The organism is Nonomuraea sp. NPDC054003, assembly GCF_055585125.1.
In genome coordinates this window covers 583,795-669,848 of the sequence record NZ_JBVJKR010000004.1, presented here as the reverse complement: position 1 = coordinate 669,848, position 86,054 = coordinate 583,795, and the positions used below count along the sequence as shown (strand labels likewise).

At 73.4% G+C, this 86,054-nt stretch carries 84 protein-coding genes and 1 riboswitch (1 of these 85 running past the window's edge); of the genes, 33 read left to right on the top strand and 51 right to left on the bottom strand.

Going from position 1 to position 86,054, the window contains the following annotated elements; genetic code table 11:
* Positions 1–238 precede the first annotated feature (238 nt).
* The gene (locus ACZ6YG_RS13730; protein ID WP_466018158.1) at positions 239–1,288 is read right to left on the bottom strand and encodes an Acg family FMN-binding oxidoreductase; all 1,050 of its coding nucleotides are present in this window, start codon (positions 1,286–1,288) and stop codon (positions 239–241) included.
* 162 nt (positions 1,289–1,450) lie between these two features.
* Here ACZ6YG_RS13730 and ACZ6YG_RS13725 point away from each other — a divergent pair, with 162 nt between their 5' ends.
* Both ACZ6YG_RS13725 and ACZ6YG_RS13720 read left to right on the top strand, forming a co-directional pair.
* Positions 1,451–1,891, top strand: coding sequence for a helix-turn-helix transcriptional regulator (locus ACZ6YG_RS13725; RefSeq protein ID WP_148031781.1), 441 nt, complete (start codon positions 1,451–1,453; stop codon positions 1,889–1,891).
* A 10-nt stretch (positions 1,892–1,901) separates the two neighbouring features.
* Positions 1,902–2,312 carry a VOC family protein gene (locus ACZ6YG_RS13720; RefSeq protein WP_148031782.1) on the top strand — a complete coding sequence of 137 codons (411 nt, stop codon included), beginning with the start codon at positions 1,902–1,904 and terminating at the stop codon, positions 2,310–2,312.
* Between the two features lie 34 nt (positions 2,313–2,346).
* Here the strand turns inward: ACZ6YG_RS13720 and ACZ6YG_RS13715 are convergent, their stop codons facing one another.
* Complete coding sequence (locus tag ACZ6YG_RS13715) at positions 2,347–3,447, bottom strand: bifunctional WXG100 family type VII secretion target/C40 family peptidase (protein ID WP_222708956.1); 1,101 nt, start codon at positions 3,445–3,447, stop codon at positions 2,347–2,349.
* Positions 3,447–3,743: a hypothetical protein gene (locus ACZ6YG_RS13710; protein WP_148031783.1), complete on the bottom strand. Its 297-nt coding sequence runs from the start codon at positions 3,741–3,743 to the stop codon at positions 3,447–3,449. The genes ACZ6YG_RS13715 and ACZ6YG_RS13710 overlap by 1 nt, the downstream gene beginning before the upstream one ends.
* Positions 3,744–3,987: 244 nt before the next feature.
* Here ACZ6YG_RS13710 and ACZ6YG_RS13705 point away from each other — a divergent pair, with 244 nt between their 5' ends.
* Entirely contained in the window at positions 3,988–4,548 is a 561-nt protein-coding gene (locus ACZ6YG_RS13705; RefSeq protein WP_466018157.1) for a TetR/AcrR family transcriptional regulator, read from the top strand.
* A 9-nt stretch (positions 4,549–4,557) separates the two neighbouring features.
* Entirely contained in the window at positions 4,558–5,526 is a 969-nt protein-coding gene (locus ACZ6YG_RS13700; RefSeq protein WP_466018156.1) for a phosphotransferase, read from the top strand.
* Between the two features lie 152 nt (positions 5,527–5,678).
* Here ACZ6YG_RS13700 and ACZ6YG_RS13695 read toward each other — a convergent pair whose 3' ends face one another.
* The 12 genes from ACZ6YG_RS13695 to ACZ6YG_RS13640 all read right to left on the bottom strand — a co-directional run bounded on the left by ACZ6YG_RS13695 (position 5,679) and on the right by ACZ6YG_RS13640 (position 20,547).
* A complete protein-coding gene (locus ACZ6YG_RS13695) occupies positions 5,679–6,986 on the bottom strand; it encodes a TIGR04053 family radical SAM/SPASM domain-containing protein (RefSeq protein WP_466018155.1) in 1,308 nt (435 codons plus the stop codon).
* A gap of 16 nt (positions 6,987–7,002) precedes the next feature.
* Complete coding sequence (locus ACZ6YG_RS13690; RefSeq protein WP_466018154.1) at positions 7,003–7,476, bottom strand: hypothetical protein; 474 nt, start codon at positions 7,474–7,476, stop codon at positions 7,003–7,005.
* 146 nt (positions 7,477–7,622) lie between these two features.
* Complete coding sequence (locus ACZ6YG_RS13685) at positions 7,623–9,080, bottom strand: glycoside hydrolase family 43 protein (RefSeq protein ID WP_466018153.1); 1,458 nt, start codon at positions 9,078–9,080, stop codon at positions 7,623–7,625.
* A 147-nt stretch (positions 9,081–9,227) separates the two neighbouring features.
* A complete protein-coding gene (locus tag ACZ6YG_RS13680) occupies positions 9,228–11,831 on the bottom strand; it encodes a CBM35 domain-containing protein (protein ID WP_466018152.1) in 2,604 nt (867 codons plus the stop codon).
* Positions 11,832–11,862: 31 nt separating this feature from the next.
* Positions 11,863–12,735 (bottom strand): carbohydrate ABC transporter permease, encoded by an 873-nt coding sequence (locus ACZ6YG_RS13675; RefSeq protein ID WP_466018151.1) that lies wholly within the window; start codon positions 12,733–12,735, stop codon positions 11,863–11,865.
* Positions 12,732–13,679, bottom strand: a complete 948-nt coding sequence (locus ACZ6YG_RS13670; protein ID WP_222708958.1) for a carbohydrate ABC transporter permease — start codon at positions 13,677–13,679, stop codon at positions 12,732–12,734. The genes ACZ6YG_RS13675 and ACZ6YG_RS13670 overlap by 4 nt, the downstream gene beginning before the upstream one ends.
* 59 nt (positions 13,680–13,738) lie before the next feature.
* Positions 13,739–15,058: an ABC transporter substrate-binding protein gene (locus ACZ6YG_RS13665; RefSeq protein WP_466018150.1), complete on the bottom strand. Its 1,320-nt coding sequence runs from the start codon at positions 15,056–15,058 to the stop codon at positions 13,739–13,741.
* Positions 15,059–15,117: 59 nt separating this feature from the next.
* On the bottom strand, positions 15,118–17,211 hold the full coding sequence (locus ACZ6YG_RS13660) for an alpha-galactosidase (RefSeq protein WP_466018149.1): 2,094 nt from the start codon (positions 17,209–17,211) through the stop codon (positions 15,118–15,120).
* Between the two features lie 93 nt (positions 17,212–17,304).
* Entirely contained in the window at positions 17,305–18,360 is a 1,056-nt protein-coding gene (locus tag ACZ6YG_RS13655; protein WP_466018148.1) for a LacI family DNA-binding transcriptional regulator, read from the bottom strand.
* A gap of 31 nt (positions 18,361–18,391) precedes the next feature.
* On the bottom strand, positions 18,392–19,183 hold the full coding sequence (locus ACZ6YG_RS13650; protein WP_466018147.1) for a VOC family protein: 792 nt from the start codon (positions 19,181–19,183) through the stop codon (positions 18,392–18,394).
* A gap of 60 nt (positions 19,184–19,243) precedes the next feature.
* On the bottom strand, positions 19,244–19,852 hold the full coding sequence (locus ACZ6YG_RS13645; protein WP_466018146.1) for a TetR/AcrR family transcriptional regulator: 609 nt from the start codon (positions 19,850–19,852) through the stop codon (positions 19,244–19,246).
* A 32-nt stretch (positions 19,853–19,884) separates the two neighbouring features.
* On the bottom strand, positions 19,885–20,547 hold the full coding sequence (locus tag ACZ6YG_RS13640) for a TetR/AcrR family transcriptional regulator (protein ID WP_219545888.1): 663 nt from the start codon (positions 20,545–20,547) through the stop codon (positions 19,885–19,887).
* A gap of 87 nt (positions 20,548–20,634) precedes the next feature.
* Between ACZ6YG_RS13640 and ACZ6YG_RS13635 the strand changes: the two genes are divergently transcribed.
* The gene (locus ACZ6YG_RS13635; RefSeq protein WP_466018145.1) at positions 20,635–21,111 is read left to right on the top strand and encodes a nitroreductase/quinone reductase family protein; all 477 of its coding nucleotides are present in this window, start codon (positions 20,635–20,637) and stop codon (positions 21,109–21,111) included.
* 42 nt (positions 21,112–21,153) lie between these two features.
* Here the strand turns inward: ACZ6YG_RS13635 and ACZ6YG_RS13630 are convergent, their stop codons facing one another.
* From ACZ6YG_RS13630 to ACZ6YG_RS13600, 7 genes are all read right to left on the bottom strand, one after another.
* On the bottom strand, positions 21,154–22,542 hold the full coding sequence (locus ACZ6YG_RS13630) for an MFS transporter (RefSeq protein WP_466018144.1): 1,389 nt from the start codon (positions 22,540–22,542) through the stop codon (positions 21,154–21,156).
* Positions 22,543–22,930: 388 nt separating this feature from the next.
* Positions 22,931–23,197: a hypothetical protein gene (locus tag ACZ6YG_RS13625; protein WP_219545885.1), complete on the bottom strand. Its 267-nt coding sequence runs from the start codon at positions 23,195–23,197 to the stop codon at positions 22,931–22,933.
* 57 nt (positions 23,198–23,254) lie between these two features.
* Positions 23,255–23,419: a hypothetical protein gene (locus ACZ6YG_RS13620; RefSeq protein WP_466018143.1), complete on the bottom strand. Its 165-nt coding sequence runs from the start codon at positions 23,417–23,419 to the stop codon at positions 23,255–23,257.
* Positions 23,420–23,443: 24 nt separating this feature from the next.
* On the bottom strand, positions 23,444–24,466 hold the full coding sequence (locus tag ACZ6YG_RS13615; RefSeq protein ID WP_364236377.1) for a FecCD family ABC transporter permease: 1,023 nt from the start codon (positions 24,464–24,466) through the stop codon (positions 23,444–23,446).
* Positions 24,463–25,449, bottom strand: coding sequence for a FecCD family ABC transporter permease (locus ACZ6YG_RS13610; protein WP_364236380.1), 987 nt, complete (start codon positions 25,447–25,449; stop codon positions 24,463–24,465). Before ACZ6YG_RS13610 ends, ACZ6YG_RS13615 begins: the two co-directional genes overlap by 4 nt.
* Positions 25,439–26,254 carry a siderophore-interacting protein gene (locus ACZ6YG_RS13605; RefSeq protein ID WP_466018142.1) on the bottom strand — a complete coding sequence of 272 codons (816 nt, stop codon included), beginning with the start codon at positions 26,252–26,254 and terminating at the stop codon, positions 25,439–25,441. Before ACZ6YG_RS13605 ends, ACZ6YG_RS13610 begins: the two co-directional genes overlap by 11 nt.
* Positions 26,251–27,249, bottom strand: a complete 999-nt coding sequence (locus ACZ6YG_RS13600; RefSeq protein WP_466018141.1) for an ABC transporter substrate-binding protein — start codon at positions 27,247–27,249, stop codon at positions 26,251–26,253. The genes ACZ6YG_RS13605 and ACZ6YG_RS13600 overlap by 4 nt, the downstream gene beginning before the upstream one ends.
* Before the next feature lie 107 nt (positions 27,250–27,356).
* Between ACZ6YG_RS13600 and ACZ6YG_RS13595 the strand changes: the two genes are divergently transcribed.
* Positions 27,357–28,169: a helix-turn-helix transcriptional regulator gene (locus tag ACZ6YG_RS13595; protein ID WP_364236387.1), complete on the top strand. Its 813-nt coding sequence runs from the start codon at positions 27,357–27,359 to the stop codon at positions 28,167–28,169.
* On the opposite strand, the gene ACZ6YG_RS13590 is transcribed toward ACZ6YG_RS13595, so the two are convergent.
* Together ACZ6YG_RS13590 and ACZ6YG_RS13585 are read right to left on the bottom strand one after the other, a co-directional pair.
* Positions 28,170–28,895: a phytanoyl-CoA dioxygenase family protein gene (locus ACZ6YG_RS13590; RefSeq protein WP_148031799.1), complete on the bottom strand. Its 726-nt coding sequence runs from the start codon at positions 28,893–28,895 to the stop codon at positions 28,170–28,172. It abuts the gene before it with no gap.
* 33 nt (positions 28,896–28,928) lie between these two features.
* Positions 28,929–29,888 carry a helix-turn-helix domain-containing protein gene (locus ACZ6YG_RS13585; protein WP_466018140.1) on the bottom strand — a complete coding sequence of 320 codons (960 nt, stop codon included), beginning with the start codon at positions 29,886–29,888 and terminating at the stop codon, positions 28,929–28,931.
* Positions 29,889–29,960: 72 nt separating this feature from the next.
* Here ACZ6YG_RS13585 and ACZ6YG_RS13580 point away from each other — a divergent pair, with 72 nt between their 5' ends.
* Positions 29,961–30,284 (top strand): cupin domain-containing protein, encoded by a 324-nt coding sequence (locus ACZ6YG_RS13580; RefSeq protein WP_148031801.1) that lies wholly within the window; start codon positions 29,961–29,963, stop codon positions 30,282–30,284.
* Here the strand turns inward: ACZ6YG_RS13580 and ACZ6YG_RS13575 are convergent.
* The 6 genes from ACZ6YG_RS13575 to ACZ6YG_RS13550 form a co-directional block, all read right to left on the bottom strand.
* On the bottom strand, positions 30,271–30,993 hold the full coding sequence (locus ACZ6YG_RS13575) for a universal stress protein (protein ID WP_466018139.1): 723 nt from the start codon (positions 30,991–30,993) through the stop codon (positions 30,271–30,273). The genes ACZ6YG_RS13580 and ACZ6YG_RS13575 overlap by 14 nt on opposite strands.
* A gap of 126 nt (positions 30,994–31,119) precedes the next feature.
* Positions 31,120–31,644 (bottom strand): hypothetical protein, encoded by a 525-nt coding sequence (locus ACZ6YG_RS13570; protein ID WP_364236396.1) that lies wholly within the window; start codon positions 31,642–31,644, stop codon positions 31,120–31,122.
* 199 nt (positions 31,645–31,843) lie between these two features.
* Positions 31,844–32,257, bottom strand: a complete 414-nt coding sequence (locus ACZ6YG_RS13565; protein WP_466018138.1) for an Hsp20/alpha crystallin family protein — start codon at positions 32,255–32,257, stop codon at positions 31,844–31,846.
* A 141-nt stretch (positions 32,258–32,398) separates the two neighbouring features.
* Complete coding sequence (locus ACZ6YG_RS13560) at positions 32,399–33,058, bottom strand: response regulator transcription factor (protein WP_466018137.1); 660 nt, start codon at positions 33,056–33,058, stop codon at positions 32,399–32,401.
* Positions 33,055–34,320 carry a sensor histidine kinase gene (locus ACZ6YG_RS13555; protein ID WP_466018136.1) on the bottom strand — a complete coding sequence of 422 codons (1,266 nt, stop codon included), beginning with the start codon at positions 34,318–34,320 and terminating at the stop codon, positions 33,055–33,057. The genes ACZ6YG_RS13560 and ACZ6YG_RS13555 overlap by 4 nt, the downstream gene beginning before the upstream one ends.
* Before the next feature lie 8 nt (positions 34,321–34,328).
* Positions 34,329–35,297, bottom strand: coding sequence for a hypothetical protein (locus ACZ6YG_RS13550; RefSeq protein WP_466018135.1), 969 nt, complete (start codon positions 35,295–35,297; stop codon positions 34,329–34,331).
* A gap of 209 nt (positions 35,298–35,506) precedes the next feature.
* On the opposite strand from ACZ6YG_RS13550, the gene ACZ6YG_RS13545 reads away from it, so the two are divergent.
* Positions 35,507–38,698, top strand: coding sequence for a BTAD domain-containing putative transcriptional regulator (locus ACZ6YG_RS13545; RefSeq protein WP_466018134.1), 3,192 nt, complete (start codon positions 35,507–35,509; stop codon positions 38,696–38,698).
* A gap of 1 nt (position 38,699) precedes the next feature.
* Here the strand turns inward: ACZ6YG_RS13545 and ACZ6YG_RS13540 are convergent, their stop codons facing one another.
* Positions 38,700–39,266 (bottom strand): dihydrofolate reductase family protein, encoded by a 567-nt coding sequence (locus ACZ6YG_RS13540; RefSeq protein WP_148031807.1) that lies wholly within the window; start codon positions 39,264–39,266, stop codon positions 38,700–38,702.
* Between the two features lie 141 nt (positions 39,267–39,407).
* Between ACZ6YG_RS13540 and ACZ6YG_RS13535 the strand changes: the two genes are divergently transcribed.
* The 3 genes from ACZ6YG_RS13535 (at position 39,408) to ACZ6YG_RS13525 (ending at position 41,967) form a co-directional block, all read left to right on the top strand.
* Positions 39,408–39,641, top strand: a complete 234-nt coding sequence (locus tag ACZ6YG_RS13535) for a hypothetical protein (RefSeq protein ID WP_397196738.1) — start codon at positions 39,408–39,410, stop codon at positions 39,639–39,641.
* Between the two features lie 225 nt (positions 39,642–39,866).
* Entirely contained in the window at positions 39,867–40,910 is a 1,044-nt protein-coding gene (locus tag ACZ6YG_RS13530) for a zinc-dependent alcohol dehydrogenase family protein (RefSeq protein ID WP_148031808.1), read from the top strand.
* A gap of 172 nt (positions 40,911–41,082) precedes the next feature.
* The gene (locus tag ACZ6YG_RS13525; RefSeq protein WP_364236411.1) at positions 41,083–41,967 is read left to right on the top strand and encodes a GerMN domain-containing protein; all 885 of its coding nucleotides are present in this window, start codon (positions 41,083–41,085) and stop codon (positions 41,965–41,967) included.
* Between the two features lie 19 nt (positions 41,968–41,986).
* Here ACZ6YG_RS13525 and ACZ6YG_RS13520 read toward each other — a convergent pair whose 3' ends face one another.
* From ACZ6YG_RS13520 to ACZ6YG_RS13505, 4 genes are all read right to left on the bottom strand, one after another.
* Entirely contained in the window at positions 41,987–43,564 is a 1,578-nt protein-coding gene (locus ACZ6YG_RS13520; RefSeq protein WP_466018133.1) for an ABC transporter permease, read from the bottom strand.
* A complete protein-coding gene (locus ACZ6YG_RS13515; protein ID WP_364236417.1) occupies positions 43,561–44,463 on the bottom strand; it encodes an ABC transporter ATP-binding protein in 903 nt (300 codons plus the stop codon). The genes ACZ6YG_RS13520 and ACZ6YG_RS13515 overlap by 4 nt, the downstream gene beginning before the upstream one ends.
* Entirely contained in the window at positions 44,451–44,690 is a 240-nt protein-coding gene (locus tag ACZ6YG_RS13510; protein WP_271279409.1) for a hypothetical protein, read from the bottom strand. Before ACZ6YG_RS13510 ends, ACZ6YG_RS13515 begins: the two co-directional genes overlap by 13 nt.
* Before the next feature lie 111 nt (positions 44,691–44,801).
* The gene (locus ACZ6YG_RS13505; RefSeq protein ID WP_397196742.1) at positions 44,802–46,292 is read right to left on the bottom strand and encodes an MFS transporter; all 1,491 of its coding nucleotides are present in this window, start codon (positions 46,290–46,292) and stop codon (positions 44,802–44,804) included.
* 59 nt (positions 46,293–46,351) lie between these two features.
* Here ACZ6YG_RS13505 and ACZ6YG_RS13500 point away from each other — a divergent pair, with 59 nt between their 5' ends.
* Together ACZ6YG_RS13500 and ACZ6YG_RS13495 are read left to right on the top strand one after the other, a co-directional pair.
* Entirely contained in the window at positions 46,352–48,496 is a 2,145-nt protein-coding gene (locus ACZ6YG_RS13500) for an AfsR/SARP family transcriptional regulator (RefSeq protein WP_466018132.1), read from the top strand.
* Between the two features lie 164 nt (positions 48,497–48,660).
* Positions 48,661–49,401, top strand: coding sequence for a DUF2249 domain-containing protein (locus ACZ6YG_RS13495; protein WP_466018131.1), 741 nt, complete (start codon positions 48,661–48,663; stop codon positions 49,399–49,401).
* A gap of 51 nt (positions 49,402–49,452) precedes the next feature.
* Here ACZ6YG_RS13495 and ACZ6YG_RS13490 read toward each other — a convergent pair whose 3' ends face one another.
* Both ACZ6YG_RS13490 and ACZ6YG_RS13485 read right to left on the bottom strand, forming a co-directional pair.
* Positions 49,453–49,626 (bottom strand): hypothetical protein, encoded by a 174-nt coding sequence (locus ACZ6YG_RS13490; protein ID WP_466018130.1) that lies wholly within the window; start codon positions 49,624–49,626, stop codon positions 49,453–49,455.
* Positions 49,627–50,207: 581 nt separating this feature from the next.
* Entirely contained in the window at positions 50,208–54,245 is a 4,038-nt protein-coding gene (locus ACZ6YG_RS13485) for a multicopper oxidase domain-containing protein (RefSeq protein ID WP_466018129.1), read from the bottom strand.
* A gap of 234 nt (positions 54,246–54,479) precedes the next feature.
* Between ACZ6YG_RS13485 and ACZ6YG_RS13480 the strand changes: the two genes are divergently transcribed.
* Both ACZ6YG_RS13480 and ACZ6YG_RS13475 read left to right on the top strand, forming a co-directional pair.
* The gene (locus ACZ6YG_RS13480) at positions 54,480–55,274 is read left to right on the top strand and encodes a universal stress protein (protein WP_466018128.1); all 795 of its coding nucleotides are present in this window, start codon (positions 54,480–54,482) and stop codon (positions 55,272–55,274) included.
* Between the two features lie 42 nt (positions 55,275–55,316).
* Positions 55,317–56,057, top strand: a complete 741-nt coding sequence (locus ACZ6YG_RS13475; protein WP_148031817.1) for a hypothetical protein — start codon at positions 55,317–55,319, stop codon at positions 56,055–56,057.
* A gap of 8 nt (positions 56,058–56,065) precedes the next feature.
* Here the strand turns inward: ACZ6YG_RS13475 and ACZ6YG_RS13470 are convergent, their stop codons facing one another.
* On the bottom strand, positions 56,066–56,953 hold the full coding sequence (locus ACZ6YG_RS13470; RefSeq protein ID WP_466018127.1) for a LysR family transcriptional regulator: 888 nt from the start codon (positions 56,951–56,953) through the stop codon (positions 56,066–56,068).
* 72 nt (positions 56,954–57,025) lie between these two features.
* Here ACZ6YG_RS13470 and ACZ6YG_RS13465 point away from each other — a divergent pair, with 72 nt between their 5' ends.
* The 3 genes from ACZ6YG_RS13465 (at position 57,026) to ACZ6YG_RS13455 (ending at position 58,919) form a co-directional block, all read left to right on the top strand.
* Positions 57,026–57,412, top strand: coding sequence for a RidA family protein (locus ACZ6YG_RS13465; protein WP_148031819.1), 387 nt, complete (start codon positions 57,026–57,028; stop codon positions 57,410–57,412).
* Positions 57,413–57,455: 43 nt separating this feature from the next.
* On the top strand, positions 57,456–57,842 hold the full coding sequence (locus ACZ6YG_RS13460) for a VOC family protein (RefSeq protein ID WP_466018126.1): 387 nt from the start codon (positions 57,456–57,458) through the stop codon (positions 57,840–57,842).
* Positions 57,843–57,914: 72 nt separating this feature from the next.
* On the top strand, positions 57,915–58,919 hold the full coding sequence (locus ACZ6YG_RS13455) for a LacI family DNA-binding transcriptional regulator (protein WP_466018125.1): 1,005 nt from the start codon (positions 57,915–57,917) through the stop codon (positions 58,917–58,919).
* A gap of 22 nt (positions 58,920–58,941) precedes the next feature.
* Here ACZ6YG_RS13455 and ACZ6YG_RS13450 read toward each other — a convergent pair whose 3' ends face one another.
* The 3 genes from ACZ6YG_RS13450 to ACZ6YG_RS13440 form a co-directional block, all read right to left on the bottom strand.
* Entirely contained in the window at positions 58,942–59,316 is a 375-nt protein-coding gene (locus tag ACZ6YG_RS13450; RefSeq protein ID WP_271280550.1) for a DoxX family protein, read from the bottom strand.
* Between the two features lie 105 nt (positions 59,317–59,421).
* Positions 59,422–60,315 carry a D-alanyl-D-alanine carboxypeptidase family protein gene (locus tag ACZ6YG_RS13445; RefSeq protein WP_466018124.1) on the bottom strand — a complete coding sequence of 298 codons (894 nt, stop codon included), beginning with the start codon at positions 60,313–60,315 and terminating at the stop codon, positions 59,422–59,424.
* A 12-nt stretch (positions 60,316–60,327) separates the two neighbouring features.
* Positions 60,328–60,461, bottom strand: a riboswitch (cyclic di-AMP (ydaO/yuaA leader).
* 108 nt (positions 60,462–60,569) lie between these two features.
* Entirely contained in the window at positions 60,570–61,010 is a 441-nt protein-coding gene (locus ACZ6YG_RS13440; protein ID WP_364236451.1) for a hypothetical protein, read from the bottom strand.
* Positions 61,011–61,230: 220 nt separating this feature from the next.
* Here ACZ6YG_RS13440 and ACZ6YG_RS13435 point away from each other — a divergent pair, with 220 nt between their 5' ends.
* Positions 61,231–62,682 (top strand): family 43 glycosylhydrolase, encoded by a 1,452-nt coding sequence (locus ACZ6YG_RS13435; RefSeq protein WP_466018123.1) that lies wholly within the window; start codon positions 61,231–61,233, stop codon positions 62,680–62,682.
* A 13-nt stretch (positions 62,683–62,695) separates the two neighbouring features.
* Here the strand turns inward: ACZ6YG_RS13435 and ACZ6YG_RS13430 are convergent, their stop codons facing one another.
* Positions 62,696–63,280: a TetR/AcrR family transcriptional regulator gene (locus ACZ6YG_RS13430; RefSeq protein ID WP_219545857.1), complete on the bottom strand. Its 585-nt coding sequence runs from the start codon at positions 63,278–63,280 to the stop codon at positions 62,696–62,698.
* Between the two features lie 145 nt (positions 63,281–63,425).
* On the opposite strand from ACZ6YG_RS13430, the gene ACZ6YG_RS13425 reads away from it, so the two are divergent.
* The 4 genes from ACZ6YG_RS13425 (at position 63,426) to ACZ6YG_RS13410 (ending at position 66,766) form a co-directional block, all read left to right on the top strand.
* Positions 63,426–64,370: an alpha/beta hydrolase family protein gene (locus ACZ6YG_RS13425; RefSeq protein WP_466018122.1), complete on the top strand. Its 945-nt coding sequence runs from the start codon at positions 63,426–63,428 to the stop codon at positions 64,368–64,370.
* Positions 64,371–64,493: 123 nt separating this feature from the next.
* Positions 64,494–64,988 carry a signal peptidase II gene (locus ACZ6YG_RS13420; protein ID WP_148031827.1) on the top strand — a complete coding sequence of 165 codons (495 nt, stop codon included), beginning with the start codon at positions 64,494–64,496 and terminating at the stop codon, positions 64,986–64,988.
* Positions 64,989–65,063: 75 nt separating this feature from the next.
* Positions 65,064–66,008 (top strand): ATP-binding cassette domain-containing protein, encoded by a 945-nt coding sequence (locus ACZ6YG_RS13415; RefSeq protein ID WP_219545855.1) that lies wholly within the window; start codon positions 65,064–65,066, stop codon positions 66,006–66,008.
* Entirely contained in the window at positions 66,005–66,766 is a 762-nt protein-coding gene (locus tag ACZ6YG_RS13410; protein ID WP_466018121.1) for an ABC transporter permease, read from the top strand. The genes ACZ6YG_RS13415 and ACZ6YG_RS13410 overlap by 4 nt, the downstream gene beginning before the upstream one ends.
* On the opposite strand, the gene ACZ6YG_RS13405 is transcribed toward ACZ6YG_RS13410, so the two are convergent.
* The gene (locus ACZ6YG_RS13405; protein WP_466018120.1) at positions 66,750–69,899 is read right to left on the bottom strand and encodes an AfsR/SARP family transcriptional regulator; all 3,150 of its coding nucleotides are present in this window, start codon (positions 69,897–69,899) and stop codon (positions 66,750–66,752) included. The two genes, ACZ6YG_RS13410 and ACZ6YG_RS13405, sit on opposite strands and share 17 nt — an antisense overlap.
* Positions 69,900–70,060: 161 nt before the next feature.
* Between ACZ6YG_RS13405 and ACZ6YG_RS13400 the strand changes: the two genes are divergently transcribed.
* Positions 70,061–71,257, top strand: coding sequence for a cytochrome P450 (locus tag ACZ6YG_RS13400; protein WP_466018119.1), 1,197 nt, complete (start codon positions 70,061–70,063; stop codon positions 71,255–71,257).
* A 15-nt stretch (positions 71,258–71,272) separates the two neighbouring features.
* Here ACZ6YG_RS13400 and ACZ6YG_RS13395 read toward each other — a convergent pair whose 3' ends face one another.
* From ACZ6YG_RS13395 to ACZ6YG_RS13380, 4 genes are read right to left on the bottom strand one after another with little or no spacing between them, the layout of a single operon-like run.
* Positions 71,273–71,911, bottom strand: coding sequence for a GNAT family N-acetyltransferase (locus tag ACZ6YG_RS13395; RefSeq protein WP_466018118.1), 639 nt, complete (start codon positions 71,909–71,911; stop codon positions 71,273–71,275).
* A 49-nt stretch (positions 71,912–71,960) separates the two neighbouring features.
* On the bottom strand, positions 71,961–72,722 hold the full coding sequence (locus tag ACZ6YG_RS13390; protein ID WP_466018117.1) for an ABC transporter permease: 762 nt from the start codon (positions 72,720–72,722) through the stop codon (positions 71,961–71,963).
* A complete protein-coding gene (locus ACZ6YG_RS13385) occupies positions 72,719–74,245 on the bottom strand; it encodes an ABC transporter permease subunit (protein WP_466018116.1) in 1,527 nt (508 codons plus the stop codon). Before ACZ6YG_RS13385 ends, ACZ6YG_RS13390 begins: the two co-directional genes overlap by 4 nt.
* Positions 74,242–75,165 (bottom strand): ATP-binding cassette domain-containing protein, encoded by a 924-nt coding sequence (locus ACZ6YG_RS13380; RefSeq protein ID WP_466018115.1) that lies wholly within the window; start codon positions 75,163–75,165, stop codon positions 74,242–74,244. Before ACZ6YG_RS13380 ends, ACZ6YG_RS13385 begins: the two co-directional genes overlap by 4 nt.
* 387 nt (positions 75,166–75,552) lie before the next feature.
* On the opposite strand from ACZ6YG_RS13380, the gene ACZ6YG_RS13375 reads away from it, so the two are divergent.
* Both ACZ6YG_RS13375 and ACZ6YG_RS13370 read left to right on the top strand, forming a co-directional pair.
* Complete coding sequence (locus ACZ6YG_RS13375; RefSeq protein ID WP_466018114.1) at positions 75,553–77,061, top strand: sensor histidine kinase; 1,509 nt, start codon at positions 75,553–75,555, stop codon at positions 77,059–77,061.
* 112 nt (positions 77,062–77,173) lie between these two features.
* Positions 77,174–77,812 (top strand): response regulator transcription factor, encoded by a 639-nt coding sequence (locus ACZ6YG_RS13370; RefSeq protein ID WP_364236478.1) that lies wholly within the window; start codon positions 77,174–77,176, stop codon positions 77,810–77,812.
* 7 nt (positions 77,813–77,819) lie between these two features.
* Here the strand turns inward: ACZ6YG_RS13370 and ACZ6YG_RS13365 are convergent, their stop codons facing one another.
* Positions 77,820–78,794 (bottom strand): aldo/keto reductase, encoded by a 975-nt coding sequence (locus ACZ6YG_RS13365; RefSeq protein WP_466018113.1) that lies wholly within the window; start codon positions 78,792–78,794, stop codon positions 77,820–77,822.
* Positions 78,795–78,884: 90 nt separating this feature from the next.
* On the opposite strand from ACZ6YG_RS13365, the gene ACZ6YG_RS13360 reads away from it, so the two are divergent.
* From ACZ6YG_RS13360 to ACZ6YG_RS13350, 3 genes are all read left to right on the top strand, one after another.
* Positions 78,885–79,517 (top strand): TetR/AcrR family transcriptional regulator, encoded by a 633-nt coding sequence (locus ACZ6YG_RS13360; protein WP_148031838.1) that lies wholly within the window; start codon positions 78,885–78,887, stop codon positions 79,515–79,517.
* A gap of 94 nt (positions 79,518–79,611) precedes the next feature.
* Positions 79,612–80,508, top strand: coding sequence for an alpha/beta hydrolase (locus tag ACZ6YG_RS13355; protein ID WP_466018112.1), 897 nt, complete (start codon positions 79,612–79,614; stop codon positions 80,506–80,508).
* A gap of 43 nt (positions 80,509–80,551) precedes the next feature.
* Entirely contained in the window at positions 80,552–81,034 is a 483-nt protein-coding gene (locus ACZ6YG_RS13350) for a GNAT family N-acetyltransferase (protein ID WP_466018111.1), read from the top strand.
* Here ACZ6YG_RS13350 and ACZ6YG_RS13345 read toward each other — a convergent pair.
* The gene (locus ACZ6YG_RS13345; RefSeq protein ID WP_466018110.1) at positions 81,015–82,187 is read right to left on the bottom strand and encodes a hypothetical protein; all 1,173 of its coding nucleotides are present in this window, start codon (positions 82,185–82,187) and stop codon (positions 81,015–81,017) included. The two genes, ACZ6YG_RS13350 and ACZ6YG_RS13345, sit on opposite strands and share 20 nt — an antisense overlap.
* A gap of 50 nt (positions 82,188–82,237) precedes the next feature.
* Between ACZ6YG_RS13345 and ACZ6YG_RS13340 the strand changes: the two genes are divergently transcribed.
* Complete coding sequence (locus tag ACZ6YG_RS13340) at positions 82,238–82,801, top strand: TetR/AcrR family transcriptional regulator (RefSeq protein ID WP_219545841.1); 564 nt, start codon at positions 82,238–82,240, stop codon at positions 82,799–82,801.
* Between the two features lie 28 nt (positions 82,802–82,829).
* A complete protein-coding gene (locus ACZ6YG_RS13335; RefSeq protein ID WP_466018109.1) occupies positions 82,830–83,726 on the top strand; it encodes an SMP-30/gluconolactonase/LRE family protein in 897 nt (298 codons plus the stop codon).
* Between the two features lie 4 nt (positions 83,727–83,730).
* Here ACZ6YG_RS13335 and ACZ6YG_RS13330 read toward each other — a convergent pair whose 3' ends face one another.
* Together ACZ6YG_RS13330 and ACZ6YG_RS13325 are read right to left on the bottom strand one after the other, a co-directional pair.
* Positions 83,731–84,462, bottom strand: coding sequence for a TetR/AcrR family transcriptional regulator (locus tag ACZ6YG_RS13330; protein WP_271280330.1), 732 nt, complete (start codon positions 84,460–84,462; stop codon positions 83,731–83,733).
* Positions 84,463–84,500: 38 nt separating this feature from the next.
* Positions 84,501–85,064, bottom strand: a complete 564-nt coding sequence (locus ACZ6YG_RS13325) for a GPP34 family phosphoprotein (protein ID WP_466018108.1) — start codon at positions 85,062–85,064, stop codon at positions 84,501–84,503.
* 107 nt (positions 85,065–85,171) lie between these two features.
* Here ACZ6YG_RS13325 and ACZ6YG_RS13320 point away from each other — a divergent pair, with 107 nt between their 5' ends.
* The gene (locus tag ACZ6YG_RS13320; protein WP_466018107.1) at positions 85,172–86,008 is read left to right on the top strand and encodes an alpha/beta fold hydrolase; all 837 of its coding nucleotides are present in this window, start codon (positions 85,172–85,174) and stop codon (positions 86,006–86,008) included.
* A protein-coding gene (locus tag ACZ6YG_RS13315; protein WP_466018106.1) for a TetR-like C-terminal domain-containing protein crosses the window boundary here: on the top strand, positions 86,001–86,054 show its start. The gene runs 510 nt beyond the window's last position; only the first 54 of its 564 coding nucleotides appear in the window; it begins with the start codon at positions 86,001–86,003; its stop codon lies beyond the right edge, outside the window. The genes ACZ6YG_RS13320 and ACZ6YG_RS13315 overlap by 8 nt, the downstream gene beginning before the upstream one ends.

The window sequence follows — 86,054 nt, the reverse complement described above, 5'->3', positions numbered from 1 at the left end:
TTCGAGCGGCTCCTGGATACGCGAGAAAGAGACGCGACGGGGACCAGCGGGTACGGCGGAGGCGTTGCGCGAGGCTGCCAACAGATGTCCTTCCGGAGAACACGGATGGAGTCGAGCTGCGCGCACACCGAAAGCCCCGGCGGAAATCCGGGGCGGCGTGGCAGCGCGAGGGAGCATCATAACGCACTCGGGAAACGAATGTCCACGCGTACTAAAAGCGTCAACCTCGGTGCCGCCCTCAGAATGTCACAGCACGAGGCGGCTCGTCAACTCCGGCGATCGCGCTCCGTCCCACCGGCTCGCGCGCGGCCTCCACCGGGTCCAGCACCTCGAACGCCGGGCGGCGCGGCACTCTCGGGACCGGTGGCCCGTACCCGAGCCTGATCAGCATCTGCACGTGGCCCAGCGGCCCGGCGCGGTCGCCGGAGTGCTGGGCGGGCCGCAGGTCGAGCGGCTGGCTGAACAGCGACGCCGCCACGCCGCGCGCGGTCGCGGTGAGCAGCACCCGCTGGAGCGCCTGCCCGGCGCGCAGCCAGTCGAGCGGCCCGTCACCCCTGGTGAACAGCGCCGCGAGCTGCGGATCGGCCTCGAAGGCGGCGCTCGGCGCGCCCTCCGCGTGCCGCCCCTCCCCCAGGCGGAAGTCACGCATGGGCAGCTCGCCGTCGCGCGGGCGGGGGCCGACTGCGTGCCGGGGCACGCCGTCGCGGCGGCCGGGAGCCGTCCAGCGGGCGAGCTCGGCGCGGTAGGACTCCTCGGCGGCGAGCGTGGCCTCGGCCACGCCGATCATGCCGAGCACACGCCGGGCCGTCCGGCCCTTCAGCAGGACCAGCGTGGCGCCCTCCGCGTGCGCGGCGTGGACCAGCTCCACCAGGACCGCGGTGGGCAGCCGGCGGCCGTCGAAGGGGAAGCGGTTGGTGCGCCGGTGCGGAATCATCTCGTACAGCAGGCGCTCGTCCTGGCCGGGCGGCCCCGCGGGGACGGCGCGCACGCGGGCCAGCAGGTCGGGGCGGTGGGCGGGGTCGGGCAGCGTCACGACGTGGGCGTCGTGCCCGGTCATCCGGACCGCCAGCCGGAGGTTGCACAGCGCGGCCCCGCAGCTGACGCCGAGCCCGCGGCCCAGCGGGTCGGTGACCCGGAGCAGCCTGCCGAGGTCGGCGTACAGCTCCATGGTCTCTTCGTCGGCGCAGCGGAAGCGCCATGGCTGGGTGTTGTGCACCGACGGCGCCGCGGCGGCGGCGTTCACCATCCGGCTCACGCCGCCGGGTGTCGCGAACGGGGGCGCGGTCATCGGGACGTCTCCGGTGCGGGGATGACAGGTGACATGGGCCTACGATCCCGCGCCCGGCCGTGGTCTCGTCAGGGACCAAAGGCCCGGGGATCGCCGCCGATGGCCCGTTCGCGGCCTGGCCCCACGGGCTCGCGGGCTACGGGGTCGTTATACGCTGGCGTCATGACCCCGCAGGATCTCGACAACCTCACCCACCTGCGGCGGGCGCGGGATCTGATCGACCGGGAGTACGCGCGTCCGCTCGACGTGCCGACGATGGCCCGTCACGCGCTCATGTCTCCGGCCCACTTCTCCCGGCAGTTCCGGGCCGCCTACGGCGAGACGCCTTACAGCTACCTCATGACCCGCCGCATCGAGCGGGCGATGGCGCTGCTGCGCGCGGGCGCCAGCGTGACCGACGCGTGCATGGCGGTCGGCTGTACCTCGCTCGGCTCGTTCAGCTCGCGGTTCACCGAGCTGCTGGGTGAGACGCCGAGCGCCTACCGCGCCAGGGAGCACCACGCCGTGTCGGCGATGCCGCCGTGCGTGGCGAAGATCCGCACCCGCCCGGCCAGAAACGCTTCGAGCACGATCCGAGAAGCGCGCCGCGAATCCGCCGCCTAGCGTTGCCGGCATGACCATCGCCTTGCAGTACTGCCACATCAGTGTCAACGACGTCGACGAGTCGCTCGCCTTCTACCGCGACGGGCTCGGCCTCGAGGTGCGCAACGACGTCCCGTCCGGCGAGTTCCGCTGGGTCACCCTCGGCAGCCCCGACCAGCCGGGCGTGGAGATCGTGATCTCCACGCCGCACGCCGGCCGGTCCCAGGAGGACGGCGACGCCCTCCAGGAGCTGCTCGTCAAGGGCGCCCTGCCGATGATCATCTTCCGCACCGACGATCTCGACGCGACCTTCGAAAGGGTCCGGGCGACCGGCGCGGAGGTGCTCCAGGAGCCCATCGACCAGCCCTGGGGCCCGCGCGACTGCGCGTTCCGCGACCCCTCGGGCAACATGCTGCGGATCTCGCAGGAGCCGAAGGCCTGACCGCGCCCCCGGAGCGGTGGCCGGCCCGAGAGGGTCAGGTGAAGCGGCGGTAGCTGACGGGCCGCCCGTCGGCGGCGACGCTCGCCACCATGACCTCGGACCCCGGCCGGGGCGCGTGGATCATCTGGCCGTTGCCGATGTAGACGCCCACGTGGCCGGCCGGGTGGCCGAAGAAGACCATGTCGCCGGGTTGCGGGGTGCTGACCGGCTTGCCGCTCGCCTGGTATCCGGCGGCGGTCGTGTCGCCGATCTTCACGCCCGCCTGGTTGAGTGTGTAGTAGACGAGCCCGCTGCAGTCGAAGGCGCTCGGCCCGTTGGCCCCCCACACGTACGGCTTGCCGAGGTGCATGCGGGCGGCCTCGACGATGCGGTCGCCGGTGGCGGTGCCCGGCGCGAACGACAGCGGTTGCGGCGGCGCGCCGGAGCCGCCCGCGTACGACGTGGTCCCGGTGCCCGGACCGGTCGCGGAGTACGGAGTGGTCCCGCCGGGCGGTGTGCCGTCGCCCCCGCTCTGGTACGTCGTCCTCATGAAGTCGTCCGGCAGCGTCGACGGCTCCCACACGACGGTGTGGCCCGGCGCCGGCACGAACGTCTGGTCGCCGGGCGCCTTGATGGCGGCGAAGGTCGACTCGTGGTCGTCCAGGTAGCCCTGGATCTTGGTCATGGCGGTGGTGACGGCGGTGTTGGCCTCCGTCTTGTGCGGCGTGGCCGCGTCGATCGCGTTGCCGACCTCGGTGGCGACGGCGTCGCTGTCGTCGCTGTGCTCGTCGGCGTACTCGACCAGGCGGTTGCAGATCGACGTGATCTCCGACTCGGCCGTCTCCAGCGCCCCGGCCGCCGTGTCGAGAGAGGCGGCGCTGTCCTCCAGCACGTCGTGGAGCGCGGTCCCCGCCTTGTCGTACTTGCCCATGTACCCGTCGAAGGCGTCGGCCGACGCGCCCTCCCAGGCGGTGTCGACGTCGTTGACCGCGGTGGTGACGCGCCCGGTCTGCTCGCTCACCGTGCCCGCGGCGGACCGCCACCTGGTGGCGATGGCGCGGATGTCCTCGGGGTTGCCGCTGACGCTGCGCAGGATGTCGGCGAGCTCCCCGCTGCGCGAGCCGGGCAGTTGCGAGATCTGGGTGGCCAGGTCCATCAGGCCGCCGCGCCGCTGGCGTTGTTGGCGGTGCGGACGTTCTGCTCCACCTTGTCCAGGGCGCGCTCCACGCCTCTGAGCTTCCTGCCGGCGTGGCCGAGCTCGGTGTCGACCGTGTTCTCGACGTCGTCGACGAGGGTCGCCAGGCCGGAGGAGTCGGTCAGCTTGCCGAAGATCGACGAACTCGTGCCCGTGACCGGATAGTCGTCGCCCAGTTCGGAGAGCCGGCTGGCCGCCTTACGCGCGGCCGACGCGCACTCTTCAAGCGCCTGGAAGTGGAGGCCGAGGTCCGCCACCGACTGCTCCCCCCGCACTTTTCACCATGATGTCCTTGCCGCAGACCATATTGCCTCAACATCAACAACAAGCGCATCTGTCCTGGAAGATCCGCACGGCCGGAACCGCTAAGCCGCGGAACCCGCCTCCGCCGTTGACGCTCCAGACCTTCGGCGGCGATGTCGGCGACGCCGCAACGTATCCGTACATCACTGTACGTTTCTGCTTATCGTAGGGTTCCGGGCTCAGGCGGCGCGACGCCGTGTGGAACCGCGGGCGGCTGCTCGCGGCCGCCCGGCGGTCTTCGCGGAGCACGGGCACGAGGTGGCGCTGGCGGAGATCGCGCGGGCGGCCGACGTCAGCCGCACGACCCTCTACCGCACCTTCGGCTCCAGGGAGGAGCTCGCGGCGACGGTCTACGAGGACAACATCGTCCGGATCGAGGAACGCGCCGCGGAGCTGCGGGGCAGCGATTCCGGGGCCTTGGAGCTGTTCGAGTTCGTGCTCGACATGCAGCTCGCCAGTCGCTCGATCGCGCCGATCCTGCCGCGCTCGGCCGGCCGGTTCGACGATCTCGCCGCCCGTACGGCGGACGCCTTCCGGACGCTCGTCGAGGACGCCGCCCGTGCGGGCACGGTCCGCGAGGGCGTCGGCCTCACCGAAGTGCTGCTCGCGATCCGGATGGCCGAGGTCTTCGCCGCCGAGGAGGACGCCGGCGTCCGCGCCCGCCACCACGCCCGCGGCCGGGTGGTGCTGCGCCACGGCCTGTTCCCCGGCGAGGTCGTCGCCCGCCTGCCCGAGCAGCCGGTCGGCCGCCGGGGTTAACCTGGGCCGATGGAAGATCTTCCGGACGGGTTCGGCGAGGCCGACCTGGTGGCGGCGCTGCGGGAGTTCGGCGTGGCGGCCGAACAGGTCGCGTACGCGCCGGTGGGGTTCGGCGACTACCACTGGACGGTGCTCGACACCGGCGGCCGGCGGTGGTTCGCCACGGTGTCGGACCCGGCGCGCAAGGAGCACGGGCTGCCAGGGCTGAGGCGGGCCATGGAGACCGCGGCGGTGCTGCGCGAGCGTGACGGGCTGGAGTTCGTGGTGGCTCCGGTACGGTCCCGCGGCGGCGATCCGGTGATGGCGGCGGGGCCGCGGTACGCGGTGACCGTCTTCCCCTGGGAAGCGGGCATGTCCGGTCATTTCGGGCAGGAGCAGACGCCCGAGGAGCGCGACCGGTTGCTGGCGCTGCTCGCTGACCTGCACGGCCGCGTCCCGCCGGAGACGACGCCCGTCGCCGTCCTGGACGTGCCGGGACGCGACCGGCTGGTGGAGTCGCTGGCGGACCCGGGCGGTGACGGACCGTTCTCGGCGGAGGCGGGCGTGCTGCTCAGGAAGCACGCCGGTGCCGTGCTGGAGCGGCTGGCCGAGTTCGACGAGCTGGCCGGACGGGTGCGCGGGCGCGGGGACGGGCTCGTGGTCACGCACGGTGAGCCGCATCCCGGCAACCTGATCAGGCGCGACGACGGCCGGCTGCTGCTGGTGGACTGGGACACCGTGGGGCTGGCGGTGCCCGAGCGCGACCTGGCCGTGGTCTCTACCGACCCGGCCGCGCTGGACGCCTACGTGCGGGCCACCGGCAGGCAGGTGGACGTGGCGGCGATCGCGCTCTACCGGCTGCGGTGGGCGCTGGCCGACGTGGCGGACTTCGCCGTACTGCTGTGCGGGCCGCACACGCGCACGCCGGACACCGAGACCGCCAGACACGGGCTCGCCTGGACGGTCGAACGCCTCGCCGAGGGACCATGGTCGCCCTGAGCGACCGCGGCCGGGCCACGACGCGTACCAACCAGCTCGGACCGTGCTCGCCCTGAGCCACCACGGCCCGTCCACGACGCGTGTCGCCCGGCTGCGGAGCGCCGGGGACGGGTGGGCGCTCGGCTCTGCCGAGGCCGCCTCCCGTGAGGGCCCTACCTCTCTCGGGCCTCTTCCTGCGGGAGGTAGGACGTGAGCTCCCGCTGGTAGGGGAAGCTGCCCGGCTGGTAGCCGCACCAGGGCTCCTCGGCGAACACGTCGCCCGTGCAGGCGTACGCGCGAGAGCGTGAACCGCCGCAGACGGCCCGGAACTCGCAGGCGCCGCAGCGTCCGGAGAGCCGCCCGGGATCGCGCAGCGCGCGGAACAGCGGAGCGGACCGGTAGATCTCGGTCAGCGGCCGCTCGCGCACGTCGCCGCAGGCCACGGGGAGGAAACCGGACGGGTGCACGCTCCCGGTGTGGGAGACGAACACCAGGCCGCGACCGGCGTTGACGTCGACGGGCGGGCGGCGGACCCGCCGCTCCCTGATCAGCCCGGCGTGCCGGGCGCGCCGCCGCAGATCCCGGTAGAGCGGGCCGAGCCCGAGCTCGGCGGCATGGTCGGCGCCGCGTTCCGCCAGGATGAGCCGTTGTACGGCGACGCGCCGGAAGTGGTGTGCCTCGGTGGTCTTGACCGGGACGACGGTGCCGAGGTCGTGGACGAAGTGCAGCACGTCCTCCGCCTCCTGCGGGCTCAGCGCCGCGAGGGCCCTGCCGCGGCCGGTGGGCACGAGGAAGAAGACGCTCCACAGCATGGCGCCGTGGTCGCGTACCAGCCGGGCGATGTCCGGCAGCTGGGACAGGTTGCGGCGGGTCACCGTGGTGTTGATCTGCACCTTGAGCCCGGCTTGGCGCGCCGCCCGCCAGGCGGCCAGGGTGCGGGAGAACACGCCGTCGTAGCCGCGGAACTCGTCGTGGCGGGCGGCCGTGGCCGCGTCCACGCTGAGCGAGATCGCGGCCGCGCCGGCCTCGTGCAGCCTGCTGAGGTTGGCGGGGGTGAGCGCGGGCGTGGCCGAGGGCGAGACGGAGGGGGCCAGGCCGAGCTCGCGGCCGTACCGTACGAGGTCGAACAGGTCGGGACGTTCGAAGGGGTCGCCTCCGGTGATCACGAACAGCGGCGCGGGACGGCCGAAGGCCGCGACCTGGCGCATCAGCTCCCGCGCCTCGTGCGTGCTCAGCTCGCCAGGATGGCGGTCGGGCCGGGCTTCGGCGCGGCAGTGCAGGCAGGCCAGCGGGCAGGCGCGGGTGGCCTCCCAGATGACGATGAACGGCGCGGCGCCGACATCACGACGCGCACGCCGCAACGGCCGCGCCATCAGGGCGGGGCCTCTGGCCGCGGCCGGGTCCGTGGTCACGACGGGGTCCGTGGTCACGGCGGGCTCTGTGGCCGCGGTGAGGTCGGTGGAGGTGGGGTCGGTGGTCAAGGAGGTTGCTCAGGGTTCAGGGGGCGAGGGCGATGCTCGCGGTGAGCAGGGCGGTGCCGGTGGCGGTCAGCAGCGCGCCCAGGCCGATGACCAGGGTGGTGACCTGCCACGCCTGGTAGGCGTTGAGCAGTGAGGCGCGCAGCATCTGCCCGGTGAAGGCCGTCTGGCGCAGCGCCGCGAGCTCGTCGTCACCGCCGGGCGCGGCCATCAGCTCGGCGCTCACCTGTGCGTAGGTCCGGCCGCCGGTGGCCGCCAGCACGTTGTCGCCGATCACGTCGGCGAACGCGCGGGCCTGGGGGCCGGTGACGACCGCCCGGCCGGCGAGCACGGCGGGCGGTCCCGTGCGGGGGAAGCTGATGCCCTGGCCGCGCAGTTCCCGGCGGATCTCGGCGCGCCCCCTGACCCCCTGGACGGCCATGACGGGTCCCGACAGCACCATCGCCGCGCCCACCGCGCCCAGCAGGGTCACCGCTGCCTGCAGCATGCTCACGTATCGCTCCTGACGTCGTCACGCTGGTGGGTCCGGCGTCGGCCGGACACCGCCCAGGTTTCCGGCGCGGGCCCGTGCACGGCAGGGACGAAAGTCCCGCGGCGGCGTCCGATGGACCATCTTTCCGAACGCCTGCCCGATGGCCGTCAGCCGCCCACGACGCGGAAGGTGGCGTCGCCGCGACCCTGCGCGTCGGTGATCGGGTCGATCCTGAGCAGGTAGTTCGAATGCCGGAGGTACCGGTCGGGATAGTTGTACGACTGGAACGACGTCCACGACGAGGCGGCGAGCCCAGGGACCTGGCGGAAGGTGGCGTCCGCGGCGAAGACGGCGGTGCCGTCGTCGGGCGCCAGCACCAGGTCGTACCCGTAGTGCCGCAGGTAGTAGCCGGGGTAGTTCACCGACGCGAAGGACACGTACCCGGAGCCGTTCGCCAGGCCCGGCACCAGCCGGAACTGCGCGTCCTGGGCCGGGCTGACGTTAGCGTCGAGGCGCACGTCGAAGTCCGCGTGCCGGACGTACCGATCCTGGAAGTTGTACGACTGGATGCGGTTGACCGGCAGGGTCGCGCCCCAGCGGCCGAGCACCCGGCCCTCCTCGGCGGCGGTCAGGCTGAGCACGGAGCCGTGCCGTTTGCGGCCGGCGCCCATGGCGTAGTCGGAGCGCGTGCGGAAGTTCCGCGTGCTGCCCAGGTTGGTCGAGGTGATAGGCATGTAGCCGCGGCCGGTGGCGAACTGGTCCAGCCAGAGCGCCCATTCGTCGCGGTCGTTGAACTTCATCCACATCGGGCCTTCCACGACGTTGCCGCCGCCGGTGCCGTTGGAGATGCCGAGGTGTGACAGGTTCCCGAGGCTGGTCCAGGAGCCGAGGATCGAGTTGGCGGCCTCGATCGAGATGTGCCCGTCGGCCGACGCCCGGTAGTAGCGGTACCCGCCGACGGCGCCGGGCACCTCGACGATCTGCGTGTCGATGATCCCCTGGGCGCCGCCGCGCTCGATGAACGGCTGCGGCGCGGTGAAGCTGCGGAAGTCGCTCGTGCGTACGTACCAGATGCGGTGCTTGGTCACGCCGTCGCGCGGCGAGTTGGTCGCCCAGTAGATGACGTAGTCGCCGGTGGCCGGGTTGTAGATGGCCTCGGGCGCCCAGGCGTTGCCCGCGCCGGGGATGGCGCCGGCGACGTTGATCAGCCGTGGGGCCGACCAGTTCACCAGGTCGGCCGACTCCCACACGACGAGCGAGGTGCTCCCCCGGTTCGCGGCGTCGCTCCAGGACGTGCCGGCGGCGATGCGCAGGTCGGTGGCGACGATCCAGTAGCGGTCACCGGCGGGCGACCTGACCAGGGCGGGGTCGCGGACCCCGCGCGTGCCGACCGTGGAGCGCAGGACGAGCGCGCCGTTGTTCAGGTCGGTCCAGTGCAGCCCGTCGTCGCTGTGGGCGAGGTAGATCTGCTCCCCGTTGGCCGACTCCCCGGTGAAGTGCGCCATCAGATATCCGGTGAAAGGTTCCAGCGCGGCGGCCTCCTTCTGGTCGGCCACGGACAACGACGCGAACAGCAGGCAGGCGGCGGCGAGCACCGCGCCCAACCGGGAAAGGGCTCTCGACATGCGCGTCTCCTTCACCAGACGGGATGTTATCGCTAACATTTCGGAACGGAGCACTCCCCCGGCATTCCGCCAGTGTGATCGTCCGTACCGGGGCGGTCAATACCCGAGACGGCCCGCCGCACCTGGGGTGCGGCGGACCGGCGGCGGTCAGCGTGCCTGGTTGTCCACGTCGAGGACGAGGCGCGCGAGCTCCACCCGATCGACGTTGGGGCCGTACGCGTCCGCGTTGCCCAGGACGATCGCGCCCCGCTCCGTGGTGAGGGTGAGGGGCGTCGCCTGCGGCCAGAAGTTGTCCCAGGCGTAGTTGTGCCGGAACACGCCGCGGACCGTCATGCCGCCGGTCTCGGTGATGTCGAGGAACCGGTTGATGACGTCGGTGTTGTAGGGGTGGCCGGTGTTGGTGTCGGCGTTGGCGTAGTGGACCAGCAGGACGTACGCGCCGGGGCCGAAGCCGGCCGGGCGCTCCAGCGTGAGCGTGTTGCCCGCGCCGTTGCCGAGGTAGCCGACGTACGCGCCCTCGGAGGCGTTCGAGCCGCTCGACGCGGGGACGGTGGTCACGTTCGCCGTGCCCGCGAGCGCGGCCCGCTCGGCCTCGACGCGATGGACGGCGGTGTCGGCCCCCGCGGCCCGGACGGTCGCGACCCCGCGCAGCTCCAGACCCGCCGGGCCGCCCACGTCGACCGTGGAGACCCCGGCCGGCAGGTACACCCGCGCCCGGGAGGCGGCCTCACCGGGGCGCGTCGCCCGCAGGCCGGAGATCTCGCGCCCGTCGAGCCTGACCCGGAGGTCGCCGGCGCCGCGCGCCCGGTAGGAGAGCGTCAGGTCGTAGTAGCCGTCGTGGCCGGCGGCGACGAAGAACCTGGCGCGCGCGTCGCCGCCGAGGGCGACGGCGGGACCCTGGCCCTCGCGGGTGATCCGGGCGCCGCCGGACAGCCGCGCCTCGTCGGCGGGGTACGCCGCCCGCTCTTCCCCGGTGATCTCGGTGAGGTCGAACCTGTCGAGAGTGATGTCGCTGCCGGGCAGTCTGGTCGTGCCGTCGGCGCTGGTGCGCAGGGACAGTTGGTGGGTGCCGGCGGTCAGCTGGATCTCCACGTCGGTGCGGCCCCGGTAGGTCCAGCCGAGGTTCGCGGAGTACTGCACGAGCTGGCGGAAGGCGCCGTCCACGAACAGGGCGTGCCTGCCCGGGGCCTTGTTCGCGCCCTGGTAGACACCGAGCCGGTAGCGGCCGTCGCGGGGGACGGTGACGGGGAACGTCACGGCGGAGCCGGTCTGGTTCATGGCGCCGACGTCCCGCTTGCCGGAGGTCGCGTACTTCTGCGGGTCCGCCGTGGTGTCCTGGTCGAAGGCCCGGGCCGCGGTGAGGGTGGCCGACTCCGCCTCGGCCGACGCCGTCCACGGCGCGTCCGGACTCGGGGCGGCGCCGCTGGAGGGGACGATCGTGACCCGGTAGGCGGCCATGACGTCGCCGCCGGGCAGGTCCACCTGGAGGCTGCCCGACGGCACGGCCGCGCGCCTGGCCGCGATCACGGGCGGCTTGAGAGCGTCGCCCTCGTACCCGGTCCAGGTCGTCCTGGACACGACGACGTCGACCTGGGTGCCGAAGACGTCCCGGCCGAGCCCGGAGACGTCGAGCCGGACCGGCTCGGAGCCGCCGCCGACGAGGATGGTGCCGCGCCGCGCCGAGGCGTCGACGGCGGCCACGGCCTGGACCGTGTCGGCCGCGTTCAGCCGCGGCGGGGTCGCCCTCACCGTCTCCCCGGTCAGGTCCGCGTACCACTTGAGCAGCCACCAGCCGCCGTTGGCCTGCCTGGTGCGGACGGCGTGGTCGTCGAGGTTGCCGGCGTAGGTCCAGTAGGCCATGTCGGCGTCGACCTTGGTGTCCTCGAACAGGGAGATCCACTGGATCATCTGGCCGGGGACGGACATGTCACGCCGGTTGCCGTACTCGTCGATGTTGACGGGCAGCGGGCCGAAGCCGAGCTCGCGTTCCAGCTGCCGGTAGTGCGCGTGGTGGGCGCGGTAGTCGGCGAGCCGGTCGCGCTGCAGTTCGTGCCAGGCCATGATGTCCGGCAGGCAGTTTCCCTCGGGGTCCCCCGCGCAGGTGGCGCCCTTGGCCCAGGTGAGGAAGTCGCGGAGGCGGCCGGGGTTGTAGCCCGCCTCGTTGGGGCCGACGATCCGGGCGGTGGGGTCGATCGACCGGATGCGCTCGAACACGGCCTTCCAGTCGCTGAAGAACTTCTGCTTCAGGGTGTTCCAGTTCTGGTACCAGATCAGGTCGGGCTCGTTGAACGGCACCCAGACGAACTTGTCCTTGTCGCGCGGCCGCTCCCGGACGACCTTGCGGACCATCGCGTCGACCTTGGCGAGGTAGTCGTCGATGCCGCGGTTCTCGTACGGCCACTGGCTGTAGACGTCCTGCATGTAGATGACGACCTCCTCACCGCCGGCGGCGAAGAAGGAGTCGGCCACGACGAGCGCGTCGCCGTTGGGGTGCTGGTCGCCGTCCGGCGCCTTCTGGGCGACGGTGCGCGGCCGGGCGCCCGCGAGCAGCGCATCCCCCGGCACGCCCGGGTCCGCCAGGCCGTAGAGCATGCCGGTCGCCCCGCCGTGGACAGGCCCGGTGCGCTGCGCGAAGTCCACCGTGACCACGTCGGGGGCGGCCGACGCGCCGGCCGGGGCGGCGGTCAGGGCGGCGAGCGTCACGATGGCCGCCGCCGTGCAGGCATGCCGGAGTAACGGATGGAGGTGCATAGCTGTCCTCTCCCGAAGGGGGGTGATGCGCTTACTTGACGGCGCCGCCGGTGATCCCGGAGATGATCCTGCGCTGCGCGACGGCGAAGACGGCCAGCAGCGGGAGGCTCATCAGGATGATGTAGGCGAAGATCAGGTGCCAGTTGTTGAGATACAGGCCGGCGTTGGCGACCTGGAACAGGTTGAGCGGCAGCGTGTCGAGGCGTCCGCCGACGACGAAGAAGGCGTAGAAGACGTCGTTCCACACGTACAGGCAGATGAGGATGGTCGCCGTGGCCAGGACCGGGCGCAGCAGGGGCAGGATGACCGAGACGAACACGCGTACGGGTCCCGCGCCGTCCATCCGGGCCGCCTCCTCCAGCGACAGCGGCACGGTCCTGATGAAGCCGGTCACGAAGAAGATGACGGTCGACAGGTAGATGCCGGCGTAGACGCCGATCATGCCGACGGCGCTGCCGGCCAGGCCGAGCTGGCGCAGCAGGAGCACGATGGTGACGACGGCGGGCGGCAGCACGATGCCGCTGATGGCGAGCGCGTACAGCACCGCGTTGAGCCGGCCGGTGCGGCGGGCCAGGATCCACGACGCCATCGAGCCGAGCGTGAGCACCAGCGCGACGGACGGGACGACGACGAGCAGGCTGCCGAGGAAGGCCGCCGGCACCTCGCCCTGCTGCCAGACCTGGGCGAGGTTCTCCCCCAGCCGCCAGCGCGCGGGCGGGGAGAGGTCCGGCGACAGGGCCTCGCCCTGGGACTTGCCGGCGGTCACGACGATCAGCCACAGCGGCACGCCCATGACGGGCACGACGAGCGCGACGACGGCGATGGGGCGCAGCCGCGCGGCGAGCCCTCGGGAACGGGACGGCGGGACGCGGCGGCGGACGGCGCCGAAGGCCGGAACTGTCACGTGATGTCCTCCCTCTTGCGCAGGACGCGGATGACCGGGAAGGCCAGCAGGGCCACCATCAGGAAGAGCACCAGGCTCATGGCGGTGGCCTGGGCGAACAGGCCCTGGCCGAAGGTGCGGTAGATGAAGATGTTGAGGATCTCGGTGCTGCGCGCGGGCCCGCCGCCGGTGAGCGCCTGGACGATGTCGAAGCCGTTCATGGAGCCGAGCAGCGCGGTGGCGACGTTGAAGGTGACGGCCGGGGCCAGCAGCGGGAAGCGGACCGACCAGAAGGCCTGCCAGGGCGAGGCGCCGTCGATGCGGGCGGCCTCGGTGACGTCCTCCGGGATGGTCTTGAGCCCGGCCAGGTAGATGAGCATCGACAGGCCCATCCACTTCCAGGCGTGGATGGCGGCGGCCAGGACGAGCGTCCAGGTGGTGCTGCCCAGCCAGGCGACGGTCACGGGCTGCCCGGTCACGGCCGAGAGCAGGTCGTTGAGGCTGCCGTCCGGCTTGAGCAGGGCCTGGAAGACGTACCCGACGGCCAGCGCGGACATCAGCACGGGGATGAGGAAGATCAGCCGGGCGGTCCGGTTGAGCCAGGTGTCCTTCTCCAGCAGGACGGCCAGGCCGAAGCCGAACAGGTTCTGGAACAGCGCCACCAGCGCGGCGTAGACCACCGTGACGCGCAGCGAGGCGACCAGGGTGCCGTCCGACAACAGGAAGCCGAAGTTGTCGAAGCCGGCGGGACGGATGTCGCTCTTGAAGCTGGACCAGTCGGTGAAGGCGTAGACGAAGTTGAACAGCGTGGGCAGGAAGAAGAACACGAACAGCAGGGCGAACGCCGGCGCGAGGAACCACATCGGGTGCGTGCGGCCGCGCCCGGCCCCGGCGGGCCCCTGCCGTCTGCCGGGCGCGCCGCGTGCTGCGGGCGGGTGGGTGAGCGTCTCCTGACCGGTCGGCACGAGCGGCTCCTTGGTGAGAGCGGCGGGAGTCCGAGGCCTCCCGCCGGGACGGGCGTGGGTCAGAAGCCGGTGGCCCCGGCCGCCTTGGCGAGCTGGGCGAACTGCTTCTGGGTGGCGGCGGCCACCTCCTCGGGGGTCAGGCTGCCGACGACCATGTCCGCCAGGTTGAGGTACAGGTCGGGGTTGGCCACCGCGAGTGCCTGCATGGAGCCGGCCGACCGGCCGAGCGAGGCGTGCACGTCCAGCAGCGCCTGCGGCACGCCGTCCGGGCTGGGCACGTCCGTACGCAGCGAGACGGTCTTGCGGTCGGCCGCGAACCCGGCGTAGCCGGGACCCATCCAGTACGCGAGCAGCTGCCGGGCGGCGGCCTCGCGCGCGGCGTCACCGGTGCGGAAGGCGACCAGGGCGTTGGACTGGTCGGGGATGAAGGTGCCGACGTTGCCCGACGGCGAGATCGGGAAGAAGCCGATCTTCTCGTCCAGCTCCGCGGTGCCGGCCTTGGCCTGCAGCTGGCCGAAGAACGAGTTCACCTGCATCACCATCGCGGCCTCGCCGGACAGCAGCGCCTCGCCCTGGTCCTCGAACGTCGCCGTCTTGATGTCGCCGTTGAAGAGCCCTTCGTCGATCAGGGCCCGGTACTTCTTGATCGCGTCCAGGATGGTCTTGTCCTCGAAGGTCTCCTTGCCGGTGTTGACCCGGTCCCAGAGGCCGTCCTTGGCCGCGTCGGCGAGCTGGACCTGCACCCACCACTGGGTGGCCCACTTGTCGCCGGCCATCTCGAAGAACGGCGTGACGCCCTTGCCCTTGAGCGTGCGGGCCACCTCGACCATCTCGTCGAAGTTCTTCGGCGTCCCGGTGATGCCGTTGGCGGCGAAGACCTCCTTGTTGTAGTAGACGCCCTCGACGGCGGGGCTGGTGATGAGCGCGGCGTACCGGGTCTCGTCCAGCAGGCCGGTGATGTCGCGCAGCTCGGGCGAGAGCGTGGAGAGCCAGGGGGCGCCGTCGAGCGGCTGGAGGTTGGCGCGGGCGTTGAGCGCGGTGAGCATGGACGCGGTGGGCTGCCAGAAGGCCAGGTCCGGCTTGTCGCCGGTGGCCACCTTGGTCTGCACGCCCTGCTCGTAGGGGTCGGGGATGGTGACGACCTCGACCTTGGCGCCGGTGGCCTGGGTGAAGGCGTCGATGACGGCCTTGGGCGCGGTGTTGCTGTTCTGGGCGGCCCAGATGGTGAGCGTGGTCCCGTCCAGGCGGGCGGCGGGCGAGGGCCAGGCCGCCGGTGAAGCGCCTTCGGCGGGCGCGGCGGGGCCGGCGGCGGGATCGCTGCAGGCCGTGACGGCCAGGACGAGGGCCGCGGCGGTGGCGAGGCGCTGTACGAGCTTCACGGTTTGTCTTCCTTTATCCGCGTTCGGCAACGATAGTGCCGAACGTCTCGTTCGGGGGGTCAGCGGGGACGGAGGTGCAGGATGCGGGCGGAGGGAGCGGCGCCGGCGGTGACGGTCAGCTCGCCGGCGCGCGCGTTCCACGCGTGGGTCCAGCCGTCCGCCGCGGCGGGGTAGGCGATCTCCACGTGCAGAGCTCGCCCGGTCAGGTGAGGCAGCGGGAGCACCGTGGCGCCCGTGGCGCCGGGTCTGCGCCAGACGCCCAGGTGTGTGGCGTCGCCGGCGCGCAGGCCGAGGGCGAGCCAGGGGTCGTCCCAGCCCGGCAGGCCCAGCGGCCAGCACGGCGTGGCGCGCGGCAGGTCGGCCCTGAGGCTCCGGTGGAGCCGGAGGCCCTCCCGGACGAGGGCGAGCTGGCCCGGGGTCATCCGGTGCAGGTTGCCCGACAGGTAGAGGCGGCCCAGGATGCCGGTGCACAGGGTGAAGACGATCTCCTCGTCCGCCATCCAGGGCTGGGGGTAGGCCCAGTTGGCGGCCTGCTCGGGCAGCACCGACAGCGGCGCGGCGACCGCGATCGGCGGGTAGCGCAGGAAGTCCTGCTGGTCACTGGTGGACTGCAGGTTGAGGCGGGCCAGCATCGCGTAGTCCATGCGCATCGCGCCTGAGCCGCAGTTCTCCAGCACGAGGCGCGGATGGCGGTCCAGCACGCTTTCCAGCCAGGCCAGGTGGGCCCGGTTGTGGGCGAGCAGCCCGGCGCCGGCGCTGGTGGCGCCGAGGTCGGTGCCCGCACCCGGGTTGATGTTGTAGTCCAGCTTGAAGTAGCCGACGCCCAGCTCCTCCACCAGCCGGTCCACCACCTGGTCCAGGTGCGCGACGGCGGCCGGGTGGCGCAGGTCCAGGTGGTAGCGGCCGTGCTCGGCGACGCGGGCGCCGCCGCGCTGCAGGAACGCCTCGGCGGGCAGCTTGCCGGCCATCGGGCTGCGCACGCCGATGACCTCCGGCTCCAGCCACAGCCCCGGGGTCATGCCGTGGCCGGTGATGCGGGCCAGCACCTCCTCCAGACCCCGGGGGAACCGCGTCCGGGAGGGCTCCCACTCCCCCACGCTGTCCCACCAGTCGCCCCCGTCGTCGTACCAGCCGGCGTCCACGCAGAACACCTCGGCCCCGGCGGAGGCGGCGGCGTCGACGAGGGGCAGCAGCTTGTCCGTCGTCGGGTCGCCCATCACGGTGTTCATGTAGTCGTTGAACACCACGGGCAGCGCGATCCGGTCGGGATGGGGGCGCACCAGGGCGCGGCGGTGCGCGGTCATGGCCGCCACCGCGCCCTCCACGCCGTCGGCCGAGACGGCGACCGAGACCGGCACGGTGGTGAACGACTCGCCGGGCGCGAGCAGCTCGCTCCACTGGTGGTCGGCGTCGGCCGGCCCGGACAGCGCCACGTACGCGCCGTCCAGCCGGTCGCCGATCTCCCAGCGCCAGGGGCCGTTGTGCTCGATCTGCCACAGCCAGGTCTGTCCGGTGCCCCGGTCGGTCAGCCCGCCCATGGGCACGTGCCGGCCGCTGGACCAGGTGCCGGTGCTGGTCAGCGCGAAGGCGCCCCGGCCGTGCTGGCCGTGCCCCGCCAGGCCGAGATCGGCGATGCGCGCGCCGAGCGGTTCCCTGGTCCACCGGCTCTCCCCCAGCCATTCGCTGCTCGCGTACAGCACGTCGAGGTCGGCCACCGGCCGGCCCAGGAAACCCGCGGCGAAGGACGTGACGGCCAGCAGCAGCACCGGCTCCCGGCCCAGGTTGGTCACCCGTACCGACGCCTGCACGGCCGGCACCCCCTCCCGGGAGCGGAGCGTCACCTCGGCGGCGAGACCGGACGCCTCGTCGCGCATCCGCAGCCGCAGCTCGTGCCGGCCGCCCTCCGCCGACTGCGCCGCGCCCGCGTAGCGCAGCCGGCAGCCCACCGCCGTCTCCGACAGCCGCTGCGAGGCCCTGGCCCGGCCCTCGCCCGGGACCAGCACCTCGACCAGAGGTTGCGACACCCGCGCGGTCAGGGCGGGCGGCCCCGCCGACAGCTCACGCAGCACCACCGGGCGATCCGGATGGATCTCCACCACGGCGGCGAGGCCGGCATGGCCCCAGCGCAGGTGTTCGGCAACGTCGGCAGTCATCAGGACCTCGCTCTTCACTGGATGATGTGACCGGTCACATTGGCGAGTGTGATCGGTCACACGCCGCGAAGGGAAGACCTGTTTACGGGATCGTTACGTGGCGGTCCGGGGACCGGGCGGCGGCGCGGTGGACTCGCGCACCACCAGGCTCGGCGGCACGAGGGCCGGCCGGGGCTGCTCCTGACGGCCCAGCTCCGCGACGGCCGCGCGGAAGCAGGCCCGCCCCAGCCCCGCGAAGTCCATCCGGACCGTGGTCAGCGCGGGGGTCGAGTAGGCGGAGCCGGGGATGTCGTCGAAGCCGACGATGCTCACGTCGCCGGGCACGTCCTTGCCCGCGTCGTACAGCGCCCGGCGCACGCCCTGGGCGATGTCGTCGTTGCCGCACAGGATGGCCGTCACGTCCGGGTCCGCCGCCAGCCGCCGCCCGGCGGCGTAGGCGGAGGCGATGTCCCATCCGCAGCCGAGCACCTCGGGGATGTCGGCCCCGGCCTGACCCAGCGCGTCGCGCCAGCCCGCCAGCCGGCCGCCCGAGCCGCCCTCCGACGGGATGGCGACGTGGTGGACGGTGCGGTGGCCCAGCGCCAGGAGGTGCCGGCTGGCATCGGCCGCGGCGCGGCGCTCGTCCAGCGCGATCGCGACCCGGCCGCGCTCGGGCGCGGCGGGCTCGGCGGCGGCGACGGCGGGGACGTGGTCCGGCAGCGCCTCCAGCACCGCGACGCCGATCGGGTCGAACGCGATCACCACCACGCCGCCCGCGCTGGGGTCGCCGACGTAGTCGGCCGCCTGCTTCACCTCGGCGGGCTCGGCCGACTCCACCACCCTGACGCCCACGGCCATGCCCTCCGCGCGGGCGGCCTCCTCGATGCCCTGCAGCGTGGCGGCGTAGCCGTACAGGACGGTGTTGGACGTCACCACGGTGATGCCGGGGGCGCGGCCCAGGCTGAGCGCGCGGGCGGCCCGGCTGGGCCGGAACCCGAGCTGCTCGATGGCCGTCAGCACGGCGGCGCGGGTCTCGGGCCGCACCCGCGGCGACTCGTTCAGCACCCGGGAGACGGTCTGGTAGGACACTCCGGCGGCGGCGGCGACGTCGCGGATGCTGGGCACGGCGACCTCTCGGGAGCGGGACGCGCGTCGGGGTGTCGGAGTCACGGTCACATCGTAATTCCGGGCCCGATCGCGCTCAGCCGGCCACCCGCTGCGAGGCCAGGTCGGCGACCCTGATGCCGAGCTCCGGCACGATCGGCTCCCGCTCGGCGGCGCGCAGGACGTCGGCGAGCTCCCAGGAGACCGCGCCGTCGCCGCGGAAGGCGAGGGCCCGCAGGCCGGGCTCCTCCCCGGTGGCGAGCACCAGGTCGGCCCCGCTCGGCCAGGTGAAGCGGGAGATCCCGGGCTCCAGCGGGGTCTCGGCGCCGCCGAGGACGTCGCGGAGCACCCGGCGCACCGGGTCCCACCGCGACACCTGCCCGGCGACCGCGGGCAGGGCCGCCCAGGCGACCTCGGGTTCGGGCCACGGGGGCGTCAGGCTCAGGCCGGGCATGTCGCCGGCCAGCTCCTCCGGCATCTCCTCGGCCTGGGCCATCTGGACGAGGAAGCCGAGACCGGTGTCCTTGGGGTGCAGGAACGCCTCCTGCCATCCCTCGAAGTCCAGGTTGACGAGGATCGGCTCGAACCCGGCCGCGCCCGCCGCGCCGAGGCTGGCCCGGATGTCGCGCACCTTGAAGGTGATGTGGTGCGGGCGGGCCCGCGCGCCGGTGCCGTCGAGGAAACGGCGGACGAACGACGCCGGGTCGGAGCCGGGCTGCAGCAGCTCCACCCGCATGCCGTTGGCGTACTCGATCTGCGCGGGGTTGAAGGCCCCGGGCTGCTCGAAACCGTGGCGCCAGCGGCCGCCGAAACGGCCGGCCAGGACCGGGCCGCCCTGGGTCCAGCTCCGCACGGCCAGAGCGACATGATCCAGCGAGTAAGCCGTCATGAGACCCCTAATTTCGGACGAAAACCGTCTATTAGACGCTAAAGCGGGTGCCGGGCGGTGTCAAGATCCCGGAGCGCGGTAGTGGACGGCGGAGAGCACGAAGTCCACGGTCTCCTCGGCGTACGCGTCCTTGCGCGCGGCCAGGGAGGCCGTCTGGCTGATCGGCGTCGAGAGGAAACGGTTGGTCAGGACGCCGGCGACCGCGTCCAGCACGAGCGCGGGAGACGTGCCCGGCGGCAGCTCGCCGCGCTCGATGGCGCCGATCACGATGGCGCGGCCGATCCTGATGCGCTCGCGCTGGAACGTCTCCAGCGCCTGCCCGAACAGCTCGGGATAGACCCTGGCCTCGATCTGTGCCCTCAGGTAGACCAGCCCCTGGGGTTCGAGGTAGCTGTCGAGGATCTCGCCCGCCATCTGGATCAGGTCGTTCCGCAGCGAACCGGAGACCTTCTCCTCCGGATGGCGCGGAAGCCCCGTGGCCAGGGCGTCGACGATCAGCTTCTCCTTGCTCCCCCACCTGCCGTAGAGCGTCGCCTTGCCCACATGGGCCCGGCGGGCCAGCACGTCGAAGCTGAACCCCGCCCAGCCGACCTCCCCGTAGAGTTCGAGGGCCGCGGCGTGGACGCGGGTCTCGAGGTCGGGGTCCGGTGGACGGCCTCGTGCGCTCACGCTCCCAGTGTGCCAGATTCGGTGATCATCGCTCAGCGATCGGCGGCCGGCGCCATGGCCTCCACCGCGGACAGCAGCAGGTCGACGCCGAAGGAGTAGTAGGCGTCGAGGTCGGGAGGGCCGGTGAGGGTCGCCGCGAAGGCGGCCAGGTGAGGGTAGCGGCGGGGAGGCAGGCGTTCGAGGTCGAGGCGCTGCCGCCGGCTGAGCTCCGCGGCCTCCTCCTCGTCGCCGCCGGCGCCGCCGGGCTGGCAGGACACCATGGCCGTGGCGCCCATGAGCAGGTAGGTGGCCACCTGGTCGGCCTGCGGGAGGGTGAACCCGGCCTCGGTGAGCAACCCGATCACGGTGTCGGTGGCGCGGTGGTAGGCCTCGGCCGTGCCCTTGTCGATCACCGGCAGCAGGGCGGCGAGATAGGGGTGGGCGCGGGTCTGCTCGACCAGCGCGGTGACCAGCGCGCGCAGCCGCTGCTGCCAGGGCCGGCTCGGGTCCACGTCCGCGACGAGCGCCGCGAGCAGGTGGTCGGCGAGCGCGGAGAGCAGCTCGTCCTTGTTCTTGACATGCCAGTAGAGAGCCGTCGGGGTGACGCCGAGGTCGGCGGCGAGGCGGCGGATGGTGACCGCCTGGAGCCCGTCGGTGGCGGCGATCTTCATCGCCCGCTCGACGACGGCCTGGCGGGTCAGCTTCTCCGGAGTCACCCGGCAACTCTACCTGTGCAGTGTTCATGTACGGTGTTCATGAACATTGGACATGAACGCTGTACATGAACACTGGACAGGAGAGTCATGAAGGCCACACGACTGCATCGCCTCGACCGCTGGCTCTATCGGGGCGGGCGGCCCAACCGCCTGGCCCGGGCGATCAACCGGGTCTGGGCCACCGTGTTCGCGGCGGGGATCCTGGGGACCGGCCGGATGGTGACCCTACGGGTGAAAGGCCGGCGCACCGGCCGTGACGTCTCCTTCCCGTTGGTCGTCGCGGACCTCGGCGGTGAGCGCTACCTGGTGGCGATGCTCGGCCAGGACACCAACTGGGTGCGCAACGTCCGCGCGGCCGGGGGCCGGGCGGTCCTGCGCCACGGCCGCACCGAGGCCGTGCGCCTGGAGGAGGTGGAACCCGGGTCGCGCGCGCCCGTCCTGCGCCGCTACCTGGCCGTCTCGCCCGGAGGCCGCACCCACATCCCCGTGGATCAGGAGGCGCCGCTGGAGGAGTTCGAGCGGATCGCCGCGCGGTACCCGGTCTTCCGCGTCACGCCGGCATAGCGGAAGCCCGGCAGCCCGCTCGGACTGCCGGGCCTCCGGCTGTCACGCGGCGTTGCGCGCGGCGAGCGCGGCGCGGGCCGCCTCCACCTTCAGCGCGTCCCGCTCGGGGTTGGCCAGCAGCGCGAAGAGCGCGCCGCCGGCGATGGCGATGCCGCCCGCCATCATGAACACGTCGAGATATCCGTCGGCCCCGGCCCCCGAGGCCTTGGCGGCGTCGAGCACCACGCCCGCCAGCCACGGCCCGACCACCGAGAGCAGGCCGCTCAGGGCGAGACCGATCGTCAGGAAACTGGTGCGCTGCGCGGCCGGCACGATCTGGGCGAGCGTCGGGTTGGCAACGGCGTAGATGCTGGTGACCAGTCCGTAGCCGAGCATGAGCAGCGCCATGGGCCCGGCGACGCCGGAGACCAGCGGCAGGGCCAGCAGCGACAGGCCGCCGGCCGCCACCAGCGCGCCGCCGATGAGCACGCGGACCACCCGGGCCGGCACGCCCCTGCTGAGCGCCTTGTCGCCCAGCGGCCCGTACAGGAACAGGAACACCACCGACATGATGCTCGGCACCCCGAACAGCGACCCGGCCATGACGGCGGAGAAGCCCAGCCCCTCCTGGAAGTACGACGGGAGCCAGGTGAGCACGATGACCACGAGGATCCCGGCCGCGGTGAAGACGGCGAGGTAGCCGATGAAGGTGCCGGTCAGCAGGATGGACAGCAGCGGCGCGCGCCTGCCGACCGTGGGGTCGGCGGGGCCCTCCGCGACGGCCTCCGCCTTGGCGGGCGTCACGTCGTCGGCGTACGGGCCGACCTTGCCGACGAACGCCCAGGCGACGCACCAGACGAAGCCCATGATCGCCACGGTCAGGAAGCCGGCTTCCCAGCTGAACGCGGCGATGATGACGACGATGACCGGGGCGAAGATCAGTTTGCCGAAGGACGCCCCGGTGGTCAGGATGGCCGCCGGCAGGCCGCGCCGCTCGTTGGGCCACCAGGAGTAGGCGATCGAGTGCATCAGCGAGTTCGCGGGGGCGTCGGCCGCGCCGAGGATGAGCCTGGTCACCAGCAGCAGCCCGGCCGAGGCGGCGAAGAAGATGGGCAGTTGGAGCAGCGACCACACGAGCACGAGGGTGAAGAGGGTGTTCTTGAGCGGCAGCCGGTCGGCCACGAAGGCGAACAGCAGTGCCGCGATCGGGCTGAGCAGGCTCGCCGCGCTGCTGATGGCCCCGAACTCGGCGGCCGTCAGGCCGAGGTCCGCCATCGCGGGCTGCGCGACCAGCCCCAGGATGGCCCTGTCGAGATAGCTGATCAGGGTGCAGCCGAGCAGCATGAGCGTGATGACCCACGCCACGACCGGCCGGTGCTTCGGCGGATCCGCCACCGTGGCGGTGTCGGGGTTGCCGGGTTCGCTCTGCGGTGGAACACGCTCACTGACCATGCGGGGCTCCTTGCGGTGACGTCGCCGGCCGCACGCCGAAGGGCAGGAAGGCATGCGGGCGGGATGTGTGGCGGGGGGTTGGGGGGCTCCCGGGCGTCAGCCGGGAGGCGAGGCGGAAGACGCGCCCGGCTCGTGGCGGTTTCCAGGCGTGGCGGAAGGTCTTGTGGACCGTGCCAAAGGCATGCGTGACGAGGGCGCCGGCACCCCGCCCGCAGGCGTCTTCCGGTAGCTGGAGCGATGAGCTATGGAGCTGGTTTCGTGGCGGTACGCTGGGGATTTAATTTGGACGAAATGCGTCTGCAAAGAGACGCTAAGTCCCACCCCCCGGAGTGTCAAGAGTGCCGCGGCCGGAGCCCCGCCTAATTTCGGACGATCATCGTCCGCGTGCTCAGGGGGTCCAGCCCAGGAACGTCCCGCCCGCGGACATGGCGGTCCACCAGAAGGCCAGCGAGACCACCGGCACCAGCAATCCCCACGGGGAGCGGGCCCGTACCGCCTGGACCGCGGCCACCAGCAGGGCCAGCCACACCGCGAACAGCACGATGATCGCCCAGAGGGGGGCCATGAGACCGCTGGAGACGTAGAAGGGCACCAGCGTGCCCAGGTGGCCGGCCAGCCCCAGCCAGCTCGCCACGCGTCGCGCGACCGTACTCATGCGGGAAAGATCCCAGGTCCACATCACGAGCCGATGTCGGTGACCAGGGCACGACGGTCACGGCCACCCGGCCACGCGGGTTCCGCGCCCCGGGCAGCCGGTGAACCCGGTCTCGGCCAGGTGGCGCAGCAGCGCGTGGACGGTGCCGGTCCAGGGACGGGCGGGGCGCCTGACGGTCCGGCCGGCCGCGGGGAGCGGCCCGAAGGATGACGCGGCGTGCACCAGTTCTCCGCCGCGCCACCGGTTTCACGTCCGCCCGGCCCTCCTGACGAGCAGCCAGATGAGGTACCCGCCGCCGATCACCGTCGTGACCACCCCGACCGGCAGCGAGATGGGGGCGAACACGGCCTGCGCCACGAGGTCCGCGGCCAGCAGCAGCACCGCGCCGGTCAGCGCGGCGGGCATCAGCGCCACCCCCGCCGTCCCGGCGAGCAGCCGGCCGATCTGCGGCGCGGCGAGCGCGATGAACACGATCGGCCCGGCGACCGCCGTCACCGTGGCCGTGCAGCCGACGCCGGCCAGCACGAGCAGCAGCCGGAGCAGGTTCAGCCGCACCCCTGACGCGACCGCGAGATCGTCGCCCAGCGCGGCCTGGCGCATCCCGGACGACAGCGTCACCAGCAGCAGCGTCAGCGCGCCGATGACCAGGAACGGCAGGACGAGCTCGGCCCAGTCGACCCCGTTCAGCGAGCCCGCGCTCCACCCGGTCGCGGCCATGGCCACCTCCAGCTCGGCCCGCAGCACGATCCAGGAGTTCAGCGCGGTCAGCATGGCGTTCATGGCGATGCCGATGACGATCAGCCGCATGCCGCTGAGCCCGGAGCGCAGCGACAGGAAGTAGACGGCCGCCGCCGCGGCCAGGCCGCCCGCGACGGAGCTGACGGAGAGCTGCGCGGAGGTGCCGCTCAGCACGGTGATGGCGAACAGCGCGCCGGTGTAGGAGCCGGCGTCGAGCCCGATGATGTCCGGGCTGCCGAGGGCGTTCCTGGTGAGGTTCTGGAAGATCGCCCCGGCCAGCCCGAGCGCGGCTCCGAAGACCAGCGCGGCGGCGACCCTGGGCAGCCGCCAGTCGCGGACCACCACGACGGAGTCGCCGTGGCCGGCCAGCGCCGCGAGCACCTCACCGGGACGCGACCACGAGGCGCCGAAGCACAGCGCCGTGAACGCCAGCGCCAGCGCCGCCGCCACGAGCGCGAGCGACGCCACCAGCGGCCGCCGCGCCACCCTGATCGAGTACGTGCCCGCACGCAGCACGACATGACCGGTCATGACCGCACCGCCCCGCGCCGTCGTACCGCCCAGATGAGCACCGGCGCGCCGAGGAACGCGGTGACCACGGCCACCGGCACCTCCCCCGTCGGGAGCAGCACGCGGGCGGCGATGTCGGAGACCAGCAGCAGGATCGGCCCCAGCAGCATCGTGTAGGCCATCAGCCACGGGATCGACGCGCCCGCCGCCCGGCGGGCCAGGTGCGGCACCATCAGCCCGAGGAACGCGATCGGCCCGGCGGCGGCCGTGGCCGCGCCGGCGAGCAGGGTGACCAGCACGAGCACGCCGAACCGGGTGCGCGCGAGGTGCCCGCCGAGCGCCCTGGCCACGTCGTCGCCGAGGACCATCGCGTTCAGCGGCCTGGTGATCGCCACGGAGCAGGCGAGCGCCACCGCGATCGTCCAGAGCGCGAGCGTCAGCGGCTGCTGCTCGTGCCCGGCCAGAGCTCCGACGGACCAGAACCGGAACGTGTCGAACACGTCGGGCAGCATCAGCCGCATGCCGAGCGAGACGCCCGCGAGGACGGAGCTGAGCGCCACACCGGTCAGGACCAGCCGCAGCGGCGAGGTCGAGCCGACGGCGTAGACGGCGACCGAGGCCAGCACGGCGCCCGCGAAGGCCAGCCCGAGCTGCCCGGCCGGGCTCCCGGCCAGGCCCAGCACGGCGCCGACGGTGATCGCGAACCCGGCGCCCGCGGTCACCCCGAGGATGCCCGGCTCGGCCAGCGGGTTGCGGGTCAGCGTCTGGACCAGCGTGCCCGCGGTGCCCAGGGCGGCGCCCACGAAGATGCCGAGCACCGTGCGCGGGACCCGGATCCCGCGCACGATCTGGTGCTCGCCGGTCCCGGCGTAGGCGGTGAAGGCGCGCCAGACCTCGGCGGGCGCGATGGCCTGGGCGCCGACGGACACGCTCGCGCCCGCCACGACGAGCAGGAGCGCGAGGGCGGCCACGAGGATGGCCGCCCGTCGCCGATCAGTCTTCAAGCCCCGCGACTCCACGCTTCCAGTAGCCGGTGAACAGCGAGTCCAGCCGGCCCGCGCTCCACTGGCGCAGCGGCTTGATGTCGCCCGCCTCACCGGCGGCGAACAGGAAGGACGGGACTTCCGGCAGCGTCAGGGACCGCACCGTGTCCGCGAGCGAGGACCGCCCGCCCTCGCGGACAAGCCAGATCACCTCCACGCCGTCGCGCTCGGCGAGCGGGTAGGCGTGCTCGGCGGGGTCGCCGGTCTCGATCACGAGGTGCGCGGACACGCCGGGTGGCGACTCCTCCAGCCACCGCGCCGCCGCGGGCAGCGCGGTCGCGTCGACCGCGAACACGTAGTGGCCGTACGTGTGCGGGAACGCCTTGGCTCCGGGCGGTCCGGCGATGGACACCTCGTCGCCCACCTGGACGGTGGCCGCCCACGTGGCCGCCACGCCGCCGTCGTGCAGCACGATGTCGAGGTCGATCTCGCGGGAGTCGGCGTCGTAGCGCCGGATGGTGTACGTGCGCGTGGTGGGCGAGGGGTCGGGCCAGTCGAGCATCTGCTCGTCATTCGGCACGGGGAGGCGCAGGGTGCCGTCCGCGTCCGGGAAGACGATCTTCACGTGGTCGTCGGCCTGGTAGCTGTGGAACCCCTCCAGCTCCGGGCCCCTGAGCGTGAGCCGCAGCATGCGCGGGGTGATCAGCTCGCGGGCGGCGACCGGGGCCGTGCGGATGCCGATCGGGTAGCCGACGCGGGCGACGCCGTTGCCGTTGACGTGGTGCTCGGCGACCCGTTCCCTGGGGTCGTGGCGGTCGATCCTCATGAGGCGAGCAGCGGCGCGAGCGCCTCGTCGACGGCGTCCAGGGTCTTCATCGCCGACTCGTAGGTGGCGGCCTCGGTGTAGCGGATCGGGAAGACCCTGCCGGCCTTGACCGCGGGCAGGCCCTTCCACAGCTCGGAGTCGAGCACGTACTTCACGGCCTCGCTCGGCGTGCCGTCGTCCTGGACCGAGTAGGTGATGGCGTCGGCCTCGCCGAGGCTCTGGGGCAGCTCCTCGATCGAGGGGTACTCCGAGACGTCGCCGGAACCGCCGGTCTTCTCCTTGACCTCGCCGTAGTAGGTGACGCCGACGTCCTCGATGATGTTCGGGCCCCACGACCCGGAGAACTCCCGATGGAACGTGCCGTCGGAGATGTCCCCGTACGCGCCCACATGGCCGAACTTCAGGCCCGACACCGCGTCCTTGTACTTGGCCGTGAGTTCGGCGGCCTTCTTCTCGTACGCGGTCTTGGCGGCGTCGAAGTTCTCCGAGCGGCCCGCGGCGTCGGACTGGCGGCGCGAGAGCTCACGCCACGCCGACGGCACCGTCGGGCCGATCACGGCCACCGGGGCGATCGACTTGAGGCGTTCGATGTCCACGTCGGCGAGGACCGGCTTGGGGACGCCGATGACGATCAGGTCGGGCTTGACCTTGGCGATGGCCTCGTAGTTGGTCTCGGCGGCGGACTCCCCCGCGACCTTCTCCAGGCCGTCGTACGTCGCCAGGTCCTCCTCGGACATCAGCGGCAGGCCGCGCTTCCACGTGGAGATGCCGACCAGGGCGGCATCGGCCTCGATCAGCACGGGCACCGCGTACCCGGTCGCGACGACCCGCTTGGGGTCGGCGGGGATGGTGATCTCGCCGTCGTCGACGGTGAAGGTCCGGGTCGCGGCGGCCTCGGCGGGCTGCTCACCGGACTCGGCCGTACCGCAGCCGGTCGCCAGGGCGAGCGCGAGGGCCACGGCGCCGGCGGTGCGCCAGGGCAGGGCAGAACGCATCAGAAACATTCCTCGGAACAGGGTGAAAGGCCAGGCCACGAGTTGGCCGAGGCATGGTTAGGCTACCCTTACCTAAGTTGCTTGTGATGTCGACGGGAGGTCAGCCGATGTCGCTGAGACGTCAGACCGTGTCCCTCGCGGGGCCGACGGGCGCCGATCCGCTCCGGTGCGAGGAGTACGGCTACGGTCTCGGCCGGCCCACCGGCGTCCTGGTGCTCAAGTACCGGTCGGCGACCGTGCTGGAGTTCGGCGAGAGCCGCGAGGACTTCCTCCACCAGCTCTACTGGTCGCCCGACGGCATGCTGTCGGCCAGGCACGGAGCGCAGGCGCAGTTCGTGGGCCCGCGTGAGGCGTTCTGGGCGCACCGCGCGGTCACCCACGAGGTGCGGGCGGCCGACCGGCAGACGGTCTACCGGATCTGCCTGCGTGAGGTCCCCGCGGCGCTCGGCGGGCTGCGGGCCGGAGCGGTCTCCGTCGCCCCCGAGGCGGCCCGGCTGATCGAGGCCATCGCGCGTCCCGGTCACGACGAGGCCGCCGCGCTGGAGGCGCGTGCCCGCATCATGGCCGGGGTCGCCCCGGCGAGCGCGGAGCCCGCCGGGCACCCCGGCTCGGGCACCGGCTTCGCGCTGGCGGTCGTGCGCGAGCTGTCGCACAACCCCGGCGAGAGCGTCCGCCTCGACGAGTGGGCCGAGCGGCTGCACGTCAGCGTCAAGACGCTGCAGCGCGACTTCGAGCGCGAGTTCGGCATGCCCTACTCGCGGGTGCGCACCAAGCTGCGGCTGCGCACCTCGCGCGCGCTGCTGGAGACCCGGCCGGTGTCGGAGGTCGCCCGCCGGGTCGGCTACTCCAGCCCTTCGGCGTTCATCACGGCCTTCGTGAAGGAGTACGGCTGCACGCCCGGACGCTACTCGGCCCGGTAGTCAGGAGAGCAGGGCGCGGGCCAGGGCGTTGCCCTCTCCCGGGGCGACCGGCTGCTTCAGGAACACCGGCCCCTGGGACATGAAACGCGGCCGGGTGCCGCGGTGCTCGTCGGCGGCGTGCACGGTCAGCGGGTGCAGGAGGTACATGTCGCCGGGCAGGCCGGTCGCGTGGGCCACCGGGCGGTCCTTGGAGGCGGCGTCGAGCAGCGGCCCGGCCTCGAACGGGTCGAGCACCCGCTCGCCCAGCGCCTCGGCGGCGTCGCGGTGGGAGCCCACCCGGACGCGGGTCGGCGCGTCGTCGTCGCCCACCTCCGACAGCAGCACGAGCAGCAGCATCGTCTCCGGCCGGCCCGACACGGCCCACGAGCCGTCGGGCCTGGCCACCGAGGCGTCGATGTGCCAGCCCCGGTCGTCGACCGGCGCCTTGCCGGGGAAGCGGATCGGCATGTTGCCGAGGGCGGCGCGCGGCACCCATCCACCGGGCCCGGCGATCTCGTCGAGCGCCTCGCGCAGCCGCGGGCTGCGCGCCAGCTCGCCGAAGGCGCCATGGCCGGTCATGTCGGCGGTCCACACCACCGGCTCCCGCCAGCCGGCGGGGTCGTCGGGCGAGAGCCCGATCTGCTGCCACACCTGCGCACTGGCCGCGTCCGCGACCTCACGGGGCACGGCCGCCTCCAGCTTGGCGAATCCTTCGGTCACGAACCGGTCGACGTCCACGACAGTCATGCGAGCCACACTAACGACGCCGTCCACCGGTTTTCAGCGATCTCCGCACGGCGCGAAGGATCGGCGGTAGGCGGCGGGAGTCGTACGCACCAGGGTGTGGAAGCGTCTGCGGAGGTTGGCGGCCGACGACAGGCCGACCCTGGTCGCGATCGCCTCCACGGGGAGGTCCGTCTCCTCCAGGAGGGTCCGGGCCGCCGCGACGCGCTGCTGGAGCAGCCAGCGGCCGGGGGTGACGCCGAGCTGCCCGGCGAACCGGCGGGCGAGCGTCCGGGGGGAGATGCCGGCCTGTGCGGCGAGGTCGCCGACGCCGAGGGGCTCGTGCAGCCGTTCGAGCGCCCAGTCGAGGACGAGGGCGAGCGACTCCGGCGGGTGGCCGTCGCGGTCCTGGGCGGCGTACTGGAGCTGGCCGCCCTCACGGTGCGGCGGCATGACCATGTGCCGGGCGATCCTGGCGGCGTGCGCGGCTCCGTGGTCGGCGCGGGCCAGGTGCAGGCACAGGTCGATGCCCGCGGCGGTGCCGGCGCTGGTGGCGACGTCGCCCAGGTCGATGTAGAGCGTGTCGGGCTCGACCTGGACATCGGGGAAGCGCGCGGCGAGGTCGGCGGCCATCCGCCAGTGGGTGGTGGCCCTGCGGTGGTCGAGCAGCCCCGCCTGGGCCAGGAGGAACGCGCCGGAGCAGATCGCGACGATGCGGGCGCCGCGCCGGTGCGCCCGCCGCAGCGCGTCGATCACGGCGGGCGGCGCGGGGCGCTCGCGGTCCTGCCAGCCGGGGACGACCACCGTGTCCGCGGTCTCCAGCGCGGCCAGTCCCAGGCGTACGAGCATGTCGTAGCCCGCCAGGGTCGGGACCGCGCCCGGCCGCTCCCCGCACACGGCGAACGCGTAGCGGGCGGGCAGCCCGGGGCGGCTCATGCCGAAGACCTCGGCGGCGCAGGCCAGCTCGAACGTGGACTGCGGCGGCAGCACCAGGGCGGCCACCCGGTGAACACTCATGGCAGAAAAGTACCCGAAGGCGTCATTCCAGACACTGGGCCACGGGGCCCCGCCGTCGCGACGATGGGTCCCATGACGCGAGAGCCCGATGATGTTCAGGTCCTGCACGTGGACGAGGTCGAACCGGTCGAGGTGGTCCCCGGGATCATCCGGCGGCGCCTGCCCGCCACGGAGTGGGCGCGCGGGTGGATGTACGACTTCGCCCCGGGGACGGAGTGGCCGGAGGACGACGTCCACGACGGTGAGGAGCGCTATTACGTGATCTCCGGAGAGTTCGTCGACCGGGGGCGGCGGCTCGGGCCGGGCAGCTACGTGGTGTTCGCGCCCGGAAGCACGCACCGTCCGCGCACCGAGACCGGCGCCCGCATGCTCGGCATCAGCATCATGACCCGCTGACCGGCTTCCGGCCGCCCACCACCGCCACGGGGCACGGGACGCGCCCCTGGAACACGCCCGCCACACCGGCGCGCGTGGCGTGCTCGCGGCCGGCGACCACGAGAGAGGCGGACGCCCCGGCGGCGAGCGGCTCGGTGCGCACGCCCGGGTGGCGCGCCGCCTGCTCGGCGAGGTCCGCCGAGGCGGCGAGCGGCAACTGGCGCAGCGCGGCCTCCTCGAACGCGAACTCCAGGACGGCCGCGTCCGGCACCGGGTCGGCGACGACGATCGGGCCGGGGTTCGTCGTCACGGGCAACGGTCCCGGCCCCCGTACGACGACCACGGGGCAAGCGGCGTGGACGGCGACGTACTCGGCCACCGAGCCCACGACGGCCCTGGACAACGTGTTGAGCCCGCGCGATCCGACCACGACGAGCGCGGCGTCCTCGGAGAGCTCGACGAGGCGTTCGGCGGCGGATCCCTCGTGGAGGTCCGTCTCGACGCGCACGCCCGAGCTGGTCTGGCGGGCGCAGTCGGCGCCGTGCCACAGCACGTGCTCGGCCGCCTTGCGCAGGTGGGCCTTGGCCTCCTCCGCCGCCTGGCCGTAGGGCCACTGCCAGGCGTGGGCGACGGTCAGCGGCAGTTTTCTGAGCTCGGCCTCGTCCAGGGCCCAGTCGAGCGCCTGCACGGAGAAGTCCGAGCCGTCGTAGCCGAGCAGGATCTGGTTCATGTAACCATCGTCCCCCCGGTGACGGCACCTCAACGAGAGGCTTTCGTCCTCCTGACCAGGGTCTTCCAGCCGGGCATGCCGGCGCCCACCTCCGGCTGCCCGGAGGTGGGCGCGGGATCGGTCGCGCTACTTCAGCCAGGCGGTGCGCCGCACGATCGGCAGGTTGCCCAGCCCCCAGGTGCGTCCGGCTTCGGCGAGCGCGAGACCGACGAGGACGATCGAGTAGATGATGTGGTCGTCCATGAACGGGTTGTTGGCCAGGGGCAGCTCCGCCGCCCACATGAGCACCAGCATCGCGGTGCCGGCGCCCGCCGCGATCCGCGTGCCGATCCCGAGGACCAGCGCCAGGCCGACGCCGAGCAGACCGGCCATGAAGAGCCAGTCCACCCACGCCTGACCGGCCAGGCCCGAGAAGAGGCCGCCGAGCGCGTTCTCGCCCGTGCCCTTGAGGAACCCGGTCGTCGGGCTGCCGCCCGAGATCCAGGCCCGGTCGGCCGGAGTGGCGAACCCCCACCCGAAGGTCTTGTCCAGGAACGCCCACAGGAAGACCCAGCCGATCGAGATCCGGGCGACCGCCCAGACGTAGTCGACCGGGCGTCGCGCCTGCGCGGCGCCGGTTTCCCTGACGGGCCTGCTGACGGTGGCGTCCATGATGGCCCCCCTTCCGAAGGGTGATCGCCGTTTCCGTGTCACCCACAGCACACCGCATGCGCGGTCTCAGGAGCAGTGCCGTACGACTCCCGGCACGAGGACCTTCGTCCCGTCACCGCTCCCCCGGCGGACGGCTACCGCGAGGCGGCGCGCGAAGGGCGCGGGCGGGGGACATCCCCGTCCGCGCCCGGTCGTGGCGTCAGTGCTCGACGGCGATCCGCCGGCCCTCGGCCTTCTTCTCCTCCTCCAGCCCCACGCTGATCTCCAGGACCCCGTCCTTGTAGACGGCCTTGACGTCGTCGGTCCTGGCCGTGGCGGGCAGCGTCACCGTCCGCGAGAGCGCCCCGTAGGCGAACTCGGAGCGGTGCGGCTCGGTGGCCCGGTGGGTCTTCTCAGCGCGGATGTGCAGCATGCCGCCGTCCACGGTGACCTCGATGTCCTCATCGGGGTCGACCCCGGGGAGTTCGGCCCGCAGCACGTACCGATCATCGGCGATGTAGTCCTCGACCCGGACGAGCTGACCGAACGGGCGGAACCCGAACATCGGGTTCTCCACCCACTCCAGCAGCTCCGGGAACGGGAACCTGACATCTCTCCGCTCAGGCAGGTTCATGACGGCCTCCTTCCGTGTCCCACGTCTCCAGGCCACACCCGGCACGACCGCGTGACCAGAGAAGGAGGTCCCGCGACGGCGGGACCATCGTCACCATCTGCTCAGGGTCGGGAACGGTGCCTCCCCGGCGTCACCCGCCGGTCAGCCCTCACCCGGGGTGACGACACCGGATTCGTAGGCCAGCACCACCGCCTGGACGCGGTCGCGCAGCCCGAACTTCGTCAGGATGCGCCCGACGTGCGTCTTGACCGTGGCCTCCGACAGGAACAGCTCGGCCCCGATCTCGGCGTTGGAGGCGCCCCTGGCCAAACCGCGGAAGACCTCGCGCTCACGCTGCGTGAGCGCCCCGAGCACGGCCTCCGGGTCGGTGCCCGGCTTCGTCACGAGCTGCCGGACGAGACGCCGCGTCGTGGAGGGCGCGATGATCGAGTCGCCCCGGTGGACGTGCCGGATCGCGGCGATGATCTCCTCCCCCGGCGCGTCCTTCAGCATGAACCCGCTCGCGCCGGCCCGCAGCGCGGCCAGGGCGTGCTCGTCGAGGTCGAACGTCGTCAGCGCCAGCACCTTGGGCGGGTCGTCCAGCCGCTGGATCTCCCGGGTCGCGGCGACGCCGTCCATCCGGGGCATGCGGATGTCCATCACCACCACGTCGACGCGCCGCGACTCCAGCCCCTTCAGTGCCTTCAGTGTCTCCAGGGCCTCCAGCCCGTCGCCGGCCTCGGCGGCGACCTCCATGTCGGGCTGGGACCTGACGACCATGGTCAGGCCGTTGCGCAGCAGCTCCTGGTCGTCGACGATCATGATCCTGATGATGGCAGGCTCCTCGGCTCGTAGGGCACGGCGGCCGACAGTTCGAAGCCGGCCCCGGGCCGCCCGCCGGCCTCCAGGGTGCCTCCCACCATGCTGAGGCGTTCGCGCATCCCGGCCAGCCCGACGCCCGCCTCCGCTCCCGCCGGCCCGGCGCCGTCGTCCTTGATGGTGATGTGCAGGCCGTCCGGACGCCACGCGAGCGTCAGGTCGGCCGCGGCCACCAGCCCAGCGTGCTTGATGACGTTGGTCAGCCCTTCCTGGATGACGCGGTAGGCGGTCAGGTCGACGGCGGGGCGCAGCGGCCGGGCGTCCCCGACCTCTTGCACCGCGACGCGGACGCCTGTCGTGCGTACGTGGTCGAGCAGGTCGGAGAGGTCGCCGAGACCCGGCTGCGGAGCGGTGCCGCCGTCGGCGCGGAGCACGCCCAGCAGGCCGCGCATGTCGCGCAGGGCGTCGCGCCCGACGCCGGCGATGGTGGCGAACACGGCCGCGCCGGGCGAGCCCGGGCCGGACAGCCTGCCGCCCTCGGCCTGGCTGACCATGACGGCGAGCGAGTGCGACACCACGTCGTGCATCTCGCGGCTGATCCGGTCGCGCTCCGCCCGCGCCGCCTCGGCCCGCTCGCGCGCGCGGTCGGTCTCGGCGCGTTCGGCCTTCGCCCTGAGCTCGGCCAGGAACAACGCCCGGATCCGGCTGAGGCGGCCCAGCGACCACAGGCACGCCGTCACGGCGACCAGGCCGGCCGACAGCCCGATCCGCCAGGCGACCAGGTCGTAGCCGCCCGACGAGCCTCCCCACGAGGCCGGGTCCCAGAACCGCGCCAGGACCAGGACCACCCCGGTCAGGGCGACGGCCAGGCAGGCCAGCCCGGGCAGGAGGTCGAGCCTGCTGGACACCGTGTAGAGCAGCAGCCCGAACACCAGCGAGCTCGGCAGCAGCACCGCCGGGTAATAGGCGCCGGACGGGTCGTGCAGGGGCGGCAGCAGCACCAGCAGCAGCATCGCCGCGGCGGCCAGGCCGTACGCCGTCAGCGGGCGCAGGCGGCGCGCGACCACGCAGCCGTGCAGCACCAGCAGCCCGGCCCCCGCGAACAGGCGCAGGGAGAGCGGGCTGCCGGACGCTCTGAGCAGGCCGAACGAGACCAGGCCGAGGGGCACGGCGAGCAGGACGGCGAGCACGGCGTCGCCGCTCACCTGGTGCCGGCGGAGAAACGAGTCCACCGCGGCCTCGGCCGGAGACGGGGACTCTTTCACACCCGCCATTATGGTCGGCGGCCGTGCGCGGCGTTCCGGCGGCTGAGGTACGCCAGGGCGGCCACCGCCAGGGCCGCGCCCCACAGCGGCCACAGCATCTCCGGCAGCCAGGCGCCCAGCTCGTCGCCCGCCCCGGCCGGGCCGAGCCGCTCCCCGCCGAGTTTCTTGCGTACGTACATCAGCCCGGCGGACGTGATGGGCAGGGAAACGGCTAGCGCCGCGCAGGCGGGGAGGCGCGCCGGGACGGGCCGCCCGCGCAGGAACGGCACCCAGCGCGGCCAGACCTCCCCCCACGGCCGGACCAGGCCGAGGGTGAGGACCGCGCCGAGGAGCCCGACGGCGGCGAGGCCGGCGCCGATCGGCGTGATCTCGCCGATGTACGCCAGGAACTCGTCGCTGATGCCGACGGGGATCCCCAGCAGCCAGCCGAAGCGGGTGACGGCGTAGAAGACGGGGACCGCGACCGCGACGGCGACCGCGTACCGGCCGGCCCTGAGCGCGCCGGCGGCGCTGCCGGGCCGGTCGGCGAGCAGCGCCCGCGTCCCCAGGACCATGAGGCTGACGCCGGCCGCCGTCAGGATCAGCAGATTGAGGCTCGGCCAGGTCAGCATGGACATGATCAGCGAGAACTCGGCCTGGCCGGCGAGCACGGCGACGAGCATCACCGGCAGGTACCCGGCCGTCATCATGATGCGCACGTCCGGCAGGAGCACCGCCAGGCCGGCTCCGGCCACGACGGCCACGACAGCGGCGGCCCGGGTGAGCCGGCCCCTGACGGCGAGCACGGCGACGCCGCCCGCCACCAGCGCCGACACCGCCAGCACGCTTCCGCCGACCGCGGGCGCGAGCGGGTCGAGCAGGGTGTTGCCCGGGCCGGGACGGCCGGCGTCGAAGGGGTACCCGGGCCCGCCGAGCGCCCAGAGGAGGCCGAGGGCCAGATAGCTCACCGACCAGACAGCGATGATCAGGACAGACACCGCCGGACGGCGCCTTCGCGGTTGAGAGGTGTTCACCCGGCTCAATCTGCCGCCGCGGCGGCCTCCCGCACATCGTCGCCAGGTCGCGACGGGGTCATCCGGAGGTCTCGCCTCACGGCCGCTACCCGCGCACCACCCGCTGACCGGCGCGCGTGCCCCGCCGGCGGCTGGTACCTTGCGCGGCGGGGTTTCCGCGGCGGGAGGACGTCATGCGATTCGGGGTGCTAGGGCCGCTGGCCGTGTGGACCGACCACGGCGAGCCCGTCTCGATCCGGGGGCGCATGGTGCGGGCCCTGCTGGCCGACCTGCTGGTGCACGAGGGACGTCCGGTGTCGGCGGACCGGCTGGTCGAGGACCTGTGGGGCGGGGCGGCGCCGGCCGACCCCACGGCCGCACTCCACGTCCGGGTCTCCCAGCTGCGCCGGGCCCTGGCCGGCGCGGAGCCTGACGGCCGGAACCTGGTGGTGTCGCAGGCTCCCGGGTACGCGTTGCGCGCCGGGCCGGAGGCGGTGGACGCGGCGCGGTTCGCGGCCCTGACCGGGCAGGCGCGGGCTTCCGGCGATCCACGGGTGCGGGCGGGCCTGCTGGCCGAGGCGCTGGAGCTGTGGCGCGGTCCCGCGCTGGCCGACTTCGCCGACGAGGAGTTCGCCCGGGTGGCCGTGGCCAGGTGGGAGGAGCAGCGGCTGGCCACGCTGGAGTCCTGGGCGGAAGCCCGGCTGGAGCTGGGTGAGCACGGCGACCTGGTCGGCGGGCTGGGCGAGCAGGTCGCCGGGCATCCCTACCGGGAGCGGCTGCGGGCGGCCCACATGCGCGCCCTCTACCGGGCCGGCCGCGCGGGCGAGGCGCTCGACAGCTTCCAGGAGCTGCGGCGCGCGCTCGCCGGCGAGCTGGGCCTGGAGCCGGGCCCCGAGCTGGTGGCGTTGCAGCGGGCCATCCTCACCGGTGACCCGGCGGAGGACGCCCCCGTACCGGCACCGCGGTCGACCAGACCGACCACCAATCTCCCCGCGCCGGTGTCCGAGCTGGTCGGCCGCGACCCGGCCGTGCGGCGGGTGCGGGAGTCGCTGACCGCCGCCCGGCTGGTCACGCTCACCGGCCCCGGCGGGGTGGGCAAGACCAGCGTGGCGCTCGCCGTCGCGCGCGCCCTGGTCGAGACGTTCCCGGAAGGCGTGTGGCTGGTTGACCTGACCGCCTGGGACGGGCGGGGCGACCCGGCGGAGCTGGTCCTGTCGGTCCTGTCCATCCCCGACGCGCCCGGCGATCCGGGCCCGGCGGGCGAGCGGCTGGCGGCCGCCCTGCGCGGGCGGCGGACGCTGCTGGTCCTCGACAACTGCGAGCATGTCATCGAGCCCGTGGCCGAGCTGGTGGGGGCGTTGCTGCCGGCCGTGCCGGAGCTGCGGGTGCTGGCCACCAGCCGGGAGCCGCTGCGGCTGCGCGGCGAGGTCCGCCGGGATCTGCCGCCGCTGGACGTGCCCGACAGCGACGACCCCGCCCGGCTGGCGGACTCGCCCGCCGTGCGCCTGTTCCTGGCGCGGGCCGGGCTGGCCCCGGAGCCGGACACCGTCGCGGGGGTGGCCGAGGTGTGCCGGCGGCTGGACGGCATCCCGCTGGCGCTGGAGCTGGCCGCCACCCGGGCTCCGGCTCTGGGCGTGCGGGAGCTGGCGGCGCGCCTGCGCGTGCCAGGGGACCGGTTCGGGCTGCTCGGCTCCGGGCCGCGCGACGCGCCGGCCAGGCAGCGCACGCTCGCGGCGGTGATCGACTGGAGCTGGAGGCTGCTGACCGAGCCCGAGCAGGCCGTGCTGCGCCGGCTGGCCGTCCACCCGGGCGGGTGCACGCTGGCCGCGGCCGAGGCGGTGTGCCGCGGCGGCGTGGTCTCCGGCGGCGAGGTGCTGGATCTGGTGGCGGGGCTGGTGGACCGCTCGCTGGTGACCCGCGGGGAAGGGCCCCGGTTCCGGCTGCTGGAGTCGGTCTCCGCCTACTGCCTGGATCAGCTGGGCCGCAGCGGCGAGGAGGCGGAGCTGCGGCGCCGGCACGCCGGCCACTACCTGGCGCTGGCCGAAGAGGCCGGACCCCGGCTGCGCGGGCCGGGCCAGCGGGAGTGGCTGCGCCGGCTGGACGCCGAGGCCGCGAACATGCGGGCGGCCCTGGAGACCTTCCGGCACGAGGGCGCGGCCGAACCGGCGCTGCGGCTCACCACGGCTCTGGTCTGGTACTGGTTCCTGCGGGGCCGGTTCGCGGAGGCGCGCCGGGCCCTGGAGGCGGCGCTGGCCGTGGCGGGCGACGCTCCCCCGGAGCTCCGGGCCCGGGCCGGGACCTGGCACCTGGGTCTCTCGATCCGCCTGGGACAGGCCGGGCCGGAGCGGGTGACGGAGACGCTGCGCGGGTTCCCCGGGACCGACCAGGCCGGACGGGCGCACGCCGCCTGGTTCCTGGCCGCGTCCATCATCGACTTCGGGGACGAGAAGACCACCGGCGAGCTGCTGGAGCCGGCGCTGGACACGTTCCGGGCGACCGGCGACAGGTGGGGCGAGGCAGCGGTGCTGAGCACCCGCGCGATGCTCGCGCACCTGCACGGCGACCAGGGCGCGCTGGAGCACGACGCCCGGCGCGGCGCGGCCCTGTTCGGCGACCTGGGTGACGACTGGGGGGTGCTCCAGGCCCGCGACTGGCTGATCGGCCTGGCCGACCTGACGGGCGACTGGGCGGAGGCGGCCCGGCTGGCCGAGGACGACCTGCGGATGGCCGAGGATCTGGGGCTGTGGTCCGACGTGGCCGGTCGGCAGGCCTGGCTGGCCTGGGTCCACGTCCAGACCGGGGACCCACTGCGTGCTCTCCACCACGCCGAGCAGGCCAAGCGGCTGGCCGCGGAGCTGGGTCAGCGCTCGGGTGAGGTGTTCGCCACCATCGGCCTGGCCTTCGCCGCCCGCCGGGCGGGCCGGCTCGACCTCGCCGAGGAGCACCTGCGCGGGCTGCTGGCCGAGGCCCGCGACCGGCAGGCCGGAGACGGCGACCCGCCGTACCTGTCGATGGTGCTGGTCGAGATGGGGCTGCTGGCCGGCGAGCGGGGCGAGCACGCCGCCGCGCTCCCCTGGCTCCGGCAGGGCTTCGACGCGTATCGCGACCAGGGCTCGGCCCGCGGCATGGCCTGGGCGATCGCGGGCATGGCCGCCGCGGCGGCGGCCGACGGGCGGCCCGGCGTGGCCGCGCGGTCGCTCGGCGCCGCCGCGGCCGCGTGGCGGGAATCCGGGCAGCCGCTGTCCGACTCCGAGCGCGACGAGCTGGCGAGGATCACCGGCGGGGTCGAGGCCGCGGAGCCCGGCTTCGCCGCCCTGTTCGCCGCCGGTGACGGGCTCTCGCTGGAGCGGGCGCGCCGGCTGCTCGACGACGCCCCGGGCACGTGACCTACTTGGGGACGTAGACGTGGACGACGATCCCCGAGCCGAACCGGTTCACCTCGGCCAGCTTGAGGTGGGTCGTGTCGAACCCCGCGCCCTCGAACAGGTGCTTGCCTGCCCCGACGACGACCGGGAAGTACCAGAAGTGGAACTCGTCGACCAGGCCGTGCTCCACCAGCGTGCGGTCCAGCTCTCCGGTGCCCCACTTGATGATGTTCTGTCCGGGCTGCTCCTTCAGCTTCGCGACCTCCTCGGCCACGTCGCCCCGGATGAGGGTGGCGTTCCAGGTGGTCTCGGTCAGGGTGCGCGAGGCCACGTACTTCGGCATCTTGTTCATGGCCTCGGCCTGCGGGCCGTCCTGCGCCGACCACGCCTCGGCGAATCCCTCGTAGGTCACCCGGCCCAGCAGCATGGCGTCCGCCGAGGCGGACAGGTTCGTGACGTAACCGTGGTGCTCGTCGTCCCAGTACGGGTGGCCCCAGTGCTGGGGCTCGGCCCGTGACGCGGTGGAGGGGCGGGTGTCGTCGATGATGCCGTCCAGCGACACGAACGTCGACTCGATGAGCTTGCGCATGGTCTCACTCCTTGGTCAGCGTGCGCGGCCCGGTGTGCCGCTCACCTGCTGATTCCAGGCTGCCGCCGGCCCCTTACCGTTTCCTTACCGGTACCGCCGGACGACATCGGTGGACCGGCCGCGAACGTCAAGATTCGAGCCGTGCGCGTACGACCGGGCGGAACCGGCGTCGAACTGGTCTCCCGGCAGGCCGGCGGCTCGGAACGGCGGCTCGCCGCGCACCGTGTCGTCGCGGCCACCGGCACCACGCCATCGCCGCCGGACTCCGCCTGGACCTGGACCCGATCCTGGGCACCACCCGCCTGCCGGCCCCGCTCATCGACCCCGACGACCACTCCTGCGGCACCGTACGCCCGCACGGCGTGGACGAGCTGACCCATCCGGAGCCCGGCTCCTACGCCATCGGCATGAAGAGCTACGGTCGCGCCCCCGCCTTCCTGCTCGCCACCGGTTACGAACAGGCCCGCTCGGTGGTGGCCGCGCTGGACTTCCGGCGCGCTGACCCGTTCTCCCGGCGAAGGGTATCGCCGGGCGGGACCTTCGCCCCTACTCCCGCCCGCCCGCGGCCGGGAGCGTGGCAGGAAGGACAAGGAGGCTCCTATGAAGGCGATGACCTATCACGAGCCGGGCCGGCGCACCTGGGAAGAGGTCCCCGACCCGCAGCTCACCTCCCCGACGGACGCGATCGTACGGGTGGACGCCGTCACGATCTGCGGCACCGACCTGCACATACTCAAGGGCGACGTGCCCGCGGTCGAGCCGGGCAGAGTCCTCGGCCACGAAGCCGTGGGCACCGTCGTGGCGGCCGGCAGCGCGGTCACCGGCGTCGAGCAGGGCGACCGGGTCCTGGTCTCCTGCATCACGGCGTGCGGCCGCTGCCGCTACTGCCGCACCGGCATGTACGGACAGTGCCTGGGCGGCGGCGGCTGGATCCTCGGCCACCGCATCGACGGCACCCAGGCCGAGTACGTCCGCGTGCCGTACGCCGACACCTCCACCCACCTGTTGCCCGAGGCCGTGACCGACGAGGCGGCGCTCATGCTCGCCGACATCCTGCCCACCTCCTACGAGGTCGGCGTGCTCAACGGCCGGGTCCGGCCCGGCGACACCGTGGTCGTGGTCGGCGCCGGACCGATCGGCCTGGCCGCCATCACGACCGCGCGGCTGTTCACACCTGGCCACATCATCGCCGTCGACCCCGCCGCGACCCGGCTGGAGGCGGCCAAGAGGCTCGGCGCGGACCTTCTCGTGGGCTCCGGGGACGACCCCGAGGCCGCGGTCGCCGAGCTGACCGGCGGCCTGGGCGCCGACGTCGCCATCGAGGCGGTCGGCATCCCGGAGACCTTCGAGCTCTGCACCCGCCTCGTCCGCCCCGGCGCGCACCTCGCCAACGTCGGCGTCCACGGCGCGCCGGTCACCCTGCACCTCGAAGACCTGTGGATCCGCAACCTGACCATCACCACCGGCCTCGTCGACACCTACTCCACCCCGGCCCTGCTCGACATGGTCGCCGCCGGCCGGCTCGACCCGACCGTGTTCGTCACCCACCGCTACGCCCTGCACGACATGGAGGCCGCATACCAGACGTTCTCCGACCCGGCGGGCAGCGGGGCGCTGAAGGTCGTCCTGTCCCGCGACGCCTGAGGCGTGCGCAGTCCCGTACGAGGTCCGCGGCGCGGACCTCGTACGGGAGTTCCGGCACCATGACGGGCGCGCGCCGAAAGGCCTGGGGAGCGGGGACGTTCGCCGGTGTCGCGGGACGGCCGGAGGGTCCACCCTGGGATCAGGAGCACTCACAGGGAAGAAGATGATCGACATGCTCCCGATTCGTTCCCTCATCGCCACCACGATGGTGGCCACCACCACGGGCCTGCTCGCCGTACCGGCGCAGGCCGTCCAGCAGGCCACGCCCACGCTCGTCGGGATCCGGGCCGCGCACCACAACGGCCTGGACCGGCTGGTCTTCGAGTTCCGCGGGCGGGTGCCCGACCAGCGGGACGTCCGCTACGTGTCCAAGCTGATCGCCGACGGCTCCGGCCGGCGGGTGAACGCGGTGGGCAGCGCGCTGCTGCGGATCCGCTTCGCCGGGGCCGACGGCCACGACCGTAACGGCAAGGTCACCTACGGCCCGGCCAGCCGGACGTACGCGCTGCCCGGCCTCATCCAGGTCGTCAACACCGGCGACTTCGAGGCCGCCTTAACCTTCGGCGCGGGCCTGGCCTGGCGCGCGCCCTACCGGGTCTACACGCTCACCCGGCCGAGCCGTGTCGTCATCGACATCGCCACGCCCCATCGGACGGTGCCGGTACGTGCCCACTTCCTCGACACCGCCAGGTACGAGACCGGACGGGGGCCGCACACCACCGGTGTACGGCGGCCGGTGATTCCACCCGCCACCGCCCACGGCGCGCTGCAGCGGCTGTTCGCCGGTCCCACCCAGGCGGAGAAGGCGCACGGGCTGCGCTTCGTCAGCTCCAGGGCCACCGGCTTCAGCAGGCTCACCGTGAAGAACGGAGTCGCCAGGGTCTACCTGACCGGCCGTCTCACCAGCGGAGGGTCGACGTTCACGGTCGCCGACCAGATCAGGCCGACGCTCAAGCAGTTCCCCTCCGTCAAGTGGGTGAAGATCTACGACGCCGGTGGCCACACGCAGCGGCCCTACGGCCCGTCCGACTCCGTCCCGGAGTCGCTGGAGCCGTGAGGCGGGCCCCCTGCGGCGATCATGGCGGCTGGAGCCGTCCGCCCGTCCTGCGCCGGGCTTCCACGACGGCGAGGGCCGCCATCCCGCCCAGGGTCCAGAACGTCACCATGGCGAGGTCCGTCCACGGCCACGGCCGTCCCGCCAGCGCGGCGAGCACCGTGTGCGACACGTGCTTGAGCGGGAAGACGTCCCCGGCGATGCGCAGCGCGCCGGGGAGTTCGCCCCCGATGACGAAGACGTCGGAGACGAAGGCCAGGGGGAGGAACGTGCCGAGGGTGATGGCGTTGACGGTCTGCTGCCTGCTCGCGAACGCCACCACGAGGGCTCCGAGCACGGTGAAGCACGCCGTGCCGAGGACGATCGCGGCGAGCATGCCGGCGAGCGCGCCGGGCCCGATCCTGACGCCGTGGCCGAGCGCGGCCACCAGCGCCAGCAGGACGGTGGTGGCCGTGGTGACCAGCAGTGCGGTGGCGAGGTGGCCGGTGTGGTAGGCCCAGCGCGGCAGCGGGGTGCCGGCCAGCCGTTTGAGCACGCCGCGCTCGCGATCGCCGGCGATCGTGTCGGGAATGTTCACGTACGAGGCCACGCCCACCGTGTAGGTGATCATCGCGGCGAGCATGAACACCGGCAGCCGCACCCCCGAGACCCGGGCGCCGGCGAAGATCAATGAGATCAGCGCGAGCAGCAGGACCGGCAGGATCACCGTGAAGAACGCCGTGGACAGGTCCCTGCGCAACCGGACCAGCGCGTGCGTGACCTGATCGGTCACCAGCCGCCATCGCGCGGGGCGCCCCTGCCGCAGGGGGCGCCGGTTCCGCGCCGCCCTCGCGGTCTGGGCATGGGCCTGGGGCCGTTCCCAGCGGAAGCGCCAGACGGCCACCACGGCGCCGCCGGCACCCCATGCCGCCAGCACCACCAGGTGGCCGGCCTGGAAGCCCGCTCCGGTGAGTAACGGGTTCATGGCGTCGCGGACGGCGTGCGCGAAGTGCCGCAAGGGGAAGACCCACCCCACGACGTCCAGCCAGGCGGGCAGCCGGGCGCCGACGAGGATGACGTCGGAGATGAACGCCAGCGCCAGCAGCAGGCCGGTGCCGAGTAACTGCACCGCCGCCGCGTTGCGCAGCAGCGCCACCATCGCGAAGCCGAGCGCGGTGAAGCAGGCCGCCCCGAGCAGCAGGGTGAGCAGCAGAGCGGGCAGCGTGCGCCAGACCATCTGAGTGCCGTAGAAGAGTCCGCCGACGGTGAGCAGCACGGCCACCGTCGTGGCCGCGACCGCCAGCGACGCCCCTGTCAGCCCGGCGAGCACCGCCGAGGCCGGCACCGGCGTGCCGTGCAGCCGCTTGAGCCAGCCGCGGTCACGCAGATCCGCCAGGCGGATGGCGAGCGCGCCGAAGCAGCCCTGGGCGACGCCGAACACGGCCATGACGGGGATCACGAACTGCATGACGCGCACGTCCGTACCGGGCTGGACGACCTGGTTCCCCACCGCCGCCCCGACGATCACCGTCATCAGCAGGGGCATCGCGACGGTGAAGAAGGCCGCCATCGGGGTGCGGACGAAGGAGAGGGTCTCGTGCCGGACCAGCCGCCCGATCATGATGGCGCCTCGCCGACTAAGTCGAGATAGACGTCCTCCAGCGACGGCCGGGACAGGGTCAGCGAGGTCAGTTCGGTGCCGCGCTCCAGCGACCAGCCGGTCAGCGCGTGCAGGTCGTGGGCGGGCCGCGCGGTCTCGACCGACACCGCCGCGCCACGCACCTCGACGCGGCCGGTGAGCGGTGGCAGGTCGGCTGCGGCCGTGCCCTCGGGCAGGATGAAGGACAGCACGCTGGCCCGCTCGGCCGCGATGAGGGTGTCCGGCGCGCCGCAGGCGGCCAACCGGCCCGCGCGCAGCACCGCGACCCTGTCGGCGAGGTGCTGGGCCTCGTCCATGTAGTGGGTGGTGAGCAGGATCGTCGTGCCGAGCGAACGCAGGCCGTCGATCAGTTCCCACGCGTGATGGCGAGCCGACGGATCGAAGCCGGTGGTCGGCTCGTCCAGGAACAGCACGTCCGGGCGCCCGACCAGGCCGAGCGCCAGGTCCAGCCGGCGCCGCTGCCCACCGGACAGCGTCCGCACGCGGGCGTCGCGCTTGTCCTGAAGCCCGACCTGCTCGACAACCTCGTCAGGATCGCGTGGGCGCGGGTAGAAGCCTGCGTACAGCCGCACCAGCTCGAAGACGGAGAACTCCTCCTCGAAGCCGGCCTCCTGCAGGACGATCCCGATGTGCTCGCGGTAGGCCCGGCCGCCGGTGGCCGGATCGAAGCCCAGCACCGACACGTGACCGGCGTCGCGCCCGCGGTGCCCTTCCAGGATCTCCACCGTGGTGGTCTTGCCCGCGCCGTTCGGTCCGAGCAGCGCGAACACCTCTCCCCGTTCGACGGTGAAGCTCACCCCGTCGACGGCCTTCACCGTCCCGTACTGTTTGCGCAGTCCCTCGACCATCACCGCTGACATGCCGGCTCCTCCATCCGCTGGGCCATCTCCACGAGCCGGTCGGCACAGCCCCATGCGTTGTCGTAGCAGCCCAAGACCTTGACCAGGTCGCCGCCGGACCGGGTGAGACCGGAGTCGACCACGCAGGGGGCGGCATCGCCGATGATGTCGCGGGAGACGAGCGGGTCGGTGCTGGAGCGCAGGATGGCGCGGCCGATCCTGCCGAACCCGTTGATTCCGATTCTCATGCCCTCATCGTCCGGCGATCCCGGCTCGTGGGTCAGAGGCCACGGTCCCGCGATGGGACGGACCTTCGCCCCTCTCCCGGCGGGCCGTCATCCCGCTTCCGGCGGCGGTGCTTACCGGTCCCCGCCGATCGGGCGGAGATGCCTCAGCAAGGTCATGGCGGTCACGGCCAGGCCGAGCACGAGCACCCCGCTCAGGGCCGTGACGACGAGCAGCCCCTGGGTGAAGGCGGCCTGCGCCTCCGCCACCAGGTCCGCGGCCTGCCCCTGCGGCAGCGCGGCGGCGGCGGTCAGCGCCTCGCCGAGCGAGCCGCCCGCGTGCGGCGAGGTGACCGTGCCGCCGTAGACGGCGGTGCCGACGCTGCCGAGCAGCGCGATGCCGAGCGCGATGCCCAGCTCACCGCCGCACTCGGCCATCGCCGACGCGGACCCGGACCGCTCCGGCGGCGCCGCTCCGACGATGAGGCCGAGCCCCAGCGCGCCCACGGGCGCCATGCCGAGGAAGGCGATCGTGACACCCGCGATCAGCGTGCCGAGGCCGTCGCCCGCCACGACGACGGCGAACCCGGCGGCGGACATCACCAGCCCGGCCCCGACGACGAGGCCCGGCCGGAACACGCCCGCGACGAGCGGCGCCGCGAGCGAGCCCGCGACCAGGCCGAGAGCGGGTACGGCCATCCACAGGCCCGCGGCCAGCGGCGAGAGGCCCTCGACGAGCTGCAGGTGCTGGCTCACGAACAGGTAGACGCCGCCCTGCAGCACCATGGCCAGCGCCAGGATCAGCAGGGCCGCGCTGAACGAGCGGTCGCCGAACAGGCGCAGGTCCACCAGCGGCTCCGCCAGCCGGCGCTGCCGCCGGACGAACGCCCAGCCGAACGCCAGGCCGACGCCGAGGGCCGCGTACGCCACCGGCTGCCCCGGGTCGTCGGCCAGCTCCTTCAGTCCGTGGACGAGCGGCAGGATCGCGGCCAGCGACATCGCCACGCTCGCCAGGTCGAGCCTGCCGGAGCCCTCGGCCCTGGTCTCCGGCAGCAGGACCAGACCGCCCACCAGGACGGCCACCATGATCGGCACCCCCATCAGGAACACCGAACCCCACCAGAAGTGCTCCAGGAGCACCCCGCCGATCACCGGCCCGGCCGCCGCGCCGCCCATGAAGCAGGCGGTGAACACGCCGATGGCCAGGGCGCGCCGCCTGGCGTCGGCGAACAGCCCGGCCACCAGCGCCAGCGCGGACGGCCCGATCGTGGCGCCCGCGATCCCCAGCAGCACGCGGGCGCCGATCAGCATCACGGTCGTGGTGGAGTACGCGGCCACGAGCGAAGCGGCGGCGAACGCGGCCGCACCGATCAGCAGCAGCCTGCGCCGGCCGATCCGGTCACCGATCGAGCCCATGGTGATGATGAATCCGGCGATCATGAACCCGTACACGTCGGTGATCCACAGCAGCTCGGTGGCGCTGGGGTTCAGGTCCGCGGCCAGGTGAGGCAGCGCGAGCATCAGCACCGTGTTGTCCACGGCGAGCAGGAGCGTGGCCAGGGCGAGCACGAGCAGCCCCAGCCACGCCCGCGCCCCGGTCCTGGGGGAAGTCGTGGTGGTCGTCATGCGATCAGCCTGGAGGGCGGACGTTCGGGTCCTGTTCGGAACTGCTTAGGGTGAGATCCATGCGCTTCGCCGTACTCGGGCCGCTCGAGGTGATCGCCGACGACGGGCGTGCCGTGCGCGTGCCCGAGCTCAAGGTACGGGCGCTCCTGGCCTGCCTGCTCGCCGGAGACGGGCAGGTCGTGGCCGCCGACCGGCTGATCGGGAACCTGTGGGGGCCGGAGCCGCCGGGCAACCCGCTGGGCGCGCTGCGCGCCAAGGCGTCGCAGCTGCGCAGGGCGCTGGACGAGGCGGAGCCGGGTGCCAGGGAGCTGATCGTCACGCGGTCGCCCGGCTACCTGGTCGGCGGCGACACCGACGCCCGCCGCTTCCGCGAGGCCGCCGGCCGGGCCGGGGCCGCCGGCCACCCCCGGGAGAGAGCCGCCCTGCTGGCCGAGGCGCTGTCGTGGTGGCGCGGCCCGGCCTTCGCCGGCTTCCCCGGCGAACCGCTCGTGCGGGGGGCCGCGGCCCGGCTGGAGGAGCAGCGGCTGACGGCTCTGGAGGACTACGCCGACGTACGGCTGGCTCTCGGGCAGGACTCGTCCCAGATCGGCGAGCTGGCCGAACTCGCCGCTCAGCACCCCACGAGGGAACGCTTCCACGGCCTGCTCATGCGCGCCCTCTACCGTTCGGGACGGCAGGCCGAGGCGCTGGAGGTCTACCGGTCCCTGCGTGAGCGCGTCCGCGACGAGCTGGGCCTCGACCCCGGCCCCGAGCTCGCCGCTCTCCACCAGGCGATCCTGGAGCAGAGCCCCGGCCTGCGCCGCCCGGCGGTCGTCCCGGCGCCCGCCCCCGCCCGGCTGCCCGAACCGCTCACCGAGCTCGTGGGCCGCGACGAGGCCCTCGACGAGCTGGCCGCGCTGCCACCCACGACCCGGCTCGTGACGCTCACCGGCACGGCCGGCGTCGGCAAGAGCCGCCTCGCCCTGGCGGCCGCCCACCGGCTCGCCGGCGACTTCCCCGGCGGCGCGTACCTGGTGGAGCTGTCATCGGTCACCGCGGGCCCGGACGTGGCCGAAACCATCGCGACGACACTTGGGGTACGCGACGACGGCGGCGCGGGGGCGGCACCCGGCATGATCGGCGGCGGCGCGAGCGGGACCGTACCCGGGATGATCAGCGGCGGCGCGGGCGCGACCGTGCCGGGGGTGCCCGGCGGAATGGGGGAGTCGATCGCCGCGGTCTTCGGCGATCGCCGGGCTCTGCTGGTGCTCGACAACTGCGAGCATGTGGTGGAGGCGGTGGCCGAGCTTGTGGAGCGGCTGCTGCGCGGTGGGTCCGGGCTGTGTGTGATCGCCACCAGCCGGGAGCCTCTGGGGGTGACCGGCGAGGTGGTGCGGGAGGTGCCGCCGCTGGACGTATGGGCGGCGATGCGGCTGTTCGCCGCCCGGGCCGCCGACGCGCAGCCGGGTTTCGCGCTGACCGCTGGGGACGCCGACGCCGCCGAGGTGATCTGCCGCCGCCTCGACGGCATCCCGCTGGCGCTGGAGCTGGCCGCCGCCCGGACGCGTTCGCTGGGCGTGGCGGCCCTGGCGGCGCGGCTGGACGACCGCTTCCGGCTGCTGTCGGCGGGACGCCGGGCCGGCCCCGCCCACCAGCGGACCCTCAGGGCGGCACTCGACTGGAGCTGGGAGCTGCTCACCGAGCCCGAACGCGTGGTGCTGCGCCGCCTGGCCGTCCACGTGGGCGGCTGCACGCTGGAGGCCGCCGAACGGGTCTGCGCCGTGCCTCTGCCGATCGAGGGAGCGCCGCCCGTCCGCGGGTCGGACCTGGCGCCGGACGACGTCGCCGATCTGCTGGCCCGGCTGGTGGACCGGTCGCTGATCGTACGGTCGGGCGACAGGTACCGGTTGCTGGAGTCCGTGGCCGCGTACGGGCTGGAGCGCCTGCGCGAGGCAGGCGAGCACGACCGCGTCCTGAGCTGGTACGCCACCTACTACACCCAGCTCGCCGAGTGCGCGGAGTCCTACCGGAGCGGGCCCGCGCGGCACCGCTGGATCCGGCGGCTGGACGCCGAGGCCGCCAACCTGCGCGGCGCGCTGGATGCCGCCATGAGCCTGGGCGACACGCGGCTGACCGAGCGGTTCACCGCCTCGCTCGGCTGGTACTGGGTACAGGCCGGCCGGTTGACCGAGGAGCCGGGCCTGCGTGACCTGCAGGCCACGTGAGCTATCGCCCGCCAGAGGCGAAGGGCCCGGAAACCGAGGTCCTAGTGCCCGCCCGGCCGGTGACTTGTAGCCGGTGACACGGGCCGGAACCGCGGCCTAGCGTTTCAGCATGCCGAGTACGCGCGGCCGCGCCCCGTTGCTCACCCGACAGAAAGGCTGAACCCATGACCGCATCCACGGACCGCGGCACTCAGGACGGTGTGCTGGCGACGATCCGCACCCACCACGACCAGCTCGGCCGGACCATGTCCGACCACGCGCTCACCATCAGCCGCTCGATCGACCGTCTGGCGTCGCCCGCGGCCCGGCGCGGAGTGCTGGTCGACTTCTGCAACCAGGAGGTGCTCCCGCACGCCATGGCGGAGGAGGAGACGGTGTACCGCGTCGCCGCCGACCTGCCCAGGACCAGGCTGCTGGTGCGGGCGATGCACGACGAGCACCTGACGCTGCGCGAGCTGGTCGGCGACCTCGCCTCGGCCGGCTCCCCGGGAGAGATCTCCGCCGCCGCCACGGCGCTGAACGCCGTCTTCCAGAGCCACGTGGAGAAGGAGAACGAGATCCTGCTGCCCGCGCTGGCGGACGCGGGAGTCGACCTCGCCGCCCTGCTCAAGGGCATGCAGGAGGTCCTCGGCGGCGAGCCGGACACCGTCGAGGCCGTCGAGGAGGAGCGGGCCCCGGCCGAGTCGCCGGAGCTCGACGTGCGCCGGCTGGTCCCGGCGCAGCGCCACGAGCAGATCTTCGCCACGTTCGGCGAACTGACCGCGCGTACGGCGTTCGTGCTGGTCAACGACCATGACCCGAAACCTCTCTACTACCAGTTCGCCGCCGAGCACCCGGGCGAGTTCACCTGGGAGTACCTCGAGTCGGGCCCGACTGTCTGGAAGGTCCGCATCGGCCGCCCCTGACCATAAGGCCCGGCCACCTCGGCCAGAGCGCCACGAGGGCCGCCCCGGTGGTCAAGAGCCGGTTGCGGCCGGCTCGATCCGGACCGTGACCCGTTCGCCCGCCTCGGCGTGCCCGTCCAGGCCGGTCGCGTCCGTCAGCCGCGGCAACATCACGGCGAACTGCCGCGACGGCAGCATGTAAATCAAGTTCACAGCCTGGTAGCCGAGCCACAGCACGACCGGCATCCCCCGGAGTGACGCTCGCCGGATTCGACCGCGGCCTGAGCGAACACCCGGCCATCCTAAGTGCGCGAATTCCTCACCTCCCGGCGCGCCAAGATCACTCCCGAGCGTGCCGGGATGAGCGTGAAGTATTACGCCAAGCTCAAACGCGCCCACCTGCCGTTGGCCTCGCGTACGAAACCAACGGCGGCAACGCCATCCCGCGCCGCCGCCCCACGCAGCCGACGGCACGCCCCGGCCTGCAGTAGATGCTCGACACCCTCACCACCGCCCCGGCGATCGTCGGCAACGACCGGTCGGAACCGCCAACCTCCTGGGCCGCGCCCTGTGCCTGACGTCTGCGTGCCTGACGTCTGCGTGCCTGACGTCTGCGTGCCTGACGTCTGCGTGCCTGACGTCTGCGTGCCTGACGTCTGCGCCCACCTCACCCGGCCGCCGAACTTCGCCCGTTTCACCTTCCTCGACGGCGCCGCCGGCAGCTTCGACCTGGTCGGCGAACTGTCCACCCTCGGCGACGACTTCCACCGCCGCTGGGGCGCCCACGACGTGGGCAGCTGTGGGGTGCGGGGCGGGCGTGGCCCTGGTCAGCGGGCGCTCACCTTGAACAGGCCGTGCGCGCCGGCCTCCGCCTGCCGCATCGTGTGGTCCACGACCGGGTACGTGCCCGCCTCCGGGAAGACCAGCTCGGCGAAGCCGCCCTGGGCGGGGGCCAGATCCAGCACCTGCGCGCCGCCCGCGTCGTCCGCGCGCAGCCGGTACGCGCCTTCCTTGTAGATCGTGTCGAACGGCGCCCCCACGACGTGCAGTGCCGTGCCCGAGCTGGGACCTGCGGCGACGGCCCAGATCCGCACCCGCTCCCCGGCCTTCGCCGCCAGCGGCGCGTGGTCGTACCCGGCGGCGGTGCCGTTGAACATCCAGCCGTCGGGACGTCCCTCGCGGATCTTGGCCACCTGGGCGTCGCTGCCCGGCTCGCCGAGGTGGAGCTCGCCCTGCACCAGGAGGTACTCGCGGTCCACCTCCGGCAGCCCCGGCGGATCGATGACCACCGCGCCGTACATGCCGTTGGCGATGTGCTGCGTCATCGGCATGGTCGAGCAGTGGTACAGCCAGGCTCCGGCGTGCCCGGCGCGGAAGCGGTAGGTGAGGCGTTCGCCCGGTTCGATGGTGCGCATGACCTCGTCCGGCGCGTTCGCCCCGGCGTGGAAGTCGATGCCGTGGCCCATCGTGCCGCCGTTCACGAACGTGACCGTGAAGGTGTCGCCGACCTTGCCGCGCAGCACCGGGCCAGGGACCTTGCCGTTGAACGTCCACACGCGCTGCCGCACGCCGGGCGCGACCTCCTGGACGGCCTGGTCGTCCACGCGGATCTCGACCTGGTGCTCCACGCCTCCCGGCGCGGGCTTGAGCGTCGCGTCGTGCGGGGTCCATTCCGGTGACATGGGCGCGGACAGGTCGAGGCGGGCGGGGGCCGCGGTGTCGCCGCCGGTGTCGCCGCCGGTGTCGCCGCCGGTGTCGCCGCCGGTGGCGTGGCCGGTGGCGTGGCCGCCGTGCGCGGTGCCGGCGGGGACGACGCGCATGGTCATGCCCGCGGCGCGGTGCCCGGCCACGGTGCACCAGCCGTCGACCGCCTCCGCCAGGGGCGGCAGCGTGAGCGTGGCGCTCTCGCCGCGGCCCAGCAGCGGGGTGCGCTCGCCGGTGGCCAACCGCAGGTCGTGCCGCTGGGCGTCGGTGTTGGTGACGCGCAGCGTCAGCATGGTGCCGGGCGCGGCCTCGATCACCGAGGGCCTGATGCTCATCCCGGCCAGGGTCACCTCGACCGTCCGCGCCCCCGTAGCGGTGACCCTTTCCGCCGTCCCTTCACCACCGGTCGTCGACACCACGACCGCCGCCGCCGTCAGCAGAATCCCCGCCACCACCCCGGCCAGCCCGGGCCAAGCCCGCAGCCACCCACCACCGGTCCCATCACCATCACCATCACCGTCACCGCCGCTGGCGCCTGCGGCGGCGCCTGGGGCGGCGTCGGCGGCCGTCGCGCCACCGATGGAGGCGCCGCGAGACGCGTCGCCAGCAGAGGCGCTGCGGGACGCGCCGTCGGCGGAAGCGCCTCCTGCGATCGCGCCGCCGCCGGGTCCGGGGCGGGTCGTCGCGCCGCCGCTGGGTCCGATGAAGGTCGTCGTGCCGCCGTCGGGTCCCATGAGGGGCGTCGCGCCGCCGCCGGTGGGGCCGTGGCCTGGTGTCGTGACGGTTGTCTTCTCGGCTGCGGGACGCGTACGCCCGAGCGCTCGGGAACGGGTCAGGGCGATCGTGGCCAGGGTCACGAACGCGGCGGTCGCGGCGAGCACGAGTGCCCAGCCGAGCAGGCGCAGGGGCGCGGGCACCGGCAGCGCCAGCAGCGGCACCCCGAGGTTGAAGGCCGCCAGCCGCACCGCCCAGCCGCGCTCCAGCAGCGCCGCGTTCTCCTTGAAACGGGCCGGGCCGCCGCCCAGCACCGCAGGGAGCAGGTGCAGCAGCGAGCCGAGCAGCACCTGGGCGACGAACCCGGCGAGCACCAGCGGCAGCAGCGGATCCAGCCCGGCGGTGACCTCGGCGGCCGGACGGGTGGCCACGATCGCCAGGTTCGCGACCAGCGCGATCCCGAACCAGACGACGCCCGCTCCCATCGTCCAGGCCGCCCCGGTGTGCGGGCGCCGCCGGCGCACCGCCTCGGCCAGCGGTGCCAGCGCCGCCACGGTGCCGGCCGCGTAGGCGGCCAGCCCGGCGAGCGCGGCCCACCGCCAGCCGGTGAGCAGCCCGGCCACGGTCACCGCCAGACCGGGGGCGGCCAGCCACAGCCCGATCCTGGATGCCCGGCGGGTCCGGTCTGGCATGCGGGTGCGCAGCACGGTCGGCCACAGCGTGAACAGCGTGCCGAGCACGGTCAGCCCCACCCAGCCGAGCAGGTTCACCTCGGCGTGCGCGGCCTGCATGCGCTCGTGGGCATCGGCGTGCGGGACGTGCGCGGCCAGCAGCCCGCCGAGCACGCCACCGGCCGCCAAAGCGCCGGCCGCGCTCACGTACCAGCCGATGACGTGCCCGAACCTGCCGGGCAGGGCCCGGCGCAGCAGCGTGACCAGCACGTACGCGTGCCACAGCACCACGACCACCACCACGCCCGCGCCGGCCGCGGCGAGCTGCCAGGGACCGGCGGCGACCCCGTACAGGATCGCGATCGTGGCGGCGTTGAGCAGCGCGAGCCGGGTGAGGCTCGCCGTCTGCGCGGGGGTCCTGGTGCGCAGCAGCGCGACGGTGAAGTGCTCGCTCCAGATGAGGATCGCGGTGGAGACCCCGCCGAGCAGGAACACGTGGATCAGCAGCCAGCGCGGCGCCGGCAGCACGTCGCCGGCCAGCGCCACCGCGACGGTGAGGGCCAGCCAGCCGACCACGATCGCGTTCGCCCGCAGGTGCCACGACGCGCGCGGGCGCTGCGGCGGCGTGCTCGGGGCACCCGGCCCCTTACGGATCTCGACGGGGTTCACCGCCGGCACCTCCTTATCGTGACCGGTCCGCGAGCGCGACGCCGCGACCGCGCATCCGGCGAACAAGAGCAGGGCGAACACGGCCAGGACGCCGCCGAGCGTGCGGACCGCGTCCAGGGCGGCCAGGTCACCGGCGACCCGGGCGGCCACGGCCACGTGCAGCAGCGTCAGCGGCGCGTACAGAACAGGCCGGTACGGGAGCCGCACCCGCAGCACCGCCGGCAGGATCACCGGGGCGTGGCCGAAGACCATCGACATCACGAAGCCGAGGAACAGCGCGTGCAGGGCCGCGTCGTACAGGTAGCGGCCGGACGACAGGCCGGTGGCGGCCCACAGGACTCCGGCCACGCCGAGCCAGGCGTAGCCGGCCAGCAGGCACACGGCCGCGTACCGGGGCAGGCCGGAGCCGCGGACGGTGTGGCGGGCCACGTCGCGCCAGGCCAGCCAGACGGCGACCAGGACCATCCCGGCCCCGGCCGTCCGCGCGCCCATGGCCGGGCCGGCGAGCGAGACGAGGGCGCCGCCGCCGACCAGCGCGGCCGCCGCCACCAGGCCGCCCCACGCCCCGGGCCGCAGGAAGACGACGTGCGCCAGCTCCAGCCGTTCGGCGGCGATGGTCAGCACGTGGAAGGCGGCGAACCAGACCACCAGCTCCGGGATCGGCCGTCCGGCCAGCCACAGCAGGCCGCCGCCGAACCAGGCCAGCGCGCCGGCCAGCTGCATGAGCGTCTCGCGGCTCACCCGCCGGCCCAGCAGCGCGACGTAGACGGCCACCAGCCAGCCGGCGGCGGCGGTCAGCGCCGCCTTGCCTGCCTGTTCGGCGCCGGCGGCCAGGGCGACCGCCCCGAAAGCGGACAGCGCGGGGGCCGCGTATCCCCAGAGCTGCCGGAGCGCCACCGCGCGTTCCAGCGAGATCAGCGTGCCCAGGAAGCCCAGCGCCATCAGCGGCCCGTGCTGCTCCGTGAACGCCGCGGGGGCGGGCAGCCAGGCGACCAGCAGGGCCACTCCGCCGAACAGGCCCGCGACCAGCGCCACCGCGGCCCCGCCCAGCAGGGGGAGCCGCCCGGCGGCCAGACGGGGGCCGGGGTGCGCACGGGTCGTCGGCACGGGCGGTTGCTCCACTTCCGGGAGGGACGTGACCAACGTAGGGCGAGCTCAGGCCGCCGGTCGGGGGCCGAAGGTCATCTCGGGAAGGACCAAAGTCCTTTTCCACCCGATCGGCAGACGGGCTCAAGGAAGCCGCGTACGGAGCGTGACCCGGGGTATGGGGCGCCCCACCGCCCTCGACAAGCGACCACGCCGCAAGATCATCTGCTCCACCACGCCAAGGAGGACATTTCCGTGGAACGCGTCATCGCCGGATTCGACGGCTCGCCGGGCTCCGTCAGGGCGCTCGGGTGGGCGCTCGGCCAGGCTCGCCTGCACCGCGCCGAGCTCCAGCCCTGGACGATCCTGCCGGACCGGACATCGGCGACCGGCGAGAAGACCGAGGAAGACCTGCGCCGGGCGGCCGGCGACATCATCCGGGGCTATGCCGAACCGCGCTTCGGCCACGGCGGTGCCGCGGCCGGCCTCATCGCCGCCTGCTCCCCCGGTGACCTGCTCGTCGTCGGTTCGCGGGGCCACAACCGGCTCGCCGGGCTGCTGCTCGGCTCTGTCAGCAAGGCCTGCCTCTACCAGGCGCCGTGCCCGGTGACCGTCGTCCCGGACCTGCCGCGCCTGTCCGACTCGCACAGCCACGTGATCGCCGCGGTCGACGGATCGGAGCACGCCCGGCACGCCCTGCGGGTGGCGGCCGAGGAAGCCGCGCTGCGCGGCGTCGACCTGCACGCCGTGCACGCCGTGCACTGGGACTCCGTCGGGGTCGAACTGGTCAAGCCCGACACCGACCGGCTGATGGAGTGGGGCGAGCGCACGCTGGACCGCGAACTGGCCGAGACCGGGGTCAAGGCCCGGCCCCTCGTCGTCCAGGGCCACCCCACCGACGTGCTGACGAGGCTCGGCGCCGAGGCGGACCTGCTCGTCCTGGGTTCCCACGGCCGCAGCCGGCTGGAAGGCGTCCTGCTCGGGTCCACCAGCGAGTACTGCGCCCAGCACGCGCCCTGCCCGGTCATGATCACCCGTGACGTGACGTGACGGCTGGCCATTCCACGGGCGCGGGCCGTACGATTCCGCGTCATGATCATTCGTTTGTCGGCGGCGGTGGCCGCCGGTGTGGTGCTTCTGTCAGGTGCGGCCCACGCCGACCCGGTCAAGGGCGCCCCTGAACTGACCCACAACGCGCTCTACAAGGCGGCCAAGCTGCCCAAGGTCTCCTGCGGGGCGGCCAAGGGCACGACCGCCGCCTCGACCAGGACGTACATCACCAAGCTCGTCGGCTGTCTCAACAAGGCGTGGAAGCCGGCCATCAAGGACTTCCAGCCGGTCAAGGTGGAGTTCAGGGCCAAGGACGACCTCCAGTCCTGCTCCAGCGGCATGGACCTGCGCGAGTCCTTCTCCGAGGTCTGCGGCACCGTCATCAAGGTGCGGCTGGCCGACGACTGGATCAGGGCGAAGAAGGACGACAAGATCCTCTCCTCGCTCACCCGGACGTGGAGCGGCGTCGTCCTCGGCCAGACCGGCATCGGCCGGGCCTGGTGGGCGCTGCGGAACGACGGCTCGGAGAAGGTGATGAACGAGCAGAACCGCCGGTACGGCCTGCAGTCCGACTGCCTCCAGGGCGTGTCGGTCAAGAGCCTGGGCCGCACCGTCAAGGACTGGCCCGCCTTCCTCAAGTCCGCTCAGCCCAAGGCGTATGCCAGGTTCGCCAAGAACGACGGCAAGCCCGCCAACCGCGCTCACTGGGCCGGGCAGGGCCACAAGGCCGGCAAGCCGGGTGCGTGCAACACGTGGAAGGCGCCGTCCGCCAAGGTCGCGTGACCCCCTCGTCAGGGCAGCGTCGCCAGGAAGTTGGCGACCACCGGGTTCGGGTCGTCACGGCGCCAGGCGGCGGCGACGCGGGTGCGGGCCGTGCCGGGCGTGATCGCGCGGAAGGCGACCCCTGCGAGCCGGACGCGCCGGATGCTCGCCGGGGCCAGTGACACGCCCAGCCCGGCCTCCACCAGGGCGCACACGGTCAGCCATTCCACCGCGTGCCGGCCGATCCGCGGGGTGAAGCCCGCGCCGGCGCACAGGTCCGTGATCTGGTCGTACAGGCCCGGCCCCGCCGCGCGGGGCAGGAGCACGAACGGGGAGTCCGCCAGCCGCGCCAGCGGGACGGACCGGAGGGACGCCAGCGGATGAGCGGACGGCAGGACGGCGACGAAGGGCTCGGTCAGCACCGTCGCGAAGCCGAGGTCCGCCTCACCGGAGTGCGGCTCGCGCAGCAGGCCGACGTCGATCGTCCCGTCGTGCAGGGCGGCGAGCTGCGGGGCCGTGGTCATCTCGCGGATGTCGGGCCGCACCTCGGGGAACCGTTCCAGGAAGGCGCGCAGCAGGCCGGGCAGCACGGTCAGCGCCAGTGAGGCGGCGAACCCGATCCGCAGCCGGCCGGTCCGCCCGCTTCCCGCGTCCCGCGCGGCGGCGAGCCCGGCCGCGACGCCGGCGAGGGCCCGCTGGGCGGCCGGCAGCAGCTCCCGGCCCGCGGCGGTGAGGGAGATCCGGCCCGGCTCGCGGTGGAAGAGCGGGTGGCCGACCCTCTCCTCCAGGCGGCGGATCTGCTGGCTCAGCGGCGGCTGCGCGATGCCGAGGCGGACGGCCGCGTGGCCGAAGTGGAGTTCCTCGGCGAGCACGGCGAACGCGTGCAGGTGGTGCAGCGGAAGCTCGGGACGGTCCATACGCCCAGAGATATCAGTCCATGAGTCCACGCGTCTTCGACGTATCGCCGCCGATCACCTATCGTGCCGCGCATGACAGAGCGACGCGCCATCCTCAGCGGTTCGGTCTTCGAGGAGCAGATCGGCTACGCCCGCGCCGTGGTGGACGGCGACTGGGTGCACGTGTCCGGGACGACCGGCTTCGACTACGCCACCATGACGATCTCCGGCGACGTGGTGGAGCAGGCCGAGCAGTGCCTGCGCAACATCGGCTCGGCGCTTGCCGAGGCGGGGTGCGGCTTCGGCGACGTGGTCAGGGTGCGCTACCTGCTGCCCGACCGCGCCGACTTCGAGCCCTGCTGGCCCGCGCTGCGCCGCTGTTTCGGCGAGGTCCGCCCGGCCGCGACGATGCTGGTCTGCGGGCTCGCGGACCCGCGCATGAAGATCGAGATCGAGGTGTACGCGCGCCGTCCGTCCTGACCGGCGGCGTCTGATCCGGCGCCGGCGGGGAACGGTCCGGGCCATGGAAGTGCTGAGCAGCCGCGTACTGCTGCGCCCCGGTGACCTGGAGCGCAGCCGCCGTTTCTACGCCGAGACGCTCGGCCTGGCCGTCTACCGGGAGTTCGGCCCGCCGGACCATCCCGGCGTGGTCTTCTTCCTCGGGCAGGGGTTCCTCGAACTGTCGGGGCACTCCGGCGGACCGGCGGGCGAGCGCATGATGCTGTGGTTGCAGGTCCGCGACGTGGGCCGGGAGGAGGAGCGGCTGCGGCGGGCGGGCGTCACCGTGCTGCGCGAGGCCAGGCGGGAGCCGTGGGGGCTGGTCGAGTTCTGGATCGCCGACCCCGACGGGCACCGGATCGTGCTGGTGGAGGTGCCGCCCGAGCATCCGCTGCGGCGCGATCTGCGCTGAGACGCGGTCTCTCGGGGGCGCCCGTAGCATTGATACGGTTCAAGCGCCGCCGCACTTCATGACCGAGGAACGATGCCGAGCATCAAAGACGTCGCCCGACTCGCCGGGGTTTCCGTCGGCACCGTGAGCAACGTGCTCAACCGGCCCGAGATGGTGGCCAGGGAGACCCGCATGCGGGTGGAGGCGGCGGTGGCCCAGCTCGGCTACGTCCGCAACGGGTCCGCCCGCCAGCTGCGGGCCGGGCGCAGCACGACGATCGCCGTGGTCGCGCTCGACCTGACCAACCCGTTCTTCATCGACGTGCTGAACGGCGTCGAGACCGCCGCGCAGGACGTCGACGTCAACGTGATGGTGGTCAACAGCAGCAAGGACGCCGCCCGGGAGGCGCGGCTGCTGCGCATGTTCGAGGAGGAGCGCCCGCTGGGCGTGCTGATCACCCCGGTCAACGCCTCGGGCCAGCGGGAGCGGCTGGGCGGGCTGATCTCCCGGGGCATCCCTGTGGTGACGTTCGACAGCTCGTCGCGCCACTCCTACGGGTGCGCCGTCTCGGTGGACGACGTGCTCGGCGGCCGGCTCGCCGGGCGGCACCTGCTCGACCGGGGTCACCGGCGGATCGCCTTCGCCGGCGGGCCGTTCCCCGTCCGCCAGGTGGAGGACCGCCACCACGGCCTGGCCGGTGTGCTGGGCCCGGACAGCGAGCTGACCGTGATCCCGCTGCCGGACCTCACCGTCGCCACCGGCCGCCAGGCCGGCAAGGAGCTGGCCGGCCTGCCCCGCGAGGAGCGGCCCACTGCCGTGTTCTGCGCGAACGACCTGGTGGCGATGGGCGTGCTGCAGGAGCTCACCCAGCGCGGCCTGCGGGTCCCCGCCGACGTGGCGATTCTCGGGTACGACGACATCGACTTCGCCGCGGCGGCGGCCGTGCCGCTGTCGTCGATCCGCCAGCCGCGCGAGCAGCTGGGCCGCACCGCGGCGCTGATGCTGCTGGAGGAGGCCAACAGCCCCGGCGGCCACGAGCACCGTCACGTGGTCTTCCAGCCTGACCTGGTGGAGCGGGTCTCGACGGCGCACCCGTGAATCCCCGGGCCGAGCTGTCACGTCAGAAGGCATGGGGGCCGAAGCGGCCCCAGGCCACGAACGCGGCCAGGACGAGCAGCACCACGTTGACGGCGATCGCCGGATGCTCCCCGCGCCGGCCGTGCGTGACCGCGGCGCCGATCATGACGATGACCAGCCCGGCCGCCGCCAGCGGGGTGAGGATCGGGACGACGCCGAACGTCGCCGGCAGGATCAGCCCGAGCGCGGCCAGCACCTCCAGCCCGCCGATGGCCTTGACCGCGCCGGCGGAGAAGTCCTCCGTCCAGGCCAGGCCGGCGGCCGCGAGCCTCTCCTTGGGCTGCGCCAGCTTCATCAGCCCGGCCACACCGAACACGGCGGCCAGCAGGCCCGCGACGATCCACAGTGCGAGGTTCATGGGGGGTCCCGTTCTCACGCGGCTTGAAATGTTCAACAGGACCCTAGAGGGTGCGGCGGTCCGTCCGTGCGAGCGGCCCTGGCCGGGCCGCTCGCACGGAGACCGCTATCGCTGTGCGGCCGCGGCGCCGGCCCAGCCGAGCAGGGCCTCGGCGGTCTGGAAGCGGCGGCTGGAGCTGGTCTCGCCGAGGAGGACGCCGACGAGCCGGCTGCCGCCCCGATCGGCGGCGAAGGCGAGCGTGTAACCGGCGGCGCGGGTGTAGCCGGTCTTGACGCCGAGCGCGCCGGAGGTGCCGAGCAGGCGGTTGGTGTTGCGCCACGAGTACGAACGGCGCTCGGAGGTCGCGGGGACGGTGTGGTACTGGGTCGAGGTGACCTTCTCCAGGGTCGGGTTCTCCAGCACCTTCTGGGCCAGGCGGACCTGGTCGCGAGCGGTGGAGTGGCCGCCGCCGCCGTAGGGCATGCCGTCCGCGTTGACGTACAGCGTGTCGTTCATGCCGAGCTGCCGGGCGGTGGCGTTCATCGCGGCCACGAACTCCTCGACGCCCGGCCCGTACGTGCGCGCGAGCGCGTGCGCGGCGTCGGCGCCGGAGGGCAGCATGAGCGCGTGCAGCATGTCCTCGACGGTCAGCGTGTCGCCGGCGCGCAGGTGGGCGACCGCGGCGCCGCCCCTGGCGGCGTAGCCGACGTCGGCGGTGGTGACCTCGACCTCGTCGGTGGGCTCGGCCCGCTGGAGCACCACGTACGCGGTCATCATCTTGGTGAGGCTGGCGACCGGCCTGCGCAGGTCGGCCTCCTTGCTGAAGTGGACCTGGCCGGTGGTGGCGTCGACCAGGTGGGCGGCCGTGGCCAGGACGGCGGGGGCGGCTGGGGCCTGCGCGGCGTCGACGGGGGTGGCGACCGGCGGGGCGGCGTGGGCGGCGGTGCTGCCGGCGGTCAACGCCGCGGCGGCGACGGCGAGGCCGATCAGCGCTCCGCCGAACCGGTGGGTGACGTTCATCTGGGGGCTTGCTCCTAGCTTCCATGCCGCCTACCGGGTTAGCTGACGGGTTCGGGCGTGGAAGTGCCCTACGGCGCGTGGTGCGCCGATTCACCCCGAGGGGAATGGGTCCCCGGCTCCGCGAACGGATTCGGCGGCCGTGCGCTCCCCGGGGGTGGGGCACGCACGGTCTGGGCAAATGAAGCCTCAACGTAATGCAATCTGACAAACGTCGCAACTCACCATAATTAGGACTTGACCTCCGATATCGCCGGTCACGCTCCCGGCCGGACGACCATCAGCACGACCACGGCCGCCCAGACCAGGTTGTAGAAGCCGGCGAGCATGGACAGCGCGCGCAGCCGGCTCCCGTCGTCCGGGTCGCGCAGCGCGTCCCGCTGGCGCGGGTAGATCTGGGTGGCCAGCAGGACGGCCGCGACGCCGGTCAGCACCATCGAGGCGACGATCCAGAGCTCCCCCATCCGGCCCTGCGCGAGGGCCATCACGATGCCGACGGCGGGCACCACCAGACCGAACAGGCTGTAGCCGCGGGTGATGCGGTGCAGGGCGGCGGCCACGGCCGGGCTGCGCTCGCCCTCGCCCGGCGGGCCCGCAACGGGGGCGTAGCGGGGAAACAGGCTCGCGGCCACGGCCGAGCCTCCGACGAACACGATGGCCGCCAGGACGTGCACGGACAGCAGGACGTGATCCCTCACGTTCGATCCTCCAACCTTCAGGGTTACTGAAGCTTAGCGGAAGCTTCAGGCACTCTGAAGGTTGTCCTACCTCCCAGCCGGCGGCGGAGGCGCCCTTGACGGTTGTGGTGTTGGCGTTAACACTTGGCACACATCTCTCCACCAGCAAGTGAGCACGACGAAGCAACCAGTTATGTTAGCGCTAACACAACTGGTCGACCCCACCCCCCAAGGAGTCCTCGTGTTGGCTTCCCTGCCGGGCACGGCGCGCCGGATCCTGACGCTCGCCGTCGTCACGATCGTCCTGTCAGCCCTGTTCACGACCGGCCGCGCCCAGGCGGCGCCCGGCCCGTCCTTCACCAACCCCGTCGTCCCGACGCCCAACAGCGCCGACCCGACGCTGGTCTTCCACAACGGCTTCTACTACTACGTCGCCACGACGTGGAACTCCGACGTGGTCATGCGCCGCTCGGCGACGATCGCCGGGCTGCGCAGCGCGCCCGAGCAGGTCGTCGTACGGACAGGCGGCAACACGATGTGGGCGCCGCACCTGGAGATGGTCGGGAGCCGCTGGTACCTGTACTACTCGGTGGAGCAGGGCGGCCTGCCCCGCCGCACCCACGTCGCCGAGAGCGCCGGGTCCGACCCGATGGGGCCCTACACCGTCCGCGGGATCGTCAACCTGATGCCCGACAACGGATGGGCGATCGACGCCAGCCTGCTCAAGCTCGACGGCAACCTCTACATGACGTTCTCGGCGTTCGCGTCCGACGGCCTGCAGTCGCTGTTCATCGCGCCGATGTCGAACCCGTGGACGGCGAGCGCGTTCGGCAGGCGGATCTCGGCCCCGACCCTGGACTGGGAGCGTCAGAACGGCGCCGTCAACGAGGGCTCCTTCGCGCTACAGCGGGGCGGCCGCACCTTCCTGACCTACTCGGCCAGCCACTGCAACGGTCCCAACTACAAGCTCGGCATGCTGGAGTACCGCGGCGGTGACCCGCTGTCGGCCGCGTCCTGGACCAAGTTCGCCAGCCCGATCTTCCAGCGCAACGACGCGAACGGCGTCTACGGCCCCGGCCACCACTCCTTCTTCACCTCGCCCGACGGCACCGAGACCTGGATCGCCTACCACGCCAACTCCTCGTCGAGCCAGGGCTGCGGCACCACCCGCACCACCCGGGTGCAGAAGATCTCCTGGAACGCCGACGGCACGCCCGACCTCGGCGTCCCCGTCTCGACCTCGACCGTGATCCCCGGCCCCTCGGGCGAGCCCACCCCTGCCACGGCGCGGATCCGCAACCGGCACAGCGGCCTCTGCCTGGACGACTACAACTGGGTGACCACGCCGGGCGCGGAGGTCCGCCAGTGGACCTGCAACGGCCTCGCCACGCAGGACTGGCAGATCACCCCGGCCGCCGACGGCTACTCCACGATCACCAACCGGCACAGCGGCCTGTGCCTGGACAACTACAACTTCGGCACCACCCCAGGTTCCGAGGTACGCCAGTGGACCTGCAACGGCCTGGCCGTCCAGCAATGGCGCGTCACGTCCGTGGGAGGCGGCTACTCCACCCTCACCAACCGGCACAGCGGCCTGTGCCTGGACAACTACAACTTCGGCACCGCCCCGGGCTCCGAAGTACGGCAGTGGACCTGCAACGGCAACAACGCCCAGCAGTGGACCGTCTCCTGACCAGGAGACGGTCCTAGCCGAGGCGCAGCCCCGCGACGAGGAGCCCGACCATGCGGCGGGCGTCGTAGCGGGGATCGCCGGCGCCGACGCAGAGGTTCCCGATGCCCCGCATGAGTTCGAGGGCGTCCTGGCCGGGGCGGATCTCGCCGGCGGCGGCCGCCGCTTCGAGCAACCGGGCGCACACGGGCACGAGCCGGTCGAGGAAGTAGGCGTGCAGGGCGTCGAAGCCGGCGTTGTCGGACTGGAGGACGGCGGCGAGCCCGTGCTTGGTGACCAGGAAGTCCACGAAGAGGTTGATCCAGCGCTCCAGGGCGGCGTACGGCGTGGCACTGGTCGCCAGCAGGGCCGGACCGGCCTCGGCGCAGGCCTCGACCTGGTGCCGGTAGACGGCGATGATCAGATCCGCCCGCGTCGGGAAGTGGCGGTAGATCGTGGCCGTGCCGACGCCCGCCTTGGCCGCGATGTCGCGTATCGGCGCGTCGACGCCCGACGTCACGAAGACCTCTCCGGCCGCGTCGAGCAGGTTCTTCTCGTTGCGGCGGGCGTCCGCCCGTTTGGGCCGGGCCGCTCGCCCCGCGCCCCGCTCGCCGTCGTTCATCGCGCCGTGCCTCCGGTGTTGCTAAACGGGACAGTGTCCCGTATCGTCAAACGGGACGCTGTCCCGTTTTCTTCATGATGCCAGAGCGGGCGCCCGCCGGCCAACCACGCCGGCCACTTCACCCACGAACGAGGAAGACCTTCTTATGAGCCGATCAGTCATCGCGCCCGCGCACGCGGCCCAGGGCGCGCCCATCCCGGTCCTCTCGGCGCGGCCGGTGGTGCTGCCGGCCCCCGGCCGGGGTGAGGACCTCCAGGTGCGCGTGTCCGCGCCCGCCGCCGGGCGCGACCTGCCGATCATCGTCTTCTCGCACGGCTTCGGCTGGTCGATGGACGGGTACGACCCGCTGGCCGGCTTCTGGGCCGCCCACGGCTTCGCGGTGGTCCAGCCCACCCATCTCGACTCCAGGACGCTGAACCTTCCGCCCGACGATCCCCGTACACCGCTGATCTGGCGGTTCCGGGTCGAGGACCTGAAGCGCGTACTCGACCACCTCGACCTGGTCGAAGCCGCCGTCCCCGGCCTGAGCGGGCGTCTGGACCGGAGCCGCGTCGCCGTGGCCGGGCACTCCTGGGGCGCCCAGACGGCGAGCATGCTGCTGGGCGCGCGGATCGTCGATCCCGAAGGCGGACCGGGGCAGGACCTGTCCGACCCCAGGGTCAAGGCGGGTGTGCTGCTCGCCGCGCCCGGCCGGGGCGGCGCCGACCTGACGCCGTTCGCCGCCGAGCACATGCCCTTCATGAACCCGGACTTCAGCCACATGACCACACCGGCCCTCGTGGTCGCGGGCGACCGGGACCAGTCCCATCTGAGCGTCCGGGGGCCGGACTGGTTCACCGACCCGTACACCTTCAGCCCGGGCGGCAAGAGCCTGCTCACGCTGTTCGGGGCCGAGCACGGGCTCGGCGGCATCGTCGGCCGCGACGTCACGGAGACGACGGACGAGAACCCCGAACGGGTCGCCCTGATCCAGCGGCTCACCACGGCCTACCTGCGCAGCGCGCTCGACCCGGAGGATTCCGGCTGGGCGGCGGCGCGCGCGGCGTTGCTGGAGAGCGCCGACCCGCTGGGTCGCGTCGACTCCGACTGAAGCCCCGCCCGCCGAGTATCGGGCGTCTCCCCCTCGCGTGGCCGCTAGATTGGGCGAAACGGTCATCGGATGGCGAGGTCGAAGGTGCCGATCGGACGAGGGTCCCGGGAGCCGGGACGGGGCATGCGGCCCTACGGATGGATGCTGGTGCTCGCCGCGGCGGTGCTCGCCGTGGACCAGGCGTCCAAGCTCTGGGCGGTCTCGGCGCTCTCCGGCGGCGAGCGCGTCACGGTGATCCCGGAGCTGATCCAGCTGCGGCTGCTGTTCAACCCCGGTGCCGCGTTCTCGATAGGGGCCGGCGCGACGTGGGTGTTCACCCTGACGGCGGCCGCCGCCGTCGCCGGCATCCTCTACACCGGGCGGCGGCTGCGCTCGCCCGCCTGGACCGTCGTGCTGGGCGCGCTGCTCGGCGGCGCCACCTCCCATCTGCTCGACCGCCTGTTCCGCCCGCCGGGCTTCGCTCAGGGTCATGTCGTCGACTTCATCGACTACGGCGGCCTGTTCGTCGGCAACGTCGCCGACATCGCCCTGACCGCCAGTTGCGTCGTCCTCATGGTGCTCACCGTGCGCGGCATCCCCCTGGCCGGCGCGGACGCCGGGGAGCGCCCGAGCTCGTAGCCGGGCGGGCCGTGTCAGCGGCCGCGTCAGCCCGGCGACGGCCCCGTGTCAGAGCGGCCGGCGATGGTGGGCGCCATGAACGATTCAGCCATCGCCGCCTCCGGGCTGCGCAAGGCGTACAAGGACAAGGTCGTGCTCGACGGCGTCGACCTGGACGTCCGGACCGGCACGGTCTTCGCCCTGCTGGGGCCCAACGGCGCCGGGAAGACCACGACGGTGCACGTGCTGACCACGCTGCTGGCCCCCGACGCCGGGAAGGCCGTCGTCGCCGGGCACGACGTGGCCACGGAGACCAAGGCGGTGCGCGCGGCCATCGGGGTCACCGGGCAGTTCGCCTCGGTCGACGACCTCCTCACCGGCGAGGAGAACCTGCTGATGACGGCGGACCTCCTGCACCTGCCCAGGGCGGAGGGCAGGAGGATCGCCGGCCGGTTGCTCGACCGGTTCGACCTGGCCGGATCGGCGGGCAAGCTGGTGGCGTCCTACTCGGGCGGCATGCGCCGCAAGCTGGACCTGGCCATGACGCTGGTCGGCAAGCCGCGGATCATCTTCCTGGACGAGCCCACGACGGGACTCGATCCGCGCAGCCGCCGCACCATGTGGCAGATCATCAGGGAACTCGTGGCCGACGGCACGACCATCTTCCTGACCACTCAGTACCTCCAGGAGGCCGACGAGCTCGCCGGCCGGATCGCCGTGCTCGACCAGGGCCGGCTGGTCGCCGAGGGCACGGCCGACGAGCTCAAGCGCCGGGTGCCGGGCGGTCATGTCCGGCTGCGGTTCACCAGCCGGGAGGAACTCGACGCCGCGGCGCGGGTCCTGCCCGGGTCCACGAGGGACGACGAGGAGCTGACCTTGCGGGTGCCCGGCGACGGCGGGGTGCGGTCGTTGCGGGCGCTGCTCGAACGGCTCGACACGCACGCGGTGGAGGTCGGGGAACTGTCGGTGCACACACCGGATCTGGATGACGTCTTCTTCGCCCTCACCGGGCACGGCAACAAGGAGGTCAGTGCCCGATGAACGCTCTCTCGGCTTTCCTGGCGGACTCCGCCACCATGGTGCGGCGCGACTTCAGGCACACGATGCGCAATCCGCTGACGCTGTTCAACGCCGTGTTCGTGCCGGTCTTCGTGATGTTCCTCATGGTCCACGTGTTCGGCGGCGCCTTCGACGTCGGGGCCGACTACGTCGACTACGCGACGCCTGGATTGATCATCATGACCATCGGCTACGGCATCGGCCCCACCGCGACCGCGGTGAACTCGGACATGACGACCGGATTCATCAACCGGCTCCGGGTCATGGACGTGTCCAGGGCCGCGGTGCTGAACGCGCACGTGATCGCGATCATGCTGCGGACCATGGTGGCCATCGCGATCATCATCGGGGTGGCGGTGCTGCTGGGATTCCGGCCGGCGGCGAGTCTCCCGCAGTGGCTCGGCGCGATCGGCATCGTCGCGTTGACGGTGCTGGCGATCGGCTGGCTGACCGTCGCGTCCGGGCTCGCCGCCAAGACACCGGAAGGCGCGGGACTCGCCGGAGTCCCGCTGATGCTCCTTCCCTTCCTGAGCAGCGCCTTCGTGCCGGCCGAGACGATGGGGCCGGGTGCGCGGCAGTTCGCCGAGTACCAACCGTTCACCTCGATCATCGAGACCCTGCGCGGGCTGCTGTCCGGCACGCCGTCGGCGGGCCCAGCCATCACGGCGGTCGCCTGGTGCGCCGGGCTCACGCTGGTCGGCTACCTGTGGGCGCGCAGGACGTTCACGAAGCGAGCGTGATCCCGGCCAGCTCGCGCCAGTCCTGCCGCTGACCGGCACGGAACGCCTCGGCGAACACGGTCTCGCCGAGGCGGCTCCGCGTGGCCGCGGCGATCCTGGCGGCGTCCGGCTGCGAACGGTCCGGCGTGCCGCGCACGCCGTCGCTCGCCGCCAGCAGCCGCACGGCCTGTTCGTACTCCCCCTGGCGCAGCGCGAGGTCCGCGATCCCGATCAGCATCTCGGCGATCATCGGCGGGTGCGGGTGCTCCGTGGCCGCGGCCGCGCGGAACGCCTCCCTCCGGTGGGCGCGGGCCTCCTCGATGTCCTCGGTGAGGTAGCCGTACAGGTGCATGGTCATGGCGTGGACCGAGCCGGGCATGCCCGGCTCGCCCATCACCGCCCGCACCGTGGCCAGGTGCTCGTGCGCCTGGTCCGGCTCGCCGCGCCAGCGCGCCAGCTGCGCCTTCGACAGCGCCAGCTCGGCGAGCGCGTCCGGCCAGACGATCCCGCCCGCGCACCGCTGCGCCTCCGCCATGGCGGACGCGCTGGACCGCTCGTCGCCGAGCAGCCAGTACAGCTGGGCCTGCCGCGCCCGCACGCCGACCACGTCCTCGACGGCGCCCACCTCGGTCAGCGCCCCGACGACCTCCTCGTGGTGTTCGCAGGCGCGGGCGAACTCGCCGCGGGTGGCGAGCCGGTCGGCCAGGAAGGTCAGCGCCAGCGCGATGCCCATCCGGTCGCCCAGCGCGCGGAACTCGGCGAGCGCGGTCTCGGCGTCGAGGTCCACGTCGGTCTCGTCGCCGCCGAGCGTGAGCCGGAACCGGCCCCGGGTGAGCCTGGCCTGCGCGCGCACCCACGGATCGGCGCCGGCGATGAGCGGCTCGAACGCGGGCATGAACTCCGCCGGGCCCCGCAGCGTCCGCTCCAGCAGCTCGACGAAGCCGAGCAGCGGGCGGCGGGACCCGCTGCGCCGGGCCAACCGGTGCGCCTCCTGGATCCATTCCCGCGCCTGATACTGGTCACCGCCGATGCCGGCGGTCACGAACATGGTCACGATGAGGTACGCCATCGCCCGCACCTCGTCGGACACCTCGCCGGGCAGCGAGGCCGCCGCGACGCTCAGCTCGGCGCCCTCGGCTCGGTGCCCGCCGAGATACCAGAAGTAGCCCGCGGCCGCGACCAGCCGCATCGACTCCTGGGCCCATCCCCCGGCGATCGCCCGGCGCAGGGCCGCGGTGATGTTGTCGTGCTCGGCATCGAGCGTGGCCAGCCATTCCAGCTGCCCGGCCCGGCGCAGGTGCGGATCGGCCGTCTCGGCCAGCTCGGTGAAGTACGTGAGGTGCGCCCGGCGCGCCGGCTCGGTCTCCCCGGCTTCGGCGAGCCGGTAGGCCGCGTATTCCCTGATGGTGTCGAGCATCCGGTAGCGCATCGCGCCCCCGCCGTCGGCGAGCAGCAGCGACTTCTCGATCAACGCGGTCAGCACGTCGAACACCTGCTCCCCGCCGGACGCCTCGTCCCCGCACACCCGTACGGCCGCTTCCAGGCTCGCCCCGCCGGAGAACACCGAGAGCCGCCGCAGCACGCGTCGCTCGGCCTCGCTCAGCAGGTCCCAGCTCCAGTCGACGACCGCGCGCAGCGTCTTGTGCCGGGGGAGCGCCGTACGGCTGCCGCTGGTCAGCAGCCGGAACCGATCGTCCAGCCCGCGTGCCAGCTGATCGACGGACATCGTGCGCAGCCGTGCCGCGGCGAGCTCGATCGCCAGCGGCATCCCGTCGAGCGCCCGGCAGATCCGCGCCATGGCCGGCAGGGCGGCCGCGTCGGCGCCGAGGTCCTGACGCACCAGGCGCGCGCGGTCGCGCAGCAGCCGCACCGCGGGCGAGGACCCGATCTCGGCCGGGTCCGCCCGCTCGGCGGGCAGCGCGAGCGGCTCGACCTGCCACAGCACCTCCCCGGTGATCCCGAGCGGCTCCCTGCTGGTGGCCAGGATCCGCAGGCTCCGGCACTCCCCTAGCAGCCGATCGGCGAAGGCCGCGGCCTCCTCGATCACGTGCTCGCAGTTGTCCAGGATCAGCAGGATCGCACGTTCCCGGACCGCGGCGATGAGCCGGTCCGTCCGGTCCCCGCCCCGCACGCCGCCGAGCAGGGCCTGTTCGCGCAGGCCGAGCGCGGTGAGCGCGGCCTGCGCCAGCTCACCGCCCGCCCGCACCGGGGCCAGCTCGACCAGCCACGCCCCGTCCGGCAGCTCGGCCAGCATCGTCCGCGCGGTCTCCGCGGCCAGCCTCGTCTTGCCCGAGCCGCCCGGCCCGGTCAAGGTGACCAGCCGGTGCCTGACGGCCAGGGCGGCGACCGCGGAGACGTCCTCGTCCTTGCCGACGAAGCTCGTCAGCTCGGCGCGCAGGTTGGTCCTGCGTTGCTCCGTCCGCTCGCCAACCTCGCCGCGGAGCAACGCGACGTGCAGCGCGGACAGCTCGGCCGACGGGTCGGCGCCCAGCTCCTCGGCCAGCCGCTCACGCGTCCGCTGGTAGACGGTCAGCGCCTCGGGCGTGCGCCCCGCCTCGGCGAGCGCCCGCATCAACGCCGCCACGAACCCCTCGCGCAGCGGGTACGCGGCGACCAGCTCGGTCAGCTCGGAGACCAGCTCCGAGCCGCGGCCGAGGCGGATGTCCGCGTCCACCCGGTCCCCGAGCGCGGCCACGTGGAGCTCGTCCAGCCGCCTGACGGCGGCGTCGAACAGCTCGCTGTCCCGCAGCGCGAGGTCCGCCATCGCCGTGCCGCGCCACAAGGCCAGGGCCGTGCGCAGCAGCTCCGCCCGGGCCGCGGGCTCGGCGGCACGGGCCTGACCGGTCAGGCGCTCGAACCGGCACGCGTCCACAGCATCGGGGGCGACGGCCAGCCGGTAGCCGCCGGAATCCGCCTCGATCACCCCGTCGGGTAACACCCTGCGCAGCCGGGACACCAGCGCCTGCAGGGCGTTCACCGCGTCCGCGGGCGGTCGCCGCCCCCAGATCCAGTCGACCAGTCTCGTACGGGGGACGATCCGGCCGGGTTCGAGGGCGAGCGCGGCGAGCAACGCGCGCAGCCGGACCCCGGGGACCTCCACCAGGGCACCGTCGGGGTTGCGGACCTCGAACGGCCCGAGCAGTCCAACTCGCACAGGGGTCATTGTGCCGAACCCCGGCGGCGTCCCGGACCGCCGGGGCGACGGGACGCGGTGTCGTGTCAGCGGCGGCGTCAGCACGGCGACGGCCCGCTGTCAGGGCGCCCGGCGAAGGTGGACGCGTTGAGCGTTCGACCACGACACCAAGGCGGATGACCATGGAACACACCGTCACCACGATGCCGACCGCGCGCCGGCCCGGATGTCCCTTCGACCCGCCCGGCGAGCTGATCCAGGCCCGCGAGCACGGCCCGATCAGCCGCTACACCTTCCCCGGGGGCAGGCCCGGCTGGCTGATCACCGGATACGACCTGGTCAGGTCGGTCCTGGCCGACGCGAGGTTCAGCTCACGCAAGGAGCTGATGCTCCACCCGTCCATCGACATCAGCGGCATGGAGATCCCTCCCGCGCCGCCCGGCGAGTTCCTCCTCATGGACGAGCCGCAGCACGGGCGCTACCGGAAACCGCTGGTGGGCAAGTTCACCGTGCGGCGCATGCGGCAGCTCACCGAGCGCGTCGAGCAGATCACCGCCGACCACCTGGACGCCATGGAGAAGGCCGGGCCGCCGGTGGACCTGGTGACCGCGTTCGCCAAGCCCGTCCCCACCATCGTCATCTGCGAGCTGCTGGGCGTGCCGTACGAGGACCGGGGCTCCTTCCAGGAACAGGTCGACTCGTTCCTCAGCGGGGAGACGAGCGACGAGGACATGATCGCCGCCTACACGGCGACCCAGCGCTATCTCGGGGAGCTGGTGGCCGCCAAGCGCGCGAACCCGACCGACGACGTGCTCAGCGACCTCACCGACGGCGACCTGACCGACGAGGAGCTGCGGGGCATCGCTCTCATCCTGCTCGCGGCCGGGCTCGACACCACCGCGAACATGCTGGCGCTGGGCACCTTCGCGCTGCTGCGCAACCCGGCGCAGCTGGCCGCGCTCCGCGCCGACCCCGCGCTCACCGACCGGGCCGTGGAGGAGCTGCTGCGGTATCTGAGCGTCGCCAAGACGTTCATGCGGACGGCGCTGGAGGACGTCGAGCTGGGCGGCCGGACCATCGAGGCCGGGACGACGGTCATCCTGTCGTACAACACCGCCAACCGCGACCCCGAGCGCTTCGCCGACCCCCACGTGCTGGACCTGGGGCGGGAGGCCCGCGGGCATCTGGCGTTCGGCCACGGCATCCACCAGTGCCTGGGTCAGCAGCTGGCCCGCGTCGAGATGCGGGTCGCCTTCCCCGCGCTGGTCACCCGCTTCCCCACCCTGCGCCTGGCCGTGCCGCCGGAGGAGGTCGGGCTGCGCCCGGAGACCGCGGACATCTACGGGCTGAAGAGCCTGCCGGTCGCCTGGGACGTGTGACCCGCGAGGCGCGCGTCAGGGGCTCCACACCATCGTCCGCTGGTGGACACGCGCGCCCCGGTGGCGCAGGCCCGGCACCAGGGGCGCGGGGCCGTGCGCGGTGAAACCGGCCCGCTCGAAGAACCGCACCGCCCGGGTGTTCTCCACCAGCGTCTGCAGGTGGCAGCCCGGCGATCCCGCCTCCTTGAGCCGCCGCTGCCACGACTCCATGAGCCCTTGGGCGGCGCCGGTGCCGCGGGCTTCAGGGGCGACGTTGATGTGCAGGTGGGAGGGCCAGCGCGGGTCCTCGAAGTCGCCAGGGGCCGGCTGCCGGCGGATCGCCGCCCCGGCCGCGTCGAGCATGGCGTGGGCGAAGAAGGCCGCCGGGCCGCGCCGCAGGTAGAGCCGGTGCCTTCTGATCGCCCGCGTCATCCGCTCGCTCTCGCCGGGGAACGCCGCGCCGTCCAGGCAACCGGTCAGGTAGCCGACGAGGACGCCCCGGTCGGCGGCGAGGAACAGCGAGTCCGGCTCCTGGTCCATGTAGGGCTCCAGGTAGATGTCACGCTCGGACTCCGCGTGCCCCCACAGCGAGCCGGTGGGCGACCCCTCCCCCGCGCGCGCGAACAGCTCGCGCAGCTCGGCTCGATCGTCTTCCCTGAACGTCCGGATCTCCATCGGCACTCCTCAAAACTGTGTATGTCGTACAGAGTAACCTGACGGCGGATCAGGACGCGTCGCGGGCCCGCAGCAGCAGCCCGCCGGCCAGCAGCGCCGCCGCCGACCAGGCCGCGAGCACGCCGAGACCCGCCCAGGGCGGGATCGGCAGGCTCGCCACGTTCACGGTGGTCTGCACGGCGAGGCCGGCGTTCATCGGCGCCAGGCTCCACAGGACCCGGTGCCAGCCCGGATCCGACACCATGTGCGCCAGCAGCGGGAACAGGTAGAGCAGCCCGAGCACGGCCGCGATCGACGCCGCCGGATCGCGGACGGCCATCGCGATCCCCACGCCGAGCAGCGCGACCAGGGCGAGGTAGAGCACCGAGCCGGCGGCCGCGCGCAGCGTCGGCCCGTCGGCGAGCGACAGTGCCGGGTAGCCGCGGCCGGGCAGGATGAGCCGCCCGGCCAGCGCCGACACGAGGACGGCGACGGTCCCGGCGACCGCGGTCAGCCCGGCGACGACGGCCGCCTTGGCCGCCAGCACCCGCCCGCGGCGCGGTATCGCCGTCAGGGTGGTGCCGATCATGCCGGTGCCGTACTCGCCGCCGACGGCCAGCACCGCCAGCAGGGCGACGCATGCCTGGCTCGCCTGGAGTCCGCTGAACGTGAGCTTGACGGAGTCCTGCGCGCACCGTCCCCAGGGGCAGGTCAGCGTGGCGGCCAGGGCGGCGCCCATGGCCACGGTCAGCACGACGGCGAGCAGCAGCAGCGGGCCGGTCCCCGCCACGGTGCGCAGCTTGGTCCACTCGGCGTGCAGCGCCCGGTTCACGCGTCCCTCCTCTTCAGCCTCACCACGGCCAGGGCGAGCGCGAGCGCGGCGTAGCAGCACAGCACGCCCAGCCCGGCCCACGGCGGCAGCGGGTAGTAGCCGCCCTGCGGCACGTAGAAGTCGAGCACCTGCGGATACTCGGGGATGCTCTGCTGGACGGCGAACGCGGCGGCGGGCGTGACCCGCAGCAGCCACAGCGACAGCTCGACGGGCAGCACGGAGGCGGTGGCCAGCACGTGCGGCAGCAGGATCATCGCCAGCGCGGTGACGACCGCCGCCGCGCTGCGCCTGAACAGCGTCCCGAGCGCCAGCGCCAGCACGGCAGACACGGCCAGCAGCGCGGCCACTCCCGCGATCACCCGCACCTCGGTGAGCGCGGGCACCGGCAGCACGTGGTTGCCGTTGCCCCGCAGCAGATGCTTGCCGACCGGCATCGCGACCGCGCTCGCGGCCAGCCCGGTGGCGAACACGACCGCGCCGATCACCAAGGCCTTGGCGGCGAGCACCCGTCCCCGGCGCGGCGAGGCCGCCAGGGTGACGCGGACGAGCCCGCGCCGGTACTCGGCGGTCACGAACAGCACCGCCACGACGACCACCACCACCAGCGCGAACAGCACCCCGGTCAGCGTCAGCTCCACCGCCATGCCGCCGTCGGTGCCGACCGGCGCGATGTCGCCGTTCCCGACCACGGTGAACGTGCCGCCCGACTCCACGGCGCTGCCCGGGTGGTGGACCTCTCCGGGGTTCGTGCCGGGCGTGGGGCTCACGTCGGTGTGCCGCCACGCCCCGGGCGCCGCGCCCTCGACCTTCACCTGGTCGAACACGGCGGTGGTCTCGGTGAAACGCATCTGCTCGACCAGCCCGCCCAGATCGGCCTGCTTCACGGTCAGGTCACCCGGCGAGGCGGCGAACATGCCGATCTCCACCTCGGCGGGCAGATCCGGCAGGCGGACGGCGTCGACCTCGGCCCACTGCCGCCCGTCGGCGGACTCGTACCCGGTGAGGGTTTCTCCCGCGCGGGTCAGCCGCAGCCAGCGCGGCGCCCCGCTGGGCCGGCCCGCCACGTCCCCGGTGTAGTCGTGCTGCATCCGCACGCCGTGCTCGCCGGTGACCATGACCGCCGCGTAGGACGAGCCCGGCTCCATGCTCGCCTTGACGATCACTCCGGCCTTCGCCCACGGCACCAGCCCCGGCACGATCTCGTCGTGGTCCGGCGGCGGGTAGGTGATGATGCCGGACATCGACGTCAGCCGCACGGTGATGGAGCCGTCGCCGTCCAGCGTCCGGTGCACGAAGAAGAACTTGTCACGCACCGCGCGGCCATCAGGGCCCAGCGGCGGCTCGGGACAGACGGTCTCGACCCCGTTCCTGTCACACGAGGCGTGGCTGCCCGCCGCGGAGACCGCTGCGAGCAGCGGGACGAGCAGCGCCGCGATCACCGTGCCGAGCACCCAGCCGCGGACCGTGCGGAACTTCGTCCACTCCGCGCGCAGCGTCCGCGCGAACCAGGCCGCCGGGCTCATCGGGCCGCCCCGTCCGCGCGGAACTCGACGGCGTCCCTGGTCAGCTCCATGTACGCCTCCTCCAGCGTGGCCCGGTGGGCCGTCACCTCCGAGAACGGCACCCCGCCTCCGGTCAGCAGCTCCACCACCCGCTCGGCGGACGGCCCCGACGCGGTGACGGTGTCGCCGCCCGTGACGGCGACCGTGGCGCCCGCCCCCGCCAGGGTCTCCATCGCACGGGAGCGGGCCGTGGTGCGGATGGTCACCCGGTCGTGGGAGGCCGCCTCGATCAGCTCGGCCACGCCCATGTCGGCCACCACCCGGCCCCGCCCGGCCACGACGAGCTGACCGGCGGTGCCCTCCAGCTCGCTCATCAGATGGCTGGACACCAGCACCGCCCGGCCCTCGGCGGCCAGCGACCGCAGCAGGCCGCGGATCCACACGATGCCGTCCGGGTCGAGGCCGTTGAACGGCTCGTCCAGCATGAGCACCGGCGGGTCGCCGAGCAGCGCGGCGGCGATCCCGAGCCGCTGCCGCATGCCCAGCGAGTAGCCGCCCGCCCGCCTGCGCGCCTCCGCACCCAGCCCCACCAGGCCGATCACCTCGTCCACCCGCGCCGCCCCGAGCCCCTGGGAGTGGGCCAGCCACAGCAGGTGGTCGCGGCCCGTCCGGCTCGGCTGCAGCGCGCCCGCGTCCAGCAGCGCGCCCACGCGGGTGAGGGGCTCCTCCAGACTCCGGTACGGCACGCCCCCGACCAGCGCCCGGCCCTCGTCGGGGGCGTCCAGGCCGAGGATCACCCGCATCGTGGTGGACTTGCCCGCGCCGTTCGGCCCCACGAACCCGGTGACCCGGCCCGGCGGCACCCTGAACGTCATCCCGTCCAGCGCCACGGTCCGGCCGAACCGCTTGCGCAGCCCGGCTACCTCGATCGTCGCTTCCATGCCGCGCAGCCTAGGCAGCGGCGGCACCCCGGGTCGTCACGCCGCCGAGCGATCCTCTCCCTCCCTGCCTCCAGCGACCCGGCCTCCCTCATACGGGGGACTCCGGCGTTTCCGGGCGCCGACGTTCCCCACACTCCGGCACCTCCGGTCACCGACGTTCCCCACACGAGGGATTCCGGCGCCTCGACGTTTTGGGGCACCGGAGGGAGCCGCGCCCGCGTTCACTTCCCCGCGAGGCGGACGGTCGTGGATCTCTCATGCGGGGATTCCCCGGCTCACACCCACCCTTCTCCTCCGTGCGGGCTGAAGGTTCTGTCCCGCCGTACGCCCTCTTCGTCCCTCGTACGAGGGATGTCAGCTCTCTGGTGAACCGAGAGAATGGCCGTCGTGGGTGGAGGAACGTACGGGCGATGGGTCATGGGGCACGCGCCCGTGGTGGCGGGGGTGTCGGCGGCGGTGCTGGCGGTCGGCGAGATCGCCCTGCGGGCGGAGGGAGCCCGGCCGCTCACCCTGGCGATGCTCTTCCTGGTGGGGCTGGCGACCACGGCCCCGCCGGCTCTGCTGCCCGGGCAACCGGCCGTGGCCGCCGCGGTGGTGACCGTGTCGGTGCTGCTGTCCCTGACGGCGTTCCAGACCCTGACCGTCGCGGGGGCGGCGGCCCAGCTCGTCTGCGGGTACCGGCTCGGGCGGCACGGCTCCTGGTGGCTCGCCGTACTGCTCGCGGCCCCCTTTCCCCTGCTGGCCCTGTTCCCGGCCCTGACCACGACCGACGTACGAGTCCCGGCACAGATCTCGATCCCAGCACCGTCGCAACCCCCGACCCCAGGGCTTTCACCATCAGGAGAGCCCGCATCCACTGCAGAACTGACACCACACGAAAGGCCCGCGCCGTCAATCGGGCCGACCTCCACGGGAGCGCCGCACTCCGCAGACGCGCCCCACTTCACGGGAGCGCCCCACCCCACGGGAGCGCCGCACTCCGTGGGAGGGCCGGTCTCCGCGGAAGCGCCGCACTTCACGGGAGCGGCGGACTCCGCGGGAGGGCGACACTACGCGGAAGAGGCGGACTTCAGGCGGGGGTCGGCCTCTGCGGGAGGGGCGGACTTCAGGCGAGGATCGGACTCCGCTGGAGGTGCGGCGGGGTTGGTGTTGGTGCTGGGGTCGCTCGCTCCTGCGGCGGCGCTGGGGGGGACGGCGCGGCGGGCGCACGTGGACGCCGCGGCCGGGAGCGCGGCGCGTCAGGAGATCGCCGGGACCCTGCTGGAGCACACGGCCCGCGGCGAGCGCGCCCGCATCGCCCGTGAGCTGCACGACGTGGTGGCCCACCATGTCTCCATGGTCGCCGTGCAAGCGGAGTCGGCAAGGCTGGCCGTCCCCGGGATGCCCGCCGCCGGAGCCGAACGGCTGTCCGCCATCGGCGACACGGCCCGTGCCGCGCTGACCGAGATGCGACGGTTGCTCGGCGTGCTGCGCGAGGACACCGAGGCGGAGCGCCGCCCGCAGCCGGGGCTGACGCTGGAGGAGCTGATCGAACTGGTCGACGAGTCGAGGGACGCTTCCGGGTCCGCCACGAGGCTCATACTCAGCGGCGCGCCGGTCCCGCTGGACCCGGGCGTCGAGCTGGCCGCGTACCGCATCGTGCAGGAGGCCCTCACCAACGCCCGCCGCCACGCCCCCGGCGCCGCGGTCGACGTGGAACTGCGCTACGGCGGCGACGGCCTGCGCCTCCTTGTCCGCGACAACGGCGGCACGCTCCCCACCGGCCCGGACGGCGGTTTCGGCCTGGCCGGCATGCGCGAGCGCGCCACCGCCGCCGGAGGCGACCTCCGAGCCGGCCCCGCCGAGGGCGGCGGATTCCTGGTGGAAGCCCACCTACCACGAGAGGCGACGGCATGAAGGCGACCGCGTCCCCGGTGAAACGCCGCCGACCGGAAAGTACGACGTGAGCGGCGAACACGCCCCCGGACCAGCACCCCAGGCTGCGAGAGGTGGCGGGCGGGTTCGGATCGTGGTCGCCGACGATCACCTCGTGGTGCGTACCGGGTTCGGGGAGTTGCTCGACACGCAGCCGGACTTCGAGGTGGCCGGCACCGCCGCCGACGGCGCGGAGGCGGTGCGGGTGTGCGGAGAGGTCCGGCCGGACGTGGTGCTCATGGACGTGCGTATGCCGCGCATGGACGGCATCGAGGCCACCAGACGGCTGGCCGGCTCGGGCCCGCGGGTGCTCATCCTGACGACGTTCGACCTGGACGAGTACGTCTACGACGCGTTGCGGGCCGGGGCCAGCGGGTTCCTGCTCAAGGACGTCACCGCCGAGCGGCTGTTCGACGCCGTACGGGTGGTCGCCGCCGGGGACGCGCTGCTGGCCCCGGCCGTGACCAGGCGGCTGATCAGCGAGTTCGCCCGGCTGCGGCCGGAGACGGAGGCGGTGCCGATCGCCGCGCTCACCCCGCGCGAGACCCAGGTGCTGCGCCTGCTCGCCGAGGGCCTGTCGAACCCGGAGATCGCCGCCCGGCTCACGGTCACCGAGGAGACGGTGAAGACGCACGTCAGCCGGGTGCTGGCCAAGCTCGGGCTACGCGACAGGACGCAGGCCGTGGTGGCCGCGTACGAGTCGGGCCTGGTGGTGCCGCGCACCCGCCGGTGATCCGAGGTCACTCCCAGACGGGGAGCATGCCCTGCGGGTAGCGGGCGCCGTAGCCGCCGGTCGGCAGGATCTCGGCGATCCGCGTAAGGTCGGCGTCGTCGAGGACGAGGTCGGCGGCGGCGACGTTCTCCGCCAGCCGCTCGGGGCTGCGGGTGCCGGGGATGGGCACGATGTCGTCGCCCTGGGCGAGGAGCCAGGCCAGGGCGAGCTGGGCCACGGTGGCCCCCTTGCCCGCGGCGAGCTCGCCGAGCAGGCGGGTGGCCTCCAGGTTCTTCTCGTAGTTGCCCGGCTGGAAGCGGGCGTCCCAGCTGCGCATGTCGCTCTCGTCGTACTCGGCGCCGGGCTTGGCCTGGCCGGTGAGGAAGCCGCGGCCGAGCGGCGAGTAGGCGACGAACCCGATGCCGAGCTCGCGCAGGACCGGGAAGAGCGCCTCCACCTCCCGCTCGAACAGGGAGTATTCCGTCTGCAGGACCGAGACGGGCTGGACGGCGTGCGCCCGGCGGATGGTGCCGGCCCCGGCCTCGCTCAGCCCGAAGTAGCGGACCTTGCCGGCGTCGACCAGCTCCTGGACGGTGCCCGCCACGTCCTCGATCGGCACGCTGGGGTCGACGCGGTGCTGGTAGAGCACGTCGATGACGTCGACGCCGAGGTAGCGCAGGCTGTTGTCGACGACCTCGCGGATGTGCTCGGGCCTGCTGTCGACGCCGCCCTGTCTCGTACCGGTGAAGTCGAAGCCGAACTTGGTCGCGATGACCACCTCGTCGCGCACCGGCGCGAGCGCGGCGCCGACGATCCGCTCGTTCTCGCCCTGGCCGTAGAGCTCGGCGGTGTCGAAGAACGTCACGCCCAGCTCGTGGGCGCGGCGGATGGTGGCCTCGCCCTCCTTCTTGTCCGAGGGGCCGTAGGCGAAGGAGACGCCCATCGCTCCGTAGCCGATCGCCGAGACCGTCAGGCCCTGCCGTCCGAGGCTCCGCTGCCGCATGATGCTCACCTTCCCGTGGGTGAATGTAAGAGCACTCTAACATCAGAATGTGAGAGTACTCTAACATCCGGAAAGGGGGGATCGTCCACCGTGAGCAGTCCCACGACGCCGCGCCGCCGCTACCATCACGGCGACCTGCGCGCCGGCCTGGTCCGCGAAGGCATCGCGCTCCTGGCCGAGACCGGGGTCGCGGGATTCTCCGTGGCCAAGGTCGCGGTGCGGGCGGGCGTGTCGTCGGCCGCGCCCTACCGCCACTTCCCCGACCGGGAGGCGCTGCTCGCCGCCTGCGCGGCCGCCGTCATCGGCGAGATCACCGACCTGCTCGCCGAGGCGGCCGAGCGTGCCGGGCCCGACCCGGCCGACCGGCTCGCCGCCACCGCGAGCGCCTATACCCGCTACGCGCTGGACCATCGCGCCGGCGTCGAACTCGTCTATACCCACGACTTCGCCGCCGAGCACTGCCAGACCGTCCACGAGCAGAGCCGCCGGCTCACCGACACGCTGACCCGGCTGGCCGCGGACGTGCTGCCCGCCGACACCCCGTGGGCCGAGCTCCTGGACTTCGTGTACGTGCACCTGTCGGCGGCGCACGGCTACGCGACCCTGCTGACGAAGGGCGGCCGCCTGCCCCGCGACGCCGACGCGCACGCCGCGCGCGCCCGGACGGCGGCCCGTGACCACATCGCCGGCTACCTGGCGCGCCGCGCCGCCGGACAGCCCTGACCCGGGCGGGCCGCGCCGATCGGCGCACGATCCGGTCACGATGCCCGACGGTTGGCGGCTGATCCCCGGCGGCGGGGACGCGAGTATGGCTGGCATGGATCCCGAACTCGAAGCGTTCATCCCGCTGTTCCCCCGCGCCGACCTGACCGACCCGGTCGTCGAGCGCAAGAGCTTCGCCGAACTCGCCACCTCGGTCCCGGCGCCCGACACCTCGAACATGGACGTCGAGGACCACACGGTGCCCGCCGACCCCGGCGTGCCCGTACGGCTCTACCGCCCGCACGGGGCGCAGGGCGCGATCATCTGGCTGCACGGCGGCGGCTTCGTCATGGGCGACGTGGACACCGAGCACCCGTGGGCGGCCAGGCTCGCGGACGTCTCCGGCACGACGGTGATCTCGGTGGGCTATCGCCTGGCCCCCGAGAACCCCTTCCCCGCGGCCCTGGACGACGGCTACGCGGTGCTGGCCTGGGCGTCCGAGCACGCCGCCGGGCTGGGCTTCGACCCGGCCCGGATCGCGGTCGGCGGTCACAGCGCCGGGGCGGGGCTCGCGGCGGCGATGGCGCTGCGCTCGCGTGACCAGCAGGGGCCGCCGATCCGCTTCCAGCTGCTCAACCAGCCCGGCCTCGACGACCGGCAGCAGACGTGGTCGGCGCGGAACTTCACCGACACGCCCTGGATGAACCGCGCCAAGGTCACCGCGGCGTGGGGACACTACCTGGGCTCCGCGCCCGCCACGCCGTACGCCGCACCGGCGCGGGCCACCGACCTGTCCGGCCTGCCGCCGGCCTACATCGCCACGGCGGAGCTCGACCCGAACCGCGACGAGGACATCGAGTACGCGCTGCGCCTGCTCCAGGCCGGCGTGTCGGTCGAGCTGCACCAGTGGTCCGGCACCTTCCACGGCTCGCAGGCCATCCTGTCGGCCGAGGTGTCACAGCGGCAGATCGCCGAACTCGGCGCCGCCCTGCGCCGCGCCCTGGCCGGGTAAAGCCCGTTGCCCGCCGGCGAGCGGCCTCGCTAACGTCGGGGGGATGGTCAGAGCGCGCAAGGCGACGGCGGCGGACGCCGCGGAGCTGGTACGGCTGCGAGCGGTGATGCTGGCGAGCATGACCGGCCGCGAGCCGGCGGACGACGGGTGGCGCGAGGCGGCCGAGCGGAGACTGCGGGCGCGGCTGGACGAGCCGGACCCGCGGATGCTCGCCTTCGTGGTGGACGCGCCGGGCGGCGGGCTGGCCGCGTGCGCGACCGGCACGGTCGAGGAGCGGCTCGGCGGGCCGGGCGCCCCCGAGGGCCTGGTCGGCTACATCTTCAACGTCGCCACCCACCCGGAGCACCGGCGGCGCGGCTACTCGCGGGCCTGCGTGACCGCCCTGGTCGAGTGGTATCGCGAGCGCGGCATCGCCACGGTCGACCTGCGCAGCTCCGCGGAGGGCGAGCCGCTCTACGCCTCGCTGGGCTTCGTACGCACCCACGACCCGGCCATGCGGCTGCGGTTCACCGGGCCGCGCCCGTGATGAGCCGCCAGCCCTCAGGTTCGAGGGCGTACGCGGTCACGCTGCCCGAGGCGAACCACCGCCAGGCGGCCGGGCGCACCAGCGTGGCCCCGGCCGCGGCGGCCACCAGGGCCATGGCCCGCGGGTCGAAGCCCGGCGTGAGCTCCTCCGTGCCTCCCCCGTAGGGACCGCGGCGGAGCACGGCGCCCGCCAGCTCGGCCAGCACCGCGGCGCGGCCGCGCGAGGCCGCGCCCAGGACGGCGAGCAGCAGCTGGTGCGTCCGCACGCCCGGCACCGCGGCGGGCTGCGGCCGGGCCGCCCGCCCCAGCGCCAGGTCGAGCAGGGGCGTGATCAGGTCGACCCCCGACAGCAGGGCGTTGACCGGCTCGACCAGGCGCGGGTTGACGTCGATGAACGCCGGCCCGTCCGCGCCCAGCACCACGTCCGCCGACAGCGCGCCGTGCCAGCCGAGCCCTTCGCCCAGGGCCCGCAGGTGCTCGCGCACCTCCGGCAGCGCCACCCCGCGCTTGTGCCCGGCGCCGCCCCTGGCGCCCTCCCGCACCCGCAGGCAGGCGTGGAAGGCCACGAGCGCCCCGGTGTCGAACACCGACTGCACCATGGCCAGCGGCCCTTGGACCTCCCGCTGCACCAGCAGCTCCGGCTCGCCGTCCCACGCCGGGCCGAGCGGCTCCCCCGGCCCGGCGAGCCGCCGCACGCCGCTGCCGGCGGTGCCGATCGGCCGCTTCACGTACGCGGGATAGCCGTCCCACCCGGCCAGGTCGCGTACGACGGCGGACGCCGGCTGCGGCAGCCCGAACCGGGCCAGCGTGGCATGTGCGGACACCTTGTCCTGCACCGCGGCGAGCGCCGCGAAGGGCGGCACGGCGGTGGCGGTGCCGGCTCCGCCTTCCCGCGACAGCACCGCGACCTGTTCCTGCGTCGGCAGCAGCACGTCGAACCCGCCCCGCCGGTAGACAGCTGTGGCGGCCTCCAGCCAGCCGTACGGGTCGGCGCCGTAGGAGGGCACCCGGTGCACGCGGCGGACATGCCGGGTGAACGCGCACAGGCAGCGCGGATCGGGCGAGAGCGCCTCGACGTGGTGCCCCGCCCGCGACAGCACGGTGGCGCACTGCCGCGAGGTGACGCCCGACCCGTCCGACAGCAGGATCCGCATGGCCGCCTCCCGTTTGTGTATGAGGTAAGCGTACGTCATATACTTACGCCATGGGCAGACCCGCGCAGATCAGTCGTCCCGCCGTCCTGGCCGCCGCGCTGGAGGTCGCCGACGAGCACGGCCTCGACGCCGTGACCATGCAGGCCGTCGCCGCCCGGCTCGGCGTCACCGCGATGGCCCTCTACCGGCACGTACGAAGCAAGGACGACCTGCTCGACGGGCTGGTGGAGGCGCTGCTGACCGAGTTCCCGCCGCCGGACCCCGGCCTGCCGTGGCGGGAACGGCTGGCTCTGACGGCCACCGCGGTCAGGGCCTCGGCCGGCCGCCATCCGGCGGTGTTCCCGTTGCTGCTGCGGCGGCCCGCCGAGACGGACCAGGCACGGCGGGTGCGCGACGGCGTGCTCGCGGCGCTGCGCGAAGCCGGGCTCGACGACGAGCGGGCCGCCCGCGCCGAGCGGCTGATCAGCACCGCCGTGCTCGGGTACGCCGCCAGTGAGGCCGCCGGCCGGTTCGGCCACCACGCGCGGGAGGTGCGGGACGCCGATTTCGAGATTCTCCTGGACGTCATCGGCGCGTGTGTCGATCCGGGCGGGAGCCGTTCGTGTAGGGAGTGAGACCCACGACCACGAGAGGGACGAGACCATGACGGCACCGCGCATCCTGATGGACGGCCTGGGCATCGGCGAGTCGCCGCGCTGGCACGACGGCCGGCTCTGGTTCTGCAACTGGGGGGACGACGAGGTGATCGCCCTGAGCCCGGACGGCCGGGCCGAGGTCGTGTTCTCCGAGCCCGGGGTCGGCGCCCACTCGATCGACTGGCTGCCCGACGGCCGGATGCTGATCGTGCCCAAGAACACCGACCGGGGCCGGCTGCTGCGCCGGGAGGCCGACGGCTCGCTGGTCCCGCACGCCGACCTGGGCGGCCTGCCCTCGGGCTTCAACGAGATCGTGGTCGACGGCCGCGGCAACGTCTACGTCAACGGCGCCGACTTCGACTTCCTCGCCTTCCTGGAGAAGGCCATGGCCGACGGCATGGACACGCCGCTGCACGAGCGACCGGACTTCGTGCCCGGCTACATCGCGCTGATCACCCCCGACGGGCGGGCCCGGCAGGTGGCCGGCGACATCGCGTTCCCCAACGGCATGGTCGTCTCACCGGACGGCCGTACGCTGATCATCGCCGAGTCGTTCACCGGCACGCTCACGGCGTTCGACGTCGCGTCCGACGGGAGCCTGTCGAACCGCCGCACCTGGGCCTCCGGGCTGGGCCCCGACGGGATCTGCATGGACGCGGAAGGCGCGGTGTGGACCTCGACCGGGGGCAACGAGGTGGTACGGGTGCGCGAGGGCGGCGAGGTGCTGGAGCGGGTCGAGCTGGACCGGGGCCCGTTCGCGTGCATGCTGGGCGGCCTGGACGGGCGGACGCTGTATGTCGTGGCCGCCGAGTGGAACCCGTCCGACCCGTTCGGCGGCCCGCGCACCGGCCAGGTGCTGGCCGTCGACGCCCCGGCCCCGCGGGCGGGCTGGCCGGGACACTGACAGGTCAGCGGGCGCGGCGCGCGACGAGCGCCTCGACGCCGTCGAGCAGCAGGTCCAGGCCGAAGGTGAAGTCGGCGTCGTCCGTCCAGCCCTCCGCCCCGCGGAACGCGCCCTCCCGCACGGCCGCCGACAGCGCCGGGTAGGTCGCGGGGTCGAGCAGCGCGTCCAGCATCTGGCCGTAGTCTGCGGCCCCGGAGAGGCCGTCGTAGCCGTCCGGGGCGGGGGCGCGCATCGCGTACGTGAGCATGGCGTCGGAGGCCGCGTACCCGGAGAGCGTGGTGGCGGCGCGGACCCGCTCCCCCGCGTCCAGCCCGGCGTCGCCGAGCGCGGCCAGCGCCCGGTCCAGCCAGAGCATGGCGCGCGGGCCGGCGGGCGGGACGGACCGGTCGACGGAGAGCAGCCAGGGCCGGGCCAGCAGGAAGTCGCGGTTGGCACGGGCCCACCGAGCGAGGTAGTCGCGCCAGGGCAGGCCGTCACGCTCGGGAGGGTCGGGCGCGGCGCTGTCGGCCATGATCGTCAGCAGCTCGGCCTTGCTGCCGACGTAGCGGTAGAGCGCCATGGTGGCCACGCCGACGCGGGAGGCGACGGTGGCCATGGAGACGCCGCCCAGCCCTTCGGCGTCGGCGATCTCGATGCAGGCGGCCACGATGCGCGCCAGGTCGAGCCGCGGTTTCGGGCCGCGGCGCGGCACCGGCTCGCGCCCCCACATCCGCGCCACCACCGGCGGCAGTTCCATGGCGACCAGCTTAGCCGCGGCTGATCAGCGGAGAGCCGCTAGAGCGTGCCGTTGGCGGCGGCGGGCCAGGCGAGCTCGGCGACGATCGCCGACTCGACGGCCACCCGCAGCCAGTGGTCCCTGGTGAGCCCGTCGATCTTGCGTGCCCGCTCCCGCCTGGGCAGGTCGCGGAACCACCGGCGGTGCAGGTCGCAGGCGCGCATGATGGCCAGCAGGGCCACCGTGTCGTGGTGCGCGGGCAGGCCGCGCAGGGCGGTGAGCAGCCGGTCGACGATCGCGTACTCGGCTCCGTACTCGGGCGCCGACAGCCGCGTCACCGTCCGGTCGTGGAAGAGCCCGCGCGCCGGCCGCTCGCAGACGACGACCCTGCCCTGCTCGCGCAGCGCCGCGATCCGCCGCAGGTGAGGGCGGCCCGCCGCGACGCTGACGATCCGCTGCGGCAGGCCCGGCTGCGGGCCGTGCCGGGCGAGCTCGGCCGCCGCCAGCCCGAGGTCGAGGTGTGGCGGCAGCCTGACCTTGCCGTCGCGACCGATGACCCATCCGTCGGCGGACGCGCACAGGGCCAGGATCAGCAGCTCGTCCGCCATCGCCAGCCGCGACATGCCCGTAGCCTACGCCGGGCCGGGCGGCCGAGACAGACCCGGATCCTTGACATCGCTGGCTAATGACATTAGCTTTCAAGCTATACATCGTAGCTGGAGGCGGGACCATGGCAGAGACACTGGAACTGGAAGGCGGGCGGCTCGGATACGAGGTGTCCGGGGAGGGCCCGCTCGTCGTGCTGGCGCCCGGCATGGGCAACGACCGCGCCGCCTACCGGTTCCTGGCGCCGCGGCTGGCCGCCGCCGGATACCGGGTGGCGGTCACCGACCTGCGCGGCCACGGCGACTCGACGCTCGGCTGGTCCTCCTACTCGCGCACCGACACCGCGCACGACCTCCTGGCCCTGATCCGCCACCTGGGCGGGCCCGCCGTGATCGTGGGTCACTCGTTCTCCGGCGGGGCGGCCACCATCGCCGCCGCGCGGGAGCCCGAGCTGGTGCGCGCCGTGGTGGAGATCGCCCCGTTCACCCGCCCCCAGCAGCCGGACCTGGGCGGGCTCGTGCGCAACCCCGCCTACCGCAAGGGCATGTCGCTGCTGATGGCCACCGGGACGCTGCGCAGCCTCGGCCTGTGGAAGCGCTACCTGCACCACGCCTACCCGGGCCGCAAGCCCGCCGACTTCGCCGCTTATCTGGACGAGCTGGGCCGCGACCTGAGCAGGCCCGGCCGGATGGCGGTGATCAGCAAGATGGGCATGGCCGCGCCCAAGGACGCCGGCGCCCAGCTGGCCGGCGTCCGCTCCCCCGCGCTGGTCGTCATGGGCACGGCCGACCCCGACTGGAACGACCCGCGCGCCGAGGCCGAGGGGGTGGTCGCCGGGATGCCCGACGGGATCGGCCAGGTCGTGATGATCGAGGGCGCGGGCCACTACCCGCACGCGCAGTATCCCGACGAGGTCGCCGGGGCCATCCTGACCTTCCTGAAGGAGCGGCTGGATGGCTAGGGCCGCGCTCTCGGCCAAGGCGGTGGTCGGCCTCGCGCTGGAGATC

What these genes read in the sequence shown, in the direction of transcription:
- ACZ6YG_RS13465 (WP_148031819.1), top strand. Translation starts at nt 57,026, where the DNA reads ATGACAGAGCGACGCGCCATCCTCAGCGGTTCGGTCTTCGAGGAGCAG.
- ACZ6YG_RS13475 (WP_148031817.1), top strand. Translation starts at nt 55,317, where the DNA reads ATGATCATTCGTTTGTCGGCGGCGGTGGCCGCCGGTGTGGTGCTTCTG.
- ACZ6YG_RS13590 (WP_148031799.1), bottom strand. Translation starts at nt 28,895, where the DNA reads ATGACTGTCGTGGACGTCGACCGGTTCGTGACCGAAGGATTCGCCAAG.
- ACZ6YG_RS13410 (WP_466018121.1), top strand. Translation starts at nt 66,005, where the DNA reads ATGAACGCTCTCTCGGCTTTCCTGGCGGACTCCGCCACCATGGTGCGG.
- ACZ6YG_RS13380 (WP_466018115.1), bottom strand. Translation starts at nt 75,165, where the DNA reads ATGGAAGCGACGATCGAGGTAGCCGGGCTGCGCAAGCGGTTCGGCCGG.
- ACZ6YG_RS13345 (WP_466018110.1), bottom strand. Translation starts at nt 82,187, where the DNA reads ATGCGGATCCTGCTGTCGGACGGGTCGGGCGTCACCTCGCGGCAGTGC.
- ACZ6YG_RS13500 (WP_466018132.1), top strand. Translation starts at nt 46,352, where the DNA reads ATGCGCTTCGCCGTACTCGGGCCGCTCGAGGTGATCGCCGACGACGGG.
- ACZ6YG_RS13365 (WP_466018113.1), bottom strand. Translation starts at nt 78,794, where the DNA reads ATGCGGCAGCGGAGCCTCGGACGGCAGGGCCTGACGGTCTCGGCGATC.
- ACZ6YG_RS13420 (WP_148031827.1), top strand. Translation starts at nt 64,494, where the DNA reads ATGCGGCCCTACGGATGGATGCTGGTGCTCGCCGCGGCGGTGCTCGCC.
- ACZ6YG_RS13430 (WP_219545857.1), bottom strand. Translation starts at nt 63,280, where the DNA reads ATGAACGACGGCGAGCGGGGCGCGGGGCGAGCGGCCCGGCCCAAACGG.
- ACZ6YG_RS13685 (WP_466018153.1), bottom strand. Translation starts at nt 9,080, where the DNA reads ATGTCGAGAGCCCTTTCCCGGTTGGGCGCGGTGCTCGCCGCCGCCTGC.
- ACZ6YG_RS13630 (WP_466018144.1), bottom strand. Translation starts at nt 22,542, where the DNA reads ATGGTCAGTGAGCGTGTTCCACCGCAGAGCGAACCCGGCAACCCCGAC.
- ACZ6YG_RS13470 (WP_466018127.1), bottom strand. Translation starts at nt 56,953, where the DNA reads ATGGACCGTCCCGAGCTTCCGCTGCACCACCTGCACGCGTTCGCCGTG.
- ACZ6YG_RS13455 (WP_466018125.1), top strand. Translation starts at nt 57,915, where the DNA reads ATGCCGAGCATCAAAGACGTCGCCCGACTCGCCGGGGTTTCCGTCGGC.
- ACZ6YG_RS13450 (WP_271280550.1), bottom strand. Translation starts at nt 59,316, where the DNA reads ATGAACCTCGCACTGTGGATCGTCGCGGGCCTGCTGGCCGCCGTGTTC.
- ACZ6YG_RS13540 (WP_148031807.1), bottom strand. Translation starts at nt 39,266, where the DNA reads ATGCGCAAGCTCATCGAGTCGACGTTCGTGTCGCTGGACGGCATCATC.
- ACZ6YG_RS13340 (WP_219545841.1), top strand. Translation starts at nt 82,238, where the DNA reads ATGGGCAGACCCGCGCAGATCAGTCGTCCCGCCGTCCTGGCCGCCGCG.
- ACZ6YG_RS13585 (WP_466018140.1), bottom strand. Translation starts at nt 29,888, where the DNA reads ATGAGTGTTCACCGGGTGGCCGCCCTGGTGCTGCCGCCGCAGTCCACG.
- ACZ6YG_RS13425 (WP_466018122.1), top strand. Translation starts at nt 63,426, where the DNA reads ATGAGCCGATCAGTCATCGCGCCCGCGCACGCGGCCCAGGGCGCGCCC.
- ACZ6YG_RS13505 (WP_397196742.1), bottom strand. Translation starts at nt 46,292, where the DNA reads ATGACGACCACCACGACTTCCCCCAGGACCGGGGCGCGGGCGTGGCTG.
- ACZ6YG_RS13605 (WP_466018142.1), bottom strand. Translation starts at nt 26,254, where the DNA reads ATGAGGATCGACCGCCACGACCCCAGGGAACGGGTCGCCGAGCACCAC.
- ACZ6YG_RS13570 (WP_364236396.1), bottom strand. Translation starts at nt 31,644, where the DNA reads ATGGACGCCACCGTCAGCAGGCCCGTCAGGGAAACCGGCGCCGCGCAG.
- ACZ6YG_RS13445 (WP_466018124.1), bottom strand. Translation starts at nt 60,315, where the DNA reads ATGAACGTCACCCACCGGTTCGGCGGAGCGCTGATCGGCCTCGCCGTC.
- ACZ6YG_RS13715 (WP_222708956.1), bottom strand. Translation starts at nt 3,447, where the DNA reads ATGGACCTGGCCACCCAGATCTCGCAACTGCCCGGCTCGCGCAGCGGG.
- ACZ6YG_RS13635 (WP_466018145.1), top strand. Translation starts at nt 20,635, where the DNA reads ATGAAGGCCACACGACTGCATCGCCTCGACCGCTGGCTCTATCGGGGC.
- ACZ6YG_RS13320 (WP_466018107.1), top strand. Translation starts at nt 85,172, where the DNA reads ATGGCAGAGACACTGGAACTGGAAGGCGGGCGGCTCGGATACGAGGTG.
- ACZ6YG_RS13595 (WP_364236387.1), top strand. Translation starts at nt 27,357, where the DNA reads ATGTCGCTGAGACGTCAGACCGTGTCCCTCGCGGGGCCGACGGGCGCC.
- ACZ6YG_RS13730 (WP_466018158.1), bottom strand. Translation starts at nt 1,288, where the DNA reads ATGACCGCGCCCCCGTTCGCGACACCCGGCGGCGTGAGCCGGATGGTG.
- ACZ6YG_RS13545 (WP_466018134.1), top strand. Translation starts at nt 35,507, where the DNA reads ATGCGATTCGGGGTGCTAGGGCCGCTGGCCGTGTGGACCGACCACGGC.
- ACZ6YG_RS13325 (WP_466018108.1), bottom strand. Translation starts at nt 85,064, where the DNA reads ATGTCGCGGCTGGCGATGGCGGACGAGCTGCTGATCCTGGCCCTGTGC.
- ACZ6YG_RS13350 (WP_466018111.1), top strand. Translation starts at nt 80,552, where the DNA reads ATGGTCAGAGCGCGCAAGGCGACGGCGGCGGACGCCGCGGAGCTGGTA.
- ACZ6YG_RS13460 (WP_466018126.1), top strand. Translation starts at nt 57,456, where the DNA reads ATGGAAGTGCTGAGCAGCCGCGTACTGCTGCGCCCCGGTGACCTGGAG.
- ACZ6YG_RS13600 (WP_466018141.1), bottom strand. Translation starts at nt 27,249, where the DNA reads ATGCGTTCTGCCCTGCCCTGGCGCACCGCCGGCGCCGTGGCCCTCGCG.
- ACZ6YG_RS13400 (WP_466018119.1), top strand. Translation starts at nt 70,061, where the DNA reads ATGGAACACACCGTCACCACGATGCCGACCGCGCGCCGGCCCGGATGT.
- ACZ6YG_RS13720 (WP_148031782.1), top strand. Translation starts at nt 1,902, where the DNA reads ATGACCATCGCCTTGCAGTACTGCCACATCAGTGTCAACGACGTCGAC.
- ACZ6YG_RS13515 (WP_364236417.1), bottom strand. Translation starts at nt 44,463, where the DNA reads ATGTCAGCGGTGATGGTCGAGGGACTGCGCAAACAGTACGGGACGGTG.
- ACZ6YG_RS13700 (WP_466018156.1), top strand. Translation starts at nt 4,558, where the DNA reads ATGGAAGATCTTCCGGACGGGTTCGGCGAGGCCGACCTGGTGGCGGCG.
- ACZ6YG_RS13355 (WP_466018112.1), top strand. Translation starts at nt 79,612, where the DNA reads ATGGATCCCGAACTCGAAGCGTTCATCCCGCTGTTCCCCCGCGCCGAC.
- ACZ6YG_RS13510 (WP_271279409.1), bottom strand. Translation starts at nt 44,690, where the DNA reads ATGAGAATCGGAATCAACGGGTTCGGCAGGATCGGCCGCGCCATCCTG.
- ACZ6YG_RS13650 (WP_466018147.1), bottom strand. Translation starts at nt 19,183, where the DNA reads ATGACGGCTTACTCGCTGGATCATGTCGCTCTGGCCGTGCGGAGCTGG.
- ACZ6YG_RS13680 (WP_466018152.1), bottom strand. Translation starts at nt 11,831, where the DNA reads ATGCACCTCCATCCGTTACTCCGGCATGCCTGCACGGCGGCGGCCATC.
- ACZ6YG_RS13725 (WP_148031781.1), top strand. Translation starts at nt 1,451, where the DNA reads ATGACCCCGCAGGATCTCGACAACCTCACCCACCTGCGGCGGGCGCGG.
- ACZ6YG_RS13520 (WP_466018133.1), bottom strand. Translation starts at nt 43,564, where the DNA reads ATGATCGGGCGGCTGGTCCGGCACGAGACCCTCTCCTTCGTCCGCACC.
- ACZ6YG_RS13530 (WP_148031808.1), top strand. Translation starts at nt 39,867, where the DNA reads ATGAAGGCGATGACCTATCACGAGCCGGGCCGGCGCACCTGGGAAGAG.
- ACZ6YG_RS13335 (WP_466018109.1), top strand. Translation starts at nt 82,830, where the DNA reads ATGACGGCACCGCGCATCCTGATGGACGGCCTGGGCATCGGCGAGTCG.
- ACZ6YG_RS13330 (WP_271280330.1), bottom strand. Translation starts at nt 84,462, where the DNA reads ATGGAACTGCCGCCGGTGGTGGCGCGGATGTGGGGGCGCGAGCCGGTG.
- ACZ6YG_RS13395 (WP_466018118.1), bottom strand. Translation starts at nt 71,911, where the DNA reads ATGGAGATCCGGACGTTCAGGGAAGACGATCGAGCCGAGCTGCGCGAG.
- ACZ6YG_RS13580 (WP_148031801.1), top strand. Translation starts at nt 29,961, where the DNA reads ATGACGCGAGAGCCCGATGATGTTCAGGTCCTGCACGTGGACGAGGTC.
- ACZ6YG_RS13565 (WP_466018138.1), bottom strand. Translation starts at nt 32,257, where the DNA reads ATGAACCTGCCTGAGCGGAGAGATGTCAGGTTCCCGTTCCCGGAGCTG.
- ACZ6YG_RS13495 (WP_466018131.1), top strand. Translation starts at nt 48,661, where the DNA reads ATGACCGCATCCACGGACCGCGGCACTCAGGACGGTGTGCTGGCGACG.
- ACZ6YG_RS13385 (WP_466018116.1), bottom strand. Translation starts at nt 74,245, where the DNA reads ATGAGCCCGGCGGCCTGGTTCGCGCGGACGCTGCGCGCGGAGTGGACG.
- ACZ6YG_RS13560 (WP_466018137.1), bottom strand. Translation starts at nt 33,058, where the DNA reads ATGATCGTCGACGACCAGGAGCTGCTGCGCAACGGCCTGACCATGGTC.
- ACZ6YG_RS13490 (WP_466018130.1), bottom strand. Translation starts at nt 49,626, where the DNA reads ATGCCGGTCGTGCTGTGGCTCGGCTACCAGGCTGTGAACTTGATTTAC.
- ACZ6YG_RS13415 (WP_219545855.1), top strand. Translation starts at nt 65,064, where the DNA reads ATGAACGATTCAGCCATCGCCGCCTCCGGGCTGCGCAAGGCGTACAAG.
- ACZ6YG_RS13575 (WP_466018139.1), bottom strand. Translation starts at nt 30,993, where the DNA reads ATGAACCAGATCCTGCTCGGCTACGACGGCTCGGACTTCTCCGTGCAG.
- ACZ6YG_RS13615 (WP_364236377.1), bottom strand. Translation starts at nt 24,466, where the DNA reads ATGACCGGTCATGTCGTGCTGCGTGCGGGCACGTACTCGATCAGGGTG.
- ACZ6YG_RS13625 (WP_219545885.1), bottom strand. Translation starts at nt 23,197, where the DNA reads ATGAGTACGGTCGCGCGACGCGTGGCGAGCTGGCTGGGGCTGGCCGGC.
- ACZ6YG_RS13660 (WP_466018149.1), bottom strand. Translation starts at nt 17,211, where the DNA reads ATGACTGCCGACGTTGCCGAACACCTGCGCTGGGGCCATGCCGGCCTC.
- ACZ6YG_RS13525 (WP_364236411.1), top strand. Translation starts at nt 41,083, where the DNA reads ATGCTCCCGATTCGTTCCCTCATCGCCACCACGATGGTGGCCACCACC.